The following is a 112182-nucleotide window of genomic DNA, read 5'->3' as shown; positions in this document are numbered from 1 at the left end:
TCGCCGACGCGGGCGAGATCCGGCCCGGTGCGCTTGGAACCCCACTGGAACGGATGGTCGTACATGGATTCCGCCGCCAGCGAGTAATGGCCGTAGCGCTCCACTTCGTCGCGGAACGGGCGGATCATCTGGCTGTGACAGACATAGCAGCCCTCACGGACATAGATGTCGCGCCCGGCGAGTTCCAGCGGCGAATAGGGCCGCATGCCTTCCACCTTCTCGATGGTGTTTTCGAGGTAGAAAAGCGGCGCGATTTCCACGATGCCGCCGATGGAGACGACGAGCAGCGAGCCGACGAGCAGCAGGGTTGCGTTGCGTTCAAGGGTCGCGTGTTTGTCGAGAATGGACATGGTCTGGGCCCTCCTATTCCGCAGCTTTCAGTGCGGGCTGAGCAGCACCGAAGATCGGGGCTTCGTCGCGCACGCGGCCGAGGATGGTCATTGTTACGTTGAAGGCCATGAGCAGAGCCCCGGCGAGGAACAGTGCGCCGCCAAGAGCACGCAGCACGTAGTAGGGCAGCATGGCCGCGACCGATTCGGCGAAGGAATAGACGAGGAAGCCCTGGTCGTCGTACTCGCGCCACATCAGGCCCTGCTGGATGCCGGCAACCCACATGACCGCCGCGTAGACGACGATGCCGAGGGTGGCGAGCCAGAAGTGCCAGTTGACCATGCGCACGCTGTAGAGACGCTCACGGTTCCACAGCTTCGGAACGAGATAGTAGATCGCGCCGAAGGTGATGAGACCGTTCCAGCCGAGCGCACCGGAATGCACGTGGCCGATGGTCCAGTCGGTGTAGTGGCTGAGCGAATTGACCGTCTTGATCGACATCATCGGACCTTCGAAGGTCGCCATGCCGTAGAAGGCAACGGCCATGACCATCATGCGGATGATCGGGTCGGTGCGGATCTTGTCCCAAGCGCCCGAAAGCGTCATCAGACCGTTGATCATGCCGCCCCAGGAGGGCATCCACAGCATAACCGAGAAGACCATGCCGAGCGTCTGCGCCCAGTCTGGCAGCGCCGTATAGTGCAGGTGGTGCGGACCCGCCCAGATGTACATGAAGATCAGCGACCAGAAGTGGATGATCGACAGGCGGTAGGAGTAGACCGGGCGGTTGGCCTGCTTCGGGATGAAGTAATACATCATGCCGAGGAAGCCGGCCGTCAGGAAGAAGCCGACGGCGTTATGCCCGTACCACCATTGTGTCAGCGCGTCCTGCACCCCGGCAAAGGCCGAGTAGCTCTTCGAGCCGAGGAAGGAGACGGGAACCGCCAGGTTGTTGACGATGTGCAGCATCGCGATGGTGACGATGAAGGCGAGGTAGAACCAGTTGGCCACATAGATATGCGGCTCCTTGCGCGTCAGAAGCGTGCCGAGGAAGGCGATGAGATAGGCGACCCAGACGATCGTCAGCCACAGGTCGACATACCATTCCGGCTCCGCATACTCCTTCGACTGGGTGATGCCGAGCAGGTAGCCGGTGGCCGCCATGATGATGAAGAGCTGGTATCCCCAGAACACGAACCAGCCGAGATTGCCGCCGAAAAGACGCGCGCGGCTGGTGCGCTGGACGATGTAGAAGGACGTCGCGATCAGCGCGTTGCCGCCGAAGGCGAAGATCACCGCCGAGGTGTGCAACGGCCGCATGCGGCCGAAGTTGAACCAGGGCTCGATATTGAGGTCCGGAAAGGCGAGCTGGAGCGCAACCACGACGCCCACGAGAAAGCCGACGACGCCCCAGAAGACCGTGGCGATCACGCCATACTTGACCACGTCGTCGAAATATTCCGACTGCGGCGGTTGTGGTGGCGTCCTGCCCGCGGAAACCGGGCTGAACTCGATGCGTCGCATCAGCAGGATGGTGCCGGCGAGGAGCACGAAGAACAGCACCCACATATGGGCTTCAAAGTGCCGGTCCTGCGCAAACCCGGCGCCGACAAGCGCCAGGAAAGCACCGACCCCGAGCAGGATCATCTCGAATGTGTATTTCATGGTTGGGTCCCCAACTTGGTCCGAACGCACGCGGCGACGCGCCCTGAACAAGGCACGCCACTGCAGCTTGCCGGAAAGTGTCAGAATCGGGGCAGCCTGGCCTTGATTCAGATCAAGGCTGGAGCACCTCGAATGCATCATCCTCGGCAAACAATAGGGAGCGCCATGGGAGCTGGCGTCTGAAGCCGATGAAAAAGACATTTGAGGATGGACGAATCCGGAGCCGGCCAGAGCCGCCTCCCCGCCCCATCCCGATGGCCGAGCCCTTCGCATGGCTCGCCCGCGCACATGAAGAACAGCTCGCGCTCTGCAACAGTCTCGAGGAAATCGCCGACAGTCTGCCCGCCGAGATCGACCGGCAGAAATGCGTCTACGCCGCCAAGGTGCTCGGACCGATGATCCGCGAGATGCATTCCGGCGAGGAAAGCCTGGTGTTTCCGTGGATCGAGCGCACCTTCCGCAGCGACCCGACAATCGGCTCGACGCTGGAGCGGCTGAAATACGAGCATTGCGAAGACGAATGCTTCGCCGAAGAACTGACGGAAATGCTGGAGCGCCTCGGCGCCGCCGACCAGTCCGTCAATGCCGAGACCGCCGGCTACATGCTGCGCGGCTTCTTTACCAGCCTGCGCCGCCATGTCGGCTTCGAGCAGGAATGTCTGCGCAGCATCACCGCACCGGCCGGGTGAAGGCGCTATAGGCTGGGCCGGATGGCAAAGGCAGAATGACGCGCGATCGTATTCCGGTCGCGCGTTGTCGTTCAGGGAATCGTTTGGCTTGGTGCCGCAGGGTTGAGCCTCAGGCCGCGATCGCGCGGCGACGGTCGGCATGTTCCTGGATCACCAGGATCGCACCGATGAGCTTGCCATTGCTCGACGTGCACGGCGTCAGCCGGCAGCGCACCACGACCGTGCGCGCATCGACGGTCTTGGCGAAGGTATAGTCGACCACCTCGCCGGCAAAACAGCGATCGAGATAGGATTTCACCCGCTGTTCGAAACGCTGGATGCCGATGAACTCGACGATGTGCCGGCCGATCAGATCCATCGGGCGGCTCGCCAGATGGTTGGCGTTGAGCGGGTTGGTATAGAGGTAGCGGTAGTCGGGCGTGATCACCGCGATCCGATCGGGGAAACTGTCGAGGATGGCCTCGTTGAGGAGCCCCTCGTCCGCCCTGCCCTTGCTCGGCTGCGCCGGCAGGCGTTCAAGCTGCAGGTCGGCGAACTTTTCCGCGCCGGTCGCGGCGAAATAGCGGTTGATCAGCGATTGCAGCAACTGCGAGTGCCTGAGCACGCAGGAGATGTCGTCGGCCTCGACGCGCAGGATGTCGATCAGAAACTGGAACTGAAGTCGGGCGTCTTCGACGCTCACCGCCTTCTCGTCGTAGACGGAACGAAGGATCGGATCCAATTCGCGATCCAGAATGCTGATCAAATGCTCGTCTGCCGTACGTACGGCATACTGCAGCTGCGAATACTTGAACCAGAACAGCTCAATCAGTGCGTTCAATTCGAAACCCCAATTCCCCCACGGCAGAGCCGCTTCGATGCACTTACAAAATAGGCGTCATGCTGCTGACACTGATCTAGTTTTTGGCGCGTCCCCACCCTTTCCGTGTAAAACCACACCGCTCCGGCCACCCAAAGCGCTTGCAGTCTTCCCCGTTGAAAGACAACGAGGAGTTTACACTCATTGCATTAGCGTTCAACAGCAGAAAGAAAAACTTAACCTTTTGAAGCATTTTCGGGACAAAACCGGCATGTGCTGCCGCAAACGGGCAGAAGCATGGAGACCGCCGAGGGCGGTATCCACGCGTCCGGAATTATCAAGCTCCGCGGAAGGAAGCTCGAGCGCGATCGCTCGCGGCGAAGGGAATCAATCCTTGAGATAGCGCTTGATGTGCCAGCGGTCGTGATACCAGAGCCACTGGCCGGGATATTCGCGCACCCAGCTTTCCACCTTGTCGTTCAGCACCTGGGCCGTGGCGGTGACGTCGACATTGCCATCCGGCTTGCGCGGAATGGTGATCGCCGGCTCGATCTCCAGCCGGAAACGCCCGCCCGGCAGACGGATGCAGCGGGCCGGATAGACCTCGCAGTTGAACTGACGCACGAGCTTGGCGAGCAGCGGATTGGTCTGCACGTCCTGGCCGAAGAACTTGGTCTTCAGTCCCTTGCGGAACTTCTGATCGACGAGAACCCCAACGCCTTGGCCGCGCTCGAGCTGGCGGGCGAGCGCGAAGGAGGAGCCCGCATGGGACGGCACGAGGTTGCCCATGCGCTCCTCGCGGAACTTGAACACCTTTTCCGCCACATACGGATTGTTCGGCGGCCGGAAGAGTACCGTCACGTCGAGACCGAAGGCGGAGCCTGCAACAGGCAGCATCTCGAAGTTGCCGCTATGCGCCGTGAAGACGATGAAGGGACGCGGATTGTCTCGGAGTTCCAGGAACAGGGGAATGCCCGACACTTCGATCCGACCGGGCGTCGTGCGCTCCGGATCGAAATCGAACAGACGGTCGAGAAACACGTATTCGGCCGCCATGCGGCCCATGTTGCCCCAGCTTTCGAGCGCGATCGCCTCGATCTCGGCCTCGCTCTTCTCCGGAAAAGCGTTGCGCAGATTGGTCAGCGTCAGCTTGTGGCGGCCGGTCCTCGGGCCGATGAAGCGCACCGCGCGATCCATGAAGTTGATCGCGCCATCGGCCGGGAACATCTTCAGGATCGTCAGTAGCAGGAACACGAACTGCGCGATCAGCCACTGGCGGAAACGATCCGCCGCCAGCACCAGCCGTGTGATCAGCATGCGCACGTCGATCAATCCATCTTCAGGATGATCTTGCCGAAGATCTGGCGCGATTCCATACGCTCCAGCGCCCGGTCGATCTGATCGAGGCTGATTTCAGTGTCGATAACCGGATGAACGAGGCCGCGGGCCATCTTCTGCATGGCGTTCGCCATGTTCTCCATGCGGCAGCCGAAGGAGCCGAGCAGCTTCAGCTGCTGCTGGAACAGCATCATCAGGTTCATGTCGGTGGAAACGCCCGAGGTGGAGCCGCAGGTGACGAGACGGCCGCCACGCTTCATGCAGAGCATCGAGCCCGCCCAGGTGTCCTTGCCGACGTGTTCGAACACGACGTCGACGCCCTTCTTCTTGGTGAGCTTCCGCACCACGCCCTCGAAGCGGTCGGTGCGGTAGTTGATGACGTGATCGGCGCCGAGCGCCTTCGCCTTCTCGATCTTGTCATCCGAGCCGACGGTCGTGATCACGGTGCAACCGATCTTCTTGGCAAGCTGGATCGCCGCCGAACCGATGCCGGACCCGCCGGCATGAACGAGAATGGTTTCGCCGGGCTCGAGCTTGGCATTGTCGAAGAGCATGTGCTCGACCGTGCCGAAGGTGACCGGAGCAAGGGCTGCTGCAACCGCATCGACACCCGGAGGGGCCGGTACCAGCAGGCGCGCCGGCAGGTTGATCTTCTCCTGCGCGAATCCGTCGAGGTGGAATCCGTGAACGCCGCCGACATGTTCGCAGAGATTGTCGCGGCCTTCCTTGCATGGGCGGCAGAGGCCGCAGGTGCGCGCGCCGTAGATCGAGACCAGCTGCCCCGGCAGCACGCTCGAAACGCCCGGGCCGATGCTGTCAACGACACCCGATGCCTCAGCACCGATGACGAGCGGCATCTTGCGCTTGGCAAAAGCCATGCCGCGCCAGCCCCAGACGTCGATATGGTTGAGTGCCACTGCCTTGACGCGCAGCGTCACCTCACCCGGGCCGGGCGCTTCCGGTTCCGGAATGTCGGTGATTTCAAGCTTGCGGTCATCGAGCAGTTGCAGGGCGCGCATGGTTCTTCCTTTAAATGTTCAGATCGACAGGCGGCATATACACGTCTTGTGGACATGTCGCCATTCTACAGAGGGTGGCGCTGTACCCCCTCTGCCCTGCCGGGCATCTCCCCCACGGGAGATTTGGATGTGGCACCCCCTTGCCCTTCAATAAAAGCTCCTGGTGCGAGCCTTGCTATTGAAGCGATCGGCCGACCGCGCGTCGATCTCCCCCTTGTGGGGGAGATGGCCGGCAGGCCCGAGGGGGTATTTCGCTCGACCGATCTCCGGCTCAGGCCGGCTCGGCCATCATCACCAGGCTGGCGTTCTGACCGCCGAAGCCGAAGGAGTTCGACAGCACCGCAGTCACCTGCTGGCTGCGCTTCACGTTCGGCACCACGTCGAGCACGATCGCCGGATCGGGATTCTGGTAGTTGATCGTCGGCGGCAGCGTGCCGGTCAGCATCGTCTGGATCGAGAACACCGCCTCGACCGCACCGGCAGCCGTCAGCGTGTGACCGATCATCGACTTGTTGGACGAGACCGGGATCGACGGCAGGCGGTCGCCGAAGACGGCCGACATCGACAGGTATTCCATCTTGTCGTTCTCGGGCGTCGAGGTGCCGTGAGCGTTGATGTAGCCGATGCCGGTTTCATCGATGCCGGCGTCGGCCAGCGCCGCCCGGATCGTCGCGATGGCCGGCCCACCGTCCGGCGAGGAGCGCGTGCGGTGGAAGAGGTCGGCCTTCTCGCCACAACCCTTCAGGATGCCATAGACGCGGGCGCCACGAGCAACGGCTGCTTCCAGCGATTCGAGCACCAGCGTCGCTGCACCTTCGGCAATCACGAAACCGTCGCGATCCTTGGTGAATGGCTTGGATGCCTTCTCCGGCGGGTCGTTCTGGGTGGAGAGCGCCGAAAGCAGCGCAAAGCGGATCAGGGCCTCGGCGCTGACCGAGCCGTCGGTCGCAACCGTCAGCGCGCGCTCGGTGCGGCCCTGGCGGATCGCCTCGACGCCGAGCTGGATCGCGGTCGCGCCCGATGCACAAGCAGTCGACAGCGTCACCGGCAGGCCGCGCGTGCCGAAGCGATCGGCAAGGCGTTCCGAGATCGAGCCGAAGAGCACGGCCTCATGAAACACGGGATCGGCCTTCTGACGCATCGCGGCGAGGAAGCGGTTATAGGCATCGCCCGGCTGTTCCGAGGGCGGCGAACGATCGGCGAGCTCGAAGCGAGCGCTCCATTCCGGCTCAACCGGCGGGGCAGCCAGGAACAAGGGGCCGTTGAAATCGCCGGAGATTCCGGCCTGCGCCAAGGCCTCCAGCGTTGTTTCGCGCGCCATGGCATAGGAACGCTCGACGGAGTTGGCGGCGGGGATGTCGATGAAATCGACCATGCCGGAAATGCGGGTGTTCAGACCCTCCGTCGGGAAACGGGTGATCTTGTGGATGCCCGAGACGCCGCCCGAAAGCGCTGCCCAGTTGTCTTCGACGCCCTGGCCGAGCGAGGTGATGACGCCCATGCCGGTGACGGCGATGATCGGACGGCCGAGGTGATCCTTGTAAGCGTTGCTCATGGTCCGCTCCTGTTATTCCGCCGAAAGCACGGCGACGCCTTCGCCGCGCGAATGGCCGACGGTGGTCACCACCGCAGCCTTGGCCGCTGCCGTCATCGGCTTTTCAGCACCGGCATCGAAAGCCGGCACCTTGGCGCCCTCACCCAGCGACAGAGCCGCAAGCGCCAGGCCCAGCGGGAACTGTGCCTCGATGCTGTGCCCGACAAGGCCGCCATAGGCGCGCACCGGCGCACCGGCCAGCTTCGCCTCGAGGAACGCCCTTTCGCGTGCCACGAGGTCATGGAAACCGGAGGTACCGGAGAACACGATGGTCGAGGTCGGGTCGAGCTTTTCCGCAGGTTTTGCGAGGTCTTCAAGGCGGGCTTCCAGCTTGCCGCCATCGCGCGCGCCGCGGTCGCCGCCGATCGCGTCGATCGAGGCATAGATGCGGGCGCCGCGGGCTTCGGCATATTCGCGCGATTCCAGCACCAGGAAGGCGCCGACCGAACCGAGGATCATGCCGCCGCCACTATCCTTGCTGCGCGACCAGATCGGGTGCCAGTCGCCGAGCGCATGGCCCTGGATGGCTTCGATCAGGAGGATGATGTCGAGACGCTCTGCCGAGAAGGCGCCGCCGACGAGCGTATGCGTCGACTGGCCGGCCTTGATCCGGGCAAAGGCGGTTTCGATCGCCGAGATGCCGGCCGCTTCCTCGCCCATGAAGGTGCGCGACGAACCGGTGACCTTGTGCACGATCGAGATGTTGCCGGCGAGCAGGTTGGAAAGCTGGGCGAGAAACAACGTCGGGCGCAATTCGGTCGTCAGCTTTTCATTCAGCAGCTGTTCGCGGTCGTTGCGCTTCAGCGCTTCGTCGACGATCAGCGAGTCGACATTGATGTCGCGCTCGCCGCCACCGGCGGCGACGATCATGTCCATGCTGCCGCAGGCTTCGAGATTGTCCTTGAGACCGGCATCGTCGAGCGCCAGGCCCGCGGAAAAAACGCCGAGACGCTGCCAGTTTTCCATCTGGCGCTGGTCGCCACGCTTGGCGATCTGCTGCGACCAGTCGATCTCCGGCAACGGATGCACCGGATAGGGGCTGAACTTCTCGGTCTCGACGCGCACGGCCGGCGACGTGCCGGCGGTAAGCAGCGCCAGATGCGGCTCGACGCCGACGCCCTGGCTGGTGACGATACCGACGCCGGTAATGACAACGTCGTTTGCGGATTTGCTCATCTTACTTCTCCGAACCGGCTGCCGCCGAAAGAGCCGCCATCAGGCCCAGTTCCTCGGCCCGCTTGCGCACGATATCGCCGAGCGGAACCTGATCGAACGGCATCGTTCTCAGTTTCAGCTGGGCATCGCAGACCTTCTTGCCGGCCGAGGTGATCTTCGCCTTGGTCACGGCAAAGCCCGAACCCTCATGTTCGAGGAAAGCCTCGATCTCGAGTTCGGCCGAGGGCTCGACGAAGGTTCGCATCTTGGCGCCGTCGACCGACATCAGGAAGGGCATGGCTGCAAAATTGGTGGCGGCCAGCACCAGGAAACCGGAAGCCTGCGCCATTGTTTCGATCAGAAGCACGCCCGGAACCAGCGGATAGCCTGGGAAATGGCCTTCGAATACCGGGCTCTTCTCGGGCACCACGGAGCGCGCCGTCAGTCGGCCAGCCGAAAGATCGACCGTTTCGACACGATCGATCATCTGGAAGTATTCAAGGAGCATTGAGGCTCACCCTGTTCGTTTTCGGGCCGTTCGTTTCGGGCTCAAGTAAAAACGCCAATGCCGCCTGTCAAGCGCGGGGCGCGACGGGCGGCATTGGAAATCGAGTAGCAAGGCTCGGGCGAAAGCCCGATCAGCCCTTGGCTGCCCGCAGTTCGTCGATCTTGGCGCAGAGGTTCTTCAGAACGAAGTATTCTTCGGTCGAAACCTTGCCTTCGTTGACTTCCTGCGTCCACTGCTCGAGCGGGATCTTGATGCCGAATTCCTTGTCGATCGCAAACACGATGTCGAGGAAGTCCAGGCTGTCGATGCCGAGATCGTCGATCGTGTGGCTTTCCGGCGTGATCGTCTCGCGATCGATCTCGCTCGTTTCCGCAATGATGTCGGCAACCTTGTCGAATGTAGCTGTCACGCGCATACCTCTTTATTCTTATGTCGAGTCTCGGCGATCCTATAGGTAAATGCGTTGCAAAAGCCAATGGCCTTGATTGCAACAGCTTGCGAATTGAAATCGGTGTTGCCAGAGCGCCGCGCGCCGCTGGTTCGCATAGAGGCCTCAGCCGCTCAAACAGCCACCGAATGCCGGCCGCGGCCATTGCCGAGATAGGCGTCGAAGGCGGCCGCCACCGAGCGGGCAAAGGGCCGTCCGCGCTCGGTCAGGCGGAAGGTGCCGTTTTCGATCGTCGTCAGACCATCGGCATCGCGCGCCCGATAGAGCCGCGCTTCCTCGATCACGACGGCGGCCAACCCCGGAAATGCCTGCTCGACCTCGTCGAAGGAGAAGGCGAAGCGACACATGATGTCGGCGATCACTTTTGCTCTCAGCCGGTCGTCCGGCGTGAAATGGTAGCCGCGAACAGCCGCCAACCCCGTGCTCTCCACATGGCGCAGGTATTCGCCGGTTGCCGGCATGTTCTGGACATAACCTTGACGAAACTGGCCGATCGCCGAGGCGCCAAGACCGATCAGCGTCTCGGCGGCGTCATCCGTATAGCCCTGGAAATTGCGGCGGAGCTTCCCTTCCCGGCTGGCCCGCGCCAGGCTGTCCTCAGGCTTTGCGAAGTGGTCAATGCCGATTGCCTCGTATCCGGCCGCCAGCAGCATTTCGGAAGCCCGGGTCATCTGGGCGAAGCGCTCGACGATGCCGGGCAGGCTTTCGTCAGGGATCATCTTCTGGTGCGTCTTCATCCACGGCACATGCGCATAGCCGAAGAGCGCGACTCGATCGGGGGCAAGCGTCAGCACCGCCTCCATGGTGCACTCCAGCGACTGCAGGCTCTGGTAGGGCAAGCCGTAGAGAACATCGCAGTTGACCGAGTGCACGCCCCTCGTCCGCGCCGCCTCGATCGCGCCGCGTGTCTGCTCATAGGTCTGGATGCGGTTGATTGCCTTTTGCACCACCGGGTCGAAATCCTGGATGCCGAAGCTCGCCCGCGTCATGCCGATCGCCGCAAGCGCATCGTGGCGTGCCTCGTCGAGGTCGTTCGGATCCATCTCCACGCTGATCTCGCAATCGGGCGCAAAAGTGAAACTCTCGGTGAAGGCGCGCTTGAGCGCGACCATGTCGTCCGGCCGGACGAGCGTGGGTGAACCGCCGCCGAAATGCAGCGCCGTCACCCTAGCCCCGCGGCTCACCCGCCCGCCGACCTCTGCAACCTCGCGATGCAGTCCCTTGAGATAGGTCGCGACTGGATCGTAGCGCAGCGTCTGCTTGGTGTGGCAAGCACAGAACCAACAGAGCCGGTCACAATAGGGAATATGGGCATAGAGCGAGATCGCCTCGTCGGGGCCGATCGTCCCGAGCCAGCTTTCATAGTCCGCAGAGCCCACCGTCTCGGAGAAATGCGGGGCGGTCGGGTAGCTGGTGTAGCGCGGCACTGGGCCTGCATGCTTGAGGATGAGCGCGTCTTCCATCGGTCTCTCCACTGTCATGAAGTTGGCATAGGACGGATGGCCAAGGGTGCCTTTGATTTTGATCAAGTTGCCGAATTAACACGTTAAAATTGACAATGCGCAATTCAACGTGAGACATTGTTTCGCGCTTTCGAAATTAGCACCTGTCAACTCTTGATTTAACGACCAGCATCCTCTTTGGTCATCCCAGAGAGCATCGACATGCAGGTAGAAAGAATTGCAGATCGTGAACGAACATCGCCGCAAGGATATCCATAACTCGGACATTCCGACCGTCTGCGCCGCCTGCGAGGCGCGTCATGGCGGCGTATGCGGGACGCTCACCCCGGATCAGCTTCTCGACCTCAGCCGCCACTCGACTCGCCGCAGCATCGAGCCCGGCCGCGAAGTCGTCGGCCAGGGTGAGACGACCGACAGCTACGCCAACATCATCTCGGGCGTCGTCAAGCTCAGCAAGGTGCTCCACGACGGCCGCCAGCAGATCGTCGGCCTGCAGTTTGCTCCCGATTTCATGGGCCGCCCCTTCACCCGCGAAAGCGCGCTGACGGCCGAAGCGGCTGTGGACACCGACATCTGCTGCTTCCCGCGCAACGTCATCGAGCGGCTCGTTTCCGAGGCGCCGAACCTCGAACACCGGCTGCACGAGCAGGCGCTGAAGGAGCTCGACGAGGCGCGCGACTGGATGCTGACGCTCGGCCGCAAGACGGCTCAGGAGAAGGTGGCGAGCTTCCTCTACATCATCGCCACCCATATCCACCCGGAAGAGGGCACCGCGAACGAATTCGACCTGCCGCTTTCCCGCGCCGACATCGCCGACTATCTCGGCCTGACGATCGAAACCGTCAGCCGGCAGATCACCAAGCTGCGCAAGGAAAACGTCATCCGCATCGAAAACAGCCGCCACGTCACCGTGCCGAGCCTCGAGCGGCTGATGCATGTGGCCGGGATCGACTGAGCCGAGTGCGCTGACAAGCGGGCCACGGTCTTAGCGGATCACGTAGATTTCCTCTCATCTGCTGGCAGGACTGTCCCTCACCCTTTCCCTCTCCCCTCATGCGGGGAAAGGGAACGAGGACGACCGCAACAATGTCGTCTGCGGCACGCTCTTGAGCGGCCAAACGGTGAGCACGAGCGCTGCCCCGACGTCCCTTCTCCCCGCCCGCGGGAAGAAGGTGCCGGCAGGCGGATGACGGGTCAGGCCCGTCAACGAGAGGAGAAACGGGGATTCGTCAGCAGTCCGGACGTCAGCGTGTGATGACGATGCGGGTATTCGCCAGCCCATATTCCTGCGCGAGCGCGAAGAACTCTGCGGCATTGTTCGGGTGCAACCGCACGCAGCCGTGCGACGCCGGGCGTCCAAGCCGCTTGATGTCATAGGTGGCGTGAATCGCATAGCCGCCATTGAAGAAGACGGCATAGGGCATCGGCGCGTCGTCGTATTTGCTCGAGCGATGGTAGCGCGACAGCCACTTTGCCTGCCAGTTGCCACGCGGCGTGACATAGCCCTTGCGCGCGGTCGAAACCTTCCAGCGATACATGACGATGCCGTTCTGCGTCACGGTCATGGTCTGCGAGGACAGGCTGATGTCGGCAATGAGATTGGCGGCGTTGGCCGGCTGAGCGGAAAATTGCATCAACGCGGCGACGAGCACAGTCAAAAACGCATTCCGCATACTTCTCTCTCCGGGATGACAGACACTTTCCGGTGGAACGAGACGTCCGAAGAGAATAACCGGCTGAGTATGAAGCAATCTTAATACATATGGAAAGCAAAGTCTTAACGCGAAACTCGGTTTCGCAAGACCAGCGCCGCCGAAACGATCAAATCATCGCGACGACAAGAACAAAAACGGTCATCACCGTGCAGGCGCCATAGAATACCGCGATGCCGGCATCGATGTCTTCGCTACCGGCAACAGTGCGACCCGGACCGTTGATCATCGGCTCGCTGACCTTAACACCGCCATAGACACGCGGGCCTGCAAGCTGCAGGTCGAGCGCGCCGGCCATGGCCGCTTCCGGCCAGCCGGAATTCGGCGAGCGATGAAGGCCACGATCTCGAAGCGCCGCAACCAGCGCATCCTTGGCAGCGCGCCTGCCACGGTGGATCAGCGCGCCCGCGGCGATCAGCAGGATCGAAAGCCGTGCGGCCGGCAGGTTGGCGAGGTCGTCGAGCCGCGCCGAGGCCCAGCCGAACTGCAGATATTTCGGCGACTTGTGGCCGATCATCGAATCTGCGGTGTTCAGCATCTTGTAGGCGAGAAGGCCCGGCAGGCCGGCAATCGCGTACCAGAAGGCCGGCGCCACGACGCCATCGGAGAAATTCTCGGCGAGGCTTTCGATCGCCGCACGGCAAACGGCCGGCTCGTTGAGCGTCTTCGGATCGCGACCAACGATCATCGAAACGGCGGCCCGCCCGCCTTCGAGCCCACCCTGTCGCAGGCCCTCCGCCACGCGACGCACGTGATCGGCAAGGCTCTTCTGCGCCAGGAAGACCGCCACCAGCACCGCCTCCAGCAGATAGCCGAGAGGACCGAAGACGGCGAACAGGCGATGCAGCAGATGGCCGATCCAGGCGCTGAGGCCAAGCAACAGCACGATCGTGACGACGCCACGAAATTTGCGGGCGCCTTCCTCCAGATCCTCGCGGTTCAGCCTGTCGTCAAAAAAACCGATGGCCTTGCCGAAGAACACGACCGGATGCGGCACGCGCGCCCAGAGCCAATCCGGATCACCGACGACGCGATCGATCACCAGCGCCAGTGCGAGAACGAGAAGGATGGTCTCCGACATTCAGAGCTCCATCCGGGCAAGCGTATCCGCCAGCCGCCGGTCGCCCGCAGCGTCCGGCGCCAGGCCGATCCGCAACCAGGTCGGCGCATAGTCGAACTTGCGCGTGAGGATATGGGCTTCGCAGAGGCGCTCCTGCAGCAGAGCCGCCCGCGGATGCTCGACCAGCACGAAGAGCCCCGTGCCGCCGATGCGCTTGAGCCCTGCCCGATCGAGAGCGGCATCGAGCCCGGCGCGCCGCTCGAGGATACCGGTCGCAATCGCCGTCGTATCGCCCTGCATCAACGCTTTCGAGATGGTCAGCGCCGGGCCGGAGACGGCCCAGGGACCGAGCCAATCGGCAAAGGACGCAAGCACCGGCTCCGTCGCGACGACGAAGCCGAGGCGCAGGCCCGCAAGCCCGAAGAACTTGCCGAAGGACCGGAAGACGATGAGATTGCCCTGCCCCGGCACATGGCCGGCAACGCTCAATTCCGGCTGCAGATCGCCGAAGGCCTCGTCGACCAGCAGCAGTCCGCCGTTCGCCTTCTGACTTGCGGCGATTGCCAGAAGCTCTGATGGCACAAAGGCGCGGCCGGTCGGGTTGTTGGGGTTCACCACGATGACGAGGCAATAGGCGGCAGTGAGCGCGGCGGCATGTTCGACGCGATCGACGACAAAGCCTCCGGCCGACAGCACGCGGGCATATTCGCCGTAGGTCGGCCCGAAGATCGCGACGCGTGTGTTTCCAGGCGTCTTGGCGTTTTCATGCAGGAGACGCGGCAGCAACTGGATCACTGACTGCGTACCGGGGACGGGCAAAGGCTGCACGCCCTCGGTGCGGTAATACTCCGCGGCCGCCAGCCGCGCATCGTCCACCGTCTGCCGGTCCGGCAGCCGGTGCCAGGCGCGCTCGGGCACCGCGGGCAAGGCGACGGGGCATGGGTTGATGCCGGTCGAAAGGTCGAGCCAGTCTTCAAGCCGGCCGCCAAAGCGCACTGCGGCTTCGGTGATGCCGCCGCCGTGAATGATCGGCGCGCTCATGCGGCGCCCGCGATGTCGATCAGATGCATGAAGGAGCCAGCGACGTTGCTGCGCCTCAGACCCGCCCGGCCGAGATCCTCGCCGGCCGCATCGCTCACCGCAAACAGCCGGTCGGCGGCACCTTCGGCGACGATGGTCGCATAATGAAATTCGTGCGCCGTCATGGGTCCATCGAAGAAGGCGTTGTCGACAGGCACCACGCGGCGGTAGCCGAGGTGCCGCCTGCGTTCGGCAAAACTGGTGATGAGTGGCAGCAGGCCGAGCATGTCGTAGCGTGCACCATCAGCGGCGACAAGCCCTTCGCCGAGCACCATGTAACCACCGCATTCGCCAAAGATCCGGGCGCCGCGCTCGGCCGCAAAATGCATGCCGGAGCGGAAGCGGGAGGCTGCGCTGAGTCTTCCCGCATGCAACTCCGGATAGCCACCAGGCAGATAGACGGCATCGGCTGCCGGATCCGGCGCCTCGTCGGCGAGCGGCGAGAAGAAGGAAATCTCGGCGCCGCGTTTCTGCCAGTCGAACATCAGGTGCTCGTAGCAAAAGGCAAAGGCGATATCGCGCGCGATCGCGATGCGCTGCCCCAGCGGACGGAAGCGCGCGATCTCCGTTTCCGGCCGGTGCGGAAAAATCTCGGCCGCCCGGCCGATCGCATCGAGGTCGCAGTTCGCCTCCACGCGCTCGGCGGCTGCCCCGATGAAACCTTCGAGCGCGCCATGTTCGCCCGCCTGCACGAGGCCGAGATGACGCTCCGGCAGTTGCAGCGCACTGTCCTGCCTGAGCACGCCGAAAATGGGCATGTCCACTCGCTGAAGCGCATCGCGCAGCATCATCTCGTGTCGGTCGCTGCCGACCTTGTTGAGGATGACGCCGACCACACTGATATCGTCGCGATGATCCGCGTAGCCGCGCACCAGCGCCGCAACCGAATGGGACATGCGGGCGCAATCGACAACGAGGATGACGGCAAGGTTCAGCGTCGCGGCAAGGTCCGCAGGCGAACCGGTGCCGTCGGCAGCACCATCATGGAGCCCCATCATCGCCTCGACGATCAGGGTGCACCCGCCGGCGGCCGCATGGGACGCGTTGGCAAGCAGCAGTTCCGGGCGCATCGCCCAGGGATCGTAGTTGAAGCAGGGTTCGCCGGTCGCCGCCGCATGGAAGGCTGGATCGATGTAGTCAGGTCCCGCCTTACCGGGCGCGATCGCAACGCCGCGCTTCTTCAAGGCGCGCATCAGCCCCAGCGTCACCGTCGTCTTGCCGGAGCCGGACGACGGTGCGGCGATCAGCAGTCCGCTCATGCCGGGTTCCTGAGAATGCGATTGGCGAAGGGGTCGGCCGCAAGCTTGCGCCCGTCGAGCGCGCCGATCCAGTCGAGCGCTGCACGCAGCCGGACGACCTCCCCGACGACGACGATCGCCGGTGGCTCCAGGCCTGCTGCCTCGACATCGGCCTCGGCGCGCGCAAGCGTCGTTTCCAGCACTGCCTGCTCCGGCGTCGCGGCGTTGCAGACGAAGGCGACCGGCTCGTCCGGCGAGCGGCCGCCGGCAATCAGGTTGGCGGTGATCGCACCGATATGCTTCATCGCCATGTACATGACGATGACCGGCGAACCGCTGGCGATGCCTTGCCAGTTGATGCGGTCCGGCACCAGGCCGGAGGAATCGTGACCGGTCAGGAATGTGACGGCGTGGTTGACCTCGCGGTGGGTGACCGGAATGCCGGCATAGGCCAGGCCCCCGATGCCGGCGGTGATGCCGGGCACGATGCGGAACGGAATCTGGTGCTCGACCAGTGTCAGCGCCTCCTCGCCGCCACGGCCGAAGACGAAGGGATCGCCGCCCTTCAGCCGCAGCACGCGGTTGCCGGCGCGTGCAAGCTCGACCAGACGCAGCGAAATATCGCGCTGCTTCGGCGATGGCTTGCCGCCGCGCTTGCCCGCAAACTCCAGCACGGCGCCTGGCCCCGCGAGCTTCAGGCAGTCCTCGTTGACCAGCGCGTCATGCACGATCACATCCGCCTGCCGCAGCGCGTTGGCCGCATGCAGCGTCAACAGGCCCGGGTCACCCGGACCGGCGCCGACCAGCCAGACCGAACCTTTCTCGAGCGCCGGCAATCCGGCAAAGAGGTCGTCGATCATCCGTGCTGCCCTACCTGTATCCCGGCACCGCCTGACGGTGCACCTGACGCGATCTCTAAAGAACCGGATTCCATTTCACAGCAAACCCGGACAAAAGATTGATTCAATTCAACAACATAAGAGCACATCAGACAGCCTCCGCCACCTGATCGCCCAGTTCCGCACGCAAGCTCACCGGCCCGGCAAGCGCCGCCGTCGCATGCGCGGAGACGATCTTCGGCACGATCAGCACCGCTTCGCTGCCGGCGCCGACGAGTGCGGCACCCTCGGCAACGCCATGGCAGCCCGTGTGGGCAAAGACAATCTCGGAAGGGTTGGCGAGCCGGGAGGCTTCGGCTTCGAGCGTGGCCGCATCGTAGAACGCGGTCGGTACCGAGAAATGGTCGGCCGCCGCCAGGATCGCCGGTTCTTCCGCGCGGGCATTAAGCGAGGCGACCAGCCGCAGATCGTCGGCGGTGGCGCCGGCATCCGCCAGGGCGCGCTCGGCGAGGGCGATCACCTCTTCGGCCGGCGTGCGACGCTCGCAGCCGAGCCCGAGCACCAGCCCGGTGCCTGCTCTCATCGTCTGTGCGACAGCGTTATTGTCACGCAGTTCGGCACCCAAATCCGCTGCGCGTTTTTGCTGAAACTGCTTCGATCCCCTAACCGATGCCATCGGCGGCCGGCCCCCTTCGTCGGTTCTCCTTAACGAAGCGCCGGCTGGAACAATCCGTCCCGGGCCGATCTGGACAGCACCGGCTGATGGCCCCCTGGCTGGGTCGGCCGCACCGGACGCTCTTTCAGTCCGCCGAAGCGGACGCCGTCGCATATCCGTCATTTTTACCGGAGTGCGGGAGACCGGTCAAACCGGATTGCGCCATCGCCATGTCGCGATTGGCGAAGGCGAACGGTTGCCCGGTGGATCGCGACGGTGGCCTCCTTCGGCTGCCGCTCGATCGCCAGCGTTTCCATCCGAAAACACAGCGACTCAGCACAAGATTTTGATTCTGTGAAAGATTCGAAGTGCGGCCACCGTGAGGGCAAGCAGGGCCACTACAGAAGGCTTTGCAAATCGTGTCCGGCTCTGACACAAGGCGGCAAAGCTCAAGTCTCCCTCCCAGAGTCCCTCCCGTGCAAGACCTCGTCCCTCCCGTGCAAGACCTCGCCTTCCACCTGCTCGCCTTCCTGTTCGTTGCCGCCTTCATCGCCGGCTTCATCGATTCGATCGCCGGCGGCGGTGGCATGATCACCATTCCCGCCATGCTGATCGCCGGCATCCCGCCGCTGCAGACGCTCGGCACCAACAAGCTGCAGGGGCTGTTCGGCTCAGGCTCGGCAAGCCTTTCCTATGCGCGGCGCGGCCACGTGAACCTGAAAGAACAGTTGCCGATGGCGCTGATGTCGGGATTGGGCTCGGTGTTCGGGGCGCTGCTCGCAACTGTCGTTCCTGGCGACGTGCTGAAGGCCGTGCTTCCCTTCCTGCTGATCGCCATCGCGCTCTATTTTGGCCTGAAGCCGAACATGGGCGACGTCGACCAGCACCGCCGCATCACGCCCTTCGTCTTCACGTTGACGCTGGTGCCGCTGATCGGCTTTTACGACGGTGTCTTCGGGCCTGGCACCGGCTCCTTCTTCATGCTCGGCTTCGTCACGCTCGCCGGCTTCGGCGTGCTGAAGGCGACCGCGCACACGAAGTTCCTGAACTTCGGCTCCAATATCGGCGCGTTTGGCGTTTTTCTCTTCTTCGGCGCCATCCTCTGGAAGGTTGGCCTGATGATGGGCGTCGGCCAGTTCCTCGGCGCCCAGGTCGGCTCGCGCTATGCCATGGCCAAGGGCGCCAAGATCATCAAGCCGCTGCTCGTCATCGTCTCGATCGCGCTCGCCATCCGGCTGCTCGCCGATCCGTCGCATCCCTTGAGGATCTGGCTGGGGCTTTAAGGCCAGCGCACGGTCCTGGCTCGCAGAAAACGCAGCAATGTACGCGACTTAGGCGAACGTCACTTGACCGTTACACCAACGTCCGGCGCGCCTGTGGTCGACCAGCACGAGCATTCTTCGCCTGCAGGCCCCGCGCCGTAGCCACAAATCTGCTTGGGGGTCTTGCATTGCCGGGGGCTGCGCGCTTCGGCACGCGCCTTTGCCTCGGCTTCGGCCGCGGCTCTTTGCTTTCGGCTCATTTTTGGCGTCGGAGCCGCCTTTGCTTTCTCCACCTTCTGGACTGCGGATGCGCTGGTCCTGGTCGTTTGGGATGAACCGGTTTCGCTGCACGAAACAATTAGCAAAAGCGATGCGACAGCAAACGCAACTCTAGCAAAGGTCTTCAAGCTTCACCCGCGATCTAAACCATGTCGAGCGTCTATATGCGTGCTTCCGGCAGCCTCATCAAGAGGCGATCGCACAGCCAGATAACGGGCGTATTCGCCTGGCGTCGAATAGAGCTACCAGCCTCATCCCAATCAAACGGCTGCGCGCGTGCCGTTTCAGGGTCGGGTTGCGCAGAAAGAGGTGTACGCCGCGTGTGGTCCTGTCATCCTCGCAGTGAAAATCCGCTAACCAAGACGAAAGTCGAGCAAGGCGGCCTCTTGAACCTCTAGCCGCTAGAGATTGCAGAAGGTGGTGAAAATGTTTCGTGGACAGGTGGCCAGATACGGCCACCGACCCCGCCAAATGTCTTTTCGCCATTCCACTCGCTCCAGAGGTCCCGATGTCCACCACCCTTCCCGCCATCCTGATGCTTGTCGTCGGCCTCTTCACTCTGGCGCTGGCGAGCCTGCGCCGCGTGCAATCCGGCCGCTCGCCGGTGGTGCTGACCTATGGCGACGATGCCGAGGGGTTTGCGGCCAAGCTTTTCCGCGTCATCGTTGCGGCACTGGTGATCCACCTGCTGGCGGTCGCGATGCTTCCAGCATCCGTCGATGCCACCCTTGGGCGGATCCCGGTACTCGACACCCCCATCCTCCGCGCCGCCGGCCTTTTGCTGATGGTGCTTGGCGGCGGGCTGACGATGCTGTCGCAATGGGCGATGCGCCATTCCTGGAAGATCGGGATCCCCGAACAACAGGATGCCCCGCTCGTCACCTCGGGCCTCTATGCCTTCTCGCGCAACCCCATCTATGTCGGCATGGTCACCGCGCTGATCGGCACCGTATTGGCGGTGCCCAACGTCGTGTCGGTGGCACTCACCCTTTCCGCCTGGATCTCGATCTCCTACCAGATCCGCGGGGAGGAAACCCACCTCGCCCGCTCCTTCGGCAACGCCTACAACGCCTATCGCCAACGTGTCCGCAGGTGGCTCTGACAAGGGCTCAGGCTGCGACGCTCTCGGCGTCGGCCGAACTGCGCGACGAAACCCGACGGATCAGGAACACCGCCGAAAGACCGGCCACCACGCTGGGCAAACCAAGCGCGAGGAAGGCCTCGACCGAAATCGGCACGCTCTTCCTGAGCACGTCTTCACTCAGGCTATGGGCCATCCCGCCTCCGACGAGAAAGGCTGACAGCGAGAGGATGACGAAGGCGACAATCGGCTGGACGGCTCTGAGAAAGTGGTGGAGCAGCATCGTCAGCAATGCCACGACCGCCCAGACCCGATAGTTCAAGAGCCATGACTTGATTGAGGCGAACATTCAGTGAACAAATACGCGGATGGCTGGTGCGCTCAACCTCTCTCAAAACACCGCCAGAAGCAGCGCCCCGGCAGCAATGAAGGCGACGCCGAGCCAGTTCATCAGGTTGAGCTTTTCGCCGAGGAAGAGCACGCCGAAGATAGCGACCATGACGATCGAGAGCTTGTCGATGGGGGCGACACGGGCCGCGTCGCCGAGCTTCAGCGCGCGGAAATAGGCAAGCCAGGAGGCGCCGGTGGCAAGGCCGGACAGCGCCAGGAACAGCCAGGTGCGCCCGGAGATTTCCGATGGTTTCTGCCATTGCCCGGTCGCCGCCACGATGGCGGCGATCACGCAGAGGATGACGACGGTGCGGATCAGCGTCGCGAAGTCGGAGTTGATCTGCGCAACCCCGACCTTCGCAAACACCGCCGTCAATGCAGCAAAGGCCGCCGAAAGCAGTGCCCAGAACTGCCAGCTCTGGCTCATCAGAATTCCACGCCCTGCTGCGCCTTGATGCCGGAGCGGAACGGATGCTTGATCAGCTCCATCTCGGTCACCAGATCGGCGATCTCGATCAGGTCCTCCTTGGCGTTGCGGCCGGTGAGCACCACATGTGTCATGTGCGGCTTTTCCTCTTTCAGGAAGCGCACGACCTCGGCGACGTCGATATAGTCGTAGCGCAGCGCAATATTGATCTCGTCGAGCAGCACCATCGAGTTGCGCTCGTCGCGGATCAGCTCCTTCGCTTTCTCCCAGGCCTTTTCCGCCATGGCCACGTCGCGGGCGCGGTCCTGCGTTTCCCAGGTAAAGCCTTCGCCCAGCGTATAGAACTGGCAGACATCGCCGAAATGCTTCTCGATCAGCTCGCGCTCGCCGGTCGCCATCGCGCCCTTGATGAATTGCACGACGGCGCAGGGCATGCCATGGGCGATATGGCGGAAGATCATGCCGAAGCCAGCGGTCGACTTGCCCTTGCCCTTTCCGGTGTTGACGATGATCAGACCCTTCTCGTCGGTCTTGGTCGCCATGATCTTTTCGCGGGCCGCCTTCTTTTTCGCCATCTTCATGGCGTGGCGGGCATCGTCCTTTTCGGCCGGGGCTTCGCCGCCTACTGTCGTCTCGTCGCTCATGATCACTCCCTCAGTTCTCAAGTTCGGGATGGGCAGCCGCCCTCGTCCCGCTTCGGTTCCTTTTCGCGCTTCACTGAACAGCGAAACGGAACCAGGTCTTTGCTTCCAAGCAATTCCGGACGGAAAACCGCCCTACGGAACCGCTCTATTCGTTGCCGGCGCGAAGCCGTGTTGCGGCATTGCTGATGCCCGCGAGTTCAAAGCGCGCCGAGTTCGAACGCGGCGTCCAGAGATTGCGGTCGATCGCTTCGAGAAAGCGTTCGGCAAGCTCGACAAAAGCGGCCGGGTTCTTGTCGCGCAGGAAATCGGCCACGCGCCCGTCGACGATGAAGGCCTGATAGGCCGCCTCGAAATGATGGTCGCGCACCGCCCCCGTGGTTGCCGCAAAGGCAAACATGTAATCGACCGTGGCGGCGATCTCGAAGGCGCCCTTGTAGCCGTGGCGCATGACGCCATCGATCCATTTGGGATTGACGACGCGCGCCCGGACCACGCGGCCGATCTCTTCTTCCAGCGAACGGATCACAGGTTTTTCCGGCCGGGAATGGTCGTTGTGGTAGATCGCCGGCCGGTGTCCGCCGAGCTGTTCGGCAGCAGCACTCATGCCGCCTTCGAACTGGTAGTAGTCGTCGCTGTCGAGCAAGTCGTGCTCGCGGTTGTCCTGGTTCTGCACCACTGCCTCGATCGTACGCAGACGTTCCTCGAAGAGGTCGCGCTCGGCCTTGCCTTCTTCGCCGGCGCCATAGGCATAGGCGCCCCAGGTCAGATAGGCCTCGGCGAGATCGGCCTTGGTTTCCCAGCCCTTCTCGTCGATCAGCGCCTGCAGGCCGGCGCCATATGCCCCGGGTTTGGCGCCGAAGACGCGGTAGGAAGCGCGGCGTGCAGCCTCGGGGGCTTCGACACCTTCCGCCTCCAGCCGTCGGGCCTCGGCGCGCATGCGCGCCGCGATCATGTTGTCGGCGTCGTCCTCTTCCAGCGCGCCGACGGCGCGGATCGCCTTGTCGAAGAGCGCGATCTGATCCGGGAAGGCATCGCGGAAGAATCCGGAAATGCGCAAGGTCACGTCGACGCGCGGGCGGCCGAGCACGGCAAGCGGCACGATCTCGTAGCCCATCACCCGGCGCGAGACCATGTCCCAAGTGGGCTTGGCACCGATCAGCGCCAGAGCCTGGGCGATGTCGTCGCCGCCGGTGCGCATGTTCGCCGTGCCCCAGGCCGTGAGCCCGAAGGAGGATGGCCACTCGCCGTGATCCTGCAGATAGCGGCGGATCAAGAGTTCGGCGGATTTCTTGCCAAGCTCGTAGGCCGCCGGCGTCGGCACCGCACGGCTGTCGACCGAATAGAAATTGCGCCCCGTCGGCAACACATCCGGCCGCCCGCGCGTCGGCGCGCCGGAGGGACCGGGCGCGACAAAGCGGCCGCTGAGGCCGGTGAGGAAACCGGCCATCTCCGCAGCGCCCGAGCCTGAAATCGAGGGCTTGAGGCGGGCGTCGATTTCGTCGAGCACGGCACGGGTGTTCGACCAGCTTTCCGGACAGGCCTCTTCGCCCGCAACGAGATGTGCGGCCAGCAACTCGATGCGCTCCACCGTATCGCCGGCGGTGCGCCAGGGGGCGTCCGAGAGGTCGGCGAGGAGTGCCGGTTTCGGCTCCGTCCAGGTGTCTGACATGACGCAGTCGAGCGGGTCGAAGGCGAGCCCCGAATCCGCTGCGATCGCCCGCTGCAGGCTCTGGTCGCCGCCCTCGCCGAGACCGCGCGGGACGCGCGCCAGTGCCACGGTCAGATCTGTCAAGAGCCGCCCCTCCGGCGCGACGCCGAAGATGTGCAGGCCGTCGCGGATCTGCATTTCCTTGAGGTCGCAGAGATAGGCGTCTAGCTTTTCGAGCGCCTTGTCGTCGCTGTCGCCCTTGTGAATGCCGGCGTCGCTGTCGAGGCCGATGTCCCGCACGAGGTCAAGGATCTGGCGGCTCAGGAGCCTGAGGCGTCGCGGGTCGCCGCCGGCGGCATCGTAGTATTCGTCGACCAGCGCTTCGAGATCCTTGAGCGGCCCGTAGGACTCGGCGCGCGTCAATGGCGGCGTCAGGTGATCGATGATGACCGCGCTGGTGCGGCGCTTGGCCTGCGTACCCTCGCCCGGATCGTTGACGATGAAGGGATAGATGTGCGGCAGCGGCCCGAAGATCGCCTCGGGATAACAGGTCTCCGACAGCGCCAGGGCCTTGCCCGGTAGCCATTCGAGATTGCCGTGTTTGCCCATGTGCACGATCGCCTGCGCACCGAACTGCTGGCGGAGGTAAGCGTAGAAGGCGAGATAGCCATGCGGCGGCACAAGGTCCGGCGAATGGTAGCTTTCCTTCGGATCGATGTTGTAGCCGCGCGCCGGCTGGATGCCGACGATCACTTCGCCGAAGCGGGCGAGCGGCAGCGCGAAGGCGTCATCGAGGAAGAACGGATCGGTCTCCGGCGCGCCCCAGCGACCGGCAACTTGATCCTTTATCTGTTTCGGAAGCGAATCGAAGAACGTTTTGTAATCTTTCAGCGAAATGCACTCACGGATTTCGCGGTCTTGGCTTGCCGAATTGGTCGGGCCGGCCATCAGGTAGCGCATCAGCGCGTCGCCGTCGGCGGGAACCTCGCCGACCGCATAGCCTTCCCGCGCCATGGCGCCGAGCACCTCGACGGTACCGGCCGGGGTATCGAGTCCGACACCGTTGCCGAGGCGACCGTCGCGGTTCGGATAGTTGGCCATTACGATGGCGATGCGGCGCTCGGCGGGCTCTGCGCGGCGCAGCTTCGCCCAATTGACGGCAAGGTTCGCGGCAAAGCGCACCCGGTCTTCGAGCGGCTCGTGCCCGACGATATTGGCCTCGACCTTGGCGTCGTAGATCGACGCCGCCTTGAACGAGACGGCGCGAGCAAGAATGCGGCCGTCGACTTCCGGCAGCGCGACGTTCATCGCCAGATCGCGCGCCATCAGCCCCTGCGGTGACGTCTCCCACTGCGCCCGCGACGAGCCGGAGAAGATCACCTGCAGGACAGGCGCGCCGGTCGATTCCAGCACGGTCGGCTGACGATCGGCACCGGGCGACGAGACCGCAAAACCGGTGGCATTCATCACCACATCGGGTGCTGCCTCTAAGAAGATCGCCTGCAGCGTGCCGACGGAAACCGCATCCTTGAGGCTCGAAACGAAGACGGGCAGCGCGCGGACGCCTTGTTTCGCCAAAGCATCAATCAGCGCCTCGACCGGCCGTGTCTCGCCACTCTGGACGAGCGCGCGATAGAAGCAGATGGCGATTGTGGGTTGGACTTCCACCCTGTCCGTCTTGTCGGCACCAACGCCGGCGACGACCTGCACCCATTCCGAAACCCCGATCACGCCCCGACCCGGCCACCAGATGCCGGCTTTCAGCAGCGGCTTGGCCGGCTGCGGCTTCTCGGCACCGGTGACCAGCGCCGCGGCATAGTCGAGAAACAGCCCGGCATTATCGGCGCCACCTTCGGTGAAATAGGCCCAGAGGCGCTGGCGGTCGTCGGCCGCAACGGTGGAGAAAGGCTCCAGCCCCGGATCCGGCTTGTCGTCGCCGGGCAGCACCGCGATCTCGAAACGGTGGGTGACGGCAGCGGCATGCAGGGCTTCCAGCAGATAGCGGAAATAGCTGGCGCCACCGAGCGGCCGGACGACGATCAGCTTCGCATGGCGCGCCGTGCGCTCGACGTAAGTGTCGACCGACATCGGGTGCATCAGGCTCATGAGGCTGGCGATGCGCAGGCTCAAGCCTCCGTCGCGGCGGCCATGGGCGGCGGCGATCGAGGAAAGCTCGGTGTCGGCGGCCGACAGGAACAGGATGTCGGCCGGCGTTTGCCCGAGGTCGATTGCCTCGTTGCCGTCGGCGATCGTTCCTTTCTGGGCGAGAAGCAGATGCATTCGTCTTGTCCGTTCGGGCAATTCCGAACGGAAACGCTTGAAGCGGTTTCCGTCCGGAATTGCATTATTTCAATGCGTTAGATCATTTCATTCAACGAGTGATCAGACGAGCGCAGCAATCGCGGCACGAACCGCCGCCTCGTCCATGTCGTGCAGGCCGATGACGACAAGGCGCGTGCCACGCTTTTCGCCGGCAGCCCAGGCACGATCATAATACTGGTCGATGCGGGCGCCGACCGCCTGGATCAGGAGACGCATCGGCTTGCCGGGCACGTCGGCAAAGCCCTTGAGGCGCAGAACGTCGTGCTCGGCAATCACGCCCTTCAGGCGATCGATGAAGGCCGAGGGATCGGCGATCGAACCGAGCTCGACGACAAAACTGTCGAACTCGTCGTGGTCGTGCTCCTCGCCCGCCTCATGCTCCATTTCATGATGCGACTTGCGGTTGGCGATATCGCTTTCCGTACCGACACCGAGGCCAAGCAGGATGGCAGCGGCGACTTCGCCGTTCTTCGCCTCGATCATGGCCGGCTTGCGGCTGGTGCGCGAAGACACCTCGTCGCGCACGGCCTTGAGGCCGGAGGCGTCGATCAGGTCGGTCTTGTTGAGAACGATGAGATCGGCAGCGGTCAACTGGTCCTCGAACAGTTCCTCGATCGGGCTTTCATGGTCGAGATTGTCGTCCTCGACGCGCAGCGCATCAACCTTGTCATGATCGTCGGCAAAGCGGCCGGCGGCAACGGCAGCGCTGTCGACCACGGTGACGACGCCGTCGACGGTCACTTCGCTGCGGATATCCGGCCAGTTGAAGGCGGCGATCAGCGGCTGCGGCAAGGCGAGGCCCGAGGTTTCGATGATGATATGGTCAGGACGGTTTTCGCGCTCGAGCAGCTTGGTCATGGTCGGGATGAAATCGTCGGCAACGGTGCAGCAGATGCAGCCATTGGTGAGCTCGATGATGTCGTCCTCGGTGCAGGCCTCGGCGCCGCAGCCCTTCAGCACGTCGCCATCGACGCCGAGATCGCCGAACTCGTTGATGATCAGCGCGATGCGCTTGCCGTCGGCGTTCTGCAGCAGATTGCGGATCATCGTCGTCTTGCCGGCGCCAAGGAAGCCGGTGATGACGGTCGCCGGGATCTTGCCCTGGTTGGCTCTCGCAGTGGTCATGGATCAACCCTTCATTTTCAGCGGCAAACCGGCCGCGACAAAGTAAACTTCAGCGGATTTCTCCGCAACGATCTGGTGAAGCCGGCCGGCATGGTCGCGAAACTCGCGGGCCATGCGGTTCTCGGGCACGATGCCGAGGCCGACCTCGTTGGAAACAAAGATGAGGCGCGCCCGCGCCTCAGGCAGGTACGTAGCAAGCGCGGCGAACTCCGCCGTCATGTCGCGCTCTTCCAGCATGAGATTGGTGACCCATAACGTCAGGCAGTCGATCAGGACCACATGGCCCGGGTTATCGATGCGCCTGAGGGTACCCAGGAGATCAAGCGGCTCCTCATGCGTCGTCCAGCCTTCGCCGCGGCGTGTCCTGTGATGATCGATCCGCTCGCGCATTTCATCGTCCCAGGCCCGTCCCGTGGCGACATAATGCATGGTGAGGCCGGACGCTTCGACAAGCCTCTCGGAAAAGCTGGATTTGCCGGAGCGGGCGCCGCCAAGGACCAGGACCGGTCCGGCACTGTAAGTGCTCATCGCCGCCGCCTCAGAACACCCGCCTCAGCGGCGGGTGGCAAAAGCCGTTCGACGCGCCGGCGGCGCGTTCGGGAAAGCATCTGAAAGCCAAAACAACCTCCGTGATGGCGTTGGGGACCAACAGTCCCCTCGGGCGGAATGCCCATGCCGGATGGCAGGTCTCCTGGCTCACGGCGTCACGGGCCCGCATCGCCTCGCCCATAAGTGCGAGGTTCCGATGTCAGGACCCGAGCGGCCCGCCTCACCTTCCCGGCGTCTTTCCGGTGCCACAGCGAACCTTTGCGCGTCGTTTCCGACCCGCGGCGCTGCGGGGAACATCGTGAAAGGCGGACGATTCGTAGAAGAAGAGGCGTCCAACCCGGCTGATCACGATGCCACGCCAGTGGCTTTTCCGGCTCGACCCCGACCTGCCTCGGTTGCCCCATGCAACCGGCTGACAGCCCGATATCGAACCCGATGGCGAACCCTGACCGTTCTACAGTCGCGGGGTCGGCTGCGATAAGGATGCCCGATTTGGGTCCATCCGTCACATTCCCAATTATTCCCCCCGATCGCCACGATGAGGGGGAACCATCCAACACCTGATGATTAGGAAGCGGCCGACCCAAAGTCAATCGACGCTTGCGACACCTCCCCGGCTTGGTTGCGCCGCGCGACGATTTGTCGAGCAACAGGCAGACGGCCGCAGCCAGCCAGACACGGCGAAATGGATTGCTCGTCCGCCTTCGCCCGAGGCCCTCGCCCTCTCACTCTCACCTTGCGCCAAAGCGCTATCAGAATGTGCCAATGTGGCATCAGGCTCTGGCGCACCTTTGTTCCCGAGCGCAGAAAAGAGGAGAACGATGAACTCGAATTTGCAGGCGACCATGTCAAACCGCCTTTATCCCGTGGCGAGATCCATCACCCAGGTGGCCAAGCTGCTGAAGATCTCCGCCGAACAGGCGGTGCGCCGGGCCGGGCTGCCGCGAGATATTCTTCGCAACGAAGGCAAGGGCCTGACACCAGCGCAGGTGTTCGCCCTCTGGCGCGCCATCGAGATCGAAGCTGACCGGCCCGACCTGCCGCTCTATCTGAGCAAGCTCTTTGCCCACGCACCGTTCACACCGGCCATGTTTTCCTTCTCCTGTTCGCCGGACGTGCGCATCGGGTTCAAGCGCCTGTCAGTGTTCAAGCCGCTGATGGGACCGATGAAGCTGGAAGTGTCCGAGGACGACCGATTTCTGCATATCGAGATCGGCACGGTGGACCCTAAAATTCCGGCCCCGCCGCAACTGGTCTGGTTCGAGGCGCTCTACCTTCTGGAATCGGCCCGCTGCTACACCGCCGAGTTCATCCGGCCTGCGCGGCTCCATCTGCCGGCATTGCCCAACCTCGGCAAGGACGTGCTCGAGTTCCTTGGCTGTGAACCGGAGCTTGACGGCGGAGCGCGCCTCTCCTTGCGCAGAGAAGATGCCGATCTGCCGCTGATCACCGAAAACGAGGAATCCTGGCCGGAGTTCGAGAAAAACCTGCGCCGCGAAATGGAGGCGCATGAAACCGATACGCCGATCGTGCAGCGGGCGAAGCGCGTTTTGCATGACATGCTGCCGTCGGGCGAAGCCAGTATCGAGGCTATGTGCAGGCGGCTCGCCATGTCGAAGCGCACCCTGCAACGGCAACTGAAGGAGGAAGGTGAAACCTTTCAGACGGTGCTGGCATCGACCCGCGCGGAGCTGGCGATGCATTATCTCGGCGAAGACGGGCTGAACGTCGAGGAAATCTCCTATCTGCTGGCCTACCGAGAGCCGAATTCCTTCTATCGCGCCTTCCAGGGCTGGACCGGCATGACGCCCGCCGAGGCGCGGGGAACGGTGACGCACTGAGAAAGACCGCCACGTCTGCACCGGGAGATAGCGGTTTGGCGTGTTCCGATAGTTGATTGGCACGAAGCGATTTTGAAGAAATCCAGGCGATACGCCAGATTGATCTCCGACGAACGACGGGCATGACGCCCGCAAGGATTGGAGAAGATCATGGCAATCGCACGGAAAACCGCTCTCGTCACCGGCGCCTCCTCGGGCATGGGCAAGGTCATCGCAAAGCAGCTGATCAAGGACGGTCTGACCGTCATCGTTGCCGCCCGCCGGGTGGAGCAGATGGACGATCTGAGAGCGCTCGGCGCACATCCCATCGCGCTGGATGTCGCGGACGAGGCCAGCCGAAAATCCGCGGTCGCCGAGATCACCCAGCAATTCGGTGGCGTTGACGTACTGGTCAACAATGCCGGTTTCGGACTTTACGGCTCGGTCGAAGACGTACCTCTCAGCGAGGCCCGCTATCAGTTCGACGTGAACCTCTTCGGCGCGGCCGCACTGATCCAGGATCTGGTGCCCTACATGCGCGAGAAGCGCGCGGGCAAGATCATCAACATCACCTCGATGGGCGGCAAGATCTACACGCCGCTCGGTGCCTGGTATCACGCGTCGAAACACGCGCTGGAAGGCCTGTCGGACTGCCTTCGCCTGGAACTGCAACAGTTCGGCATCGAAGTCGTGGTCGTTGAGCCCGGCGTCATCCAGACCGCATTCGCCAACGTGATGGAAGGCCCGATGATGAAGTTCTCGGGCAACACCGCCTACGGCACGATGGCGAAGAACGTCTCCAAGGCCACCACCGACAGCTACGAGCACGGCGGCGGCTCCTCCCCGCAGGTCATCGCGGACGTGGTTTCCAAGGCCGTGAAGGCCCGCAAACCGAAGACCCGCTATGCCGCCGGCAAATTCGCCAACATGATGATCAACATCCGCAAATGGTTCGGCGACCGTGCGTTCGACCGCATGATCCTGTGGACCGTGCGCTGATTGGCGGGAAACCGCGCCAGCCCCAGCAAGAATGGCGCGACCGCCCTATACCCGCTGCAACACGCTGAACTGAAAGGCCTGGGTCGAGTTCCACGGGGTCCGGTGCTGGTGTTCCATGTGCTCGACCAGCCGGAAGCACGGCCCGATCACATAGGCGAGTGCGGCGGGGTCATAGCGCACCACTGGCAGGCCGCTGCAGCGCTCCGGGCCATCGGGCGCGAAAGTGGCGATGATGGCGTGCCCGCCGGGCACGACGGCCGCCGTCAGCCGCTCGATATAGGCCGCCCGGTCGTCGGGATCGGTGAGGAAGTGAAAGGCGGCGCGATCATGCCAGATATCGTAGCTGCGATCCGGCTTCCACGCGGTCACATCGGCTGCAACCCAGTGCACGTCACCGGCGCGGGCACCGAGGCGCGCCTTGGCGGCGTCCAGTGCGGCCGGTGACAGATCGAGCACCGTGATCGCTTTCATACCCGCGTCGAGCAGCGCATCCACCAGCCGCGACGCGCCGCCGCCGATATCGATCAGTGACGACGAGGCGAACGCCGCATGCCCGCGGATGAGGTCGAGCGAAACGGCCGGCGTATCCTCGAACCAGCTGACGCCCGCCTCGCCCTTCGACTGATAGGCATTGTCCCAATGGGCTCGTCTGGTTTCGTCCTGCACGTGACACCCGCCTTGGAGCGTGCGACCGTGACCAGACGCTCCATCCTTCCCGCATGAATTCTACAACGGAACGACGGATGATGCTGGGTTTCCGTCGGTCCCTTGCTGTCGCCAACAAGGCCGCAACCCTGTCGATCGCGGCTGATGGCGCTTGCCTGGCTACCGGCCGAGCAGCCCATCCAGCCAGCGCCGGTCGAGCACCGTCTCCAGCTCGTTCGCGACATCATCCAGCGCCGCATCGACCGACTGGCGGTAGTTGCTGGCACCACCTTCGATGCCGAAACTTTTCAGCAGCGCGGAGCGGTAGGCGTCGCTGGTGAAGAGCCCGTGCAGATAGGTGCCCATCACCCGGCCATCGACCGAAAGCGCGCCATCGGCGCGATTGTCGATGCGCACTGACGGCCGCTCACAGTCCGCACCTTGCGTCTTGCCGAGGTGGATTTCGTAGCCCTCGAGCGCCACGTCATGCTCCAACGACCAGGCGCGGCTGTTGCGCACCGTCTTTTCCGGCGCCATCTCGGTCTCGACATCGAGCAGCCCGAGACCCTCGATTAAGCGCTCGCCGCCCTCGATACCGAGCGGATCGGTGACGCGCCGGCCGAGCATCTGGTAGCCGCCACAGATACCGATGACCCGACCGCCGCGACGCACGTGGCGGTCGAGGTCACGGTCCCAGCCTTGAGCGCGGAAATCGATGAGATCGCCGATGGTCGATTTCGAGCCGGGAATGACAACGAGCCCGGCATCCGAGGGAATGGGATTGCCCGGCCGCACGAAGACAAGATCGATTTCCGGCTCGGCGGCAAGCGGATCGAGATCGTCGAAATTGGCGATGCGCGAGAGCACCGGCACGGCAACCTTCAACGCCCGCCCCTCGCCGCGCGCCAGCTTTTCCAGCACGACGGAATCTTCCGCCGGCAACCGCGCCGCCGCCTTCAGCCAGGGCACGACGCCGAAACAGGGCCAGCCGGTGAAGCGGTTGACCGCGGCAATGCCGTCGTCGAAGAGCGTGACGTCGCCGCGGAACTTGTTGATGAGATAACCGGTCACCATGCGCCGGTCTTCCTCGGGCAGGATCGCATGCGTGCCGACGAGCGAGGCAATCACCCCGCCGCGGTCGATGTCGCCGACGAGCACGACCGGCACCTCGGCCCGGGTCGCAAAGCCCATATTGGCGATGTCACCGGCTCTAAGGTTGATTTCCGCCGGCGAGCCCGCGCCTTCGACCACCACCAGATCGGCACCGGCCGATATCTGTTCGAAGCTTTCCATCACGGCGCCAAGCAGCTTGGGTTTAAGCGCCTGATACTCCCGGCCCTTGGCTTGCCCGGCCACCTTGCCCTGGACGACGATCTGGCTGCCGACATCGGATTGCGGCTTCAACAGAACCGGGTTCATGTGCACGGACGAAGGCACGCGGGCCGCCAGCGCCTGCAGCCATTGCGCCCGGCCGATCTCGCCGCCATCGTCGGAAACGGCGGCGTTGTTCGACATGTTCTGCGGCTTGAACGGACGGACCTTCAGGCCCTGGTTGGCGGCAAGCCGGCAGAGCCCCGCCACCAATACCGATTTTCCGACATCAGAGCCGGTTCCCTGCAACATGATCCTGCGTGTCATGCGGCCATCGGTAACACTGAAACGGGCAGCGGCAAAGGTCTGTTTCAACACGATTTCGCCGCAATTGACAAAGCCCTTTCACGCATTGTTTCGCGCTTTCGCAAGGCTTGTCGAAAATGTCGCGCCCGGTAGCCAGAATGCGACATGGCGTGGCGAGTTTGGCATTCAATTTTTTGCAGCGCACACCTATATCAGCGGCATAGCAACACGCACCGGAGGAATAGGCCTCCGGCTTCTCAAGGTTCACGTCCATGCTGTACATCTTCAGCAAGCAGAATTTCGTTCAGATCGCCTGGAACTCCAAGGTTCCGACCAGCCAGTCGCGCGTGCGCAACCTCGTCGTTGACGCTCCCTTCGGTCCGCTCGGCGTCATCCGCACGTCGAATGTAGGCTAAGCCTGCGATCGGGGCTGAAGCCCCTTCGAGCTCTCCTCCCAGAGCCTCCTCCACCGCCCCCTCCGGGGCGGCTTTTTTATGTCCGGCGACGGCCCTGAAATGCGAAGGCCGCATCAACCTCGCCAAGAGGGATGCGGCCGCCAAAAAACGCATGGTCACTTCGGGGTAACGCACCGAAGGTTCGCTCCAAGTCCGGGACGCACTACCTGATCCGGACCTGCGGCAGTCCCCCGCCGCGAGAAGAACAATTAGCTGGACATCGTTACCGGATGGTTATTGAGGATTTAACCAAAGATGAATTCCGGCTTTTTTTTAATTTTTTTCGCGACATGCGCGCCGATCTCCGTGGCGCAATCACGACAGGAAACGTCAGGATCTCGACAGGGTTGCGAGCGATGTGGCGCATGGCGCCATTTTTTGCGGCAGGAATTGTCGTTATTGCTTAAATTCGGCCTTTCTCATGCTCGAAACGCGTCCTCCGACCATGTCGCAGACAGAACGCGCGAAGCACTCCCTCAACCCGACCTTCCGATTGAAGAGGTTGATTTCTCAACGAGAATACTTAGGCTTGGCTGGCGGTATAAGAGGAGATTGGCTGGCGACAGGGTTCCGCGGCCAGGGCTGAAAAAGAACTCCCGCACCGTCCGCAGCAAGGGTGAACCTTGGCTTGTTTGATGCCGAACCCAAGGCTGCATAGTTGCTCCGGGTGACGGAGGATGCTCGGCATCCCCCGTGGATTCCCGTTTGGATATTGGCTGCAAATAAAGACTGGGAGGTCTTGCAACATGAAGAAACTCCTCGCTTCCACCATTCTCGCCGCGGGCCTCTATGCTCTGGCGGGTTCCGCGCAGGCCGCGGAATGCGGTGAAGTCAGCATTGCCGAAATGAACTGGGCTTCCGCCGGCGTTGCCGCCCAGGTGGACAAGTTCATTCTCGAAAACGGCTACGGCTGCACCGTGACGCTGGTCACCGGCGACACCATGCCTACCTTCGCCTCGATGAACGAAAAGGCGCAGCCCGACATGGCGCCGGAACTCTGGGTCAATGCCGTGCGCACGCCGCTCGACGCAGCGATCAAGGAAGGCCGCCTGATCGAAGCCGCCAAGATCCTGAGCGAAGGCGGCGTCGAGGGATGGTGGATCCCGAAATTCCTCGCCGATGCACATCCTGACATCAAGACGGTGCAGGACGCGCTGAAACATCCGGAACTCTTCCCTGCACCCGAGGACTCGTCGAAGGCCGCCGTTCACAATTGCCCGTCCGGCTGGAACTGCCAGGTTTCGACCGCCAATCTCTACAAGGCGCTTGATGCGGAAAAGGCCGGCTTCCTGCTGGTCGACACCGGCTCGGCCGCCGGCCTTGACGGCTCGATCGCCAACGCCTTCGAAAAGAAGACCGGCTGGCTCGGCTACTATTGGGCGCCGACCGCCATCCTCGGCAAGTACGAGATGACCCGCCTCTCCTTCGGCGTCGATCACGACAAGGCCGATTGGGACGCGTGCACTGCCGTTCCTGACTGCCCGAACCCGAAGGTAAACTCCTACCCGGTCTCGGACGTCTACACGGTCGTCACCAAGTCATTCGCCGACAAGGCAAGCGTCGCCATGGACTACGTCAAGGCGCGCAAGTGGGACAACGGCACCGTCAACAAGGTTCTCGCCTGGATGGACCAGAACCAGGGCACAAACGAGGATGCTGCCAAGCACTTCCTCGCCGAGTTCCCGGACATGTGGACGCAGTGGGTGAGCCCGGAAGTGGCCGAAAAGGTCAAGGCAGCGCTCTGACACAAGACAAAGGCAGGCGCGCCGGCCGAGACGGCCGCCTGCCCGTTCCGGTGGAATCAATCGGAACAGGAACAATGCAGCGTTCTTGCGGGTTCCGTTTGAGCGCGCGTCGTTCCAGAGGCGGCGAAGCGTGGCCGTCCGCGTCGCAAACAGTAAAGCGGACGCCACATTTCGCTGACACAGTTTAAACGCCGGGCCCAAAGAGGCCACCCGAAGTGTTGCGCAGGCATCGATGGAGATCGACGCCGGGATGCGACCGGCGCAACAAAAGACTTCCGGCCAAGAAGGGGAAACATATGGCATCCATCTGCAGTGTCTTGCCAGCTTTGCTTTGCAAGTTCCCTGCCATTGACGAGAGCACGATCCGCCTGGCACGCAAGACCGTCGACGACGGTTTCAAGGGCTTCGTCCGATCCTACGGCAACGCCATCGACACGGTGGTGCAACCGCTTCAATGGTTTCTGAACTATCTCGAAAGCCTGTTCGTCGGTTCGCCCTGGATCGTGATCCTGGCACTCATGATCGCGGTCGTCTATTTCGGCAGCCGCAACATCGCGATCACCATTGGAACAGCAATGTCGATGATTTTCATCGGCCTTGTCGGGCTTTGGAACGACACGATGATCACGCTTGCGATGGTCACCGTCTGCACGCTGATATCGATCCTGATCGGCATTCCGATCGGCATCCTGATGGCGCGCTCGGACCGGGTGCAGGCCTTCGTCAACCCGGCCCTCGACGTCATGCAGACGATGCCGAGTTTCGTCTATCTGATCCCCGTCGTCATGGTCTTCGGCATCGGCAAGGTGCCGGGGCTCATCGCCGTGGTCATCTATGCGGTGCCGCCGATGATCCGGCTCACCAATCTCGGCATTCGCCTCGTCGACAAGGAGGTGCTGGAAGCGGCCGACGCCTTTGGCTCATCCGGATGGCAGAAACTGAAGAACGTGCAGATGCCGCTGGCCCTGCCGACCATCATGGCCGGCATCAACCAGACGATCATGATGTCGCTGGCGATGGTGGTCGTGGCTTCGATGATCGGTGTCGGCGGCCTCGGCAAGAACGTGCTGCAGGCGATCGCCAACCAGTTCTTCACCGTCGGCTTCCTCAACGGCTTTGCCCTTGTCGGTATCGCCATCATTTTCGACCGTACCAGCCAGGCCTTCGGCAAGCGGCTGCAAAAGCACTCGGAGGTTATCCATGGCTAGTCACGCGATCGAGGTGAAGAACCTCTACAAGATCTTCGGCCCCCGCGGCGGCGACTTCGTCGACGCGGTCAAGAAAGGCCTGGGCAAGGCCGATCTCAACGAGAAGCACGGTCACGTGCTAGGCCTGCAGGATATCAACATCTCCATGCCGCCCGGCGGCGTCATGGTGGTCATGGGTCTCTCGGGCTCCGGCAAGTCGACGCTGATCCGCCACATCAACCGGCTGATCGACCCCACCGCGGGCGAAGTTCTCTATGACGGCGTCGACGTCTGCAAGATGAACGACAACGACCTTAGGGAATTCCGCCGCCACAAGACGGCGATGGTGTTCCAGAAGTTCGCGCTGCTGCCGCACCGCACCGTGCTCGACAACACGGTCTACGGCCTCGAAATCCAGGGCGTCGAACGCAAGGAGAGCGAAAAGCGCGCCCGCGGCTGGATCGAGCGCGTCGGCCTCAAGGGCTTCGAGAACCACTATCCGAACCAGCTTTCGGGCGGCATGCAGCAGCGCGTCGGCCTTGCCCGCGCACTCACCAACGATGCCGACATTCTCCTGATGGACGAAGCCTATTCGGCGCTCGATCCGCTGATCCGCGTCGACATGCAGACGGTGCTTCTCGACCTGCAGAAGGAACTGAAGAAGACGGTGGTGTTCATCACCCATGATCTCGACGAGGCGCTGCGCCTCGGCGACAAGATTGCGATCCTGCGCGATGGCCGCGTGGTGCAGCAGGGCACGGGCCAGGAAATCGTGCTGTCGCCGGCCGACGACTACATCACCGCCTTCGTCAAGGAAGTGAACCGCGGCCGGGTCATCAATGTCGAGACGATCATGCGGCCGCTTTCCGGCAATGCCGAGGGCGTACCGCTGGCGGCCGGGACGGTGCTGGAAGCAGCAGCCCGCAGCATGACCGCCGCCCGCGTTTCAAGCGCCCACGTGGTCGATGGCAACGGCCGCCCGATCGGCGCGCTCGATCTCTCGACGGTCATCGCCGCCATGGTCACACCGGTCAGTCATGAGGACCGTGCGGCGGCGTAAACTTCGATGGCATCAGGCTGGCGACGGCCCCTCATCCGCGCGGTGAGGGAAGCGCCCCTCATCCGCCTGCAGGCACCTTCTCCCCGTTTTGACGGGGAGAAGGGACAAGTGGCGATGCCACGTTTCCCGACTAGCAGTGCTATTTTGATGCTTGGAAGCAGCGTCCGGAACGCCAGCCAAGGGTCAGCGGTTGCCGCCGCCTTCGTCCCCACGCCCCGCTTGCGGGGAGAAGATTAGGGTGAGGGGCAAGCCTCGCACCAATGTGTTGAGAGATCAGTTCGTAGTGGTCGTCGACGTTGCAGCGGCGACCGGTTCGGCGGCGCTGGCAGCACTTGCGTCTTCCTTCGGCGGCAGGAACTTGTCGAGGAGCGAGATCATGTCGTCGTCGCGCGATTGCGCCGTCTTGCCGCCCATGACGACGGCGACCAGCCGCGTGCCGCCACGCTTGGCGGAGGTCACGAGATTGTAGCCGGAAGCGTCCGTATAACCGGTCTTGATGCCGTCGACGCCTTCGTAGCGCTTCATCACGCCGTTATGGCCGCGCAGCTTCATGCCGCGGAACTCGATCGTCTTGTTCGCGAAGAGCTGGAATTCCTCGGGAAAGTCGCGCATCAGCGCGAGGCCGAGCGTCGCCATGTCGCGCGCGGTCGTCACCTGCGCCGGATCCGGCAGACCGTTGGCATTCTTGAACACCGTACGGCTCATGCCGAGCGCCTGCGCCTTGCTGGTCATCATCTGGCCGAAGGCCGCTTCCGTTCCGGCCAGCTGCTCGCCGATGACGACGGCCGCATCGTTGGCCGAAAGCACGACCATGCCCATGACCGCCTCACGCACGGTGATCTGACGTCCGGCGCCGACGGCGAGCTTGAACGGTTCAAGACCGTTGGCGTGCTCCGAAACGGTGAGCTTCTGGTCCCACTTGAGCGTGCCGTTCTTCAGCGCCTCGAAAGCGAGATAGATGGTCATCATCTTCGTCAGCGACGCCGGATAGTTCAGCTCGTCGGCGTTGTCGGCTTCCAGGATCGAACCGGTCTCGGCGTTGACGACAAAATGTGCCTGTCCGGCGGCAGCAAAGGAGGCGCTGCCAAGCAGCAAGCTCACGGAGACCGCGGCAGACGCGACCATACGGATAAGGGACTGCATATCGTGTTTTCTCGTTTCGACGCTATCGAACGACCTCGGGACGAAAATCGTGATCGAATTATGGAAGACATACCGCTCTAAACGGCAGCGGCCGCGTTTTCCACGGCCGAGACACCCCCGCCTTTTTACGGGCAGGAAGCCCTTGCGGCAAGCACCTGCGGCAATCCGTCTGTAAATATCACACTTAAGGCGGACTGAGACGGCGATGCTTTGCCTCGGGCCGCCGCCTCCTACGCTTCACCTCGGTTTAACCTGATTGCGCCAAGGTGGCGATCACCGCCCGGCCCGGCCAGCCTCGATGCTGACGCCGAGGCGGGTCCACCAACGAAGGCGCCGCCCGGGACCGCGGCAATCTTGCTCCACCCGTTTCGGCAGGCCATGCACTCGAACACAGCCACGGCAAACCTATCTTCCGAGCGTCAGCGGGTGCCCGCTGCCTTCGATGCGGGCCTGGCGGAGCTCGTCAACGGCCTTGCCGCACTGCTCTCGGGCATCGGCCTGTTCCTGATCGTCTTCACCCTGATCCCGTTCCAGGGCGCGGTGGTGACCGATCCGAACGCCGCCAACGAAGGCAACATCATCAACCAGGTCGGCTACCTGGTGCTGGGTGCGATCTATCTCTTCGCCATGCTGCTCACGGTCGACAGGCGTATCCTGGCGCGGCTCGTCTCGCCAAGCTGGATCGCGATCTTCGCCATCGCCTATCTCTCCTGCCTGCAGTCCTACGATCCCGCGGCCTCCGCCCGCGGCCTGACGCTGAGCCTGATCGCCATGATCATGGTGGCGGGTGTGCTGGTGCTGCCGCGCAGCGAGCGCGATTTCGTCAATGCCGGCGCCAACGCCATCCTGCTCCTGATCCTGATCGACTATGCGGCACTCTTCGTGGCGCCGGATCGTGCCATCCATTCGGCCTTCGGCGACGAGCCCTGGCATGCCGGCTTCTGGCGCGGCCACCTGCTGCACAAGAACGTCTCGGCGCCGGTCTTCTCCATCCTCTGCATGTTCGGCATCTACTGCCTGCGCGCAGGTGCGCCGCTTCGCGGCTGGGCGATCACGCTGCTTGCAGCCAATTTCGTGCTGCACACCGGCTCGAAGACGACGATCGGCTTCCTGCCGATCGCGATCGGCCTTGTCCTTGCCGGTCGCGCGGTGCGCAGCCCCGGGCTGATGATCCTCGCCCACCTCGCCATGTCCGTGCTGGTCTTCGGCCTGACGCTCGGCACCATCTATTCCGACACGCTGCTTTCGATCACCAAGGCGCTGATCGACGACGCGACCTTCACCGGCCGCGACGACATCTGGAAATTCGCAAGCGCCAGCATCGCCGAGCGCCCCTGGTTCGGCCAGGGCTATGCGAGTTTCTGGCTCTCGCCCGTCATCATGGGCATGGAAGCGAATTTCGAGGCGAGCTGGGACGTGCGCGGCATCGTCACCGGTCATAACAGCTATCTCGACGCGGTGCTGATGTTCGGCCTGCCCGGCGGCATCCTCATGACCGCTTTGCTCTTCGTCAAACCGCTCTTCGACTATGCGCGGGCCTATCGCCGCCCGCAGGCGCGCATCTTCGCCGACTTCTGCGTCATGGTGGTGATCTTCATGACCTATAACGCCATGCTCGAGAGCTTCTTCCTCAACCGTGCCGACCCGATGTGGCTGCTGACGGCGCTCGCAGTCTTCGGCCTCGGGCTCGCCGGCCGCATGAGCATGCGCGCCGAACCGTCAGCCTCCCATCGCTGAACGCTTGCCAAGACATAAAGATATCTTTATATCTTGTTGCAATCCATTCTAGCCGGGAAAAACCGATGACCGCAGCATCCAATGCCCTTTCCGCTCTGCTCGCCGAAAAAGGCGTGCTTCTCGCCGATGGCGCCACCGGAACCTCGCTCTTCGCCATGGGCCTGGAGGCCGGCGAAGCGCCTGAGCTCTGGAACGAGACGAAGCCGGAGAACATCACCAAGCTGCACCAGGATTTCGTCGACGCCGGCGCCGACATCATCCTCACCAACACCTTCGGCGGCACCCGCCACCGCCTGAAACTGCACTACGCCCAGGATCGCGTGCACGAACTCAACAAGCGCGCCGCCGAGATCGCCCGCGCCGTCGCCGACAAGGCACCGCGCAAGGTCATCACCGCCGGCTCCGTCGGCCCGACCGGCGAGCTGCTGATCCCGCTGGGCGCGCTCTCCTATGAAGATGCGGTTGCCGCCTTCGTGGAGCAGATCGAAGGCCTGAAGGCCGGCGGCGCCGAAGTCGCCTGGATCGAGACCATGTCTTCGCCGGACGAAATCCGCGCTGCCGCGGAAGCCGCCGCCAAGGTGGGCCTGCCTTACGTCTATACCGGCTCCTTCGATACTGCCGGCAAGACGATGATGGGCCTGCACCCCAAGGATATCCACGGCGTTGCCAGCGACCTAGGCGACGGCCCGGTGGCCGTTGGCGCCAATTGCGGCGTCGGCGCTTCGGACATTCTCTCCTCGCTGCTTGACATGACTGAGGCCGCACCCGACGCGACCGTCATCGTCAAGGGCAATTGCGGTATTCCGGAATTCCGCGGCTCCGAGATCCACTATTCCGGCACGCCGCCGCTGATGGCCGAGTATGTGCGCCTTGCAGCCGATGCCGGCGCCAGGATCATCGGCGGTTGCTGCGGCACCACCTGCGGCCATCTCGCCGCCATGCGCGTGGCACTCGACGAGCACGTGCGCCGCGAACGCCCGACGCTGGACCTGATCATCGAGAAGATCGGCCCCTTGCGCAACAAGACCGCAAACGAAACGGCCGCAGCACCTGCCCGCGAGCGCCGCAGCCGCCGCGCCTGATCCGCACGACAAGGCAAACCACAGACGAACGCCCCGGTACATTTGATCCGGGGCGTTTGCTTTTCTGGATGGGTCGACGGCCTACGCCGCTAGAGATCGGCACTGCCGAAGAGCGGCAGGCGGCCGGTCTCACGCCATGAGAGGATGTCGCGCTCCGCCGCCTCGGTGAAGGCCCGGTAGAAGTCGAAGGCGCGTCCCATCTGGCGGGACCCTTGCGCGGAGAAATGCCCGAAGTCCTCGAAGAGCGAGACGCCCTTGTCCTCGACCTTGCAGCTATCGGCATCGCAGAGATAGTTCATGAAGCTCACGACCGGGTATTCGTCGGCGATATCGGCGACCACCTTCAAGACGTCCTGATCATACTTGTGCACGTCCTTCAGCGCCGGCTCGCAGCGCTGGTCCGGCTCGCCGAGGAGCCGCGCCCTGGCAACGCAGAGCCCCGTATCGCGACCATCATGCGGCGTCGGCGCCACGAAGACGGCCTCGAAGCCGTTGGCCTCCAGCCAGGCGAGTGTCGTGCGCAGGCCATCGCTGAGACGGTTGATTTCCGACGGCATTTCCTTGCGGCCATCGACCAGCACCGTCTCCGGCCGCAGGTATTGGCTGAGCTGCGAGGAGAGAATGACGTAGCGGATCGACCGGTTGGCGAGCAGAAAGCGGCGAACGTCGTCATTGTAGCGCGCGCAATCCTGCGGCCAGTTGCGACCGAGCCGGGGAACGACGGGCGCCAGGTTCAGCAACGGGCCGCAATTGTTCTTGGCAAGCTGCACCAGCCGCACATCCGGCTTGGAGGCGATGACGCCATCGACGAGGTGGCGGGCAAAGGAATCGCCCCAGACCGCGACTTCTGGCTTCTGGCTCGTGGCGCAGGTGAGATCGGCGACGGCATCGCACTTCTTGCCGAGCCCGACGCTCGGCTGCGTCAGTTGCGCAAGCTCGCGGTTCCGGGAAACCAGTCCGTCCGAACCATCGAAGCCGAAGCCGAGCGCGATCGCCGCCGATCCGGCGGCAAGCGTTGCGCCGAAGACCGCGCCGCGGCCGATGCGATTGGGTTTGCGGAAGGGCTTCTCGACAAAGTGCCAACTGAGATAGGCAAGCGCGAAGCATAGCGCGATCAGCAGCGCGTAGCCCTCGGCTGGGATATCGTCGATCGCCCTCAGCCGCGCGAAGGCGAAGACCGGCTGGTGCCAGAGGTAGAGGCTGTAGCTGATGAGGCCGATTGCGACGAGCGGCTTCAGCGACAGCAGCCGGCCGACTGTGGTGTCGCCGCGGGCAAAGGCAAGGATGAGCGCCGTACCGAGCACCACGGGCACCGTCGACCAGCCGGGATAGAAGGCTGATTCCGGCACGACAAGATAGCTACCGATGATTGCCGCAAGGCCGAGCCACGAGAACAGTTCGCGGCGGCCTCTTGGCAGATCGAGCCGATCGGCGCCCGCAAGCGTAAGGGCCGCACCGATGCCAAGTTCCCAGAAGCGGCTCGGCAGAAGGTAGAAATTCGCCGCCGGGTCGACGCGGGCCAGAAGCTGCGTCATGGCGAAACTCAAGGCGACGAGCGCCAGAACCACCTTCAGGGCGGTGGCCGCAGATGTACGGCGCAGCCCCAGGAGGAGCAGTGGAAAGATCAGATAGAACTGCTCTTCGACCGCCAGCGACCAGGTGTGCAGCAGCGGCATCAGGTCTGTGCTCGGCTCGAAATATCCCGTCTGATCCCAGAACAGGAAGTTCGAGGCGAAGAAGTTCACCGCATAGAGGCTCTTGCCGAAATTGTTGAGCTCCTCCGGCAGCATCCACATGACGGCAAAGGGGATCGACACCGCGCAAACGAGCAGAAGCGCAGGCGCAAGCCGCCGGGCTCGACGCTCGTAAAAGCGCACGATGCTGAAATTTCCGTCGCGGATTTCGCGATGAATGATCGAGGTGATCAGAAAACCGCTGATGACGAAGAAGACGTCGACACCGGCAAACCCGCCGGTCATGACGCCGAAACCGGCATGGAACAGGAGAACTGGGACCACGGCTAGCGCGCGCAGTCCATCAATTTCGGGTCTGTAATGCATCAGTGGGGAAATACTCGAAAGGCGGGGCGGTTCCGTTAACACGGCCTTACCGTTCGGGCCACGTACCGCCTGTCTATATCCACACCTGTGCAATTTCCGGGCAGCAAACGGGCCATACCGAGGCATCGGGGCCCGTCCTGCCGTGACGACCGTGATCCGACGGCTTCAAGCGAAGCGAGACCAAATGTGACCACGCCCAACATCGGTCGGCGTTGAAAGTGTCTCAGGTGGGGGTAGCGGCCCCGGTCAGATGCCTGCGCCAGGCATCGAGCCCGATCTCGATATCCTTGCGACCGAAACCGACGCGGAAGCGATCGGTCGCGACCGGCAGCAGATCGGACACGAAGAGGCTCGATGGCAAAAGCAGAACGCCAGCCTCTTCTACCAGCCGCCGGCAATGGGTCTCGACACCGTCGGCACCCAGGTAGCGGGCAAAGCCGACGCAGCCGCCATCCGGCGCCCGCCATTCATAGAGGTCGGGGAAATCCTGGAAGAAGGCGCCGAGCTTCTCGAGATTGGCGGAAACCAGTGCCCGGTTGCGATCAAGGATAACGGCACGCCCCTTGAGCGCGATCGTCGCCAGCACTTCCGACGGCCGCGAATTGCAGATCGACAGATAGTGCTTCATCTTCTCCATGCGCTCCAGCAGTGCGTGATCGCGGCAGGCGATCCAGCCGATCCGGAGGCCAGGAAGACCGTAGGCCTTGGACATGACATTGAGCGAGATGCCGCGTTCGAAGAGTTCTGCCGCCTGCGGCAGGCGCAGTGCCACGTCCCGCTCGAGGCCCCGATAGACCTCGTCGCTGAAGAGATGGATGCCGCGCTCCTCGCAGAGCTTGGCGAGCGCCGCGAAGGTTTCCTGGTCGGCGATGGCACCGGTCGGGTTGTTGGGGAAGTTGACGCAGATCAGCTTCGTGTTGGGCTTCAGCGCGGCGCGCACGTCGGCGATATCGAGCCGCCAGTTGTTCTCGGGGCGAAGCGGCACGCCGGTCACCGCGCCGGCGATCGTGACGGGCAAGGTTTCCATCGACTGGTAGTTCGGCACCGTCACGATCGCGTGGTCGTCCGGCCCGAGCAGCGCCAGCATGGCGCAATAGAGCCCCTCTTCCGCGCCGGCAAAGCAAAGGATGTCGGCAGCCGAAAGCCCCTCATAGGTGGCGGCGATCGCCGCCCGCAGCGCCGGTGCACCATAGGTCTCGGTATAACCGAGCGCGATGTTGTCCCAGGCGGTGCGATCCTCATCGTCGGCAAGCGCCAGAAGGTCGCGCATGCTTGTCGTCTGGCTGTCGCTCGCGGTCATATGGTGGCGGGCGCTGAACTCCCAGCGGGAGAAATGGGTTTCGAGCCGGAAATCGGGCAAGGTCGTCATGAAAGTCCTCCTCTCGCGGCTGAGGCGCACGCGAACGGTTATGGGGCTGGCAAGTCCGGAGACGCGCAAAGCGGTATCCGTCCGGCTTATGCGTGTTTCAGTCAGGGCGCCTCGCCGCGGGCCGCAGCGAGGTAATTGTAGATCGAGGCGCGCGAGGCGCCGATGAGGCCTGCGAGGTGATCGACGGCGTTGCGCGTCTGGAACAGCCCGCGTTCGTCGAGGGCTGCGACCAATGCCACGCGATCGCCGCGCTTCAGGGCCGCAAGCGCCAGCCCCCGCTCCTTCAGCCAGCCATGCAGCGTCGCGTTGATCTCCTCGCGCCAGTCGCGCGAAAACAGCGCCTGCGGCTTTGGCTGCTCGGCGCCTGCGAAGGCAGAAAGCAGCTTCACCGCCTGGTCGATCATCGACATGTCCAGATTGATGCAGAGGAGGCCGACCGCTTCGCCCGCCCCGTCGCGTAACACCGCCGATATGGACTTGAAGCGCCGACCGTCCGCGCCGGTCTTCTCGTAGGGGCCGAGCACCGCCTCGGCGCTGCCGAGGGCCGCGAACTCCTCCTCGATCAGCGAATCTTCGCCAACCGCGCGGCCGGAAAAACAGTTCCAGATTCCCGCGATCGTGCCGGCCTTGAGATCGTGCAGCACCACTTCACCATGCGGGTAAAGCAAAGCGCTGATCGCAGCCGCCGTGGGCGCATGCGTGGCGAGGATGGAGGCGAAGGCGGGTGCAATGGTCATGCGCCGCTTATCGTCAAAATTATACTTATTGTCAATATTGGACAAAATGTTTAGAAACAGCATATGCGCCGCCGCTTGCGCACCGATGGTCGCTGGCCTATCCCCGATGACAGGAAGATTCGTTGCGCACCTGTTCGCACCCGGTCACGGGACGAAAACATGCAGCAATTCAAGGTGCTACCGCGACCCATGTGCGTCTCGTTGAACGCGCGGCGCGGTCGCAAACGCAGACGGGAGACTTACATGAACGCCGGCCCAGCCTCCTTTCCCGACCGCGACACCGTCGCCGAAAAGTTCGGCGCCTTCGGCGAGGCCGACCAGTCCTTCCTGCGTCTGCTGATGGAAAATCCGGAGCAGGACGAGCGGCTGATGGATGGCCTCTACCGCCACCTCGACCTTGCCTCCGAGGCCAAGTTCCTCAACTCGCTGCGGCTGGAAAAGCTCGGCCAGTGGCTCGGCAGCGGAGCTCCGGCCCGCCTGCAGATGCGCCTGATGGAAGCCGGCCGCTCCAGCCAGCATGCCGCCTACCAGGCGTTCAAGGCAGGTCTTTCGAAATCCGGCGGCCTGGACCGCGCTTTTCCGAAGGCTTGAGCGTTCGAGTCGAAAGGCGGCGCGACAACGACCATCCCCTCTTCACCACGCGCCGGCACGAGCGTGGCGCAACGTTCGCGCCCGACGCCCCTCACTGTCCTGCCGGACATCTCTCCCCGCAGGTGGGGAGAGAGCCGCTGGGCGCACCCTCGGTTCAAACCTCAGCGTTCCTCCGGCGCAAACCTCAATGTTTCTATTGAACAATCACAGCCTGGACGAAGGTGTCGCCGCTTGCTTCCTTCTCCCCGCCTGCGGGGAGAAGGTGCCGGCAGACGGATGAGGGGCAAACGCCCTCACCGCGCCGATGAGCGCGTTACTCACTTCCCAGAACCACCAAGTCCCTTCGCCAGCCGCACCAGGTTGACGAACTCGGCGCGATAACCGAACGGGTCGGTGCCCTTGGCAGCGGATGCGAGATCGATCACCGAGTCATAGGAATAGTCGGCGAGTGCCGAGACAGCCGAAAGCTTCTGTCCGAAGGCGGCAACCGCGACGGAGAAGCGGACGTCCTCGGAGGCGTCGGCGAGCGCCGGTACGGCATTCGCCTCGGTCACCGGCGTGGTGATCAGCTCACTCTTGTCTCCATCCGGCTTCTTGTAGCGGATCTTCAGGAAGGCGAGTTCGCCGCTGTTTCCTGTTGCTTCAGCCGCCGGCTTCTCTGCCGTCGCATAGCGCAGGTCATCGTTCAGCACCGCCGGGCTGCCCTTCGGCGTCACCTCGTATATTGCCGTCACGCTGTGGCCGGAGCCGATGTCGCCGGCGTCCACCTTGTCGTTGTTGAAGTCCTCACGCTTCAGGGCGCGGGTCTCGTAGCCGATCAGCCGGTATTCGGCGATCGCGGCCGGGTTGAACTCCACCTGCAGCTTGACGTCCTTGGCAATCGGAAACAGCGAGGAACCCGCCTCCTCCACCAGCGTCTTCTGCGCCTCGGCCAGCGTATCGATATAGGCGGCCGTGCCGTTGCCGTTCTGGGCGATCGTCTGCATCAGCGCATCGTTGTAATTGCCGCGGCCAAAGCCGAGCACCGACAGGAAGATGCCGCTCTTGCGTTTGTCCTCGATCAGCCGCTTCAGGTCCTCGTCGCTCGACGGCCCGACATTGAAGTCACCATCCGTCGCCAGCATGATGCGGTTGACGCCGCCCTTGACGAAAGCCTTCTCGGCAAGCGCGTAAGCCGCATCGATGCCTTCGGCACCGGCAGTCGAGCCACCCGGCTGAAGCGTGTCGATCGCGCCAAGGATCGTTGCCTTGTCCTTGACCGCGGTCGGCTCCAGCACGGTACCGGCATCGCCGGCATAGGTGACGATCGAGACCGTATCCTCCGGCTTCAACTTCTCAACCAGTAGCCGGAAGGCACCCTTCAGGAGCGGCAGTTTGTCGGGCTCGTCCATTGAGCCGGAAACGTCGATCAGGAAGACGAGGTTCGCCTTTGGCGCTTCCGTCGGCACGACGTCGTAGCCCTTGATCGCCACATGCATCAGCCGCGTGCCGCCGTTCCAGGGCGTCGGCGTCAGCGTCACCGTCGCCTTGAACGGCGCGGCTGCGGTTTCAGGCCGCGGCCAGTCATAGGGGAAGTAGTTGACCATCTCCTCGACCCGCACGGCGTCGCGCTCCGGCATCTGCCCTTCCATCAGCGAGCGGCGAACGAAGGCGTAGGATGCCGTGTCGACATCGACCGAGAAGGTCGAGACCGGGTCGGTCGCAACGCTCTTCACCGGATTGCTCTCGGCCTTGCCGAAGCGCTCGCGGTTTTCCTGGGGTGCGGCGACCAGGTCCTCCTGAACCGTGGGTGCCGGCAGGTAGGTCATCTGCGGCTGCACGGCACCGACGGCAGAAAGCGGTGCGGCGCTGTCGCTCGCCATGCGGTTGGCAACCGCATCAGCTTCCGCGGACGCCGCAGCTTCGCGCTCGGCCTGTATGGCAGCCGGCGCCGCCGCGGTTTTTTCCTCCCGCTGGCGCGCAAACGCGTCTGCAGCCGCTTTCTTCGCGGCCGCCTGCGGTTCCGCCTCCCGCTTCGGCTGATCCTTCAGCGCGATCTCCTGCGCATGCTCGCCGAAGGGCGCACCGTCGCGCGTGAGTTCGAACGTCAGGAAGGCGGCGGCGGGCACGACCAGGAGTGTGGCAAGTGCCGATCCTGCAAGCAGTTTCCGGTTCATGATAGGGCTCCATATCCGGTTGAAGATGGAGCTTTGACGAACAGGCTGGGTCGATCCTTGGGTGGCATTCGAATTTTCTTCGGCCTCGTCGAAGGCCTGCATGGCCAAGGCAAGCGCCCGGGCGCGCGCTTCCGGCGAAGCCTTCGGCGGATTGATCCGGCCAAGCTTTTCGAAATCGTCGCTCATGGTCACACTGCCTCCTTGCCGAGCAATGTCTTCAGGCGCTTGCGCGCTTCATGCACATGCCAGGAAATCGTTGCCTCCGAACAGCCGAGCACGTCGGCCGCGGCCGCATGGCTCAAGCCTTCCGCATAAACGAGCAGCACCGCATCGCACTGCTTTTCCGGCAGCTCCCGGACTGCGGCCCAGAGCGCCTCGCGCTGTTCCTCGTCGGGATCCTCAAGGCGTGCTGCCGTCGACTGCTCGCTGGCATAGGCCTGCATGCGACTGTTATCGCGTACCTGCCGCCGCCTATGGTCGCGCGCGGCGTTCAGCGTCAGCGTATAAAGCCAGGTGCGAAACCGGCTGGTACCGCGAAAGCCGCGAATGGCTGCCCCCAGCCGCAGGCAGACATCCTGGGCGATGTCCTCCGCATCCGAAACATTGCCCGACCACCGCCAGGCGACGCCAAGGACAAAATCATAGTGTCGCTCGACCAGCTGGCCAAAAGCCTGCCGGTCTCCCCCTACCGCCTTTTCGACGAGTTCAGCGTCCAAATCCGTGCCCGCCCTCACCTCATTTGAACCTTAGACGTTGCAGGTCGACCATTCCTTGGGTGGAAGGGAAGATTTTTTTGGCGGGATGACAAAGAATGCGGCCGCATCCCGAGCCCAAGGAAGTCAGCGTGCAAATTTTCCGACGACAGCGATGATCGGTCCCATCGGAAACAGCCGGTCGTGGCGGTTGATCTCAGGCGCGTAGACGCTGGAAATCGTGCCGTCGAGGAAGAGCGCATTGGGGCAATCCAATGCGTCACGGAAGAGCGTCGCGAAATCGTGGAAGCGCACAGGACGCTTCGAGACGACGAAAACCACCTCGCCCTCGGCTGTCACGCCAACGCCGTTGCGGGTCTTGAAGCTCGTGCTGTCGGGCAGGAAGCGCGGATGCAGCTTGCCGTCGATGACCAGCATCGGCCCGGACTGTGTGGCAAAGCGTGGCGTCAGCCTGGCGTCGCGATAGGCGTCCGCCGCCATCACCCCGGCCTTGCCATCATCGACATAAAACACCCCGTTCGGCAGCAGGTGGAAGTTGCCCCAGCCGGTATTGGTGTTGAGCGGCGCCTGCTCGCGCCCCTCCTCGACATGTAAGCCGACCGGCGACAGATCGTCGTGATACATGCCGCCGTTCATGGCGAAGCTCATATACTCGTCGCGATGGCGCAGTTCGAGCGACAGCGCCCGGAAAGAGCGGAAGGGCACGCCCGCCTGGTCCTTGTTGTAGAGGCGGATATCGCTCGTCGCGGGATCAAAGCTGCAGGCGACATAGTCCTGGCCGAGATGGCTGACATCGCGGCAAGCGCCGAGCGCGGGCCCGGCAAGACCGGCCGAAAGAACGGCACCGACGAGAAAGGGTTTTGGAAATAGCGGCATGGCGAAAGGTCCAATCGAATCAGACGTCAAGCATGCCCGAGATTGCGGCGGTTCTGGCGCAGGGCCGCTGCGGCATCTCGCGCTTGCCGCTAACCGCCCGCAATCATCCCAAGAGCGATAACCAACCCATAACATCCGGCCGCGGCCGCCAGCCCGAAGATCACGCAAAGGCAGGCAAAGCCGCCGACGCCTGCGAGCACATAGGATTTGGGATCGCGATTGAGCACGTCCTGCGACAGTGACAGCAGCAGGCGCTTTTCTCTCAGCGTTGTCGCGAGTTTCACCGCGTGGCGCTTGGCTTCCTTCTGCACCTCGCTGAAATTGTTGCCGATCGCCAGGAAAGTGAGAAACAGGCCGAGAGCGCTGACGGTCAGCGCGAACTTCCTCAAGATGTCGATCGCATCGGGAAGGAAACCACCGGAAAGCACCGAACGGTCCACCAGCGCATCAAAGCCGGTGATACAGGCGGCAATGACGGCGGCATGGCCGGCGCCAATCGCCAGCAAGCGCTTGAAGGCTTCCTCGAGGATCTGGCTGTTTGCGGCGTGAATGCTGTCGAGACGAGAGATCTGCGCTTCCACCTCCTCGCGCGACAGGTGCGGAGGATAGTTACTCACGGATACGACTGGGCTGCCTCTCATACGATGGACTCCAACGCCACGCCGTCCAGATCGGTGTAAATTCGATAATATTATCTTTCCAAGACATCTCCAATTTTAGTCATTTTGGAGATTTCCACCATCTTTGCGAGCGGCGCAACGAACCGGAATGCTGAAACCACCATGATCTTGGGGCTGGCAATCGCAAATCATAAAGGTGATCGATTCTCGTGGGTTAGTGCGACGAGGGCGGAAGACCGAGGGCACGTCGTCCCGCTCCAGCACTTTGAGCATAGAGCATCTCACTTGAGACCATCGCACTAGAGGCTGAGTGCCGCCATGTGGAAGCGGAGCTGTCCTTCGGGGTAGCGATAGCCGGCACCGACGGGACAGGCATTGCGCGAAAGACAGCCGGACGAGAGGCAACCCGCCCTGCCCGCTTCGCCGCGGAGATGGCCACGACAGAGGCCGACATCGAAACGCTCGTCAGTGAGTGCGCTGCCCGGACAGGCGGCGATGCAGGGCTTGGCCGTGCAGCGGTCGCAAGGGTGCCCCGCCGCGCGCTCGCCGGTCTCCGGAAGTGGCCTGTCGAAAGCCAACGCACCGCGATAGCCATGCCAGAGCCCGTAGCGCGGATGGATGAGGATGCCCAGTGGCGACGCCCCCAGGCCCTCCGCCCGCATCGCCCATTGCTGAAAGGGCTGCCAGGGCGGATCGGATGGGAAATAGGCGGTGGCATCGCAGGCAGCGGCGATCGGCTGGATCACCGCCTTTGACCAGGTGTCGAGCGGATCGGCACCGCCACGATCCGGCAATCCAGCCCGCCAGCGGCTGAAGGGTCGCCAGAGCGAGCCGCCGATATTGCCGATCAGCACCACGCTTGCGGCACGCCGGCCGTCGGCCAAAAGCGGAGCGGCCACAGTCGAAGAGAAGTTCACCGTTCCGCGCAAAAAAAGTCCGTGCGGCTGAAGTGCCGCACGGACCGTCTCGATAATCTTGTCCGCTGTCGCGGAGGGTACCGTCATTTCGGTTTCGGCCCCTGATGTTCGTAATGCGGGCGCCAGACCTCTTTCTGGATCATATCGGCCACCTGCGCCGCGCCGCCTTGCTCCCTGGCTCGCTCGGGACCCTTTCAGGTGAAAGCGTCCGGCATCGAGTCCTTGCGGCTGGCGATGAACGCCTTCAGCTTTTCGTCGATTTCGGGATCGAGGTAAGGCGCCTCATAGTGTTCCAGCCAGCTGCGGCAGAGCGCATTGGCGCGCTGCTCGATGCGCTTTTCGCCTTCCACTTCCCACTGCTCGAAGGAATTGTTGTCGGCGAGCGGCGAACGGTAGAACGCGGTCTGGAAGTTCGCCTGGGTATGGGCGCAACCAAGATAGTGGCTGCCCGGACCGACTTCGCGGATCGCGTCGAGCGCCTGGGCGTTTTCCGAGAGGTCGACGCCTTCGGCCATCTTCTGCATCATGCCGAGCTGGTCCTGGTCGATCATGAACTTCTCGTAGGACGAGATCAGACCGCCTTCGAGCCAGCCGGCCGCATGCAGCACGAAGTTGGTGCCGGCCAGGAGCGTCATGTTCAGCGTGTTGGCCGATTCGTGGGCGGCCTGCGCGTCCGGAACCTTGGAGCCGCAGAGCGAACCACCGGTACGGAAGGGCAGCTTGAGGCGACGTGCGAGCTGGGCAGCACCGTAGGAGACCAGCGACGGCTCCGGCGTGCCGAAGGTCGGCGCGCCCGACTGCATCGAGATCGAGGCGGCAAAGGTGCCGAACAGCACCGGCGCGCCCTTGCGGATAAGCTGGGTGAACGAGGCACCGGCGAGAACTTCGGCGAGAATCTGCGTGAGCGTGCCGGCCACCGTCACCGGGCTCATGGCGCCGGACAGGATGAATGGCGAAAGTACGCAGGCCTGGTTATGGCGGGCATAGACCTTGAGCGCACCCACCATGGTCTCGTCGAAGACCATCGGCGAGTTGGCGTTGATGAGGTTGAGCGTGACGCAGTTGTTTTCGACGAAGTCGTCGCCGAAGACGATCTTCGCCATGGCGATCGTGTCTTCCGCCCGTTCCGGCGCCGTGACCGAGCCCATGAAGGGTTTGTCGGAATACTTGATATGGCTGTAGACCATATCAAGGTGACGCTTGTTGACGGGGATATCGACCGGCTCACAGACCGTGCCGCCGGACGAATGCATCGACGGCGCCATATAGGCGAGCTTCACGAAATTGCGGAAATCCTCGATCGTCGCGTAGCGACGAACGCCTTCGAGGTCGCGCACGAAGGGCGGGCCGTAAACCGGGGCGAAGATTGTCGCCTTGCCACCGACCTGGGCGCTGCGTTCCGGGTTGCGCGCATGCCAGGTGAATTCGGATGGAGCGGTCTTCAGGAGTTCGCGGCAGAGACCCTTGGGGAAATGCACGCGCTGGCCGCGCACGTCGGCGCCGGCCTGCTTCCAGAGTTCGAGCGCCTCGGCATCATCACGGAACTCGATGCCGATTTCCTCCAGGATCGTATCGGCATTGCGCTCGATGAGCTGCAAGCCTTCCTCGTCCAGAACCTCGTATTCGCGAATCTTGCGCTGGATGTAGGGCAGAGACGGTCCCGGACCGCCGCCGGTGCGCGACGCACGCCGCGCCGCCGCTCCCCGCCCCTCACCACGCGCGCGGCGGCCGCCGCCTTCACCCTGATCTGTCACGTCGCTCATTCGCTTTTCCTCTCCCGCGCATCACTTTTTGCGCCTTCAAGCATCAATTGGTCCTAATGCTACCAAGCATCGGGGGCCTTGCGGGTCTCAATGCGCCAAGGAGTGGCGCAACTCGAACACTACCGAGAAGCGACCACAGGACGCGAAAAACCGCGTGGCGCGAATATATTGTTTTTGTTAAGAATATGCAGGCACCGAAAGAAGCTGCCGTCTCGTCGCTTTTTGTCATATGCGACGTCGCTTTCAAAAACAGATTTTTAGAGATCGAACGCTATGGATTGATCGACGCGTCTGAAAATTTCGCGCGACTGTGCCAGGAACCGAGGAACCCCAATATGGCAGACGATGAAATCATTCTCGAGGACCTTTCCGACGAAGAACTCGTGCAGCAGATGCACGACGACCTCTATGACGGCCTGAAGGAGGAAATCGAGGACGGGACCCACATCCTGCTCAAGCGCGGCTGGACCCCCTACGACGTCCTGACCCAGGCGCTGGTCGAAGGCATGCGCATCGTCGGCATCGACTTCCGCGACGGCATCCTGTTCGTGCCGGAAGTGCTTTTGTCGGCAAACGCCATGAAGGCCGGCATGACCATCCTGCGCCCGCTGCTCGCCGAAACCGGCGCACCGAAGCTCGGCAAGATGGTAATCGGCACCGTCAAGGGCGACATTCACGACATCGGCAAGAACCTCGTCGGCATGATGATGGAAGGTGCGGGCTTCGACGTCGTCGACCTCGGCATCAACAACCCGGTCGAGAACTATCTCGAAGCGATCGAGCGCGAGCAGCCGGATATTCTCGGCATGTCGGCGCTTTTGACGACCACCATGCCTTACATGAAGGTCGTCATCGACACGCTGAAGGAAAAGGGCCTGCGCGACGATTACGTCGTTCTCGTCGGCGGTGCGCCGCTCAACGAGGAATTCGGCAAGGCCGTTGGCGCCGACGCCTATTGCCGCGACGCGGCGATCGCCGTCGAAACCGCCAAGGACTTCATGAAGCGCAAGCACAACCGCCTGGCGGCTGGCTAAGGCTTCGGATCATCCGAAATGAAAAAGCCGGCCGCAGAAGTGAAATCCGCGGCCGGCTTTCCTATGTCTGTCGGGCTCGCTGCTCGGTCAGAGGCAGTGCACCGGATCCGCTCATCGTTTCAACGAAACACTGAACGGATCATGCTCCGTGGAGCGGCGCTCTTCGAGACAGCGTTAGTTGACGGAGTGTGCGACCTTCTTGCCAGCCGCCTGTGTCGCGTTGACCGTGTTTGCGGTATCTTGCCCGATGCCGCGGATGGTGTTGCCGCAGGCAGTGAGCGTTGAGAGGGCGACCAGGACGGCGCCGACGATCGCAAGACTCTTAACTTTCATGGTCAGGGTTCCTTCCCGCTATGTGCCAAATGGAATCAAGATGGAAAAAATATCGTCGCCAATAGAACGTGCACAACCGAAAAAAGTTCACGTGATCGGTTGTGGCGCCATCGCCCGCGAAATCCTGGCGATCTGCGATGCAAACGGGCTCGACCATATCGATCTCAACTGTCTGCCCGCCATCTGGCACAACACGCCGGAAAAGATCACGCCGGGCATTCGTGACGCCATCGCCAAGGCCCGCACCGAAGGCTTCGAGCGGATCTTCGTCGCCTATGCCGATTGCGGCACCGGCGGGCATCTCGACAGGTTGTGCGAGGAGGAAAAGGTCGAGCGCATCCCAGGCCCGCACTGTTATTCGTTCTTTGCCGGCAACGCCGATTTCGCAAAGCGCTGGGACGATCACATCACCGCCTTCTTCCTGACCGACTTCCTCGCCCGCCAGTTCGAAGCCTTCGTCATCGAACCGCTCGGTCTCGATCGGCATCCGGAACTGAGGGACATGTATTTCGGCCACTACCGAAAGCTGGTCTATCTCTCGCAGCAGGAGGAAAAAACCCTGCAGGAAAAGGCGAAGAAGGCAGCCGAGTATCTGGGCCTCGAATACGAATACCGCTTCACCGGCTATGGTGATCTGGCGACCTCGCTGCTAAGCGCGTGAGGCGGAGGCGCGCGGTGTCGCAGGTTGAGCCATCACACGCCGACCTTGCTAGCGCGCATTTACTCTGCCGGCCGAATGGCCGTTGCTACCGGCCCGCACGCCTTGTTCGGCCTCCCGCGCATAAAAGAACGCTGCACAACCTGCTGGCTACAAGTCCCCCCTTGGCCACAGGATTGCCTCATGAGCGCACCGCTTCCCGCCGAACTCGCCTGGTATGTCACTGGCCGCTTCTACGAGGCGAACGACGGCACCTTGGCGGACTACGGCTATTTCCTGCATCTGCCCTTGCCGGATGCCCGGATGTTTGACGGCGAACCGGGCGAAGCGACCGCGCATTTCACCTTCGCGGCGAAACCGTTCAAGGCGCAGGCGGCAACAAACGGTGTCCTGTCGCTCGGGCTTGATCCGGTCGGCGAATATTCGCTCTATCTTCAGCGCAAGCCTGCCGGAACCTTCGGCGATCCCGCCTCCTTCGCCGAGGGAGAATGCATCGCCACGTTCCGCCGGACGAGCCTCGTCGTGGGCGCCACGGTCTCCGACACCATCGGCGGGGCGACAGGAGCGCTGTTCGGCACCAATGTGTTTTCCGCCCGCCTGATCGCGAGCACTTCGTTCGACTTTTCTGGACGCCGCCATGATCTGGCGCACCATATCGGCGCGGGCATCACCCAGTTCGGCACGTCCGCCGCCACTGAGATCGAGCCGGCGCCGGCGGGCTACAAGCGCGTTCTGCCGTTTACGGGCTCAGCCATCGCCCTCGGCCGAGCCGGCTAGAACCGATCGCGACGCCGGAAGCAGCCGGCCCCCTTCCCGCCGACAGCGGGCAGCCACCGAACGCCAGTGGAAACGAGTACTTTACGCCAATCTCAATATAGGGTACCCCCCTATATAATATTGGAGTCACAGGCATGAACAATCATCACCACGACCATCATCACCACGACCATCATCACCACCACGATCACCACGGGCATTCGCATGATGAAGGCCGCGTGCTCGCGGCGCGCCATGATCACGTTTTCCTCGGAGGCAATCACGAGCGCAACGAGCGACGGACCTGGATCGTCATCGCGGTCACCGCAACGATGATGGTGGTCGAGATCGCCGCCGGTCAGGTCTTCGGGTCGATGGCGCTCGTCGCCGATGGCTGGCACATGTCCACCCATGCGGCCGCGATGCTGATCGCAGCGCTTGCCTATCTCTATGCGCGCAAGCACTCGAACAATCGCCGCTTCACCTTCGGCACCGGAAAGCTTGGCGATCTCGCGGGCTTCTCAAGCGCCATCGTGCTGGCGCTCATCGCGCTGTTGATCGGCTGGGAAAGCCTGCGCCGCCTCAACGCTCCGGTCACGATCGATTTCAGCGAGGCGATCCTCGTTGCCGTCGCCGGCCTCATCGTCAACCTCGTCTGCGCCTGGCTGTTGAAGGACGATCACAGCCACCATCACCACGACCACCATGGGCATCATCATGGACACCACCAGGCGCACCATGGCGGACAGGATCGAAACCTGCGCGCCGCCTATCTGCACGTCCTTGCCGACGCGCTGACCTCGGTTCTCGCCATCGTCGCCCTCGCTCTGGGCGCCATCTATGGCTGGCTGTGGCTCGATCCCGCCATGGGCATCGTCGGCGCGCTCGTCATCGCACGCTGGTCCTTCGGTCTCATCCGCGACACCGGCGCAACTCTGCTCGACTACCTCCCCGATGGCGAAGACCTGCCGGATGAGATCGGCGAGATCGTTGCCAAGGAAGATGCCGAGATCGTCGATCTGCACGTCTGGCAGCTCGGGCCGGGCCACCACGGCGCGATCGTCTCGATCGTTGCCGACAACCCGCGGGCGCCGTCCTATTATCGCGAGAAGCTTGCCGCCATCCACGATTTGTCGCATGTGACGGTGGAGGTGGAACCACGGGCCGCATAGCGGCGACGCCCGAAACCGGAGTATCCGATGACCCATACCATCCGCGAGAAACAGAAACTCATCAACCGGGTCCGGCGCCTCAGGGGCCAGATGGAGGCGGTTGAGCGGATGCTGGAAGAGGAAAAGGGCTGCGCCGAAGTCATGCAGGTGATCGCCGGCATCCGCGGCGCGGTCAACGGGCTGATGGCGGAAGTGGTCGAAGACCATATCCACATGCATCTGGCGGCCGCCGAGCTGTCGCAGAAGGACCGGGACGAAGCGGCAGCCGAACTGGTGGACGTGGTGCGCGCCTATATGAAATAGGGGCAAAAACCACGCGAATGCCCGTTTCGCGCTTCCGGCAGAGGGCCAAGTCCCATGCGGCGGAATCAGCGAACAGGTGCCGTGCGAGCTGATTTCGAACGGGTTTAGGGGTCAGGCCCGCATTCATCGGCGCATCGGCGCGGCTGCCCTAAGCCGCCCTAAGATCTCAGAATCGAAGCTCGATCACGTTGGGAGGGGTCCTGGTGTAATCGGAGTAGCGAATCCACCGCGGCTCGACCCGGAACACGACGGCGCCCTTCTCGACAAACTCCCTCTCGGCCGGAACGCTTTTGATATGCGCTTCCTGGTATCGCTCGAGATCATCGGCAGAAACCTTCGCTGCCTCGCCCTCATATTGAATTGTGATGCCGTTATCCCAGCCTATGACGAGCGCCACATGGCTCTGGTCGGAGAGATTGGCGAATTTGCGCGTGTGTTCGAACGTGTCGAACACGATTGCCAGGTCGTCGCGCACCGAAAAGTCGATGGCGGCGGCTTCGGGCCCGCCATCCCGGCTGCTGGTCGCGATCACGGCCAGGGTGTGCTGCCTCAGGAATTCGAGGATCATGTGTCTGGCTTGAATGTCGCCCATTGCTTCATCCTCCGGGATGACCGGGTGCGTTGCCGGTGGAAGCTAATTCGGTCCATGCTGCCAAGCTCAGCTTGACAAGGCGGTGGAGCGAGTCAAGGTGATTGCATGGCTATCGGCAACCATGCGGCGAACCGGCGGCAGCGCGGCGCCCTTGCCGTGAGGCCAGGCTGAAGAAGTTCACCACGCCTGTCGGAGGAGACAGCAGTGAAAGTCCTCGACTATGTGCCCTACGCCCTGGGATGCGCGGCCGGGCTGCTTCTGGCTCTGCTGATCGGTGCGATCTGCAACCTGACAGAAGACGTCGCACTGGTTGAATCCGTGGCTCTCGTCGTTCTCGGCGGCGGTGTGGCCGAATGGTACTGGAACCAGTTAAGCCGGCGGTAACGGGCAAGCCCGCATATCTGTGGCCCTGTTCATCCGCGGGGCCGCCATGACCGAAATCGCCAGTCCGAATCAAGCCGCAGGCAAGCGCCCGGGCCGCGTCGTCGTCGTCACGGCGGGCGGGGAAAACCCGTGGATCATGATCAATGCGCTCGCGGCGCGCTTTGCCGATGTGACCGTTTTCGAGGAACAGCCGGAATCAAAGGGCCTGTTCCTGCGCCGCCGAGCCCGCAAGCTCGGCTGGGTAACCGCACTCGGCCAGCTTGCCACCATGATCGCCTCGCGCTTCGGCAAGCGTTTCACCCGCAGGCGTGCCGAAGAGATCCTCGCCATCTACAAGGTCTCGGGGAAATCCGCCCCCTCGATCCCGATCAGATCCGTCGCCTCGATCAACGACGCCGATGCAATCGCTCAAGCGCGCGCGCTGAAACCCGATGTCGTCTTCCTGATCAGCTGCCGCATGCTGAAGGCAGAGACGCTGGCGGCGATGCCCTGCCCCGTCATCAATTTCCACGCCGGCATCAACCCGGCCTATCGCGGTCTGATGGGCGGCTACTGGGCGCGGGTCAACAACGACGTGGAAAACTTCGGCGCCACCGTGCATCTGGTCGATGCCGGCGTCGACACCGGGGGCGTGCTCTATCAGTCGCGCCAGAAGCCGGCCAGAAGCGATACGATGCACACCTATCCACTGCTCCAGACGGCGGCATCCACCGAGATCGCGATCGCCGCAATCACGGATGCGCTCGACGGAAATCTGCGGACCATCGATGTCGCAGGTCCGTCACGGCAATGGTTTCACCCACCGATCTGGACCTGGGTATGGAACGGCCTGACGCGTCGCATCTGGTAGGCTAAAACGCACCGCTTCCGTCGGCTGGCTGCGGCCTAAAAGCCTGATACTGCGGGCAATCCGTCCCGATCTCCGGCGCCTACTTGCCAAGTGTCAACCGGCACTTGCGCATCACCGCCAAGACGTCTGATATGGCATCCGCGCCAGCGTCGTTTTTGGACATATCCGACGTCGTGGCGAGATGAGCCCGGACGCCGGTACATGCGCATTGTCGCAGGACGAGGAGAACAACACCCCATGGCAGATCGCATTATCGTCTACTGGCGCGACATTCCGGCCCAGGTCATCATCAAGAAGGGCCGCACGACGGCAAAGCGCGAGCTGTCGCTGCGTTTCACCGAGGCGATCGACATGTGCGCCATGCGCACCGGAGCGGCTGAAACCGACGACTATCTGGCCGAATGGCGCAAGGCCGATCCGGTGCCGGTCTCCGACGATCTGGAAACGGAAGCCGACAGCGCCGCCGCCGAGCTCGAAGCCGCCTATGACCGCGAACGTCTGGTCGCACTCGTCAAGGCCGGAGGCCGCGACAATGGCTGATGCCAAATCGCCGAGCGAGCAGAAGATCCTGAAGGGCAACGCAGCACCTGGCGCCAAGGCCGCAACCGGCGCCTTCACGCCCTCAGGCGTGTCGCCGAGCCGCCGCTCGCGCCACAAATATACCGTCCGCCTCTGGGCGGTCCGCAACTCCCGCTTCCTCGAATGGTTCTACAACCGATTCGCCGACATCTTCCTTCTCCTTCACCCGCTGTGGAACGCACTTGGCTACGGCCGGGTCGAGCGCCCGGTGACTTTCGTCGAGCGCCACGTGAAGGGCTTCCTGTTCGACTGTCGCATGTGCGGCCAGTGCGCGCTGTCGTCGACGGGCATGTCCTGCCCGATGAACTGTCCGAAACAGCTGCGCAACGGCCCCTGCGGCGGCGTGCGCGCCAACGGCAATTGCGAGGTGGAGCCGGACATGCCCTGCGTCTGGGTGCAGGCCTGGAAGGGATCGCAGAACATGACGAAGGGCGACGCGATCATGAATGTGCAGAAGCCGGTCAACCAGTCGCTGCGCGAAACCTCGTCCTGGCTGCGCGTGACGGCGGAAGCCGCAGCGCGCCGTGAAGCGGCATCCAAGGAAGGCCAGGCATGAGCCCCGATATCAATCCCTTCGACCCCGGCGCACCGCTCGAGCCCCTGCCCGGCCATTCCTCCCGCGGCCGCCTGGAGCGCGTGCTGCGCCGGGGCGAGTTCGCCGTCACCGCCGAACTCAACCCGCCCGACAGCGCCAACCCGCAGGACGTCTACGAGCGCGCCGCGATCTTCGACGGCTGGGTCGACGGCATCAACGCAGTCGACGCGTCAGGCGCCAACTGCCACATGTCATCGGTCGGCATCTGCGCGCTGCTGACGCGTATGGGCTATGCCCCGATCATGCAGATCGCGTGCCGCGACAAGAACCGCATCGCCATCCAGGGCGACGTGCTCGGGGCGTCTGCCATGGGCGTGCAGAACATCATGTGCCTCACCGGCGACGGTGTGCAGGCCGGCGACCAGCCGGGCGCCAAGCCCGTCTTCGACCTCGATTGCATGTCGCTGCTCGAAACCGTGCGCATCATGCGCGACAACTCCAAGTTCCTCTCGGGCCGCAAGCTGACGACACCGCCGCAGGTGTTCCTCGGCGCTGCGATCAACCCCTTTGCACCGCCCTACGACTTCCGCCCCTATCGCCTCGCCAAGAAGATCGAGGCCGGGGCGCAGTTCGTGCAGAGCCAGTACTGCTTCGACGTGCCGATGTTCCGCGAATACATGAAGAAGGTGCGCGATCTCGGCCTGCACGAAAAATGCTACATTCTCGTCGGCGTCGGGCCGATGGCATCCGCCAAGACCGCCCGCTGGATCCGCTCGAACGTGCCGGGCATCCATATTCCCGATAGCGTGGTGGCACGCCTGGAAGGCGCGCAGGACCAGAAGAAGGAAGGCAAGCAGCTCTGCATCGACATCATCAACGAGGTAAAGGAGATCGAAGGCGTCTCCGGCATCCACGTGATGGCCTACCGCCAGGAAGAATATGTCGCAGAGATCGTGCATGAGTCGGGCGTCTTGAAGGGCCGCAAGCCCTGGAAGCGCGAGACGCTGCCCGCCGATCAGCTGGTCGCCGAGCGCCTGGAGCAGATCCGCGAAGGCAAGGAAGAGAACCAGCAGCAGATGGCCGAAGCCGCGGCCCATCATACGCATTGACCAGGAAAAGCCGGCACCGGTGACCCCGGCGCTATCATCGACTTCAAGGGCGTGGTTACATAGCGCCCGCCGCCACAGGACAAAGGACCCTGCATGACCCGGACCATCGTCGCTTCCGCCACCCGCGAGATCATCATCGGCTTCGACCAGCCGTTCTGCGTCATCGGCGAACGCATCAACCCGACAGGCCGCAAGAAGCTCGCCGCCGAGATGATCGAGGGTAACTTCGACACGGTCATCAAGGACGCGCTGGAGCAGGTTGCAGCAGGCGCGACCATGCTCGACGTCAACGCCGGCGTCACCGCCGTCAACCCGAACGAGACCGAACCGCCGCTGCTGGTCAAGACGCTGGAAATCGTCCAGGGCCTCGTCGACGTGCCGCTGTCGATCGACAGCTCCGTCACCGCCGCGATCGAGGCCGCGCTGCGCGTCGCCAAGGGCCGTCCGCTCGTCAACTCGGTCACCGGCGAGGAAGAGAAGCTCGAAGCGATCCTGCCGCTCTGCAAGAAATATGACGTGCCGGTCGTTGCCATCTCCAACGACGAGACCGGCATTTCCGAGGACCCGGACGTGCGCTTTGCCGTTGCCAAGAAGATCGTCGAGCGCGCCGCCGACTACGGCATCAAGCCGCACGACATCGTCGTCGACCCGCTGGTCATGCCGATCGGCGCCATGGGCACGGCCGGCCAGCAGGTCTTCGCACTGCTGCGACGCCTGCGTGAGGAACTGAAGGTCAACACCACCTGCGGCCTCTCCAACATCTCCTTCGGCCTGCCGCACCGCCACGGCATCAATGCCGGCTTCATCCCGATGGTCATCGGCGCCGGCATGACGTCGGCGATCATGAACCCCTGCCGTCCGCAGGAGATGGAAGCCGTGCGCGCCGCCAACGTCTTGAACGGCACCGACCCGAACTGCACCCACTGGATCAAGACCTACCGCGACCACAAGCCGGCCGAAGGCGGCCACGTCGTTGCCGCAGCAGCCCCTGCCGGCGCTGGCGGCGGTCGCCGCGGCGGTCGCGCGGCCCGCACAGGTGGCGCCGCTGCAAGCGAATAGGTCTGTCTCTGCGAACATACCTGGAAGGGAGAAGGACGATGAGAAGCCAACTGCGCCTCCTTGCCGTCATTCTCCCTTTGGCCGTTATCACCAGATACGCGTTGTTTGAGGATGCGGCCGAATTTCAGCGCTTCTAGGTGGCACTGCGGACCTATGTTGTACCGGTGATCATCGTCACTGCGGTCGTGCTTGGAGCAATCATCCTCGCCAGCGTCGCAAAGAAGGTCGATCTCGGGCCACAGGAGCGCGTGATCAAAACTTGCATCTGGGGCAGCTCAGCGATCCTGGCAGCGGCCTTTGCCTACGCATTCGCAGTCGTGAAGCTTGCCGGGACACAATAGCGGCGCACTTCATCGCTTCCATCTGCCAATGCAAACGTGGAGATCACCATGACACGCCGCCTTCGCCTCGATGCCGCAGCCCTCTGGTTCGAAGCCCCCTTCGTCATCGCCGTCCGGCTGCAGGAGATGCAGATGGCGGCACTGACCGGCAAGACGCAGGATGTGACCGAGCTTCACCGCATGATCTCCGAGAAGATAGCGGCCACGGCCGAAAGCGTCGTTGCCGTCAATGTCGCCCTCTGGAAAGCCGCCTTCGACAATACCGTCCGCCTGATGACCGGCGGCACCGCTTCGGGCCACGGCGCGGCGATTGCTTCCGCAGCGCTGAGGCCCTATGGCAAGAGGGTGCGCAGCAACGCCCGGCGTCTGTCGCGCAAGTAACCCTGACCGGCCACCGAGCCTATGCCTTAACTGTTTGAAACAGATGCTTCCATGTCGGGATTGGACAACTATCGGGCGGCGTTCCGGTGCAGTCTGAAACCGTTTAGCCGTGCTTCGCTCACGAGATGAAGCACCTTATCGGTGCTTCACTCCGGAGTTGAAGCGGACCTGACGAAAGACCCGAGTATGCGCATCGAAGGCACTTCCGAGATCGAGACCAACATGACCGAAGCCACCCAAAAGGAACCTCTGGTGCTGTTCATGCCTTCGGGCAAGCGCGGCCGCTTCCCGGTGGGCACCCCGGTTCTCGATGCGGCCCGCAAGCTCGGCGTCTATGTCGAAAGCGTGTGCGGTGGCCGCGCCACCTGCGGGCGCTGTCAGATCGAGGTGCAGGAAGGCAATTTCGCCAAGCACAAGATCGTCTCCTCGCTGGAGCACATCACGGAAAAGGGCGCCAAGGAAGAGCGCTACGAGAAGATCCGCGGCCTGCCGGATGGCCGCCGTCTCTCCTGCTCCGCCCAGATCCTCGGCGATCTCGTCATCGACGTGCCGCAGGACACCGTCATCAACGCCCAGGTCGTGCGCAAGGCCGCGACCGACCGGGTGATCGAGCGCAACGCCGCCATCCAGCTCTGCTATGTCGAGGTCGACGAACCCGACATGCACAAGCCGCTCGGCGATCTCGACCGCCTGAAGGTGATGCTGGAGAAGGACTGGGGCTGGAAGGATCTGCTGATTGCGCCGCACCTGATCCCGCAGGTGCAAGGCATCCTGCGCAAGGGCAACTGGGCCGTCACCGCAGCCATCCACCGCGACATGGATTCCTCGCGCCCCTTCATCGTCGGCCTGTGGCCGGGCCTGAAGAACGAGGCCTATGGCGTTGCCTGCGACATCGGCTCGACGACCATTGCCATGCATCTGGTGTCTCTGCTTTCGGGCCGCATCGTCGCGTCTTCGGGCACGTCCAACCCGCAGATCCGCTTCGGCGAAGATCTGATGAGCCGCGTCTCCTACGTGATGATGAACCCGGATGGGCGCGAGGCGATGACCAAGGCCGTGCGCGAGGCGGTCAACGGCCTGATCGGCAAGGTCTGCGCCGAGGGCGAGGTCGACCGCCACGACATCCTCGACATGGTCTACGTCGCCAACCCGATCATGCATCACCTGTTCCTCGGCATCGACCCGACGGAACTCGGACAGGCGCCGTTCGCGCTCGCCGTGTCCGGCGCGCTGCAATACTGGGCGCATGAGATCGACATCGACGTCAACCGCGGCGCCCGGCTCTACATGCTGCCCTGCATCGCCGGACATGTCGGCGCCGATGCGGCAGGCGCCACGCTCTCGGAAGGGCCCTATCGCCAGGACAAGATGATGCTGCTCGTCGATGTCGGCACCAATGCCGAAATCGTGCTCGGCAACAGGGACCGCGTCGTCGCCGCCTCGTCACCGACGGGGCCTGCCTTCGAAGGCGCGGAAATCTCGTCGGGCCAGCGCGCCGCCCCCGGCGCGATCGAGCGCGTGCGCATCGACCCCGCAACGCTGGAGCCGCGCTTCCGCGTGATCGGCGTCGAAAAATGGTCCGACGAAGAAGGCTTTGCCGAAGCCGCGGCTAGCGTCGGCGTCACCGGCATCTGCGGCTCGGCGATCATCGAGATCGTCGCCGAGATGTATCTCTCCGGCATCATCTCCGAGGATGGCGTCGTCGATGGCGCAATGGCGGCAAAGAGCCCGCGCATCATCCCGAACGGCCGCACCTTCTCCTATCTGCTGCATGACGGCGAGCCGCGCATCACGGTGACGCAGAACGACATCCGCGCCATCCAGCTCGCCAAGGCCGCCCTTTATGCCGGCATCAAGCTCTTGATGGAAAAGCAGGGCGTCGATCATGTCGACACCATCCGCTTCGCCGGCGCCTTCGGCTCCTTCATTGACCCGAAATACGCGATGGTGCTCGGCCTCATCCCGGACTGCGACCTCGAAGACGTGAAGGCCGTCGGCAACGCGGCCGGCACCGGCGCGCTGATGGCGCTCCTGAACCGCGGCCACCGCCGCGAGATCGAGCAAACCGTCAGCAAAATCGAGAAGATAGAGACGGCGCTTGAATCAAAGTTTCAGGAGCATTTCGTCAACGCCATGGCCATGCCCAACAAGGTCGACGCGTTCCCGAAGCTCTCGGCCGTGGTCACCTTGCCCGAGCGCAAGGTGACGGCGGATGATGGCGAGGGTGGCGGCAGGCGGCGGAGAAGAAGCCGGGAGTAGTCCGGTAACCATTCCACGCAGTCGCTAATCTCTGCCGTGTCGAAATACGACAACCGCCGTATGTCCTCGTTCTCACCACAGGTCTACGCCGAGGTCGGCGCGCCTTTGCGCGTGCCTTGAACCAAGGAGAGACCAATGAAGATCATCATCGCGATTGCGGCATCGCTTGCATTTGCCGGGTCCGCCTTCGCTGCGGGTTCGCTGGCGCCCGCCGATAATCAGCCAGCTGCGAAGGCCATGAAAGCAATCGAGCTGGCCGCCGGCAGCGGAAAAACCAACACGACGCCGGGCCTTGGCAGTTCCAGCCGCCCGCGCGGCAAATCCCCGTCTTTTGGCTGATGCAAACGAAGGGCGGCATCGGCCGCCCTTCGTTCCCTGAAAGTGAACCCTGACGCACCGGCGAAAGTCGTCGTTCGGTCACGCATCGGGCCACCTTGCTCGTTGGTGAATGTGGACACTGGAGATTTCAGCTTGCCTTAAATCCGGCGGCAGGCGACGGTCTGATCAAACCTATTCTTTGAACTGGCATCCAAAACCGATGAACGACAAAATTCTCGATACCCTGACCGGCATGTATTTCACCGTCGACGATCCGGATGGAACCTACGGCACCGGCCAAGTGATCCGGCTTGCCGCCGAAGGCATCTATTTCATCCGCTACGACGGGAACGAGGTGGAACTGCCGATGGAACTCGTCTCGATCGGCGAAATGCTGCAGACCACAGAAGAGGACTACAAGCTCTGGCGGTTCTTCGACACGATCGAGGAACGGGACAAGTGGATCGAGTGGCTGGACGCACCGTCGAAGCCAAGGGTCATCTCGCTGGTGCGACCGACACCGACGCCAACCAAGTAACCGACCCGACCCGGCGACAATTGCTCCGAGCGCGTGCGATCGGAATCTTGCAGCCCGGTCGCCGCATGAAGGCGGCCACCGGGGTTCGAGCCGATGGCCGTCGTCAATCAGGAGCGCCGCTCAATAATAGGGCGACACGCATTCCTGGCGCGGCCCGTAATAGGGCTGGAACGTATTGTCGTAGGCGTTGTACGAACGATAGCGGTCATAGCACCATTGCACGTGAGCAGACGGCGCGTTGGAATAGACCCTGCGGGGTGGCTGCGCGATCGCGCCACCGATGACCACGCCAGCCCCGAAGGCGGCCAGCGGATACCACCAACCGTCACTGTGGCGGCGGTATCCATCGCGACGGTAACGGTAACCCTCGTAGCCATTGTAATAGCCGTAACGTGGGCCTGCATTGTAGCGGTTGCCGCCGTAGCGGTAGCCGTCGTAGCCGCGCTTGTGCGGCGGGCCGCCGTAGTGACCTGGCTTGTGGTGGACCAGCTCGACCGGTTGGGTGGCGGCCTGCCCCACCTTAACGGGCGACATGGGCACGGCCTGCGCCGAGACCGCCGACAGTGCCGTAGCCGCGGCTACGAGGACTGCACCTATTCTCTTCATGACTTCATCCAACAGTTATTCGTCGTGGCATTTTCCGGAACTCGCCATGAACGTGGGATGAACGTGCGCGGCGTGGCGCTACATCAGGTCTTAACGCACGGCTAACCTTGGCTAGATCTCGGGTCCGCCATCATCGTCGAAATACGGCAGCTGCCGTATGTCACCAAGGTGCTGCCGGCGCTAAGCCAAGGCGCTCGCGCCTGATGCGCGTGGCTTGAACCGAGGACACAACTCATGAAGATCATCATCGCCGTGTCGGCATCGCTCGCTCTTGCGGGCTCCGCCTTCGCTGCCATTTCGCCAGCATCCGCCGAAAAGCATCCCGCAGCCAAAACCGTTGGAACAGTGGAACTGGCCGGCGGGGTCAACAAGCCCGGAAGCCTCGGCAAGAATGGCAAGATCAATGAGAACCGCCAGAGAGGCAAGGTATCGAAATACGACGATTGACGGCATTGAGGGCGGCTGGGGCCGCCCTCAATGTCTCACGCTGGCTATGGATCCATTGCGTCTGATTTCCTGCCCTGCACAGTGCCGGCCGATCGGCTGCCCCGCCTCGCCCGGCCCCGCCTCACCCGATCCTCACCGCAAACGCCCCGAGCAGCCCCGCCCAGCCGCCTTCGGAATCGAGCGAGTTGCGGGCCTCCTCCGCTTTGGCGCCATAGTTCTGGAGGTCGCGATGCTCGAGCCGCACTGTCGTGCCGCCGGCGTCCGCCGGGTCGAACGTCACCTCCACCTCGGTGCGGAACTCCTCATCGAAGGTCCATTCGGCATTGAGCTGCCAGGCAAAGAGGATGCGCCTCGGCGGCTCGTAGGCGAGCACCCGCCCCCAGTCCTTCTCCTCGCCCGACATGCCGATTTCATACCAGCGCCCGCCGACCCGAGGCTCGACGACGACGGTCTTCTGCCCGCTCGTGGTCAGGCTATGGGTCTTCAGCCACCAGTCGCCCATTCGGGCCGTGAAATTCTCGAAGACGCGCTCTGCTGGGGCGCTGACGGTGACGGATTTCCGCACCGGGGCTGGCACGATCACTTGCATGCGCTGCCTCCCATTGATCGTCATAGGCGATCGTCATAGGTCGCAAGTCCGCGGGTCACACGGTTGTGGCTGACCGCCATCCTCTGAACCAAACATTGGATGTTCATCGATCATCGAGCAGGCGGCAAGCTTTTACCAGCAGAACCGATCAAGCCCTTTCCCGCAATTATCAGGCCGATTGGATCGGCGGCACGTGAAGTCGGCCAATCGACGTCAGGCAGAAGCGCTATGCAGACAACAAAAAAGGCCGGGGCGAAACCGCACCGACCTTCCTCATCATCGCTCTTACACCAGTGCCAGTACATCCGTGGTCAAAAGTCTAAAGCGACGCGGCAATTGCGAGCGGCGAGAATTTTCAGCGCTCATAAGCAATACCGATGTCCGGGTATATAGGGGGCGATTGTGTTCGAAACAAGGTCGGAAATGACGAAACCGCCGCGCATTGGATGGAACGCGCGGCGCTTGCGTTGATGGCGGTGGTGACCGGCTTTACTGCGGCGTCAGGTCGAAGCCGAACCACTTTTCGGACAGGCGCTTGATGGTGCCATCGGCCTTGGCAGCGGAAATCGCGTCGTCGAACAGCGCCTTCAGCTCTGGGTCGCTCTTGCGTAGGCCGACGGAGCTGCCGGCGCCGAGGAAGCCGCCCTGGAAGCGGGGGCCGGTGATGACCATATCGCTGTTGGCGGGCTTTTCGACTGATGTCTTCAGGTAGCCCATGGAGGCCATGACGAAATCGACGCGGCCGGCGACGAGATCGAGATCGTGCTGCTCGGTCGTCTTGTACTCGCGCACCTCGACGACGCCCTTCAGATATTCGTCGATGAAGCGCGCCGCGATCGAAGCGGTCTGGACGCCGATGGTCTTGCCCTCGATCAGCGGCTTCAGCTCGTCGATCGCCTTGCGCGCGCCTGCCTCGTTGGAGGTGAGCGAGAACAGCTCACCCTTCATCGGCAGCGTTTCGAGATCGCCGCCCTTCAGCGTGGCGAAGGCCTGGCCGGTGCTGCCATAGGATATCGAGAAGTCGATGACTTCCTTGCGCTTCTCGGTGGCCGACATGCCGGCCATGATCGCATCGAACTTGCCGGCGTTGAGCGCCGGGATCATGCCATCGAAGGACTGGGCGATGACGGTGCACTCGACCTTCATATGGTCGCAGAGGATCTTGCTGAGCTCGATCTCGTAGCCGTCGAGCGTGCCGTCCGCCTTGGTGAGGTTATAGGGCGGAAAGGCGCCTTCGGTGGCGATCGTCACCTTCGTCCACTTCTTGTCCTCGGCCTGCGCCGGCATGGACATCAGCCCCGCGGCGACGGCAAGTGCCGACGCCATGATTGCGGTCGTCTTCTTCATTACAGCATTCCCCTTTTGTGGATGTTGATTGGTCGTTCTCTTGCGATTGCCCGGCCGCAGCCGGCGCAATCAACTCTTGATGAACTGGCGGAAGCGTTCGGACTTCGACCGGGTGAAGACCTCGTGCGGCGGCCCCTCCTCCTCGATCGTGCCCTTGTGCACGAACACGACGCGGCTCGAGACATCGCGGGCAAAGCCCATCTCATGGGTCACCACCAGCATGGTGCGCCCCTCCTCCGCCAGACCGCGCATGACGCGCAGCACTTCGCCCACCAGTTCCGGGTCGAGCGCCGAGGTCGGCTCGTCGAAGAGCATCGCCTTCGGGCGCATCGCCAGCGCACGGGCGATTGCGGCGCGCTGCTGCTGGCCGCCGGAGAGATGCGAGGGATAGTGGTTGCGCTTGTCGGCAATGCCGACCTTCGCAAGCAGCGCCTCCGCCTCCTCGATCGCTTCCGCCCGCGGGCGCTTCAGCACATGCACCGGCGCCTCGATGACGTTTTCGAGAACGGTCTTGTGGGACCAGAGATTGAAGCTCTGGAACACCATGCCGAGTTCGGAGCGGATGCGGTCCACCTGCTTCTGATCGGCCGGGCGGCTGCGCCCATCGCTGGACGTCTTGAGCCGGATCGCCTCGCCGGCAACCTCGATCGTGCCCGAATTCGGCACCTCCAGCATGTTGATGCAGCGAAGCAGCGTCGACTTGCCGGAGCCGGAGGATCCGAGGATGGAAATCACCTCACCCTCGCGCGCATCGAGCGACACGCCCTTCAGCACCTCGATATGGCCGAAGCTCTTGTGAAGGTCGTGCACGCGGATCGCGACCGGCGTGGTAACGGCGGCAGACATGTTCAATGGGTTTCTCCCTTGAGTTCGGCCGAGATCGGCAGCGGCGCGCGCAGTCGCGGGTTGAACCTGTGTTCGGCAAACGCAACGAGCCGGGTCAGCGCGAAGTTGATGGCGAGATAGATGACGCCGGCGACGACGAAGACCTCGATCACCCGGTAGCTCTCCGAGATGAGCTTGGCGGCGACGCCGGTGATTTCCATCAGCGTGATGATCGAGGCGAGCGAGGTCGCCTTGACCATGGAGATCATCTCGTTGCCGTAACCGGGCAGCGCCTGGCGCAGCGCCTGCGGCATGACGATGCGGCGGAAGATCATGAAGCGCCCCATGCCGCAGGCCCTTGCGGCCTCCAGCTGGCCGTGCGGCACAGAAAGCAGGCCGCCGCGGATGATCTCGCTGGCATAGGCAGCCGTGTTCAGCATCAGCGCCAGCACCGCGCACCAGTAGGGCTCGCGCAGAAGCGGCCAGAAGATGCTGTGACGCACCGCCGGAAACTGGCTGAGGCCGTAATAGATCAGGAAGATCTGCACGAGCAGCGGTGTGCCGCGGAAGAGGAACACGTAAGTGCGAGCAAAGAGATCGAGCGCGAGGATTCCCGAAAGACGGGCGAGCGCCAACCCGAGAGCCAGCACCGAACCGAGCGCGATCGATGTCGCGGCAAGCTCCAGCGTCAGCGGCAGGGCCGCCGCCAGGCTCCAGAAGGTTTCGAGGGCAAACCGGATATCCATCAACCCCTCCTGACGCCACGCGAGAACCGGCGCTCGGTGACCTGAAGAACGAGGCCCGAGACTGTGGAAATGGCGAGATAGATCATCGCTGCGATGAAGAAGAAGTCGAAGGGACGGCTGGTCGATCCGGCACCGATCTGCGCCTGGCGCAAGAGTTCAACGACACCGGTGACCGAGACCAGTGCGGATTCCTTCAACACCACCTGCCAGACGTTGCCAAGGCCCGGCAGCGCATAACGCAGCGTCAAGGGCGCGGTGATACGGCGGAACTTGAGAAGCCGCCCCATGCCGCAAGCGGTTGCCGCCTCCAGCTCGCCCGGATGCACGGCGCGAAACGCGCCGCGATAGACCTCGGTCTGCTGGGCGCCGGAGGTGATGCCGACGGCAAGCGCACCGGCGATGAAGCCAGGGAAGCTGACGAAGCCCTCCGCACCGAACAATTGGCCGACGGCCGTCACCACGGCGCTGCCGCCGAAATAGAAGAGATAGATGACCAGGAGGTCGGGAATGCCGCGAAGCACGGTGGTATAGGCCTCGGCGCAGCCGCGAACGACCGGGCCGCCGGAGATCTTCGCCCAGGCGCCGAAGGTGCCGATGAGACCGCCGATCGCAAAGCCGGCGACGGCGATCAGGATAGTCATCCAGGCGCCGGCGGCAAGCGCCGGCCCCCAGCCGTCCGGCCCAACGCTGATGATGTCAAGGAAACCGGGCTCAGTCATCGCAGCGCCTCCCTTCGCGTGTCGATCGATGACTTAACCATGGTTCACCCCGGGGATCGGCAGTTTCACGTCGCCGACCCCGGGGATCGGCGGATCGACATCGTCAGGAATGGGATTGACGAAGGGCGTGCCCTCCAGCCGTGCCGCGTGGTCCGCCTTGGCAGCAGTGATGAGCGCGGGATCGAGGATCAGCTCCACCGCCGTGCTCGCCATCACCTTGGCCGCATGTTCCATGCCCTTGTGCGCGGCCGGCAGCTTGCCTTGCGCGACCAGCTGCCAGGAATGGCCGGGCGTACCGATCGCGTAGGTCGCGCCGCGCATCTGCACGGTCGGCACCACCCAGCTCACCGTTCCGACATCGGTGGAGCCAACGAGCGTGCCGGCGCCGTTTTCCGGCGGAAAGATCGTGTCGCAGAGCGAAACGCCCCGCCGCAGCTTCAGGCCGAAACGCTCGAAGGCCGAGGCGATATCCTCGCCGGTAAAGGTCTCCTGGAACTTTGCCGCCATCCGCCGGTCGTCCTCGTCGAACTCAGGCGGGCCCAGATGCTCGAGCTGGCGATGCATCAGCGCTTCGAGCGGCGTGTTGCCGATCAGGTTGGCGTCGCCGCTGACGATCTCGTCCGTGACCGTGGTTCCGGTCATCATCGCTGCGCCCTTGGCGACGCTGCGCACCCGTTCGACGAGGTCGAGCAGTTCCGGCAGGCTGCGGGCGCGCACGAGATATCGGGCCTTGGCCCGGGCCTGCACCACATTCGGCGCGTTGCCGCCCGTATCGGTCACCGCATAGTGGATGCGCGCCGACGACGGCACGTGCTCGCGCAGGTAGTTGACGCCGACATTCATCAGCTCGAGCGCGTCGAGCGCGCTGCGGCCGAGATGGGGCGCCGCCGATGCATGCGACGCCCGGCCGCTGAAGCGGAAGTCGAGCTCATTGCAGGCAAGCGAGATCGGGTTGTTGACACCGGCAAAGGGTGCGGGATGCCAGGAGATGGCGACATCGACATCGTCGAAGACGCCGGCGCGCACCATGAAACCCTTGGACGAGCCGCCCTCTTCCGCCGGGCAGCCGTAATACCGCACCCGCCCCTTGATGCCCTTGGCAGCGAGGTAATCCTTGACGGCGGTCGCCGCCATCATCGCGCCGGCGCCAAGCAGATTGTGGCCGCAGCCATGACCGTTACCGCCTTCGACAAGCGGCCGCTCCTCAGCGACGCCTGCTTCCTGACTCAATCCCGGCAGCGCGTCGAACTCGCCGAGAATGGCGATGACCGGTCCGCCCTCGCCCGCCTCGCCCATCACCGCCGTCGGCATGCCAGCAATGCCGCGCGACACACGGAACCCTTCGGCTTCCAGCAGCGCCGCGTGTTCAGCCGACGAGGAAAACTCCTCGTAGTTGGTTTCCGGCGTATCCCAGACCCGGTCGCTGAGCACGAAAAACCGCTCGCGCTTGGCTTCGAGAAGGTCCCAGACGGCATCCGCATTTTTCATCGTTTCTTGACTTCCGCAACAATAGTAACCAGAATTGGCGCCAATTTATGATAACATTTTTGGATACACAAGAGGGTCCTGAAACATTTCGACCGATGTGCACAACGGCGAAGGCCAACATGGAACGCCGCTCTCCCGCATTGAATTGTTCAGGGCAGCATCATAGTTTCTCCAAAAATGGAGCCAATTCCGCCGCGACAGGGAACGTGGGCACGCGCCGCCGAAGGGGGCACGCGCCGGCAACAGCGGCCAAGACAGTGTAAGGCAGGGAATGAGCGACGATCTGACGGAAATGCTGGCGCCCGAGGAGAAGCCCGAGGAGAAGAAGGACGTCACCGACCTCTTGCTGCACGACATCCTGACCGGGACCTTGCCGGCGGGCGCCTGGCTCAAGCAGATCGACCTGGAGCGCCGCTACGACTGCACGCGGCCGGAGGTGCGCCGGGCGCTCGACCGGCTGTCGCAGCGCCGGCTGGTGCAGCACAATCCCAACCGCGGCTATCAGGTCTACGAGCTCGATGACCAGCGCACACGGGAGATCAGCGATATCCGCGTCATTCTCGAAACCGGCGTCGCCGACCGAATGATCGCCAACGTCACGCCGGCGGCGATCGGCGAGTTGCGCGGGCTTGCGAGGGAGTTTGACGAGATGTCGTTCCGCGGCTCCATCATGGAGCATTACGACGCCAACCTCGCCTTTCACCGCGCGCTTCTGCAGCTCGCCGGCAATTCCGAACTCGTCGACGTCGTTGCCGAGATCCGCCAGCGCACCGTGTCGGCACCGGTCTCGCAATGGCGCACGCGGGCGCGCATCGAGCAGTCCGCGCGCGAACACCATCTGATGGTCGATGCGCTTGAGGCGAGAGACCTGGCCGAACTGAAACGCCTGATCGAAATCCACATCCGCCAGGCGCCGATCAAGGCGTGAGCCTTGCCGGCACCCTGGCGTTGACTATCCGCCAAAGAGGATGGTCACCGCCACCAGAACCGCCCCGATCGCGGCCATCGCAAAGGCCATTGGCCAGGGGCTACGGCCCATGTAGCGGCCGAGCCGTGCGCCGATGACAAAGAGCATGACGAGCGCGATGGCGTTCGAAACGCGCATTGCCAGCGCGACATCATCGACCAGCAGGAACGGAATGCTGGGCGGCAGCGTCGAGATGACGACGAGCAGGAAGATGGCGAAGGCCGCCTTCAGGTCATGCCCCGTGACCGCCCTGTGCCTGGGATCATAGGAAAGCGCCCTCACCCGCAAAAGCAGCGCCTCGGTCTCCTTTGGCGAAGACACGCGACGCACGTCATCCGGCAGGTTTTCCAGAAACATCTCGCGGGCACGCTCGATCGGCTCACGCCGGAGCGAATCGAGGAAGCCGCGGCGACGCACCCTCTCGACCGCCGTCGTCAGCACATACATGACGCCGTCGACGATGCCCCAGGCGATGTTGCAGCCCAAGGCAGCGACCAGCACGGCGTTTACCCCACCCTCTTCGCCGGTGACCGTGCTCATTGTTCCGGTGAAGGAGAGCGCCATCAGCAGCCCGAAGATGATCTCCGAGAGACGGTCGATCGGATCGAGAACGGGGCGTGGATGGTCGCTCAAGGCCGTTCGCCCCGCGATACGAACCGAGGGGTGGCAGGCAAGGGTCGGAAGGCAGTAAACCGCATGCGGCCTCCCTATTGCATCTGCAGGTCGGCGAAGGCGTCACGCACGTGATCGGCAACCGCCAGCACCGGCGCCGGCGCATCGTTGATCACCTGCAGGCCGATATTGTAGTGGCCGAGATCCGGCAAGCCGTCGCGCTCGCCGAGCTGCACCATTTCGCCCTGGACGAGATAACGCGGCAGAGGCGCGATCGCGAGGCCGGCGAGAACGGCTGCCCGCTGGCCGGTCGTATAGGCGCTGAGGAAGGCGATGCGGAACTTGCGCCCCGCCCGCGACAGCTTCTCCACCGCATCCGCCCGCCAGACGCAGCCATCCTCCCACATCGACACCGGCAGCGGATCCTTCAGATGCGCATTGCCGCACTTGGCGCCGGCCCAGACCAGCTTCTCCTGCATCAGGATTTCGCCATTCTTCGGCGTCCCCTCGGTGAGGCTGTTGAAGATGGCGATGTCGAGCCGGTGCTCGTCGACCTTCTTGCGCATGGCATTGCTCATGCCGATCGAGACATCGATCGTCACGTTGGGATAGGAATCGGCGAAGCGCTTCAGCACCTCCGGCAGGATGCGCTCGCCGACATCTTCCGGCGCACCGACCCGCACGACACCGTTCATGTCCGGCAGCAGGAAGCGCGACACCGTTTCATTGTTGAGCGACAGCAGCCGGCGGGCATAGCCGAGCAGCATCTCCCCCTTCGGCGTCAGCGTCACCGAGCGCGCGTCGCGCAGGAAGAGCGTGCATCCCAGCATCTCCTCCAGCTTCTTGATCTGCATCGAGACGGCAGACGGCGTGCGGTAGACGGTTTCGGCAGCGGTGGTGAAATTGCCGGTCTCGGCAATGGCGACAAAGGTCTTCAGCACATCCATTTCAAGAAGCGGAAGCGCGTGGCGCATCATCATGTTCATGGCGGCATCCTCAATCAGAAAAACTGAAAGATAAGTTCACTTCATTTCGTTTGATTGAACATCAGGGATGACCGATAGTCAAGCTCAAGGACGACGAAGGAAGGAGAAAGCCATGTCCGCCGCCGTACTTGTTATCGCCGCTTCGAAGAGTTCCCTTTGTAACAGCCCGCCGTCGCCGGCAGTGGTAAAAAATGAGCATAGCAGGAGCAACGACATGGTCCTCAACGCCCTCACCCAAGTGATTACCGTCCTCGACGGCGTTGTCCAGCATCGACGCGAACGGCAAATCGCCCGAAATCGGGTGGAAGCCCGGCGCGAACTGGCCAAACTGCCGAAGAGAGTTCGCGACGACGTGATGTTTGCGGACCCGCTAATCAATCACCATGTTTGATGGAAGATATCAAACATATTCGTTGGAATGATAGATCAGGTTGCGCCATACATAACCTCATGGTCGCGACCTGCTGAGAAACTCAGAAGGAGCCATGAAATGTCCAACACTCAGTTTTCATCGGCCTCGGAACGGGCATCCTCCCACTCGTCCCTTCCGGGTCTCTTCAATCTGCAGGTTCGTGCCTGGGCAGCGTGGAAGCGCCATCGTCAGGAACGCGCACTGGAAAACCTGTCCTATGACACGCTGAAGGACATCGGCTTCCCGTCGGTGGACGATGCAGTGCACAAGAACGGACAATGACGTCACGGCTTGATCTGCTTCACGCGGATCGAAACGGCCGGATACAGTAAAGGGCATCGCCGAAAAGGCGGTGCCCTTTCTCTTTGCGCGGCTCGTTGCTGGCAACCGCACATCAGCGCCCCGCCAAGCCCGCGAAAAATCGCGTCGCTCGAATGCCGCTCAGGCAAGCTGCAAGAGAAGCGATGGTGAACTGAGAAAACCGCCGGCCACGAGGCCAACGAATGCGAGCGCCAACGCGCCCGCTGCTCCGTGGTTCTCCCAACCGATCTAAGCGCCCAAGGCGGTGGCCGTCGCGATAACCAAAACCGCCCACAGGATCTTGACCCGCGAGACCAAACGGCGACCGGCTGTTGCCCCATCCTGCTTCACGCTAAATCGCCTTTTCGAAGTGCCTGCAGCTTTGCATGCAATGTGGAAATCGCGCGCCGCCAGAGGCGGGTGATCATCGGTCAATGCGCTTCGCACTTCTCCTTGAGCGGCCTTGAGGTCGAGATTGCTTGGCGCCTTCCCTGGCCTTGAGGGCAGACTTGTCTCATACCGACACCCCACCCCCACATCGAAAACGTCGCAATCGGCAAACACAACCCTGAAGCGTGCTTTGTAATTGTTGCGTATCTCCGGCGGTTCTTGTCAGATAACGTCAAGCCGACTGAAAAAACTGTCGCTTTCCTTACAAAAGCCTGAAAGACGGGCCGAGCCGCCTTTTGCCGCGCGATGTCGCAATGCGAAATCACTTTGCGGTCGCTGCTATCCATGCGAATGTCGCAAACAGACAAGCCGAAGAGTATCTTCCAAGCGACGAATATACCCGCATCGCCAAGCATGGGAAGCCTCATGAACAAGCCACTGACCAAAAAGCGTTCTCTCGTCTTCTTCCTGGTGCCGAACTTTTCCATGCTGCCCTTTTCGGCGGCGATCGAAACGCTCCGCATCGCCAACCGCATGCTCGGCTACGAGGCCTATTCCTGGCGCCTCGCTTCGTCGGACGGCGAAAAGGTCCTCTCTTCGAGCGGCATCGCGCTCGAGGTGAACTCGTCGCTGGCCGACGAGCGCAAGTTCCTCGGTGGCGAAAACCGCCCATCGATGGTGCTGGTCTGTTCCGGCATCTATGTCGAAGACTTCAACAACAAGTCGGTCAATGCCTGGCTGCGCGAAGTCTACAACCGCGGCGTTGCCGTCGGCAGCCTCTGTACGGGCGCCCATGTGCTGGCCTCGGCCGGCCTTTTGACCGGCAAGCGCTGTGCCATCCACTGGGAAAACCTGCCGGGTTTCTCCGAAAGTTTCCCGCAGGTCGACGTCTATGCCGACCTCTACGAGATCGACAGCAACATCTATACCTGCGCCGGCGGTACCGCCTCGCTCGACATGATGCTGAACCTGATCGACCAGGATTTCGGCGAAAACCTCGTCAACCGCGTCTGCGAACAGGCGTTGACCGACCGCGTTCGCGGCCCGCATGACCGCCAGCGCCTGCCGCTGCGCGCCCGCCTCGGCGTGCAGAACGCCAAGGTTCTGTCGATCATCGAACTGATGGAGGCAAACCTCGCCGAGCCGCTGTCGCTTCTGGAAATCGCCGAAGGCGCCGATCTCTCGCGCCGCCAGATCGAGCGGCTGTTCCGCCAAGAAATGGGCCGTTCACCCGCCCGCTACTACCTGGAAATCCGCCTCGACCGCGCAAGGCACCTGCTCATCCAGTCGTCGATGCCGGTCGTCGAGGTGGCGGTGGCCTGCGGCTTCGTCTCCGCCTCGCACTTCTCCAAATGCTACCGCGAACTCTACAACCGCTCGCCGCAGCAGGAGCGCGCCGACCGCAAGCTGACGCTGCAGATGGCGCGATAAGAGTTCGGCAAGAGATCGAGAACAGGAAGGGCGGAGCGATCCGCCCTTTTTCGTACCAAGTTCTCGCTGAAGCCGCACCACAAGCAAGCATGCAAGGGGAGCGCAATTATTGAAGGTTAATTTACATATATACAACCAGTATTGAATATATCTGCAACTCCTTTTGGTGCGGAGCTTCTTTTGTGAAAGACTTTTCTCAAGCTCGCCAGTTCTTGATCGCGGGCACGATCTTTTCCTATGCAGCGCTTTTGTTCACGGCATCCGTTGCCGGCTTTCCACTGAGCTTTGAAGGTTGGCTGTATGAAGCTGCAACCTTCGCAGCCACCGTCCTCGCGGCCAGCTTCCTTTCGCTGCGGTTCGAGCTTCACAAACTTCGGCCAATGATCGAATGTTGCGGATGCGGCCTGCTCCTTGTCGTCCCGATCACGCTTTCAACCTATTTGTCGGCCTGGATGGGCTTCCCATTGACGGACGGGCAACTCTCCAGATGGGACACATGGCTTGGGGTCGACTGGACAGCGATGATCGGCTGGATCGATCTGCACCCTCTGATATCCGGGGTGTTGAACGCAGCCTATCGTTCATTCCCCTACCAGCTACTGCTCTGCCCGGCCTTGCTGGTGCTGGCCGGCCACGACCGGCGAGCCTATCAGATGGTTTGCGCCTATGCGCTTCTGTGCTTCCTGTCGAGCGCCATCGCGGTCTTCTTCCCCGCCCTTGGCACATACGCCTACTACCAGTTCGATACCGACAGTTTGCAACACATCAACGCGACTTATGGATACCTCTTCCTCGAAGAGTTTCATGCGGTCAGGAACGATCCCAACTTCGTTTGGCGACTTCCGGAGAGCCAGGGCATTGTGACATTTCCGTCGGTGCATGCGGCCGTAGCGGTACTGTGCGCGTGGGCACTGTGGCCTGTGCGTTTGCTCCGGCATCTTGCGCTCGCCCTGAACCTCGCAATGGGCTTCTCCGCGATACCCGCAGGAAGTCACTACGTCGTCGATATCATCGCCGGCGCCGCGGTCGCTCTGGCTTCCATTGGAATCGTCACATTTGCCACGAGCCCTTCGCGCCTGAAGACCCGCTTGCCCGGACCGGTCGCGCCCTCGCCCGCCGAATGGTGACACCGGTGGTCGGAGATGCGGATCAATGATCGCCGCTTGCGCCGATGCTCATTTTCAGTTGAATGGCTCAACTTCAACGGCCGAGGAGCAAGTCGCCGATGGCACCGGTTGAGATCAATCCCGCCAAGGTCCACGAATTCAAGGACCTCGACAGCTTCTACACTTGGCTCGCCGCCCACCACCAGAGTGAAACCGAAGTCTGGATCAAGACCCACAAGATGAATTCCGGGCTCGCCTCGATCACCCCCAAGGAGGCGATCGACGTCGTGCTCTGCTGGGGCTGGATCGACGGCGTGCGCAAGGGGCTCGACGACAAGAGCTTTCTGCAGCGCTATACCCCGCGCGGCAAGAAGAGCATCTGGAGCAAGATCAATGTCGACAATGTCGCGCGGCTGATTGCCGAGGGCCGCATGACCGAGCATGGCCTAAAACAGGTGGATGCCGCCAAGGCGGACGGCCGCTGGGACCGGGCCTATGCGAGCGGCAAGGACCTGAAGATCCCCGACGACCTGCAGGCGGCGATCGATGCCGAACCCGAAGCCCGCGAAATGCTTGGCAAGCTCAGCGCCCAGAACCGCTTCGCGCTCGCCTTCCGCACCCACAACATGAAGACCGAAGCCGGGCGCAAGAAGAAGATCGAGACCTTCGTCGCGATGCTGAAGCGCGGCGAAACGATCTATCCGCAGAAAAGCAAATGAAGGGCTATTGCTAAACGCGACCGAAGCGCTGCCCCGCACCTCCGACAATGCGTTCGCCCGATGGGCCGAAGCGGTTGTCACCCTCGTCACCCGGAAGGAAGCCCAGCATGACGAGGCCCAGCAGCGGCCCGACGACTGGCACGAAGAGCGCCAGATTCCACCAACCGGACCTGCCATGATCATGCCAACGCTTGATGTTGACGACCAGGGAGAAATAGGTGCTGGCAACGAGGACGATGAAAACCATCAATGCATCAGGCTGAAGCCCGCGGCATAGTTATCAACGCCTGAAAGCGCCAAAAGCGCCCCTCCGGCAAACACCGCGGCCGTCGTCGCAATCCAGACGACGACCTGCGCCAACCACCAGGTCTGGCGTCCGATACGGCCATCAATACTCGTAAAAGTCTGCGAATTCACGTCGTCTCTCCCCTTGACCTCCCAAGCGCCCCCGCGCTGGCCAGCCTTTTCGTCATATAGAAAGTTCGCAAATAAAACCTGTAGATGTTTTTATGAAGCAACGTGCCCCATGATTGCGCAGGCAAGTTGCCTCGGGCGTGACACCCCGACCGCCATTGGAGGCGGCACAAGATCCGCTTGCCGCCCCGCCCCTTACGGGTCCCGCACCCACGAGACAGCCATCCCCTAGCCGTGAAAGGCGCGCTCCAGTTCGGCGATGTCGAGCTTGATCATGCCGAGCATCGCCTCCGTTACGCGCTTGGCGCGCGCACGGTCGGAATGGGCGACCATGTCGCCGAGCGCCCTCGGCACGATCTGCCAGCACAGCCCCCAGCGGTCGCGGATCCAGCCGCATTGCTCGATCTGTCCGCCGTTTTCGCTGATGGCATTCCAGATCCTGTCGATCTCCTCCTGGGTATCGCACTGGATCATGATCGAGAAGGAATGATTGAACGGATCGAGCGGCCCGGCTTCGAGCGCCAGGAATTCCTGGTTGCCGAGCGTGAACTCGATGGTCGTCACGCTGCCGGGCGGTCCGCTCGGGCTTTCTGCCGGCAAGCTGGTGATGCGGATGATCGCGGAATTGGGAACAAGCGAAATATAGAAGTCGACGGCCTCGCGGGCCTCCTTGGCGAACCAGAGATTTGAAACAACATTGGTCATGCGTCGTGTCCTCCTCGAAGCGCTGGATCACATGCGGCTAACCGAAGGACGTTCGACTTCGTTCCAAGCCGACAGGTCGTGAATGTATATTTCTGGAGGCCGGGCTGTGGCCCGGCCGGAGGCGCCTATGACGCCAGCGCGTCGAGAAGCGCCAGCTCCGAGATCACCCGGTTCCGGCCGGCATGTTTGGCCATATAGAGAAACTGGTCGGCGGCATGCAGGTAGTTTTCGAAGGCTTCCGACGTTTCGATGGTGGCAAGGCCGATCGAGACGGTGATCGTCAGTTCCTCGTCGTCGGCCACGATCCGCGATTTCGCGAGTTCCAGGCGCAGCGCATCACAGAAGGCAAAGGCGCGGCGTACGTCGCAGCCGTTGAAGAGAACGCCGAATTCCTCGCCGCCGAGGCGGGCAAGCAGGTGATCCTCGCCCACCAGCACCGAGAGCCGCTTGGCCACGTGCTTCAGCACGATATCGCCGATCTCGTGACCGTAGGTGTCGTTGAGCCGCTTGAAATGATCGATGTCGAGAACGGCGATCGCCGTCGGCTCGCCGCGTCTGAGGCACTGCTCCACCAGGCGCGGACCGGCAAGGAAGAAGTGCCGGCGGTTATAGAGATCGGTGAGATAGTCGCTTGCCGCCTGGCGCTGCAGCGTCTGCAGTCGCTTCTGGACGCCGGCTGTCTGGGCGATGCGGCCGTTGAACTCGGCTTCGAGGAAAGGCTTCTGGATGAAATCGGTGCCGCCCGCCTCCAGGAAACGGGCGCCGGCCCTTCGGTCGCCGCTGTCGGAAAGCCCGATCACCGGCAGCGCACCATCACCCTGCCGCCGCTCCACTTCGGCCAGGAGTGCTGCACCGGACATATCGGCGAGGTCGAGGTCGGTGACGACGAGATCGACCGCCTCGCCGCTGTCGAGCACCTGCAGCGCGTCGGCAGCAGACGCGACCTCGCAGACGGAGATCCGCTGCCGCCTTAGGATGTCGGCAAGCTCGCTGCGCGAGGCGGCATCGGAATCGGCGAGCAGCACCGTCGTCTTGCCATTGGTGAGCGCCCGGTCGACGGCGCCGATCAGGAGGTTGATCGATTCCGGCTGATGCTTGATGACGCAATCAAGCACGCCGCGCCCAAGGATCTCTTCGCGCGTATGGTCATTGAAGGCTGCAGTGAAGACGACGGCCGGCACCTGATTGTCGAGCACGAATTCGAGCGCCTCACAATTGGGCGCGTCCGGCAGGTTGAGATCGAGCACCGCCAGCGAGAAACTTTCCGGCGCCTGCTCCAGCGCTTCCTTGAGTGCCGCGAGCGAGCTGCAATGGGTGACGCGGATGCCATGCACGGACTCGAGCCCGTATTTCAGCGCCGTCGCGAACATCCGGGAGTCTTCGACAAGGAGCATGCGCTTGTCGCTGTGCTTTTGCACAGAGTTCACCCGGCCTGGCGTGCGGCGCAATCTCACGTCCCTGCAACCCCTCTCGAGCCGCAGGCGTGCTTCCCTCAAGGGGTGACGCTGGCTCCAAATGTATCAACAAACCCCGCCACGAACCGCACCGGCCATTTGGCCGGCGTGGTCTGGTGTGACCGGGCTCCCCGCTCCTGCTGGGGCGGATTGAAGACCGATCGGATTGCAATTTCGTTAATACGGCAACCTGTGAGCGGCATTTTTGATGCACGTGCCCAATAAATTTTAGGGGTTTTTATCGAGCCTTGGCGAATTGCCTACGCGGGAACCCTAACTTTTTCACTGAGTGTGCGGATCTTCGTCAGCGTGTCCAGGTTCTGGTTCACGCGGCAGTAAAATTCCTCGTTGACGAAGGGACGAACGACGAAGTCGTTGCCGCCGGCCTTGAGGAAGCGCGCCGACAAAAGCCGGTTGGTGGAGGACGAAACGCCGATGATGCGCAGCTGATGCGGTCCGTAGGAACCACGGATACGCCGTGTCAGTTCGAAGCCGTCGATATCGGGCATGTTGTAGTCGGTGATGACCAGGCCGATATCGGGATTGGTCTTGAGGAGTTCGAGCGCCATCGCACCGTTTTCCGCCGAGCTGGTGCGGAAATTGTAGCGCTTGAGCTGCGTCGTCAGAAGAGCGCGCGCAGTCGGGCTATCATCGACGATCAGCACGTGGTGCTTGTGGTTGGTGAGGAAGCGGCAGACGGATTCCGCCAGCATGTCGACCGCAAAGACGCTGTCCTTGATGACGTAGTCGACGATCTCCTTGGCGAGGATCTTCTCGCGCGTCGACTCCTGGAAGGAGCCGGTGAAGACGACGGTCGGCACGCTCATCTCGATCAGATAGTTGAGCGCCTCGCCGTTCTCCGCCCCCGGGAGGTTGATGTTGGAGATGGCGAGCGACGCCGGAAAAGTCGCGTTCTCGACGGCGAACTGCAGGTCGTCATAGTCGCGGCAGACGATGACATCGATGTCGAACAGCTCTTTCAGCCGCTTCGAAACCATCGCTGAGAAGAGGTTGGAGTCCTCGGCAAGCACGATACGGTGCTCGGCAAGGGATTCGCCGGAATAATACATTCCGGAAACGCCAAAAAACGACATTGAACGCCTATGTAAAAGAGTGTCCCCCTACAGCGCCCAAGCGTTCGTCATGCCCGCAAAGTCACTGTAACTTGCAGCCGCCATGCTAGAGGAGAAAGGCTTTCTCTGGTGTTAATGAGCGCCCGGCGAAATGACGAGGTCGCGTGCCGGCATGGCACGTTCCGGCCGCTTTCGACCACCGCAAGCCGTCAATGCCTCGGCGCCACGCCACGCCGCTCGTCGGCCGTCTTGCGAATGACGTCGGCGATCTCCGGATTGCTGCTCGACAGCATCTGGAAATCCTCCGAATAGAGCGAAAGCAGCGAGACCTCGGTGGCGGCGCTGACGGTTGCCGAGCGCGGCTCGCCCGTTATCAGCGCCATCTCGCCGAAGAAGCTCCCGGGGCCGAGTTCGATCGGCGTCGGTGAAGGCGTGGCGATGCTGACGCGCCCCTCGACGATGAAGAACATCTGGTCGCCCGCCTCGCCCTTGCGGCAGATGATGGCGCCGGCCGGCACCACCCGCGGGCGCAACGCCCGCACGATCTCGACGAAGGCGGCCGAACCGAGCTTCTCGAACAGCGGCACCGCCGCAACCAGCTGCCAGTTGCGCACAAAGTCCTGGCGGCGCACCTCTTCGAAAAAGCCGGTGGCGAGAATGCCGGCCCAGAGAGCGAAGATGCCGATGCCGCTCATCATCACCAGGCCGGCGAGCACCCGCCCGGCAAGCGTCTGCGGGATCTCGTCGCCATAGCCGGTGGTGGAAAGCGTCACCACCGCCCACCACATGGCCTGGGGAATGCTGCCGAACTTCTCCGGCTGGATATCGCGCTCGATGAGATAGGCGACGAGCGATGCACCGAAGAGGACGATGCCGAAGAGCGAGGTGACGCCAATGAGATTGGGTGCGGCCCGTGACACCACCCGACCGAGCAGCCGGAAGAAAGTGGAGTGGCGGAGCGGCTTCAGCAGCCAGACACCGCAATAGAGGCTCTGATCCCGGGTGCTGGCAAAAAGGAAGCCGACAAGCGGAACGATGACAGCGATCAGATCGATCGTCGCTTCGGGCACCGAGGCGCGGCCGTCCCTTGCCCCGAGCGCCATCAGCGTATCGGTGAGTTGCAGGACATAGAAGCCCCAGATCCCGACGAGGAAGCCCTCGAGGGCGAGACGCGCGGCAGCGCCAAAGCTTGTTGCGGTCAGCGCCGCAACAACCACGAGCCCAGCCGCCGCCAAAAGACCATTGGCAGCGTCCGACATCCTCAACAAAGGCCGTGCCGACATACACTCCCCCAGCGGCCCGCCACCCGCGCGGCCGTCTCGACCGCCGGTGAGATCAAAGCAGTAACGCTTTGATCTAAAGCACGATTCCATTCATGAATCGATGCTCATGTAAAGAAGCGCGGAAATCAGGAGGCGAACCGCTCTAGAAGCGCCTGCCGGCGGCTCTCGGTTGCCGATCCTCTTCAAATTGCTCGGCCCCATCCACCGGCCTCAGCCAGGCCTCGCGGCGCTTGATCCAGAGTTCGTAACTCGGCTTCAGCGGCGTCGGCGCTTCGGTGAGGATGCCGAGCTTGACCTCGGCCTCCTGCTCGTCGACCGAAAAGACCCGCGAACCGCAATGCGGACAGAAGCAGCGCCCCTGAAACGCGGCAGTTTCACCGCTGGATTCGAACTGGGCCGTCGGCCAGATGCCATAGTAGGTGAAGGCGGAGCCGCTTTCCTGCCGGCAGTCGGTGCAGTGGCAAATGCCAACCCGCGTTGGCTCGCCGCGCACGGAAACCTTGACCTGGCCGCAAAGGCATCTTCCCGAAAGCATCGCCGTGACTTTGTCCCGCCTCGTAACTGCCGATATCTGAACCGGAAAACGCCGCGTGCGGCTCTTGAGTTCCGTCGGAGCCACCGGCCGGCGCACCGCAATCGCGGAACCTTTCGCCTTTTGACGTCTTCTGCGGATATCGAAAACGGAGGGTAACCCGCGATGGCGCATGCCGACGAACAGGAGTTCATCAACCTCGAGCAGGAGTTCTGGCAAACCATTCTGGAGAAGGACACCGAAGCGTCCGTGGCCATGCTGCCCGAACGCTCGATCGTCGTGGGCGCGCAGGGCGCGGCGGTACTCACCCGGGACGACTATCGCAGGATGGCCGCGCAGGCCGAGAATTCCTGGAAGCTCAAATCCTTCCGCCTTGACGACGTCAGCGTGATCTTTCCGCGCGAAGACGTGGCCGTCATCGCCTACACGATGACTGAAGAGATGAACGTCGATGGCGAGCCTTTGACGTTGAAGGCCGCCGACGCCACCACCTGGATCCGTGAGAACGGTGGGTGGCGGGCCTCGTTGCACACGGAATCCGTCCTCGGCGATCCCTTCGGCCGCGACCGCAAGGCCGCATAGGGTCTTCATGCCGAAGCGGCCAAGATCACTGCCGAGCGAAATGGGGCGCGCGACAGGCAGCGCGCCGAATCCCTGGCCGCCTCATCCAATCCGATAAACCGTCTGCACCGCCGCTCGTTTTCGGTGTAGGATGCCGGCATGAGTGAAGCTCAGCCTCTCTTCGACATGCTGCGCCAAACCGTGCAGCCCGAGATCGCCGCAACTCTGGAGCGCTTTGTCCGGGAGGCGCCGGATCGCAAGCTCTGCCGCGTCAATGCGCTGGCCTTTGCCGCCGAACAGGGGCTCAACGAGGAAAAGACGATCGCGGCTTTCCTGCATGCCTCGCGCCTCGGTATCTTCGAACTCTCCTGGAATGTGCTGTGCCCCGGCTGCGGCGGCGTGCTCGACGCCAACACCTCGCTGAAGACCGTGCAAAGCGACACCTATACCTGCTCGCTCTGTGCTGCCGGCTACGAGCCGACGCTGGATGAGATGGTGGAGGTCACCTTCACCGTGAACCCGCGCATACGCCACATCGAGGCCCACAACCCGCACGAACTGCCGCCGCTCGAATATTTCCGCCAGGTCTATTGGGGCTCCGGCATCGAGCTGCCGGACGAGGGCTACGAGGCCCAGGTCGACGATTTCATGCTGGAGGCGCTGGAGCTGCCGCCCGGCGAAAAGGCGGTGATCTCGCTGCAGCTGCCGGCGGAGTTCATCATCGTCTTCGAGCCGGTGACCCACGCCGCGCAGTTCATCGACGTCAAGGGCGAGCCGACCAGGGAGCGGCGCACGCTGTCGCTCGTCTTCGATCGCGGCCATCGCCACGACGAGGCGCTGGTCATGCAGCCGGGCCCGCTGCGCATCCAGGTGGAGAACCACACGGATGTCCGCACCCTGCCCTCGGTCTGCATCGCCAACGATGCGCTGCACGATATTCTCGGCCGCCGCCGGCCATTCCTGACCGCCAAGCGGCTCCTCTCCAACCAGACGTTCCGCGACATCTACCGCACGGACACGATCGACGTGGACCAGCGGCTGAAGATCACCAGCCTCACCTTCCTGTTTTCGGATCTGCGCGGCTCGACCGAGCTTTACGAGCGGGTCGGCGATCTCGCCGCCTTCGATCTGGTGAAGACCCACTTCAGCGTGGTCAACGAAATCGTCGCGGCCGAAGCGGGTGCGGTGGTGAAGACGATCGGCGACGCGGTCATGGCAACCTTCCCGACACCGGACCGGGCGGTCGCCGCCGCCATGCGCATGCGCGAAGCGATGCGCAAGCTCAACGATGACCGGGGCTCGGAGGATCTGCTGCTGAAGATCGGCATCCACGAAGGCCCCTGCATCGCCGTCAGCCTCAACGAGCGGCAGGACTATTTCGGCCAGACGGTCAACATCGCCTCACGCGTCCAGCACCTTGCAGGCTCGCGCGAGATCTTCGCCACCGGTTCCGTGCTCGACGACCCGCGCGCCGCGGGCCTGCTCAGCGACCGCGGCCTCAATCCGCAATCGCACAACGTTGCTCTGCGCGGCATTACCCACGAGATCAGCATTTTCTCAATCCCGTGAGCCTGGTCGGGAACGGAACGCGCATTTCCCGCGAGCGGCGATCAGCGTTCGGGCAATCCGGATTGCCGTAGCCCCTCGGCCATCTGATGCTGCCACTGCGGTATCCTCTGAAACCAGGGCAGCGCCCGATACCGCTCGATCGTGAACCCTGGCTCTGCTGCCAGCAGCTTCTGCGCCGCCCATCGGGCGGTCTCCATGTCCCCGGTCATAGCCGACCAAGCCGCGAGGTGGCGGTAGGACCAGGTCACATCAGGATAGTTGTTGACGACGTCCTGGGCTATCGCGATGGCTTGAGGGAGAGCCCCTTGCATGGCCATGGAAAAGGCCATCCCCAGTCTCATGTTGAATGCGAGCGGGTCTCTCGGGCTCAGCGTCATCCCACGCCGGAACCGCTCGGTTGCACGCGCGGGATCGTCCGTGAAGATCGCGATCCAGCCGAGGCGAGCCCATGCCCAGGCATTGTTCGGATCAAGCGCCAGCGCCTTTTCGATAAAGGTGGCGGCGCGCTCCTGATCGCCGCAGATGCTCGTTGCCGCGCCAGCCGCAGTCAAAGCAGTCGGATCGTCGCTGATCGAGCCTGCAGCTTCGATCGCTGCACGTGCCTGATCCAATTCACGCTCCGGCTGGTCGGTCCACAGATAGGAAGCGTTCGAGGCGTGGCACCAGGCCAAAAGCGCATGCGCGCGGCCGTAGCTGGGATCGACGGAGATCGCCTGCCGAAGCAGCTCGATCGCCTGGTTGTTGCTATCCTTGCGACGCCCCCAGAGATTGGGGAAGGCGCGCATGACGAAGTCATAGGCGCGCAGACTGGCCGGCGGCTTGCGCTTGGCAAGCTCGATCTCGGCATCGCGGATGGCCGGGTGAATGGCCCCTACCACCTGCGCGGCGATCCGATCCTGGAACTCGAAAATATCCTCGATTGCGCCCTCGTAGCGCTCCGACCAGGATTGGGTCCGCGTCTCGGCGTCGACCAGTTGCACGGAAATGCGCAGCCGGTCGCCGCCGCGGCGGACGGTGCCTTCGACCACGTAGGTGACGCCGAGCTCCCTGCCGACGTCACGCACGTCGACGAAACGCCCCTTGTAGGTGAAAGCGGACTGTCGCGCGATGACGAAGAAATCCCGCACGCGCGAGAGCGCCGCAGTGATCTCCTCCACGACACCGTCGACGAAGTATTCGTCGCCTTGACCGCTGAGATTGTCGAAGGGCATGACGACGATCGACGGCTGGTCCTTGCTGCGACCGGCCAGCGGCGCCCCGTCGAGGATGCCGCCTCCGACAGCGATCTCATCTTGCCAGTCGACCCGGAAAACCAGAATGGGCCGGGGGATGTTCTTCAAGTTCCGCTCGCCGAGGCTGGTCAGCCCGAAGGACACCTTGCCGTCTAGATGTTCGCGCACCGCCCCGGAATGCAGATGCCCGACGGAGCGGCGATCTCCTGCAGGCGCGCGGCGATATTGACCCCGTCGCCGAGCAGGTCGTCTCCCGACACGACGATGTCGCCGAGATTGACACCGATGCGAAACTGCAGGCGGCATTCGGCAGGCATATCTTGCGCATCGAGAAGACCGCGCTGGATTTCCACCGCGCAGCGGACGGCCTGAACAGCGCTTGGAAATTCGGCGACGAGACCATCGCCGGCACTGCCGAAGATGCGGCCGCCATGGGCACCCACCAATTCGGCAATCCGACCCCGGCACAGCTCAAGCGCGCGAAGCGTGTTCTCTTCGTCGAGCGCTGCGAGGCGACTGAAGCCGGCGACATCGGCCGCAAGGATGGCTGCGAGCTTTCGATCCACAACGGTGACCGCTCCTGTGTCGGAGGATTTCGTTGCGTTTAATATGCGTGAATTTTCGAATATTCACAGATACATATGGCAAGCCGGAGCCGATGAAGACCACTGCCGGGCAAGGAGCACCCCCGGCAGCCGTGCCGCGTGACAGCTTGCCCTTCTGCGGTCTGTCGGCGCCCTAGACCACAGGCGGCATCAAGGTCAACACGTCGCCATCATCCGGAATGAGCAGCCTGGTCAAGGCGATGCCGTGGGCGCTGGCAGCGGCGCGCAGGTCGCCTCGGCTGACCGTCGCATGGTCGAGCGCCTCCATGTGAGTGGCAACCACGACGCTCTTTTTGGAGGCCTCGCAGACCGCGATCGTCTGCGCCGCATCCATCACGATCAGGGCGCCGTCCCAGCGCGCGCCGCAGGAGTGGGTGACGATCACATCCGGCTTCGTGTCGTGGATGGTCTTTTCGACGGCCGGATAGAGTACCGTGTCGCCGGCCCAGTAGACCGTCGGCTCGCCCTTGGCCTCAAGGCTGAAGCCCATGACCGGCCCCATGTCCTGAACGACAGGACCAAGGCCGTGGCTGCCGTCGCGTCGGGTGAGCTTCAGGCCCTGCCACTGCGCCTTGCCGAGGAGTGGCGTCACGTCGCGAAAGCCGGCGCCGCGGATCGCCTCCTCGTCGCCCGGCTGACAGAAGATCGGCAGCCCCTTCGGCACGCGATGCTTGGCGGTGTCATCGAAGTGGTCTTCGTGCAGATGCGAGATGATGACGAGCTCGACGCCGGCGAGAATCGTATCGGTATCGAACGGCAGCTCGACCAGCGGATTGGGCGCACGCCCGGCAAAGGACGGCAGGCTGTCCTTCGGCCCGAGAAAAGGATCGATCAGCACCGTGTGACCGGCATAGTCGAGCTTGAGCGTGGCGTTGCGGATAAGCTGGAGTTTCATGGGGAGTCCTCCTCTGCCGGAAACCGGACATTGACTGTCGCGGCGATCCTTGCGCATGCGGCAGCGAAATCAAGCCCCGAAATGACGCGCGGGGGTTGAGAAACGCCATCGCCCCGTCACGCCCGCCCCTGTTTGAACGCGGCAGCATGCGCCGCCCCTCACCGCCAGCCACAATCCCACGGCTGGCCCCTTGCCACCCGATGGCAGGCAAAGGCGCGGCCGCAGGAATGGGTGGCGGTGATCGTCGTCCGGCCGCGGCCGGAGCCGCGGGCAAACATCTGCCGGAAGGCGACGTCAGCATTTTCAGGGCAACTGGCAAAGCTCTTCTTCTGTAGTTCGGGCGGCGGGCTGATCGCGCGGGTGCCGGCGTTTTTCTGCGGTGCCTTGATCGTGCCTTGCGTCTCGCCCGGTTGCGGCAGCTTCGCCTCGCGCCGGATCGTGACGCAGCGACCGTCTTTTGCCTCTTCGTTCCGGCCGCAGGCAAGCGGGCAAATCCGCGCCTTCTCCGACTTCAGGCGATCGAGCACGTCGAAGGAAGGCTCGAGCGTCGCAAGGTCGACCTTGCCGAATTTGCCGAAAGCTTCGAGCGCCCTGCGACTGCCGGCACCCCAGACGCCATCCTCGCTGCCGGCGCGACAGCCGAGCCGGTTGAGCTCAATCTGTACTGAACGGGCCAATGTCCTGTCATCGGCATTGGGCGCAGCCAGCACCGGATCGATGGCCGCCACGGCCTGGCCACCCGATCCGTCGTTCACGCCTTCGGATGAAGGCACTGAAGCCCGCTCGATGATCTTGATCTTGGCCTTGGCGAGCGAAGCGAAGGCACCATCGGGATACTGCTGCAGATAGGCGTCGAAGAGGTCGCGATCCGTCGCATCCTTGATCGTTTCCCAATAGGCAAGCTCGGCGGCCTGCCTCGTCACGGGCGCCTCCGCCGGTGCCGGCTTGCCGTCATTGGCGGGTTTCAGCACCACCTCGCCGGTCAGCGAGGAGTTGTCCCAGGGAACCTGCTTGCCGCCGGTTGCCGCCAGCACGTCGCGGCGCACATCGATCAGCTCGCGCGTGATGTCGCGCCCCGGCTGGCCAAGATGTTTCAGGAGTGCCGATGTGAACGGCGAGTTTCGCCCTGAGCCGTCGAGCGCGACATTGCCGGGCTGGGTGGAAAAGGCAATCAGCGTGCCGATGCCGGTGCCGACCTTGGCAAGACCGCGCCCGACCGAGGCCGAGCGCGTGCCCATCGAGCGGGCGAGATTGACCGCCAGAGGATTGTCGCGGCAGGCGTCAAGCAGCACGACATTGACCCGCGTGCTTCTCTCCATCGCCGACAGGATCAGGTTCATCGGCACCGCCTCGAATTCGAGGTCGACAGAGGAAGCGAGCGTGGCATCGACGGGCGCGAGATAATTCTCGCCGTTCACCTGCAGACCGTGCCCGGCATAGAAGAACAGCGCCAGATCGGCGCCGTCGAGCCGGTCGACAAAATCGCGCAGCACCCGCCGCACGCCGGCAAGGTCGAGATCCGCGCCGGTCACCACCTCGAAGCCGAGCCCTTCCAGCTTGGCTGCCATGTCGTGGGCATCGTTGCCGGGATTGGGCAAGGCGGCCACATGCTGATAGGCGGAATTGCCGATGACCAGCGCAACGCGCTTCTCGGCCAGCGCCTGCGAGGCGCAAAGGACCAGCAGAATGGACACGGCGATGCGAAGGAATGGCATGGCTCCCCCGGCAATTCGCTGATGTTCGCGACGATGCGCGTCAGCCCCAACGACCAAGCGTGCTACCTGCAATGGGTCCTGTCAATGCAAGGACGGCGCCCACCAGACCCCACGCCTGGTTCATTGTCATAACGAGCGAGACCAGAGTTTCATTCGCTGATCATTTGGGATTAGGCATCAATCTCGCAGCCCGGCCATGTGGAAGATCCGCGCGCCGACACGCTTATCAGCAAGGGGCGTGACCTGCCGTCAGCAGCGCTTACCTGCGCATTGAACGCATGGATCTGGGAAAGAATGTCGGGATTGTCGCCCGGCAACGGCGCGAGACGGTCGCACCGTTGCGGCGAAATGGGAAGGTTACTTCACGACGACATTGCCGTTGACGATGTCGACATTCTCGTCGCCCTGCAGGCCGATGCGGTCACCGCTTGGCGCCGTCACGAAACACCCGCTCGGGCAAATCATTTCCGTTGCTCCGGATGCGATGGCCACTTCCATGCGGCTTTCGCCCTCGACGACGACCAGGACGGCGGTCTCGCTGTCCTTGTTCGTGACGGTCGCGGCACTGGCAGCACCCGCCGTCGGCACGTAGGCCATCAGCACGCCGGAAAGCAAAGCAATCACAGATTTCTTCATCGCCCATCGGCGCCCGACGCGCCGCCCTCTTGCCGAGCCGGCCGCCCCGTCGGTTTCGCGACGCTGCGCCGGCCACCTCTTCAGCCGGTGACAAGCGTAGTCGGTCACCGAAAGAATTGCATGCTTTTTATCTTGGGCTGGCTGAATAGGCCGTGAATGCTCCGTTTATCAGCGGTTTGGGTTGGAACGCCGGCTGGCGGCGCGCCGGGCGCTGCCTTCCTCCACGCGCTCCTCGTCCAGCGGCGCTGCCGAAGCCGTCGCTTTGCCTGGCGCGGTCGTCTTGGCCGAAACCCTGTCCTCGGCAGGGGTCGCGCCCTTGGGCTCGCCAACCTTCTCCGGCTCGTGGCTCTCGATGCCCGTCTGGTCCTCTACCGGCACGTCCTCGATCTTCACCGGGAACGGCTCGCCGATGCCTTCATCGCGGAAGCGCTCGTAGATCGACACGCGCAGGTCGTTGCGCACGCCACCACCGGTCAGCACGTCGGCCACGTAGATGCGGAGTTCGAAGGTCATGCGATCGTCGCCAAACGCAGTGAAGCCGACGCTCGGCGACGGGTTCTTCAGCACCATCGGATGGGCGGCGGCGATCTCGGACAAAAGCTCCATGATCCGACGCGGCTCGCTGGCATAGGTCACGGTGACAGCGATTTCGGAGCGGCCGAGCTTGTTGCGGTGCGTCCAGTTGCCGACCGAGGCGTTGATCAGCAGCGAGTTCGGCATCATGATCGACTGGTGCTGGAAGGTCTCGATCTCGGTCGCGCGCACCGAGATGCGCTTGACGAAGCCTTCGGTCGTGCCGCTGACGATCCAGTCGCCCACCTTGAACGGCCGCTCGACGAGCAGGATCAGCCCCGAGACGAAGTTCGAGACGATGTTCTGAAGGCCGAAACCGACGCCGAGCGAGAGGGCACCGGCGACGAGCGCGAGGTTCGAGAGATCGATGCCCGCCGCCGAGAGGCCGATGAGGCCCGCAAGGCCGACGCCGGTATAGCCGATGCCGGTGCGGATGGAGTTGCGCACGCCGGCATCGACCCGGCTGCGCGCCATGATGTTGCCGTCGATCCAGCGCTGCACGAAGCGGGTGACGACATAGCCGAGCGCAAAGAACAGGACGCCTGCGAGAATGCCGACCAGTGAAATGGTGATCGAGCCGATCTTGATCTCGGTCACCATCCGGTAGGCCCAGGACTCGATGTCGGCGACCTGGAAGCCCCACTGCAAGAGGATCAGCGGAATGAAGACCATCACGACCAGCGCGTAGATGCTGAGACCCGCGGCAAGACCGATCTGGTCGAGCCCCACCTGTTCCAGATTGAAGCGCCGCTCGAGATAGCGCCCGGCCGCCGTTTCGGCAAAGGCGCCCTGCTTTGCCACCGCCCGGCCGGTCAGAATGCCGATATACATCGTCACCACGATCGCGCCGGTGATGATGATCTGCGTGGCGATGAAGCGCGCGAGACCGACATAGCCGGACACGGCGGCAATGATCAGCAAGGCGCCGGTCGCAAGCAGCGCGAAGGACACGACCCGCGGCCAGGCGTGGCCATGCCCATCGAAGGACTCGTCTTTCCGAAGTGTCGGCTTGATCCAGGCCGACGCCATGATGATGAGGCCGATGACGATGGAGGCGATGTAGCTCTTGACGACGGTGAGGACCACCGGCGAGCCGAGCGCCTCGCTCACGCCGCCGAACAGGTAATCGAGACCGTTGACCAGCGCCATGGCGAAGATCGCGATCATCAGCATCCTGGCGCCGCGATCGGAAACCCTGACGAGCCGCCAGCGCGCATCGCGCGGCGATAACACCGCCTGGGCGAGCCTGGTGACGAAGAACACCACCACCGCCACACCGAGCGTAATGGCAATGATCGGTGCGATGTCGGAGCGCAGCACGTTGAAGCCACGCAGGAACAGGAAGCTCGAGATTGCGAAGGCGGCCGAGGCGATCGTCGGGATCAGCGTGGACCAGAAGGCGACCGACAGGCGGCGGAAGTAGCTCGGCTCCTCATCGGTAATGTCATGCTCGATCCAGGGTCGGAACAGCCTGCGGCTGCCCGAAAGGAACACGAGCGCCGCCAGGAGCGACAGGAACAGCGCCGTCAGGAGCGGCACGCGCTTGTAGTTCCAGGCAAAGCTCAGCCAGCTCCCGACACTACGCGAGAGCACGCGGGTTTCGTCCGCCGTCGCCGTCAGCGCGTCGTCGAACATGCCGGTCGAGACTTCAGTGTTCTTCAGGAGCGTGTTGGAAAACAGCGCGCGCCTTGTCGCGGTAATGGCGTTGGAGAGCTTGGTCGCCTGTACCGACAGGCCCTCGGCCTCACCGGTCAGCGCGTTGATGGCACCGCGCTCCGCCACGAGGCGCTTGCGCTCGGCGGACACGATATCGGCCTCCGCGGGCTGCCCTTCGGCCGGCGGGTCGCCAAGTTCGGTAAGCCGCGCCTTGATCTCGTCGAGGCGCGGACGGGTCGAGACCGACACGCCGATGATCTGCTTGAAGAGTGCATCGACCTGCACCTTCAGTTCGGCAAGCGCGGTGTCATCGTCCTTCGCCTTTGATACGAGGTCCGTCAGCCGCTTCAGCTCGTCGCCAGCCTTGGCAAGCTGTTCGGTCGCCTGGCTCTGGCCGGGAGCTGCGCCATCGTCCTGCGCTGCGCTCTGCGCGGGAGCAGGCGCGGTCTGGGCCGGTTCCGCGGTCGTCGCGGCCGGCGCGGCCACATCCGGCGTCGCGTCGTTTGCACCTGGCTGGGCGTTATCCTCGGTCGGTGTCGTCGCCTTGCCAGCAGCCGGCTCCGATGCGGTCTGCGCCGACTGGGCCGGTTGCGTCGACTTCTGGCCGGACTGCGTTGTGCCCTGGGCGGTACCTTGTGCCGGCTGCGCCGCCTTCTGCGCTGCAACCGGACCGGCAGCGACCAGCCCCAGCAGGCAGATGAGAATGGCAGGCAGTTTTCCGACAGAACGCAATTTCATAGTCCTTGCAGGTTGAGACCGTGGAGCGGAATCGCGTCAGTGGCCATCCCAATGCGATGTGAATACGAAAGACGGCGGAAAGATGCAAAACCCGCCGTCAATTGCGCTCCAGCGTCGGATTTTTCGTCAGAATCCGGCACCCGGCCTTGCCAGATAGGCAAGCTCGGCGTCTGTCGAGACGCGAGCCAGCAAGGCATTTCGATGCGGGAAGCGGCCGAATTCCTCGATCACCTCGCGGTGGCGGATGGCGTAGTCGAGATATTCGGCATCGCCAAGCTCGGTGAAAAGCTTCACCGACATGGTCTGGTCGGTCAGATTTTCCGAATGCTCGAAGGGCAGATAGACAAAGGCGCGCGCTTCCGGCTTGATCGCCATGTCGGCGCCGTTGCCGACGGCGAGCTTGGCCTCGTGCAGCGCCAGACAATCGGTCGCGAAGGCCAGCGGCGTACCGCGATACATGTTGCGCGGCAGCTGGTCGAGCAGGATGATCGCCGCCAGCCGGTTCTCCGGCGTCGCGCGCCAGATCTCGCCGACCCCGCGGGCCAGCCCCAGGTGCGACGCCTGGAAGCGGCGAATGCAGGCGTCGTCCAGTTCGTGGCTGACGGTGAACCAGTCGTCATAGGTGAGCTCGCCGAACCAGAAGTTCAAAACGTCTTCCGGCGTGCAGATTTCAACTTCTCTCGTCATTTTTTCCCTCATGCCGCTCTGCTGCCGGCCCTGCCCTTGTCGAACCGGAACGGCAGCCATGCATGCGCTAAGACATAGGCGCGCAACGGCCCATGTCCATGCATGACCAGTGTCCATGCATGACCAACGCCGATGCACGCCTTACGCGCGCCGCGTGAGGATGGCAACAAAGGCGATGCCGCCGACAATGCCGGTGACGACGCCGATCGGCATATCCTCGGGCGCCATGATCACCCGAGCGACGAGGTCGGCGAGGATCAACGTCAAGGCGCCGAAGAAGGCCGAGAGCGGAATGACCCGGACATTGTCGCTGCCGGCAAAGAGCCGCACGAAATGCGGCACCATCAGCCCGACGAAGCCGATTGCGCCTGAAAAGGCCACCATCACCCCGGTCAGGAGCGCGGTGACGACGAAGAGCGTCAGCCGGAAACGGCGTACGGGAATACCGAGCGTCGTTGCCGTCTCGTCGCCCATGGCAAGCGCGTTGATCTCACGCGAGCGCACGACCAGCCAGCCGAGCGAAACGAAGAGCACCAGCGCCGGGTAGACGAGATGCGGCCATTGCGCGAGGCCCAGGCCGCCGAGCATCCAGAAGATCACCGTGTGCGTCGCCCGTGGATCGCCGAGGAAGATCATGAGATTGCCGACCGAGGTCAGCACGAAGGCAACGGCGACGCCGGCAAGGACCAGGCGATCGGCACTGGTGCCGAGCGCGCGGGAAACGAAGGCGACCAGCACGGTGGCAAGCAACGCGCCGCCAAAGGCAAAGAGCGGCACCGTGAGAAGGCCGAGGATCATTCCGGTATGCAACAGCGCGACAATCGCCCCGAGCGCCCCGCCGGAGGAGACGCCGAGCAGATGCGGATCGGCAAGCGGATTGCGCGTCACCGATTGCAACACGGCGCCGGTCAGCGCCAGGCCGGCGCCGACAAGCCCCGCCAGCATCACCCGCGGCAGGCGCACGTCCCAGACGATGCTTTCGCGCCCGGCCGACCAGAAGGCCTCGACACTGCCGGGCACAAGCTTTCCGGCAACGATCGACCAGACGGTGGTCACGGGGATCGGCGCCGAGCCGAGCGACACGCCGGCGGTCACGGTGAGAAGCAGCAGCAGCACAGCCGCGAACAACCCGACCCCGCCGCGGAGCGCCCGCGCCGGGGAAACCCGCGAAACGGCAACGGGAGCAGCCGACGTATCCTCAGCCAGCATCGGTTACAGGCCCTGCCCGTGAAATGCCTTCGAAAGCCGGGCGATGGCGTCGATGTTGCGCGGTCCGGGCGTCGCCTCGACATAATCGAGCACGACGAAACGGTCGTTCTTCACCGCGTCGACATTGGTGAAGGCCGGGTTGCTCTTCATGAAAGCGATCTTGTCCTCGGCTTTCACCTCGCCGTAGTTGACGATCATCACCACCTCCGGGTTCCGCTCGATCACCGGCTCCCAGGAGACTTCCACCCAGCTCTTGTCGACATCGTCCATGATGTTGGCGCCGCCGGCAGCCTCGATCATCGCGGTCGGAATGCCGAAGCGACCCGACGTGAAGGGCTTCTCCTCGCCGGAATCATAGACGAAGACGCGGGTCGGCTTGGCGTTGCCGGCATTGGCCTTGGTGATCTCGGCGAGCTGGCTGCGATAACCCGCGACCAGCGCTTCGGCCCGATCCTCGACGCCGAAGATGCGGCCGAGATTGAGGAGATCGACGAACATGTCGTCCATCGAGGGCTTCTCCCTGGCCATGACGTGGATGCAGGATTCGGTGAGTTCGTAGACGCCGATCTTGAAGGGCGCCAATGTCTCGGGCGTCACTTCGCCACCGACCTTCATGCCGTAGTTCCAGCCGGCGAAGAAGAAATCGGCGTCGGCATTCAAGAGCACTTCCTTGGTCGGATATTTCTCCGCAAGCTCCGGCAGTTCCTTCACACCTTCGCGCAGTTTTTCATCGAGCGTCTTCCAGCCGGAAACGCCGGTATAGCCGACCATGTGGGCCTGCAGTTTCAGCGCCAGCATCATCTCCACCAGGTTGACGTCGTTGGCGATCGCCCGTTTCGGCGCTGCGTCGAAGGTCACCTCGCGGTTGCAGCTCTTGACGGTCACCGGATAGGCGAGCGCCGGCGTGGCGGCGGCAATGAGAAACAGCAAGGTAGAGGAGGCAATATTGATCTTCATGAAATGGATCCCTGTCGAGGAAGCGAAAAGGAGAAACGGGCGCTGCCGGCAACGGCGGTGCCGTGGGCGGTGGCAGTGACGCCGAAGGCGGTGGAAAGCGCGCGCGGGTTCAGCACCGCATCGGGAGTTCCGAAGGCCGTCAGCCGCCCCGCGGTCACGATTGCGACATCGGTCGCGAATTCGGCGGCGAGATTGATGTCGTGCAGCGTCGAAACGATCGTCAGCTTCAGCGTCTGCAAGAGCTCGAGGATTTCGAGCTGGTGACGGATGTCGAGATGGTTGGTCGGCTCGTCGAGGATGATGATGCGCGGCTCCTGGGCGAGTGCCCGGGCAATCAGCACCCGCTGCTTTTCGCCGCCCGAAAGTGTTGCGAACTGGCGGCCGGCGAGGTGGGAAAGATCGAGATGAGAGAGCGCATGCTGCACGCGCTCGCGGTCCGTCTCCGTCCAGCCGTTGAGCCCCTCTCGCCGCGGGATGCGTCCCATCATCACCACGTCACGCACGCTGAAGGGAAAGTCGCCGGGCATTTCCTGCAGCACGACGGCAATCGTCTTCGCCGCCTCGCGCGCCGAGATCGACCAGAGGTCGACGCCGTCGATCTCGATTCGGCCGGCATTCGGCTGCACCGCCCGGTAGAGGCAGCGCAGAAGCGAGGTCTTGCCAGCGCCGTTCGGCCCGAGGATCGCAAGGCGGCTGCCCGCTTCGATCGAGAAATCCATGTCTTCGACCAGGGTCAGGCCCGCACGGGGCCCCCAGCAAAGGCCTTCCACCTTGAGGGCAGCTCCCGTCGCTGAACAGGTCATGACCGCGTCCCTCCCCGCGCCGCGGCGCATTTCTGCCCGCGCACCAGAGGTCGTCGCCACCCTTTGCGTGTCGCGCTCATTGGAACCGTCCTCCGATGTCTTCGGAGACGAGCACTGCCGCCGGAATGCGAGCGAGCGTCTTTGTCTTGAGGCCGCGCGGACGCTCGGCGGCACGCGTCATGCCGTCGCCGCGTTCGGCATAGGTGGCGGCGAAGCGGACGAGGTCGTCGATATCCTCTTCCGGCGAGATATCACCGAAGAGATAGGTCGCCTTGCCCGTCGCCTGGAAGGCAATGGTGCAGGGTCGCGTGCAAGCCGCCATGCAGACGGTGCCGGCGATCGAGAAATCACGATCGAGCGGCTCGCCGAGCGCGGCGATGCTGCGGTTGAGACGCTTTATCAGCTCGGCGCCCGGCAGGCAGGGACCGCGGGTAAAACGGCAATCGGTGCAAACCGTTATCTTGTGCTGTCGGGAATTCGGCTCAGCCATTTTCTCTCTCCGCCGGAGTGACGGCAGGAGATGGCGAAGCGGCAGGATGACGGATGACCGTCGCGCGAAAGCCAGTTCTTTTCCATCGGAACACCCCGTCCGTTGTGGTTGATCGGTTCGATGGCAGGTCTCCTGGCTCGCGGGTCGCGGCGCATCCACGTCTTCCCGGTCTTAGACCAGTGACATGGTGTGAATGCGCTTTCCGCTCACAGTTGCGGGGGCAGCCACGGTTTCGGCCCCATTTGGGTCGTCCGTTCCGTGTTCCCTTTTCAGCCGCTTCCGCATTTCCGCGGACGCAGCACCATCACGCTCTTCCTCGCATGAATCGGCCGATGAAACAACTGCTAGGGGCATGCGCTACGGACCTATCAACATGCGGCGTTTCGTCATGCAGGATTTGTTATACAATAACATAACGTATTGCAATGCCAAAGTTGAGTAGCCGGCGAAATTTGCCGCGGCGGCGCTGCCCGGCGCCCCCCCCGATCCGCCCTGCGCACGCCGATCGGCCGACCACCCGGCCCGATGCTTTCCGACTGGTGCCGGCGCGCCCACAAAAAGCGCCAGCGCCATGCGCAAATGCCGGCAATCTTAACGTACGTTACGCTCACGTAACCCCATGTCTGTTGAGAAAATCATCGGCCGAAGCGACAATCGGCAAAGCTAAGATTGGGCATCGGTAACGCACCAATAAACTCAACTTCGCCGCGCAGTACAGAAATGGCGCAATCCCGAAATGAAGTGATGGCAACTCAACTTTCTGAAGGGAAAAGTAGTGAATCCCATCGATTTCTTCGTCGACACACTTCGGACATACCCGCCCGTGGCCGTCTTCCTGGCACTCGGCATCGGCTTCCTGATCGGGCCGATCAAGGTCGCGGGATTCAATCTCGGAAACGTCACCGCAACGCTTCTTGCCGGTGTTCTCATCGGGCAGCTGGGCATCCAGGTTTCCGGTGACCTGAAATCCACCCTGTTCCTGATCTTCCTCTTCGCCGTCGGCTACGGCGTCGGACCCCAGTTCGTGCGCGGCCTCAGCACCGACGGACCAAAGCAGATCGCCTTCGCGCTGTCTGTCCTGGTGCTGTGCCTCATCGTTCCCTATCTCTGCGCGCTGATCGCCGGGCTTCCGCTCGGCTATGGCGCCGGCATGTATGCGGGATCGCAGACGATCTCGGCTGCAATCGGCGTCGCGACGGATCAGATCAACTCCCTCGGGCTGCCGGCCGAGCAGGCCAAGGCCTTTGCCGACCAGATCCCGATCGCCTATGCGGTGACCTATATCTGGGGCACGATCGGCTCGGCCATCATCCTCGCCCAGCTTGGGCCAAAGCTTCTCGGTATCGACCTTCCGGCGGCGTGCCGGGAATATGAGGCCAAGCTTGGCGGCGGCACCGAGAGCAGCGAACCCGGCATCACCCGCGCCTATCACGATTTCGGCCTTCGCGCCTACCGCGTCGATCAGGCAAGCGGGCTGACCGGCAAGCCGGTCAAGGACATTCTTCCCGGCATCCGTGTCTTTGTCGAACGTCTGCGTCGCGGCGACCAGATCATCGAAGCCGACGGCAACACCGTGCTGCAGCCAGGTGACGTCGTTGCCTTTTCGGGCCGGCGTGCCGTGCTCGTCGAAAACCTCGACAGCAAGCTCATCGAGGTCGAGGACAAGGAGCTCTTGAACGCGGAAGCCGAAGTGGTCGACGTCTACGTCACCAGCAAGGCGCTTGCCGGCAAGACGCTCGCCGATGTCAGCACGATGGATTGGGCGCGCGGCGTCTATGCCCGCAAGATCATCCGCTCGCTGGTCGAGATCCCGGTGCTGCCCGGCACCACCGTCGAGCGCGGCGACATCGTCACCATCGGCGGCGCCAAGAGACACGTCGAAGCGGCGATCAAGGCGCTAGGCTTTGCCGACAGGCCCGTCGAGACGACCGACATTGCCTTCCTTGGCTGGGGTCTCTTCGTCGGCGCAATGATCGGGGCGCTCACGATTACGATCGGCGGCATCCCGATCGGCCTTTCCACCTCCGGCGGCGCGCTTCTCGCAGGCCTCGTGCTCGGCTGGCTGCGCACCACCTACCCCGCCTTCGGCCGCATCCCGTCACCGGCGCTGTGGCTGATGAACACGCTCGGCCTCAACATCTTCATCGCCGTCGTCGGGATCGGCGCCGGCCCGGGCTTTGTCGCGGGCCTGCAGGAGGTCGGCATTTCGCTGTTCATCTGGGGCGTGGTCGCCACGTCGATCCCGATGATCGCCTCGGTGCTCCTCGGCCACTATGTCTTCAAGTTCCACCCGGCGATCCTGTTTGGCGCCTGCGCCGGTGTGCGAACGACGACGGCAGCGCTCGGCATGATCCAGGAGGCGGCCAAGAGCAAGGTGCCGGCGCTCGGCTACGGCATGCCCTACGCCATCGGAAACACGCTGCTGACCATCTTCGGCCTCGTCATCGTCATCATGCTCGCCTGAGGCGAGCGGGCGAAGCCGACCATCGTTCAAAATGCATAGATCACAGGGAGTGTGGACCATGTTGGACAGAAATTTCTACGATAGCCTTTCCGATCTCAGCCCGTTCGAAATCAAGGACGAACTGATCAAGCTCGCCAAGTCGAGCTCACAGAAATCCGCCAAGGCTTTCCTCAATGCCGGCCGCGGCAACCCGAACTGGACGGCGACACGCGCTCGCGAAGCCTTCTTCCTGCTCGGCCAGTTTGCGCTGACGGAAGCCAAGCGCGCCTATTACGACCCGAAGGCCGGTGTGGCCGGCATGCCGCCGAAGGACGGCGCCCACGCGCGGTTTGAGAAGTGGACGAAGAAGCAACTGCAGAGCACGGCCGACTGGGATGAAGAGGATGAGGGTATTCCGCCGGCAAAGACGCTTTCCGAGGCCGTCAACTACGCCATCACCACCTTCCGCTTCGATGCGGACGCCTTCGTGCACGAGCTCACGGACTCGATCATCGGCGACAACTATCCGGTTCCCGATCGGGCGCTGCACCACAACGAGATCATCACCCACGAATACCTGATGTGGGCAATGTGCGCCGGCCACCGACCGAAGGCAAAGTTCGACCTTTACCCGGTCGAAGGCGGCACCGCCGCCATGTGCTACATCTTCAAGGCACTGAAGAACGCCCGCCTGCTTAACGCCGGCGACACGATCGCGCTCGGAACGCCGATCTTCACGCCCTATCTCGAAATGCCGGAACTGGAGGACTACGATCTCAAGACTATCAACGTCAGCGCCGAGCAGGAGGACCGCTTCCAGTTCACCGACGAAGACATCAAGGCGCTGGAGAACCCCAAGGTGAAGGCGTTGTTCCTGGTCAACCCCGGCAACCCGTCCGCCGTGGCGATGGATCCGGATTCGATCAAGCGCCTTGTCGACCTCGTCAACAAGAAGCGCCCCGACCTGATCGTGCTGACGGACGACGTCTACGGCACCTTCGTTCCGGGCTTCCAGTCGTTGCTTGGGCATCTGCCGCGCAACACGATCGGCGTCTACTCCTATTCGAAGTACTTCGGTTGCACCGGCTGGCGCCTCGGCGTCATTGCCGTCGCCGAGGACAACATCTTCGACGAGAAGATCAAGGCCCACGCCGAACCGATCCAGAAGCTCCTTGAAAAACGCTACAAGGCGATGACGCCGAAGCCGCGCGAGGTGAAGTTCATCGACCGCATCGTCGCCGACAGCCGCGACGTAGCGCTGAACCACACCGCCGGCCTGTCGCTGCCCCAGCAGGTGATGATGACACTCTTCGGCCTGGTCGAGCTGATGGACGTCGAGAAGGCTTACCAGAAGGCCTGCATCGCCATCTGCACCAAGCGCTTCTGGAACCTGATCGAGGGCATGGGGGTCGAGTCCAATCCGGGCATCTATTTCGACCACTATTACGGCATCATCGACTTCGAGTTCTGGCTGCGCAAATATGTCGGCGAGGATGTCGTCACCTGGGTGAAGGACAACATCCACCCGCTCGACATTCCCTTCCGGCTTGCCGAGGACCACGGCATCGTGCTCCTCAACGGCTCGGGTTTCGATGCGCCGAGCTGGTCGGCACGCGTCTCCTTCGCCAACCTCAATGACGACGCCTATTCGCAGATCGGCCGCGCCGTGCGCTCGGTGGCGCGCGGTTACGTCCAGACCTACCAGGCAGCCAAGGGCCTGAAGATCAGCTAGCTGATCGAAGCGGCCGGCAAACATGCCGGCCGCTTCCCCCTACCGCACCGCGCGTCTTCCTGGACGCGCGGAGGTCGCTGTAGCACTTTGAATTGCTGCATGTTTTCGCCTATCAATCGGCCACGATCACGGGGAACATGCAGAAGGGCGTGAGCAGACGTCCTGTTGTCCAGCCACCCCAGATTTTCCGGCGGTTTCCCGCCGGCGAGCAAGCAGCGCATTGTCAGGCTGAAGGCGCCCCTTCGGCTGGAGTTGGGAGTAAAGCGGCGTGATCGATCATCTGTTCGGCATACTCAGAGCGCATCCTGAGCTTGCCCTGTTTCTCGCGCTCGGCATCGGCTACGCCGTCGGCAAGATCACCATCTTCGGCGTGACCGTCGGCGCCGTCACCGGCTGCCTGCTGGCGGGCGTGCTGATCGGCCAGACGGGCGCGGTGTTGTCGAACGATGTAAAGCAGGCGTTCTTTCTGCTTTTCCTCTTTGCCATCGGCTACCGCACCGGCCCGCAATTCTTCCAGAGTCTCAACGCCGATGCCCTGCCCCAGATCGCCGTTACGGTGACGCTCTGCGTCGTCGCCCTCGGCGTCGCGATCATTCTCTCGATGCTCTTTGCATTCGATCTCGGAACGGCAGCCGGCGTGCTGGCAGGCGGAGCGACGGAATCGGCGACCGTCGGCGTCGCCATCGACACCTTCCGCAAGACGGCACCGACGCCCGAAGCGGCCAACCAGTTCGAATCCGCCGTGGCGACCGGTTTTGCCGTCGCCTACCTCGTCGGTGTCGTCAGCGCCATTCTCGTGCAGTCGCAGTTGGCTCCGCGGATGTTCGGCCGCAGTCTGAAGGAGGCCTGCGCCGAACTCGAAGCCGAACTCAACATCACCCCGCAGAACAACGGCGACACCGCCCGCCGCGAGATCGAAGCGCGTGCCTTCCAGGTCGCAGACAACCTGGTCGGCCTTACGGTTGCAGAAGCGGAAGCGAGGGTTCCTGAAAACCAGAAGGCCTATATCGAGCAGATCCGCAGGGGCCGCGAGATCATCACACCCACGAGCAAGGAGCGCCTGCAGGCAGGTGACGTCATAGCCGTTGCAGGTCTTCGCGGGTTCCTGGTCGAATATTCCAGCCGGATCGGCACAGAGATCGACGACCGCGAGCTCCTCGATATCCCTGTCGAGACCCTCGATGTGGTCGTCACCAACAAGGAAGTGGCCGGCAAACGCCTGTGGCAACTCAGGCAGCAGCCCGAGGCACGCTCGGTCTTCCTGCGCGGTATCCTGCGCGCCGGCCAGCCGATCCCGATCTTTCCCGGGCTGACGGTGCGCCGCGGCGACGTCATGTCGATCGCCGGCGCGCGCCGCCATGTCGAGGATGCCGCCGCGCGGCTCGGCTATGCCGACCGCGAGACGACGGCAACCGACATGGTCTTTGTCGGCGTCTTCATCTTTCTCGGTGGCCTGATCGGCATTCCCGCGCTGAAACTCGGTGCGCTGGAGATCGGGCTTGGCGTTGCCGTCGGCGTGCTGATTGCGGGTCTCGTCGCCGGCTGGCTGCGCTCGGTCCGGCGCACCTTCGGCTTCGTGCCGGAAGCAACCCTCTGGTTCTTCGACAGCGTCGGGCTCTGCGCCTTCATCGCCTGTGTCGGCATTTCGGCCGGCCCGAGTTTCGTCGCCGGTCTCGTCCAGTCCGGCCCGGCACTGGTCATCGCCAGCGCGCTGATCTGCGTGATTTCGCACTTGGCCGCGCTCGCGCTCGGCCGCTGGGTCTTCCGGATGAACGAAGGCGTGCTCGCCGGCACCTGCTGCGGCGCCGGCACTTCGGCACCGGCGCTCGCCGCCGTGCAGGAGGCGGCGGGAAGCAAGGTCCCGACGCTTGGCTACGGTCTCGGCTACGCCATCGGCAACGTGCTGCTCGCACTCTGGGGCGCCGTGCTTGTGACGGTTTTGGGGTAGCGCGAGCGCGTGGCGCAAGGCGCTGACTTTCTAGCGGTATCGATTACCGGTCATGGAGATAGCGGCGGCATAGGAAAGGTCTCCGCGGCAAAGGCCGCACTATCGTGCCATCGCAACAATGCGCGTCCTGCATCGGTCCAGCGCCCAAATCGCGCGCCGAACTCCGACACCTCCATCTAACCAAAGGCCGTGAGTGCCTCGATTGCGTATTCCCCGGCCGACACCGCATAGTTATCGACCAGGCCGTCAGGACGCTCTTCGAGATATTGTCTCACCACTAGTGCCAGCGCTTTCAGGGCCAGCTTTTGGCGATCGTCCATGATGTAGCTTCCGGGCTGCAGATTCGGTTCGTTCATTTCGACAGGCCGTCACCGCAGCGGCCACACCAGCATCAGCGTGGGTATGCTTACGATGACGATTACCAGCGATAGCGGCAGGCCGAGGCGCGGATAGTCGCTGAAGCGATAACCGCCCGGCCCCATGACCAGCGTGTTGCACTGGTGGCCGATCGGGGTCAGGAAATCGCAGCCAGCGCCAATGGCGACCGCCATCAGGAAGGCTTCCGGCTTGTAGCCGAGCGCTCCGGCAAAGCTTGCGGCGATCGGTGCCATGACCAGCACGGTGGCGGCATTGTTGAGAAACGGCGTTACGGCCATGGCGGCCAGAAGGATTATCGTCAGCGCGCCGGCGGGCGGCAGGCCGGCGGCAATCGTGCCGAGCCATTGCGCGATGACCTCCGTGCCCCCGGTCGTGCGCAAGGAATCGCTGACCGGGATCAGCGCCGCCAGCATCACCAGGATTGGCCCGTCGACCGAGCGGTAGAAGTCGCGCAGCGGAATGATGCGCAGCACCACCATGGCAAGGGCCGCAGCAAAGAAGGCGATCGGCACGGGAACGAGGCCGACGGCGGTCGAGCCCATGGCAGCTGCGAGAACGAGAAGCGGCAGCGGTGCCTTGCGCGTGGTGCCGAGCAGGATTTCGCGCTGGGCCAGCGGAAGGCAGCCGAAGTCCTGCAGGAAGGACGTCAACTCGTGCCGCGCGCCTTGCAAGACGATGATGTCGCCAGCGCGCAAACGAATGCTGCCGAGGCGCTGCTTCAATCGTTCGCCCTGCCGGCTGACGGCAAGCAGGTTGATGTTGTGAGTGTTGAACAGCGCCAGGCGCTGTGCCGACATGCCGTCCAGCGGCGAACCGCTGCCGACGACCGCTTCCACCGCTTCGATCTCGGATCCCGCCTTGTCGCGGGCGTGGGGAGCACGGTCGCCGGCAATCTTCAACTTGGCCTGGGAGACGATGCGATCGAGCGGAGCCGGCCCGCCTTCGAGCAGCAGCACATCCTCGGCTTCAAGCGTGACGTCGGGGAGCGGCGCCAGGTGAAGACCGCGGCGAAAGATGGCGATGACGACGGCACCGCCGTCGCCGAGCTTGACCAGATTGCTGAGCGGCCTGCCGATCGCCGGGGAGCCGGCAGCAACCACGGCCTCGGAGGTATAGTCGGTGATCTCGATCGCCGATTGCAGCGACACCTGCTGGCTGGTCCGCTGCGGCACGAGCTTGTAGGCAAAGAGCAGGAAGATGCAGCCGACCAGCGCCAGGGTCGCTCCGACGGGCGTAAAGTCGAACATCGTGAAGCTCTCGCCGGTCAACTCCTGGCGGACGCGCGAAACGACGATGTTCGGCGAGGTGCCGACCTGGGTCATCAGCCCGCCGATCAGCGATCCGAAGGCCATCGGCATCAGGAAGACGGAGGGCTGGACATGCGACCGGCGGGCAAACTGGAAGGCGACCGGCAGCATGATCGCCAGCGCCCCGATGTTCTTGATGAACGCGGAGAGCACGGTGACGGTAATGACCAGCAGCGCAAGCTGCGCCCGGACCGACGAGATATTGGGCAGGAACCGCTGGATCGCCGCATCCACCACACCTGAGCGCGCAACGCCTGCGCTGACGATCAACGCGCTGCCGACGATGATGACGATATCGTCGCTGAAGCCATCAAAGGCATGGTCGTAGGGCACGATGCCGACGGCTACCGCCAGCATCAGCGCAGAACAGGCAATCACGTCGTATCGAAACCGCCCCCAGATGAAGAAGGCCATCATGGCGCCGATGACGATAAACGCGAGAGACTGGTCGGCGGTCATGCAATACCCGGGTTCGGCAAAAGGACTGGCGGCGGGACAGAGCGAGCGCTTGCCGCAAGGGCGAAACGCGCAATCCGTGCAGAAGTTCACAAGAGACGTAACCTATGTTTCGGCAAATCGGAATTCGCCTCAGCGACAAATCTGGGTATGAGTGCGAAGCGCATTAATCGCGCCGCCGCGCCGGCGGTGAGGCGGCCGCCCCTGCCGCCCTGTGACTTGACGGTTCCGAATATGGCCGCCGAATGTTCGGGACGCACCCGAACGTTGGGTTGCTCACAGGCCGACTGCAATTCTCGCAACCAAGCTTTTCACGACTGGGAAGACGTGAACATCTGCAAGCACTGCTTGCGAAAAGCCGCGCGGCGGAACTTGGAAACTTCCGTTTAAGCGCTACACTTTAGAAGAATGTGCTGGACCTCGCCGGCAATGACCGTTCAAGGCAATTTCGCCTGACGCTCGATGCCGCGCAGGCAGGCTCAGCCACATCTGAGGATCGCCGACATGAAACATGCCCTTGCCGCTCTCTCGGTCGTTCTGCTTCTCAGCGGCTGTACCGCCACGACCGGCCCCAACCTCACCTACGGCTATTCGCCGAACCTCCAGCCCATCCCCGGCAGCATCACCTATGGCGGCCAGCCGCGCACCAAGCTGAAGAAGGCGCCCGTCGGCAGCATCGTGCCGCACCAGTTCATCGACCAGTATGGCCGAAAGGTCTACGAGACCTACATCATCGAGCCCGATCGGTCCTTGCGCCTGACCAGTCGGCGCTGGCAGCCGGATTTCCTCTTCGACTTCGACTGAGCAAATCCGGCCCGCTAGGAAGGGGAGCGGCCATCGCCGCTGCCAAACTGCGCGTGCACCCAATCGCGAAGCACGCGGGTCGCTGGCCGGTCGGCCATGCGCGGGCTGTAGACGAGGTCGTAGCGGTCGCTCTCGAGCGTCAGGTCGAAAGGCTGGACGAGGATGCCCGATGCGAGTTCGTCCGCCACCAGCGTCAGGCTCAGGAGAGCGATGCCCTGCCCCGCAACGGCCGCCTGGACGGCGTGGATCTCATCGGTAAAGGAAAGCTGCGCGCTGGCATCGACATCGAGCGCGCCGGCGCGCTCCAGCCATTGCCGCCAGACGGGCGCGCGGTGATCATTGCGGCGTGACGGCCCCCAGTCGAAGTGAATGAGCGTTTCCCGTTTGAGATCGGCCACACTTGCCGGCGCCAGTCTCGGCGCGCAGACCGGGGCAAAACGATCGGCAAACAACGGCTCGGTGACGAGACCCGGGTAGTGCCCGCCGCCGAAACGGATCGCGGCGTCCGCATCCGCCTCCAGGTCGATCGTCCTGTTGGAGGCGTCAAGCCGCAAGGTCCAGTCCGGATAGGCCTCACGAAACGACCCTGCGAGCGGCGCCAGCCGCTTGGCAACGAAGGCGACGGTGGAGGTGAGCCGCGCCACCTTGCCCGTCTGCTGGCGGCGCACATCGGCAATCGCCTGCTCGAAACGATCGAGCCCATCGCGCAGCACCGGAAACAGCGCCTTGCCGGCCGCCGTCAGATGCACCTGCCGCGTTTCGCGCTCGAAGAGCTTGACCTCCAGCATTTCCTCCAACTGTCGGATCTGGTGGCTGACGGCAGTCGCCGAGACGTTCAGTTCCTCGGCCGCATTCTTGAAGCTCAGCCGGCGGGCGGCCGCTTCGAAAACCCTGAGTGCACCAAGCGGCGGCAACTTTCTCATTCCATCCTCATAGATGAATTCAACTCATCCATCGGCTGAGAAATCACTCTTTGTCAGCCCATGCTCGCCCCAGCATATTGGGATCAACAGCCAAGGCAACAGCGCCGAGCTGAGAAAATCTCAAGCATGAAAGGACACCCCATGTCTCTCGAACAGGTCGTCACCAAGCCGGATCCGTATGCGCCCTTCCTGCTCTCCCAGGCGATCAAGGCCAATGGCTTCGTCTTCGTCTCCGGCCAGGCGGCGATCGGCGACGACGGCGAACTCGTCGGTGTCGGCGACTTCGACCGTCAGGCCGAGCAGGCCTTCCGCAACCTCGACCGGGCGCTGACGGCGGCAGACTCTGGTCTCGACAAGATCGTCAAGGTCACGATCTTCCTGCGCTCCATGGAGAATTTCGCAAAGATCATCGAACTCCGCCGCAAGTGGTTCTCCGCGCCCTATCCGGCCGACAGCATCATCGAGGTTTCCTCGCTCTATTCGCCGGACGCGCTGATCGAGATCGAAGCGATCGCGCTCGACGCGGGGCGCTGACATGAACGCGCCCCTCAGCATTCCATCACCGGTCTTCACCGGTGCCCGTCTCAAAGGGCTCGATTTCGCCAACCGCCTGTCGGTCGCGCCGATGACCCGCATCAGCGCCTCGGCGGCGGGTGTACCCGGCGAACGCATGCGGCGCTACTACCAGCGCTTTGCACGCGGCGCCTTCAGCCTGATCACCACGGAAGGCATCTACACGGACAAGGCCTATTCCCAGACCTATCGGGACCAGCCGGGCCTGACGGACCGGGAACAGGCGGAAGCCTGGCGGCAGATCGTCGATGCCGTGCACGCGGAAGGCGGGCGCATCTTCGCGCAGCTGATGCATGGCGGCGCGTTGGCGCAGGGCAATCCGCACAGGCCCGAGACGGTAGGCCCTTCCGCTGTGCGCCCGAAGGGCAGCCAGATGACCGGCTATCACGGGGACGGACCCTATCCGCTACCGCGCGAGATCAGCGACGCCGAAATCGCCGCGGCGATCGAAGGCTTTGCCGATGCCGCTCGCCTTGCGATCGACGTCGCCGGCTTCGACGGCATCGAAATCCACGGCGCCAACGGTTACCTGCTCGACCAGTTCTTCACCGATTTCTCAAACGGTCGGACTGATCGCTGGGGTGGAGATATCGTTGAGCGTCTCGGCCTGTCGCTCGAGGTCCTGAGGGTGGTGCGCGCGGCGATCGGCCCCGACGTCCCGCTGGGCCTGCGCCTCTCCCAAGGCAAGGTCAACGACTTCCGGCACAAATGGGCGGAGCGGGAACAGGGTGCTGCGCGCGTGTTCCAGGCGCTCGCCGACAGCCCAGCCGACTTCGTCCACGTGACCGAGTTCGAAGCCTGGCAGCCGGCCTTCGAGGATGGCGACGCCTCGCTCGTCGCGCTGGCCCACCGCCACGCACCACACCTCTTCCTCATCGCCAACGGCAGCCTGCACGACCTCGCCCGCGCCGAGGAGGTGATGGAAGCCGGGGCCGACATGATCGCGCTCGGCCGCGGAGCGCTCGTCAACCCCGACTGGCCGCGGCTGACTGCCGAACGCAGCGGCTTGCGCCCCTTCGAACTACCGTTCCTTGCACCGATCAGCGACATCAAGGACAGCGAACTCGCGCTCTGAAAAATAGAGTGACGGACGCACCTCCCGAGGGGTGCGTCCGTCACTTGCCCCAAAGGCCAGGCGACCTGAGTTATTACAAAGCCGGCACGAAGCGATAGGCCGCCCCGTTGCGCTCTGCCCGCCCGATCCCCGGATAGGCCCAATGGTAACCGAGCAGCGCCAGCCGCTCCGATGCGGCTCGGTCGATCAAGGCCTTGCGGTTCGTTAGAGCCAGCTCCGCATCCGTGTCGAAGCCGAAATGCCAGTCGGGATGCTCGAAGAAGACGATGTTGCTGGTGACCGCATCGCCCGTGATCACCAGGCCCTCATGTCCCGCGCCGTCGCCGCCGGCAAGCTGGAGCGAGATATGGCCGGGCGTATGGCCCCGCGTGTCGAGGACCTGCATGCCACTGACGATTTCGTCGCCGGGCTTCACCAGGGTCAGCCGGTCCTTGACCGCGAACAGGTCGCGCTGCGCGCCCTTGGCAAAACCGTGCAGCACCTGCGGCATCACCTTTTCGAAGTTCGGATCGGTCCAGAATTGCCATTCGGCCTCCGAGACGAAGTATTGCGCGTTCGGAAAGTTCAGCTTGCCATCGGCTCCGACGGTGCCGCCCGCATGGTCGGGATGAGCATGCGTCAGCACCACCTTCGTCACCGCACTCGGGTCGATGCCGGCCGCAAGCAGATTGGCGTTAAGCTTGCCGGCGCTGTCCTGGAAATGATTGCCCGAGCCGTCGTCGACCACGATCAGATCGCCGCCGCTGCGGATGACCGGAATATTGGTGTGAAACGGCGCCTTTTCGGGCGTGCCGCCAAGCCGGCGCATGATTTCCGGCCGCTCTTCCGCCGTTGCATCCGGCAACACAATGTTCACCGGCAGCATGATGAAGCCGTCGCTGACGACGGAAATGTCGAAACTGCCGTGCCGAAAGCGATGGATGTCAGCGGCATAGGCGCTTTTCGGCAGGAGAGCGGAGGCGGCAACCGCGCCGGAGCCGGCAATGAGTTGACGGCGGTCGATGGGCAGAACGTCATTGGAAGAACGGGAGACGGTCATGACACTGATCCTTGGCTTAAGCGTTTGAGGAAGGCCGGTACCGCCTTCGGCGGCACCGGGAACAAGCGTCAGGCCTTGGCGAAGGCGAGCAGGTCGGCGTTGAGCTGGTCCTTGTGCGTGTCGGTGATGCCATGCGGCGCGCCGGCATAGACCTTGAGTTCGGCATGCGGGACGAGTTTCTTCGAAGCCCGAGCGGCCGCATCGATCGGCACGAT

General features: G+C 63.2%; 111 protein-coding genes, 1 pseudogene and 2 riboswitches (1 of these 114 only partly in view). Of the genes and pseudogenes, 45 read left to right on the top strand and 67 right to left on the bottom strand.

Annotation, left to right across the window (positions count from 1 at the left end; genetic code table 11):
- Positions 1 to 350 carry the start of a cytochrome-c oxidase, cbb3-type subunit II gene (gene ccoO, locus AB4Z53_RS17980; RefSeq protein ID WP_441596870.1) on the bottom strand. 382 nt of this gene lie to the left of the window's left edge, so only the first 350 of its 732 coding nucleotides appear in the window; the start codon lies at positions 348 to 350; the stop codon falls past the left edge of the window.
- A gap of 13 nt (positions 351 to 363) precedes the next feature.
- Positions 364 to 1995 (bottom strand): cytochrome-c oxidase, cbb3-type subunit I, encoded by a 1632-nt coding sequence (gene ccoN, locus AB4Z53_RS17975; protein ID WP_441596869.1) that lies wholly within the window; start codon positions 1993 to 1995, stop codon positions 364 to 366.
- Between the two features lie 188 nt (positions 1996 to 2183).
- Here ccoN and AB4Z53_RS17970 point away from each other — a divergent pair, with 188 nt between their 5' ends.
- Positions 2184 to 2684, top strand: coding sequence for a hemerythrin domain-containing protein (locus AB4Z53_RS17970; RefSeq protein WP_441596867.1), 501 nt, complete (start codon positions 2184 to 2186; stop codon positions 2682 to 2684).
- A gap of 109 nt (positions 2685 to 2793) precedes the next feature.
- Here the strand turns inward: AB4Z53_RS17970 and AB4Z53_RS17965 are convergent, their stop codons facing one another.
- The 8 genes from AB4Z53_RS17965 to hemN form a co-directional block, all read right to left on the bottom strand.
- On the bottom strand, positions 2794 to 3504 hold the full coding sequence (locus AB4Z53_RS17965; RefSeq protein ID WP_113539343.1) for a PAS domain-containing protein: 711 nt from the start codon (positions 3502 to 3504) through the stop codon (positions 2794 to 2796).
- Positions 3505 to 3870: 366 nt separating this feature from the next.
- Positions 3871 to 4800, bottom strand: a complete 930-nt coding sequence (locus AB4Z53_RS17960) for a lipid A biosynthesis lauroyl acyltransferase (RefSeq protein ID WP_441597016.1) — start codon at positions 4798 to 4800, stop codon at positions 3871 to 3873.
- 11 nt (positions 4801 to 4811) lie between these two features.
- On the bottom strand, positions 4812 to 5840 hold the full coding sequence (locus tag AB4Z53_RS17955; RefSeq protein ID WP_065376515.1) for a zinc-binding dehydrogenase: 1029 nt from the start codon (positions 5838 to 5840) through the stop codon (positions 4812 to 4814).
- Positions 5841 to 6111: 271 nt separating this feature from the next.
- Positions 6112 to 7395, bottom strand: a complete 1284-nt coding sequence (locus AB4Z53_RS17950; protein WP_113539342.1) for a beta-ketoacyl-ACP synthase — start codon at positions 7393 to 7395, stop codon at positions 6112 to 6114.
- Between the two features lie 12 nt (positions 7396 to 7407).
- The gene (locus tag AB4Z53_RS17945; protein ID WP_113539341.1) at positions 7408 to 8610 is read right to left on the bottom strand and encodes a beta-ketoacyl-ACP synthase; all 1203 of its coding nucleotides are present in this window, start codon (positions 8608 to 8610) and stop codon (positions 7408 to 7410) included.
- 1 nt (position 8611) lies between these two features.
- Positions 8612 to 9097 carry a 3-hydroxyacyl-ACP dehydratase FabZ family protein gene (locus tag AB4Z53_RS17940; RefSeq protein WP_291160627.1) on the bottom strand — a complete coding sequence of 162 codons (486 nt, stop codon included), beginning with the start codon at positions 9095 to 9097 and terminating at the stop codon, positions 8612 to 8614.
- Between the two features lie 130 nt (positions 9098 to 9227).
- The gene (locus tag AB4Z53_RS17935; protein ID WP_089044188.1) at positions 9228 to 9512 is read right to left on the bottom strand and encodes an acyl carrier protein; all 285 of its coding nucleotides are present in this window, start codon (positions 9510 to 9512) and stop codon (positions 9228 to 9230) included.
- 146 nt (positions 9513 to 9658) lie between these two features.
- Entirely contained in the window at positions 9659 to 11008 is a 1350-nt protein-coding gene (gene hemN / locus AB4Z53_RS17930) for an oxygen-independent coproporphyrinogen III oxidase (RefSeq protein WP_441596864.1), read from the bottom strand.
- A gap of 217 nt (positions 11009 to 11225) precedes the next feature.
- Here hemN and AB4Z53_RS17925 point away from each other — a divergent pair, with 217 nt between their 5' ends.
- Positions 11226 to 11963 (top strand): Crp/Fnr family transcriptional regulator, encoded by a 738-nt coding sequence (locus AB4Z53_RS17925; RefSeq protein WP_113539338.1) that lies wholly within the window; start codon positions 11226 to 11228, stop codon positions 11961 to 11963.
- A 289-nt stretch (positions 11964 to 12252) separates the two neighbouring features.
- Here AB4Z53_RS17925 and AB4Z53_RS17920 read toward each other — a convergent pair whose 3' ends face one another.
- From AB4Z53_RS17920 to AB4Z53_RS17895, 6 genes are all read right to left on the bottom strand, one after another.
- Positions 12253 to 12681, bottom strand: coding sequence for a L,D-transpeptidase (locus AB4Z53_RS17920; protein WP_291160615.1), 429 nt, complete (start codon positions 12679 to 12681; stop codon positions 12253 to 12255).
- A 148-nt stretch (positions 12682 to 12829) separates the two neighbouring features.
- Positions 12830 to 13801 carry an adenosylcobinamide-phosphate synthase CbiB gene (gene cbiB / locus AB4Z53_RS17915; RefSeq protein WP_441596861.1) on the bottom strand — a complete coding sequence of 324 codons (972 nt, stop codon included), beginning with the start codon at positions 13799 to 13801 and terminating at the stop codon, positions 12830 to 12832.
- Positions 13802 to 14821, bottom strand: a complete 1020-nt coding sequence (gene cobD / locus AB4Z53_RS17910) for a threonine-phosphate decarboxylase CobD (RefSeq protein ID WP_441596859.1) — start codon at positions 14819 to 14821, stop codon at positions 13802 to 13804.
- Positions 14818 to 16119 (bottom strand): cobyrinate a,c-diamide synthase, encoded by a 1302-nt coding sequence (locus AB4Z53_RS17905; protein ID WP_441596857.1) that lies wholly within the window; start codon positions 16117 to 16119, stop codon positions 14818 to 14820. Before AB4Z53_RS17905 ends, cobD begins: the two co-directional genes overlap by 4 nt.
- A complete protein-coding gene (cobA, locus tag AB4Z53_RS17900) occupies positions 16116 to 16955 on the bottom strand; it encodes a uroporphyrinogen-III C-methyltransferase (protein ID WP_441597014.1) in 840 nt (279 codons plus the stop codon). Before cobA ends, AB4Z53_RS17905 begins: the two co-directional genes overlap by 4 nt.
- Before the next feature lie 130 nt (positions 16956 to 17085).
- Complete coding sequence (locus AB4Z53_RS17895) at positions 17086 to 17520, bottom strand: cobalamin biosynthesis protein (protein ID WP_441596855.1); 435 nt, start codon at positions 17518 to 17520, stop codon at positions 17086 to 17088.
- 569 nt (positions 17521 to 18089) lie between these two features.
- Here AB4Z53_RS17895 and AB4Z53_RS17890 point away from each other — a divergent pair.
- Both AB4Z53_RS17890 and AB4Z53_RS17885 read left to right on the top strand, forming a co-directional pair.
- Positions 18090 to 18875 carry a TSUP family transporter gene (locus tag AB4Z53_RS17890; RefSeq protein WP_113539331.1) on the top strand — a complete coding sequence of 262 codons (786 nt, stop codon included), beginning with the start codon at positions 18090 to 18092 and terminating at the stop codon, positions 18873 to 18875.
- Between the two features lie 766 nt (positions 18876 to 19641).
- Positions 19642 to 20235 carry a methyltransferase family protein gene (locus tag AB4Z53_RS17885; protein WP_291160598.1) on the top strand — a complete coding sequence of 198 codons (594 nt, stop codon included), beginning with the start codon at positions 19642 to 19644 and terminating at the stop codon, positions 20233 to 20235.
- 7 nt (positions 20236 to 20242) lie between these two features.
- Here AB4Z53_RS17885 and AB4Z53_RS17880 read toward each other — a convergent pair whose 3' ends face one another.
- The 6 genes from AB4Z53_RS17880 to cobU all read right to left on the bottom strand — a co-directional run bounded on the left by AB4Z53_RS17880 (position 20243) and on the right by cobU (position 27298).
- On the bottom strand, positions 20243 to 20563 hold the full coding sequence (locus AB4Z53_RS17880; protein ID WP_441596853.1) for a hypothetical protein: 321 nt from the start codon (positions 20561 to 20563) through the stop codon (positions 20243 to 20245).
- A 42-nt stretch (positions 20564 to 20605) separates the two neighbouring features.
- Entirely contained in the window at positions 20606 to 21031 is a 426-nt protein-coding gene (locus AB4Z53_RS17875) for an EamA family transporter (protein WP_060520612.1), read from the bottom strand.
- Entirely contained in the window at positions 21031 to 21675 is a 645-nt protein-coding gene (gene cobO, locus AB4Z53_RS17870) for a cob(I)yrinic acid a,c-diamide adenosyltransferase (protein ID WP_043617391.1), read from the bottom strand. Before cobO ends, AB4Z53_RS17875 begins: the two co-directional genes overlap by 1 nt.
- Positions 21676 to 21820: 145 nt before the next feature.
- The gene (gene cobN, locus AB4Z53_RS17865; protein ID WP_441596851.1) at positions 21821 to 25603 is read right to left on the bottom strand and encodes a cobaltochelatase subunit CobN; all 3783 of its coding nucleotides are present in this window, start codon (positions 25601 to 25603) and stop codon (positions 21821 to 21823) included.
- Between the two features lie 102 nt (positions 25604 to 25705).
- A complete protein-coding gene (gene cobW / locus AB4Z53_RS17860) occupies positions 25706 to 26770 on the bottom strand; it encodes a cobalamin biosynthesis protein CobW (protein WP_441596850.1) in 1065 nt (354 codons plus the stop codon).
- Positions 26771 to 26773: 3 nt separating this feature from the next.
- On the bottom strand, positions 26774 to 27298 hold the full coding sequence (gene cobU, locus AB4Z53_RS17855; protein WP_441596848.1) for a bifunctional adenosylcobinamide kinase/adenosylcobinamide-phosphate guanylyltransferase: 525 nt from the start codon (positions 27296 to 27298) through the stop codon (positions 26774 to 26776).
- Between the two features lie 441 nt (positions 27299 to 27739).
- Positions 27740 to 27888: riboswitch (cobalamin riboswitch) on the bottom strand.
- Between the two features lie 318 nt (positions 27889 to 28206).
- Between cobU and AB4Z53_RS17850 the strand changes: the two genes are divergently transcribed.
- On the top strand, positions 28207 to 29160 hold the full coding sequence (locus AB4Z53_RS17850; protein WP_162768850.1) for an AraC family transcriptional regulator: 954 nt from the start codon (positions 28207 to 28209) through the stop codon (positions 29158 to 29160).
- A 150-nt stretch (positions 29161 to 29310) separates the two neighbouring features.
- Positions 29311 to 30138, top strand: coding sequence for an oxidoreductase (locus tag AB4Z53_RS17845; protein WP_441596846.1), 828 nt, complete (start codon positions 29311 to 29313; stop codon positions 30136 to 30138).
- A gap of 45 nt (positions 30139 to 30183) precedes the next feature.
- On the opposite strand, the gene AB4Z53_RS17840 is transcribed toward AB4Z53_RS17845, so the two are convergent.
- Both AB4Z53_RS17840 and AB4Z53_RS17835 read right to left on the bottom strand, forming a co-directional pair.
- Positions 30184 to 30804 (bottom strand): class I SAM-dependent methyltransferase, encoded by a 621-nt coding sequence (locus tag AB4Z53_RS17840; protein ID WP_441596844.1) that lies wholly within the window; start codon positions 30802 to 30804, stop codon positions 30184 to 30186.
- Between the two features lie 159 nt (positions 30805 to 30963).
- Positions 30964 to 32421, bottom strand: coding sequence for a cobyric acid synthase (locus AB4Z53_RS17835; RefSeq protein WP_441597012.1), 1458 nt, complete (start codon positions 32419 to 32421; stop codon positions 30964 to 30966).
- A gap of 251 nt (positions 32422 to 32672) precedes the next feature.
- Between AB4Z53_RS17835 and AB4Z53_RS17830 the strand changes: the two genes are divergently transcribed.
- The 5 genes from AB4Z53_RS17830 (at position 32673) to AB4Z53_RS17810 (ending at position 36847) form a co-directional block, all read left to right on the top strand.
- Positions 32673 to 32816, top strand: coding sequence for a hypothetical protein (locus AB4Z53_RS17830; protein ID WP_223727640.1), 144 nt, complete (start codon positions 32673 to 32675; stop codon positions 32814 to 32816).
- 269 nt (positions 32817 to 33085) lie between these two features.
- Positions 33086 to 33262: a hypothetical protein gene (locus tag AB4Z53_RS17825; RefSeq protein WP_441596842.1), complete on the top strand. Its 177-nt coding sequence runs from the start codon at positions 33086 to 33088 to the stop codon at positions 33260 to 33262.
- 339 nt (positions 33263 to 33601) lie between these two features.
- Positions 33602 to 34600 (top strand): ABC transporter substrate-binding protein, encoded by a 999-nt coding sequence (locus AB4Z53_RS17820; protein ID WP_113539324.1) that lies wholly within the window; start codon positions 33602 to 33604, stop codon positions 34598 to 34600.
- 296 nt (positions 34601 to 34896) lie between these two features.
- Positions 34897 to 35808, top strand: coding sequence for an ABC transporter permease (locus AB4Z53_RS17815; RefSeq protein WP_113539323.1), 912 nt, complete (start codon positions 34897 to 34899; stop codon positions 35806 to 35808).
- On the top strand, positions 35801 to 36847 hold the full coding sequence (locus AB4Z53_RS17810) for a quaternary amine ABC transporter ATP-binding protein (protein WP_441596841.1): 1047 nt from the start codon (positions 35801 to 35803) through the stop codon (positions 36845 to 36847). Before AB4Z53_RS17815 ends, AB4Z53_RS17810 begins: the two co-directional genes overlap by 8 nt.
- Positions 36848 to 37120: 273 nt before the next feature.
- On the opposite strand, the gene AB4Z53_RS17805 is transcribed toward AB4Z53_RS17810, so the two are convergent.
- Positions 37121 to 37990: a D-alanyl-D-alanine carboxypeptidase family protein gene (locus tag AB4Z53_RS17805; RefSeq protein WP_223727644.1), complete on the bottom strand. Its 870-nt coding sequence runs from the start codon at positions 37988 to 37990 to the stop codon at positions 37121 to 37123.
- Positions 37991 to 38368: 378 nt separating this feature from the next.
- Between AB4Z53_RS17805 and AB4Z53_RS17800 the strand changes: the two genes are divergently transcribed.
- Positions 38369 to 39727 (top strand): O-antigen ligase family protein, encoded by a 1359-nt coding sequence (locus tag AB4Z53_RS17800; RefSeq protein WP_441596838.1) that lies wholly within the window; start codon positions 38369 to 38371, stop codon positions 39725 to 39727.
- A 65-nt stretch (positions 39728 to 39792) separates the two neighbouring features.
- Complete coding sequence (gene bmt, locus AB4Z53_RS17795; protein ID WP_113539319.1) at positions 39793 to 40809, top strand: betaine--homocysteine S-methyltransferase; 1017 nt, start codon at positions 39793 to 39795, stop codon at positions 40807 to 40809.
- 89 nt (positions 40810 to 40898) lie between these two features.
- On the opposite strand, the gene AB4Z53_RS17790 is transcribed toward bmt, so the two are convergent.
- From AB4Z53_RS17790 to AB4Z53_RS17780, 3 genes are all read right to left on the bottom strand, one after another.
- Positions 40899 to 42869, bottom strand: coding sequence for an acyltransferase family protein (locus AB4Z53_RS17790; RefSeq protein ID WP_441596836.1), 1971 nt, complete (start codon positions 42867 to 42869; stop codon positions 40899 to 40901).
- Positions 42870 to 43092: 223 nt separating this feature from the next.
- Positions 43093 to 44238, bottom strand: coding sequence for an aminotransferase class I/II-fold pyridoxal phosphate-dependent enzyme (locus AB4Z53_RS17785; RefSeq protein WP_441596834.1), 1146 nt, complete (start codon positions 44236 to 44238; stop codon positions 43093 to 43095).
- A gap of 101 nt (positions 44239 to 44339) precedes the next feature.
- Positions 44340 to 44975 carry a PAS domain-containing protein gene (locus AB4Z53_RS17780; RefSeq protein WP_113539316.1) on the bottom strand — a complete coding sequence of 212 codons (636 nt, stop codon included), beginning with the start codon at positions 44973 to 44975 and terminating at the stop codon, positions 44340 to 44342.
- 243 nt (positions 44976 to 45218) lie between these two features.
- Between AB4Z53_RS17780 and AB4Z53_RS17775 the strand changes: the two genes are divergently transcribed.
- On the top strand, positions 45219 to 45566 hold the full coding sequence (locus AB4Z53_RS17775; protein WP_441596831.1) for a hypothetical protein: 348 nt from the start codon (positions 45219 to 45221) through the stop codon (positions 45564 to 45566).
- 317 nt (positions 45567 to 45883) lie between these two features.
- On the opposite strand, the gene AB4Z53_RS17770 is transcribed toward AB4Z53_RS17775, so the two are convergent.
- The 6 genes from AB4Z53_RS17770 to AB4Z53_RS17745 all read right to left on the bottom strand — a co-directional run bounded on the left by AB4Z53_RS17770 (position 45884) and on the right by AB4Z53_RS17745 (position 52611).
- The gene (locus AB4Z53_RS17770) at positions 45884 to 47908 is read right to left on the bottom strand and encodes a vWA domain-containing protein (protein ID WP_441596829.1); all 2025 of its coding nucleotides are present in this window, start codon (positions 47906 to 47908) and stop codon (positions 45884 to 45886) included.
- A 2-nt stretch (positions 47909 to 47910) separates the two neighbouring features.
- On the bottom strand, positions 47911 to 48438 hold the full coding sequence (locus AB4Z53_RS17765; protein ID WP_113539314.1) for an RNA polymerase sigma factor: 528 nt from the start codon (positions 48436 to 48438) through the stop codon (positions 47911 to 47913).
- Positions 48439 to 48561: 123 nt separating this feature from the next.
- The gene (locus AB4Z53_RS17760; RefSeq protein WP_441596827.1) at positions 48562 to 49311 is read right to left on the bottom strand and encodes a phosphodiester glycosidase family protein; all 750 of its coding nucleotides are present in this window, start codon (positions 49309 to 49311) and stop codon (positions 48562 to 48564) included.
- A gap of 89 nt (positions 49312 to 49400) precedes the next feature.
- On the bottom strand, positions 49401 to 49952 hold the full coding sequence (locus tag AB4Z53_RS17755; RefSeq protein WP_441596825.1) for a hypothetical protein: 552 nt from the start codon (positions 49950 to 49952) through the stop codon (positions 49401 to 49403).
- A 278-nt stretch (positions 49953 to 50230) separates the two neighbouring features.
- On the bottom strand, positions 50231 to 50935 hold the full coding sequence (locus AB4Z53_RS17750) for a ferredoxin (protein ID WP_441596823.1): 705 nt from the start codon (positions 50933 to 50935) through the stop codon (positions 50231 to 50233).
- A 107-nt stretch (positions 50936 to 51042) separates the two neighbouring features.
- On the bottom strand, positions 51043 to 52611 hold the full coding sequence (locus AB4Z53_RS17745) for a trimethylamine methyltransferase family protein (RefSeq protein ID WP_113539310.1): 1569 nt from the start codon (positions 52609 to 52611) through the stop codon (positions 51043 to 51045).
- Positions 52612 to 52946: 335 nt separating this feature from the next.
- Here AB4Z53_RS17745 and AB4Z53_RS17740 point away from each other — a divergent pair, with 335 nt between their 5' ends.
- Positions 52947 to 53645: a corrinoid protein gene (locus tag AB4Z53_RS17740; RefSeq protein ID WP_057254147.1), complete on the top strand. Its 699-nt coding sequence runs from the start codon at positions 52947 to 52949 to the stop codon at positions 53643 to 53645.
- Between the two features lie 174 nt (positions 53646 to 53819).
- On the opposite strand, the gene AB4Z53_RS17735 is transcribed toward AB4Z53_RS17740, so the two are convergent.
- On the bottom strand, positions 53820 to 53978 hold the full coding sequence (locus tag AB4Z53_RS17735) for an entericidin (RefSeq protein ID WP_223727657.1): 159 nt from the start codon (positions 53976 to 53978) through the stop codon (positions 53820 to 53822).
- Positions 53979 to 54018: 40 nt separating this feature from the next.
- Here AB4Z53_RS17735 and AB4Z53_RS17730 point away from each other — a divergent pair, with 40 nt between their 5' ends.
- The 4 genes from AB4Z53_RS17730 (at position 54019) to AB4Z53_RS17715 (ending at position 56867) form a co-directional block, all read left to right on the top strand.
- Complete coding sequence (locus AB4Z53_RS17730) at positions 54019 to 54639, top strand: DUF1638 domain-containing protein (protein ID WP_441596820.1); 621 nt, start codon at positions 54019 to 54021, stop codon at positions 54637 to 54639.
- A gap of 180 nt (positions 54640 to 54819) precedes the next feature.
- Positions 54820 to 55413 (top strand): hypothetical protein, encoded by a 594-nt coding sequence (locus tag AB4Z53_RS17725; protein WP_441596818.1) that lies wholly within the window; start codon positions 54820 to 54822, stop codon positions 55411 to 55413.
- Between the two features lie 134 nt (positions 55414 to 55547).
- A complete protein-coding gene (gene dmeF / locus AB4Z53_RS17720; RefSeq protein WP_441596816.1) occupies positions 55548 to 56564 on the top strand; it encodes a CDF family Co(II)/Ni(II) efflux transporter DmeF in 1017 nt (338 codons plus the stop codon).
- 27 nt (positions 56565 to 56591) lie between these two features.
- Positions 56592 to 56867: a metal/formaldehyde-sensitive transcriptional repressor gene (locus AB4Z53_RS17715; protein WP_113539306.1), complete on the top strand. Its 276-nt coding sequence runs from the start codon at positions 56592 to 56594 to the stop codon at positions 56865 to 56867.
- A 166-nt stretch (positions 56868 to 57033) separates the two neighbouring features.
- On the opposite strand, the gene AB4Z53_RS17710 is transcribed toward AB4Z53_RS17715, so the two are convergent.
- Complete coding sequence (locus tag AB4Z53_RS17710) at positions 57034 to 57459, bottom strand: pyridoxamine 5'-phosphate oxidase family protein (RefSeq protein ID WP_441596815.1); 426 nt, start codon at positions 57457 to 57459, stop codon at positions 57034 to 57036.
- A gap of 204 nt (positions 57460 to 57663) precedes the next feature.
- Between AB4Z53_RS17710 and AB4Z53_RS17705 the strand changes: the two genes are divergently transcribed.
- The 11 genes from AB4Z53_RS17705 to AB4Z53_RS17655 all read left to right on the top strand — a co-directional run bounded on the left by AB4Z53_RS17705 (position 57664) and on the right by AB4Z53_RS17655 (position 65812).
- Positions 57664 to 57843 carry a hypothetical protein gene (locus AB4Z53_RS17705; RefSeq protein ID WP_113539305.1) on the top strand — a complete coding sequence of 60 codons (180 nt, stop codon included), beginning with the start codon at positions 57664 to 57666 and terminating at the stop codon, positions 57841 to 57843.
- 46 nt (positions 57844 to 57889) lie between these two features.
- Positions 57890 to 58693, top strand: a complete 804-nt coding sequence (locus tag AB4Z53_RS17700) for a formyl transferase (RefSeq protein ID WP_223727662.1) — start codon at positions 57890 to 57892, stop codon at positions 58691 to 58693.
- Positions 58694 to 58930: 237 nt separating this feature from the next.
- Entirely contained in the window at positions 58931 to 59233 is a 303-nt protein-coding gene (locus AB4Z53_RS17695) for a virulence factor (RefSeq protein WP_113539304.1), read from the top strand.
- Positions 59226 to 59828 (top strand): methylenetetrahydrofolate reductase C-terminal domain-containing protein, encoded by a 603-nt coding sequence (locus AB4Z53_RS17690; protein ID WP_441596812.1) that lies wholly within the window; start codon positions 59226 to 59228, stop codon positions 59826 to 59828. Before AB4Z53_RS17695 ends, AB4Z53_RS17690 begins: the two co-directional genes overlap by 8 nt.
- The gene (locus AB4Z53_RS17685) at positions 59825 to 60916 is read left to right on the top strand and encodes a methylenetetrahydrofolate reductase (protein WP_441596810.1); all 1092 of its coding nucleotides are present in this window, start codon (positions 59825 to 59827) and stop codon (positions 60914 to 60916) included. The genes AB4Z53_RS17690 and AB4Z53_RS17685 overlap by 4 nt, the downstream gene beginning before the upstream one ends.
- 93 nt (positions 60917 to 61009) lie before the next feature.
- Positions 61010 to 61975, top strand: a complete 966-nt coding sequence (locus AB4Z53_RS17680) for a methyltetrahydrofolate cobalamin methyltransferase (protein WP_113539301.1) — start codon at positions 61010 to 61012, stop codon at positions 61973 to 61975.
- Between the two features lie 137 nt (positions 61976 to 62112).
- Positions 62113 to 62316, top strand: coding sequence for a hypothetical protein (locus AB4Z53_RS17675; RefSeq protein WP_162768846.1), 204 nt, complete (start codon positions 62113 to 62115; stop codon positions 62314 to 62316).
- Positions 62317 to 62364: 48 nt separating this feature from the next.
- On the top strand, positions 62365 to 62697 hold the full coding sequence (locus AB4Z53_RS17670) for a hypothetical protein (protein ID WP_113539300.1): 333 nt from the start codon (positions 62365 to 62367) through the stop codon (positions 62695 to 62697).
- A 186-nt stretch (positions 62698 to 62883) separates the two neighbouring features.
- Positions 62884 to 64956: an ASKHA domain-containing protein gene (locus AB4Z53_RS17665; protein WP_441596808.1), complete on the top strand. Its 2073-nt coding sequence runs from the start codon at positions 62884 to 62886 to the stop codon at positions 64954 to 64956.
- Positions 64957 to 65091: 135 nt separating this feature from the next.
- A complete protein-coding gene (locus tag AB4Z53_RS17660; RefSeq protein ID WP_113539298.1) occupies positions 65092 to 65295 on the top strand; it encodes a hypothetical protein in 204 nt (67 codons plus the stop codon).
- Between the two features lie 199 nt (positions 65296 to 65494).
- Positions 65495 to 65812: a hypothetical protein gene (locus tag AB4Z53_RS17655; RefSeq protein WP_113539297.1), complete on the top strand. Its 318-nt coding sequence runs from the start codon at positions 65495 to 65497 to the stop codon at positions 65810 to 65812.
- A gap of 120 nt (positions 65813 to 65932) precedes the next feature.
- Here the strand turns inward: AB4Z53_RS17655 and AB4Z53_RS17650 are convergent, their stop codons facing one another.
- Positions 65933 to 66418, bottom strand: a complete 486-nt coding sequence (locus AB4Z53_RS17650) for a BA14K family protein (RefSeq protein ID WP_223727666.1) — start codon at positions 66416 to 66418, stop codon at positions 65933 to 65935.
- Positions 66419 to 66652: 234 nt separating this feature from the next.
- On the opposite strand from AB4Z53_RS17650, the gene AB4Z53_RS17645 reads away from it, so the two are divergent.
- Complete coding sequence (locus tag AB4Z53_RS17645; protein ID WP_441596806.1) at positions 66653 to 66865, top strand: hypothetical protein; 213 nt, start codon at positions 66653 to 66655, stop codon at positions 66863 to 66865.
- A 121-nt stretch (positions 66866 to 66986) separates the two neighbouring features.
- Here AB4Z53_RS17645 and AB4Z53_RS17640 read toward each other — a convergent pair whose 3' ends face one another.
- The 6 genes from AB4Z53_RS17640 to AB4Z53_RS17615 form a co-directional block, all read right to left on the bottom strand.
- A complete protein-coding gene (locus tag AB4Z53_RS17640) occupies positions 66987 to 67454 on the bottom strand; it encodes an SRPBCC family protein (RefSeq protein WP_441596804.1) in 468 nt (155 codons plus the stop codon).
- A gap of 489 nt (positions 67455 to 67943) precedes the next feature.
- A complete protein-coding gene (locus AB4Z53_RS17635; protein WP_441596803.1) occupies positions 67944 to 68801 on the bottom strand; it encodes a transporter substrate-binding domain-containing protein in 858 nt (285 codons plus the stop codon).
- A gap of 69 nt (positions 68802 to 68870) precedes the next feature.
- The gene (locus AB4Z53_RS17630) at positions 68871 to 69647 is read right to left on the bottom strand and encodes an ABC transporter ATP-binding protein (RefSeq protein WP_441597010.1); all 777 of its coding nucleotides are present in this window, start codon (positions 69645 to 69647) and stop codon (positions 68871 to 68873) included.
- Between the two features lie 2 nt (positions 69648 to 69649).
- A complete protein-coding gene (locus AB4Z53_RS17625; RefSeq protein WP_441596801.1) occupies positions 69650 to 70372 on the bottom strand; it encodes an ABC transporter permease in 723 nt (240 codons plus the stop codon).
- A complete protein-coding gene (locus AB4Z53_RS17620; RefSeq protein WP_441596799.1) occupies positions 70372 to 71091 on the bottom strand; it encodes an ABC transporter permease in 720 nt (239 codons plus the stop codon). Before AB4Z53_RS17620 ends, AB4Z53_RS17625 begins: the two co-directional genes overlap by 1 nt.
- Positions 71092 to 71124: 33 nt before the next feature.
- Positions 71125 to 72579: a M20 family metallopeptidase gene (locus AB4Z53_RS17615; protein WP_441596797.1), complete on the bottom strand. Its 1455-nt coding sequence runs from the start codon at positions 72577 to 72579 to the stop codon at positions 71125 to 71127.
- Between the two features lie 271 nt (positions 72580 to 72850).
- On the opposite strand from AB4Z53_RS17615, the gene AB4Z53_RS17610 reads away from it, so the two are divergent.
- The gene (locus AB4Z53_RS17610) at positions 72851 to 73507 is read left to right on the top strand and encodes a GntR family transcriptional regulator (RefSeq protein ID WP_441596795.1); all 657 of its coding nucleotides are present in this window, start codon (positions 72851 to 72853) and stop codon (positions 73505 to 73507) included.
- Positions 73508 to 73531: 24 nt separating this feature from the next.
- Here AB4Z53_RS17610 and AB4Z53_RS17605 read toward each other — a convergent pair whose 3' ends face one another.
- Entirely contained in the window at positions 73532 to 74179 is a 648-nt protein-coding gene (locus AB4Z53_RS17605) for a VIT1/CCC1 transporter family protein (RefSeq protein ID WP_113539287.1), read from the bottom strand.
- A 74-nt stretch (positions 74180 to 74253) separates the two neighbouring features.
- On the bottom strand, positions 74254 to 75144 hold the full coding sequence (locus AB4Z53_RS17600) for a LysR substrate-binding domain-containing protein (RefSeq protein ID WP_113539286.1): 891 nt from the start codon (positions 75142 to 75144) through the stop codon (positions 74254 to 74256).
- 112 nt (positions 75145 to 75256) lie between these two features.
- Between AB4Z53_RS17600 and AB4Z53_RS17595 the strand changes: the two genes are divergently transcribed.
- The 5 genes from AB4Z53_RS17595 (at position 75257) to AB4Z53_RS17575 (ending at position 79502) form a co-directional block, all read left to right on the top strand.
- The gene (locus tag AB4Z53_RS17595) at positions 75257 to 75535 is read left to right on the top strand and encodes a hypothetical protein (protein ID WP_441596792.1); all 279 of its coding nucleotides are present in this window, start codon (positions 75257 to 75259) and stop codon (positions 75533 to 75535) included.
- Between the two features lie 99 nt (positions 75536 to 75634).
- The gene (locus tag AB4Z53_RS17590) at positions 75635 to 75838 is read left to right on the top strand and encodes a hypothetical protein (protein WP_441596791.1); all 204 of its coding nucleotides are present in this window, start codon (positions 75635 to 75637) and stop codon (positions 75836 to 75838) included.
- 834 nt (positions 75839 to 76672) lie between these two features.
- Positions 76673 to 77677, top strand: coding sequence for a GlxA family transcriptional regulator (locus AB4Z53_RS17585; protein WP_113539282.1), 1005 nt, complete (start codon positions 76673 to 76675; stop codon positions 77675 to 77677).
- 182 nt (positions 77678 to 77859) lie between these two features.
- Entirely contained in the window at positions 77860 to 78804 is a 945-nt protein-coding gene (locus AB4Z53_RS17580) for a phosphatase PAP2 family protein (RefSeq protein ID WP_441596788.1), read from the top strand.
- A gap of 98 nt (positions 78805 to 78902) precedes the next feature.
- Entirely contained in the window at positions 78903 to 79502 is a 600-nt protein-coding gene (locus AB4Z53_RS17575; protein ID WP_441596786.1) for a YdeI/OmpD-associated family protein, read from the top strand.
- A gap of 10 nt (positions 79503 to 79512) precedes the next feature.
- Here AB4Z53_RS17575 and AB4Z53_RS17570 read toward each other — a convergent pair whose 3' ends face one another.
- The 7 genes from AB4Z53_RS17570 to AB4Z53_RS17540 all read right to left on the bottom strand — a co-directional run bounded on the left by AB4Z53_RS17570 (position 79513) and on the right by AB4Z53_RS17540 (position 84966).
- Positions 79513 to 79749, bottom strand: coding sequence for a DUF805 domain-containing protein (locus AB4Z53_RS17570; RefSeq protein WP_441596785.1), 237 nt, complete (start codon positions 79747 to 79749; stop codon positions 79513 to 79515).
- Positions 79749 to 79919 carry a hypothetical protein gene (locus AB4Z53_RS17565; RefSeq protein ID WP_441596783.1) on the bottom strand — a complete coding sequence of 57 codons (171 nt, stop codon included), beginning with the start codon at positions 79917 to 79919 and terminating at the stop codon, positions 79749 to 79751. The genes AB4Z53_RS17570 and AB4Z53_RS17565 overlap by 1 nt, the downstream gene beginning before the upstream one ends.
- A 225-nt stretch (positions 79920 to 80144) precedes the next feature.
- The gene (locus AB4Z53_RS17560; RefSeq protein WP_441596781.1) at positions 80145 to 80621 is read right to left on the bottom strand and encodes a VOC family protein; all 477 of its coding nucleotides are present in this window, start codon (positions 80619 to 80621) and stop codon (positions 80145 to 80147) included.
- Between the two features lie 125 nt (positions 80622 to 80746).
- Positions 80747 to 82039 carry a GGDEF domain-containing response regulator gene (locus AB4Z53_RS17555; protein ID WP_291163052.1) on the bottom strand — a complete coding sequence of 431 codons (1293 nt, stop codon included), beginning with the start codon at positions 82037 to 82039 and terminating at the stop codon, positions 80747 to 80749.
- Positions 82040 to 82335: 296 nt separating this feature from the next.
- On the bottom strand, positions 82336 to 83169 hold the full coding sequence (locus AB4Z53_RS17550) for a response regulator (protein ID WP_113539276.1): 834 nt from the start codon (positions 83167 to 83169) through the stop codon (positions 82336 to 82338).
- A 188-nt stretch (positions 83170 to 83357) separates the two neighbouring features.
- Positions 83358 to 84431, bottom strand: a complete 1074-nt coding sequence (locus AB4Z53_RS17545) for a cyclic nucleotide-gated ion channel (protein ID WP_441596778.1) — start codon at positions 84429 to 84431, stop codon at positions 83358 to 83360.
- Between the two features lie 142 nt (positions 84432 to 84573).
- Entirely contained in the window at positions 84574 to 84966 is a 393-nt protein-coding gene (locus AB4Z53_RS17540; RefSeq protein WP_441596776.1) for a GFA family protein, read from the bottom strand.
- Between the two features lie 162 nt (positions 84967 to 85128).
- Between AB4Z53_RS17540 and AB4Z53_RS17535 the strand changes: the two genes are divergently transcribed.
- Both AB4Z53_RS17535 and AB4Z53_RS17530 read left to right on the top strand, forming a co-directional pair.
- Positions 85129 to 85545, top strand: a complete 417-nt coding sequence (locus AB4Z53_RS17535; RefSeq protein WP_441596774.1) for a nuclear transport factor 2 family protein — start codon at positions 85129 to 85131, stop codon at positions 85543 to 85545.
- A gap of 138 nt (positions 85546 to 85683) precedes the next feature.
- On the top strand, positions 85684 to 87093 hold the full coding sequence (locus tag AB4Z53_RS17530) for an adenylate/guanylate cyclase domain-containing protein (RefSeq protein WP_441596772.1): 1410 nt from the start codon (positions 85684 to 85686) through the stop codon (positions 87091 to 87093).
- A 41-nt stretch (positions 87094 to 87134) separates the two neighbouring features.
- On the opposite strand, the pseudogene AB4Z53_RS17525 reads toward AB4Z53_RS17530, so the two are convergent.
- The 10 genes and pseudogenes from AB4Z53_RS17525 to AB4Z53_RS17480 form a co-directional block, all read right to left on the bottom strand.
- A pseudogene (locus AB4Z53_RS17525) lies at positions 87135 to 88891 on the bottom strand (tetratricopeptide repeat protein).
- A gap of 172 nt (positions 88892 to 89063) precedes the next feature.
- A complete protein-coding gene (locus tag AB4Z53_RS17520) occupies positions 89064 to 89825 on the bottom strand; it encodes an MBL fold metallo-hydrolase (protein WP_441596771.1) in 762 nt (253 codons plus the stop codon).
- Positions 89826 to 89983: 158 nt separating this feature from the next.
- Positions 89984 to 91540, bottom strand: coding sequence for a caspase family protein (locus tag AB4Z53_RS17515; protein ID WP_441596769.1), 1557 nt, complete (start codon positions 91538 to 91540; stop codon positions 89984 to 89986).
- A gap of 357 nt (positions 91541 to 91897) precedes the next feature.
- Positions 91898 to 92176 (bottom strand): hypothetical protein, encoded by a 279-nt coding sequence (locus AB4Z53_RS17510; protein WP_162768842.1) that lies wholly within the window; start codon positions 92174 to 92176, stop codon positions 91898 to 91900.
- 168 nt (positions 92177 to 92344) lie between these two features.
- Complete coding sequence (locus AB4Z53_RS17505) at positions 92345 to 95143, bottom strand: mechanosensitive ion channel domain-containing protein (RefSeq protein WP_441596767.1); 2799 nt, start codon at positions 95141 to 95143, stop codon at positions 92345 to 92347.
- 126 nt (positions 95144 to 95269) lie between these two features.
- The gene (locus AB4Z53_RS17500) at positions 95270 to 95830 is read right to left on the bottom strand and encodes a DUF924 family protein (RefSeq protein ID WP_113539268.1); all 561 of its coding nucleotides are present in this window, start codon (positions 95828 to 95830) and stop codon (positions 95270 to 95272) included.
- Between the two features lie 141 nt (positions 95831 to 95971).
- Entirely contained in the window at positions 95972 to 97039 is a 1068-nt protein-coding gene (locus tag AB4Z53_RS17495) for an iron ABC transporter permease (protein WP_113539267.1), read from the bottom strand.
- Between the two features lie 3 nt (positions 97040 to 97042).
- Complete coding sequence (locus tag AB4Z53_RS17490; RefSeq protein WP_441596764.1) at positions 97043 to 97996, bottom strand: ABC transporter substrate-binding protein; 954 nt, start codon at positions 97994 to 97996, stop codon at positions 97043 to 97045.
- Complete coding sequence (locus tag AB4Z53_RS17485) at positions 97993 to 98799, bottom strand: ABC transporter ATP-binding protein (protein ID WP_113539265.1); 807 nt, start codon at positions 98797 to 98799, stop codon at positions 97993 to 97995. The genes AB4Z53_RS17490 and AB4Z53_RS17485 overlap by 4 nt, the downstream gene beginning before the upstream one ends.
- Before the next feature lie 76 nt (positions 98800 to 98875).
- A complete protein-coding gene (locus AB4Z53_RS17480) occupies positions 98876 to 99289 on the bottom strand; it encodes a DUF1636 family protein (protein WP_441596762.1) in 414 nt (137 codons plus the stop codon).
- Positions 99290 to 99394: 105 nt separating this feature from the next.
- Positions 99395 to 99610, bottom strand: a riboswitch (cobalamin riboswitch).
- Positions 99611 to 100064: 454 nt separating this feature from the next.
- Here AB4Z53_RS17480 and aspT (AB4Z53_RS17475) point away from each other — a divergent pair.
- The 3 genes from aspT (AB4Z53_RS17475) (at position 100065) to aspT (AB4Z53_RS17465) (ending at position 105412) form a co-directional block, all read left to right on the top strand.
- Complete coding sequence (gene aspT / locus AB4Z53_RS17475; RefSeq protein ID WP_223727692.1) at positions 100065 to 101753, top strand: aspartate-alanine antiporter; 1689 nt, start codon at positions 100065 to 100067, stop codon at positions 101751 to 101753.
- Positions 101754 to 101811: 58 nt separating this feature from the next.
- Complete coding sequence (locus AB4Z53_RS17470) at positions 101812 to 103464, top strand: bifunctional aspartate transaminase/aspartate 4-decarboxylase (RefSeq protein ID WP_441596760.1); 1653 nt, start codon at positions 101812 to 101814, stop codon at positions 103462 to 103464.
- A 268-nt stretch (positions 103465 to 103732) separates the two neighbouring features.
- Complete coding sequence (aspT, locus tag AB4Z53_RS17465; RefSeq protein WP_223727693.1) at positions 103733 to 105412, top strand: aspartate-alanine antiporter; 1680 nt, start codon at positions 103733 to 103735, stop codon at positions 105410 to 105412.
- A gap of 176 nt (positions 105413 to 105588) precedes the next feature.
- Here aspT (AB4Z53_RS17465) and AB4Z53_RS17460 read toward each other — a convergent pair whose 3' ends face one another.
- On the bottom strand, positions 105589 to 105768 hold the full coding sequence (locus tag AB4Z53_RS17460) for a hypothetical protein (protein ID WP_223727694.1): 180 nt from the start codon (positions 105766 to 105768) through the stop codon (positions 105589 to 105591).
- 12 nt (positions 105769 to 105780) lie between these two features.
- Positions 105781 to 107556, bottom strand: a complete 1776-nt coding sequence (locus AB4Z53_RS17455) for an SLC13 family permease (protein ID WP_441596758.1) — start codon at positions 107554 to 107556, stop codon at positions 105781 to 105783.
- A 501-nt stretch (positions 107557 to 108057) separates the two neighbouring features.
- Between AB4Z53_RS17455 and AB4Z53_RS17450 the strand changes: the two genes are divergently transcribed.
- Positions 108058 to 108357, top strand: a complete 300-nt coding sequence (locus tag AB4Z53_RS17450; protein ID WP_291162576.1) for a hypothetical protein — start codon at positions 108058 to 108060, stop codon at positions 108355 to 108357.
- Positions 108358 to 108371: 14 nt separating this feature from the next.
- Here AB4Z53_RS17450 and AB4Z53_RS17445 read toward each other — a convergent pair whose 3' ends face one another.
- Positions 108372 to 109280 (bottom strand): LysR substrate-binding domain-containing protein, encoded by a 909-nt coding sequence (locus AB4Z53_RS17445; protein WP_441596757.1) that lies wholly within the window; start codon positions 109278 to 109280, stop codon positions 108372 to 108374.
- 141 nt (positions 109281 to 109421) lie between these two features.
- Between AB4Z53_RS17445 and AB4Z53_RS17440 the strand changes: the two genes are divergently transcribed.
- Both AB4Z53_RS17440 and AB4Z53_RS17435 read left to right on the top strand, forming a co-directional pair.
- Positions 109422 to 109814 (top strand): RidA family protein, encoded by a 393-nt coding sequence (locus tag AB4Z53_RS17440; protein ID WP_113539257.1) that lies wholly within the window; start codon positions 109422 to 109424, stop codon positions 109812 to 109814.
- A 1-nt stretch (position 109815) separates the two neighbouring features.
- Positions 109816 to 110928 carry an NADH:flavin oxidoreductase gene (locus tag AB4Z53_RS17435; RefSeq protein ID WP_441596754.1) on the top strand — a complete coding sequence of 371 codons (1113 nt, stop codon included), beginning with the start codon at positions 109816 to 109818 and terminating at the stop codon, positions 110926 to 110928.
- A gap of 73 nt (positions 110929 to 111001) precedes the next feature.
- On the opposite strand, the gene AB4Z53_RS17430 is transcribed toward AB4Z53_RS17435, so the two are convergent.
- Positions 111002 to 111967, bottom strand: coding sequence for an MBL fold metallo-hydrolase (locus AB4Z53_RS17430; RefSeq protein ID WP_291162584.1), 966 nt, complete (start codon positions 111965 to 111967; stop codon positions 111002 to 111004).
- Between the two features lie 68 nt (positions 111968 to 112035).
- The coding region (locus AB4Z53_RS17425) for an alpha/beta fold hydrolase (protein WP_441597008.1) at positions 112036 to 112182 on the bottom strand (147 nt) is incomplete at its 5' end.

The organism is Ensifer sp. 2TAB8 (assembly GCF_052115125.1).
Lineage (GTDB): Bacteria > Pseudomonadota > Alphaproteobacteria > Rhizobiales > Rhizobiaceae > Ensifer.
This window is presented reverse-complemented; position numbering and strand designations above follow the sequence as displayed.

Bases quoted from the DNA above. Each gene is read 5' to 3' on its own strand.
- AB4Z53_RS17700 (WP_223727662.1), top strand. From the start codon at position 57,890: ATGACCGAAATCGCCAGTCCGAATCAAGCCGCAGGCAAGCGCCCGGGC.
- AB4Z53_RS17780 (WP_113539316.1), bottom strand. From the start codon at position 44,975: ATGACCATTGCACCCGCCTTCGCCTCCATCCTCGCCACGCATGCGCCC.
- AB4Z53_RS17545 (WP_441596778.1), bottom strand. From the start codon at position 84,431: ATGTCGGCACGGCCTTTGTTGAGGATGTCGGACGCTGCCAATGGTCTT.
- AB4Z53_RS17615 (WP_441596797.1), bottom strand. From the start codon at position 72,579: ATGAAAAATGCGGATGCCGTCTGGGACCTTCTCGAAGCCAAGCGCGAG.
- AB4Z53_RS17660 (WP_113539298.1), top strand. From the start codon at position 65,092: ATGAAGATCATCATCGCGATTGCGGCATCGCTTGCATTTGCCGGGTCC.
- AB4Z53_RS17485 (WP_113539265.1), bottom strand. From the start codon at position 98,799: ATGACCTGTTCAGCGACGGGAGCTGCCCTCAAGGTGGAAGGCCTTTGC.
- AB4Z53_RS17625 (WP_441596801.1), bottom strand. From the start codon at position 70,372: ATGGATATCCGGTTTGCCCTCGAAACCTTCTGGAGCCTGGCGGCGGCC.
- dmeF (WP_441596816.1), top strand. From the start codon at position 55,548: ATGAACAATCATCACCACGACCATCATCACCACGACCATCATCACCAC.
- AB4Z53_RS17440 (WP_113539257.1), top strand. From the start codon at position 109,422: ATGTCTCTCGAACAGGTCGTCACCAAGCCGGATCCGTATGCGCCCTTC.
- AB4Z53_RS17875 (WP_060520612.1), bottom strand. From the start codon at position 21,031: ATGAGCCAGAGCTGGCAGTTCTGGGCACTGCTTTCGGCGGCCTTTGCT.
- AB4Z53_RS17835 (WP_441597012.1), bottom strand. From the start codon at position 32,421: ATGACACGCAGGATCATGTTGCAGGGAACCGGCTCTGATGTCGGAAAA.
- AB4Z53_RS17830 (WP_223727640.1), top strand. From the start codon at position 32,673: ATGCTGTACATCTTCAGCAAGCAGAATTTCGTTCAGATCGCCTGGAAC.
- AB4Z53_RS17480 (WP_441596762.1), bottom strand. From the start codon at position 99,289: ATGGCTGAGCCGAATTCCCGACAGCACAAGATAACGGTTTGCACCGAT.
- cbiB (WP_441596861.1), bottom strand. From the start codon at position 13,801: ATGTCGGAGACCATCCTTCTCGTTCTCGCACTGGCGCTGGTGATCGAT.
- AB4Z53_RS17725 (WP_441596818.1), top strand. From the start codon at position 54,820: ATGAGCGCACCGCTTCCCGCCGAACTCGCCTGGTATGTCACTGGCCGC.
- AB4Z53_RS17685 (WP_441596810.1), top strand. From the start codon at position 59,825: ATGAGCCCCGATATCAATCCCTTCGACCCCGGCGCACCGCTCGAGCCC.
- AB4Z53_RS17535 (WP_441596774.1), top strand. From the start codon at position 85,129: ATGGCGCATGCCGACGAACAGGAGTTCATCAACCTCGAGCAGGAGTTC.
- AB4Z53_RS17755 (WP_441596825.1), bottom strand. From the start codon at position 49,952: ATGAGAGGCAGCCCAGTCGTATCCGTGAGTAACTATCCTCCGCACCTG.
- AB4Z53_RS17820 (WP_113539324.1), top strand. From the start codon at position 33,602: ATGAAGAAACTCCTCGCTTCCACCATTCTCGCCGCGGGCCTCTATGCT.
- AB4Z53_RS17785 (WP_441596834.1), bottom strand. From the start codon at position 44,238: ATGACGACCTTGCCCGATTTCCGGCTCGAAACCCATTTCTCCCGCTGG.
- AB4Z53_RS17960 (WP_441597016.1), bottom strand. From the start codon at position 4,800: ATGCTGATCACACGGCTGGTGCTGGCGGCGGATCGTTTCCGCCAGTGG.
- AB4Z53_RS17940 (WP_291160627.1), bottom strand. From the start codon at position 9,097: ATGCTCCTTGAATACTTCCAGATGATCGATCGTGTCGAAACGGTCGAT.
- AB4Z53_RS17630 (WP_441597010.1), bottom strand. From the start codon at position 69,647: ATGTCTGCCGCCGTTACCACGCCGGTCGCGATCCGCGTGCACGACCTT.
- cobN (WP_441596851.1), bottom strand. From the start codon at position 25,603: ATGCATCTGCTTCTCGCCCAGAAAGGAACGATCGCCGACGGCAACGAG.
- AB4Z53_RS17515 (WP_441596769.1), bottom strand. From the start codon at position 91,540: ATGCCATTCCTTCGCATCGCCGTGTCCATTCTGCTGGTCCTTTGCGCC.
- AB4Z53_RS17730 (WP_441596820.1), top strand. From the start codon at position 54,019: ATGGAAAAAATATCGTCGCCAATAGAACGTGCACAACCGAAAAAAGTT.
- cobO (WP_043617391.1), bottom strand. From the start codon at position 21,675: ATGAGCGACGAGACGACAGTAGGCGGCGAAGCCCCGGCCGAAAAGGAC.
- AB4Z53_RS17510 (WP_162768842.1), bottom strand. From the start codon at position 92,176: ATGAAGAAATCTGTGATTGCTTTGCTTTCCGGCGTGCTGATGGCCTAC.
- AB4Z53_RS17710 (WP_441596815.1), bottom strand. From the start codon at position 57,459: ATGGGCGACATTCAAGCCAGACACATGATCCTCGAATTCCTGAGGCAG.
- AB4Z53_RS17845 (WP_441596846.1), top strand. From the start codon at position 29,311: ATGGCAATCGCACGGAAAACCGCTCTCGTCACCGGCGCCTCCTCGGGC.
- hemN (WP_441596864.1), bottom strand. From the start codon at position 11,008: ATGGAAGACGCGCTCATCCTCAAGCATGCAGGCCCAGTGCCGCGCTAC.
- AB4Z53_RS17970 (WP_441596867.1), top strand. From the start codon at position 2,184: ATGAAAAAGACATTTGAGGATGGACGAATCCGGAGCCGGCCAGAGCCG.
- AB4Z53_RS17620 (WP_441596799.1), bottom strand. From the start codon at position 71,091: ATGACTGAGCCCGGTTTCCTTGACATCATCAGCGTTGGGCCGGACGGC.
- AB4Z53_RS17895 (WP_441596855.1), bottom strand. From the start codon at position 17,520: ATGAGAGCAGGCACCGGGCTGGTGCTCGGGCTCGGCTGCGAGCGTCGC.
- AB4Z53_RS17430 (WP_291162584.1), bottom strand. From the start codon at position 111,967: ATGACCGTCTCCCGTTCTTCCAATGACGTTCTGCCCATCGACCGCCGT.
- AB4Z53_RS17470 (WP_441596760.1), top strand. From the start codon at position 101,812: ATGTTGGACAGAAATTTCTACGATAGCCTTTCCGATCTCAGCCCGTTC.
- AB4Z53_RS17560 (WP_441596781.1), bottom strand. From the start codon at position 80,621: ATGACCAATGTTGTTTCAAATCTCTGGTTCGCCAAGGAGGCCCGCGAG.
- AB4Z53_RS17760 (WP_441596827.1), bottom strand. From the start codon at position 49,311: ATGCCGCTATTTCCAAAACCCTTTCTCGTCGGTGCCGTTCTTTCGGCC.
- AB4Z53_RS17665 (WP_441596808.1), top strand. From the start codon at position 62,884: ATGCGCATCGAAGGCACTTCCGAGATCGAGACCAACATGACCGAAGCC.
- AB4Z53_RS17880 (WP_441596853.1), bottom strand. From the start codon at position 20,563: ATGTTCGCCTCAATCAAGTCATGGCTCTTGAACTATCGGGTCTGGGCG.
- AB4Z53_RS17825 (WP_441596842.1), top strand. From the start codon at position 33,086: ATGGTTATTGAGGATTTAACCAAAGATGAATTCCGGCTTTTTTTTAAT.
- AB4Z53_RS17950 (WP_113539342.1), bottom strand. From the start codon at position 7,395: ATGAGCAACGCTTACAAGGATCACCTCGGCCGTCCGATCATCGCCGTC.
- AB4Z53_RS17680 (WP_113539301.1), top strand. From the start codon at position 61,010: ATGACCCGGACCATCGTCGCTTCCGCCACCCGCGAGATCATCATCGGC.
- AB4Z53_RS17750 (WP_441596823.1), bottom strand. From the start codon at position 50,935: ATGACGGTACCCTCCGCGACAGCGGACAAGATTATCGAGACGGTCCGT.
- AB4Z53_RS17550 (WP_113539276.1), bottom strand. From the start codon at position 83,169: ATGTCGTTTTTTGGCGTTTCCGGAATGTATTATTCCGGCGAATCCCTT.
- AB4Z53_RS17590 (WP_441596791.1), top strand. From the start codon at position 75,635: ATGTCCAACACTCAGTTTTCATCGGCCTCGGAACGGGCATCCTCCCAC.
- AB4Z53_RS17500 (WP_113539268.1), bottom strand. From the start codon at position 95,830: ATGACGAGAGAAGTTGAAATCTGCACGCCGGAAGACGTTTTGAACTTC.
- AB4Z53_RS17945 (WP_113539341.1), bottom strand. From the start codon at position 8,610: ATGAGCAAATCCGCAAACGACGTTGTCATTACCGGCGTCGGTATCGTC.
- AB4Z53_RS17530 (WP_441596772.1), top strand. From the start codon at position 85,684: ATGAGTGAAGCTCAGCCTCTCTTCGACATGCTGCGCCAAACCGTGCAG.
- AB4Z53_RS17540 (WP_441596776.1), bottom strand. From the start codon at position 84,966: ATGCTTTCGGGAAGATGCCTTTGCGGCCAGGTCAAGGTTTCCGTGCGC.
- AB4Z53_RS17690 (WP_441596812.1), top strand. From the start codon at position 59,226: ATGGCTGATGCCAAATCGCCGAGCGAGCAGAAGATCCTGAAGGGCAAC.
- AB4Z53_RS17450 (WP_291162576.1), top strand. From the start codon at position 108,058: ATGAAACATGCCCTTGCCGCTCTCTCGGTCGTTCTGCTTCTCAGCGGC.
- AB4Z53_RS17745 (WP_113539310.1), bottom strand. From the start codon at position 52,611: ATGAGCGACGTGACAGATCAGGGTGAAGGCGGCGGCCGCCGCGCGCGT.
- AB4Z53_RS17505 (WP_441596767.1), bottom strand. From the start codon at position 95,143: ATGAAATTGCGTTCTGTCGGAAAACTGCCTGCCATTCTCATCTGCCTG.
- AB4Z53_RS17935 (WP_089044188.1), bottom strand. From the start codon at position 9,512: ATGCGCGTGACAGCTACATTCGACAAGGTTGCCGACATCATTGCGGAA.
- ccoN (WP_441596869.1), bottom strand. From the start codon at position 1,995: ATGAAATACACATTCGAGATGATCCTGCTCGGGGTCGGTGCTTTCCTG.
- AB4Z53_RS17640 (WP_441596804.1), bottom strand. From the start codon at position 67,454: ATGCAAGTGATCGTGCCAGCCCCGGTGCGGAAATCCGTCACCGTCAGC.
- AB4Z53_RS17955 (WP_065376515.1), bottom strand. From the start codon at position 5,840: ATGCGCGCCCTGCAACTGCTCGATGACCGCAAGCTTGAAATCACCGAC.
- AB4Z53_RS17645 (WP_441596806.1), top strand. From the start codon at position 66,653: ATGAAGATCATCATCGCCGTGTCGGCATCGCTCGCTCTTGCGGGCTCC.
- AB4Z53_RS17520 (WP_441596771.1), bottom strand. From the start codon at position 89,825: ATGAAACTCCAGCTTATCCGCAACGCCACGCTCAAGCTCGACTATGCC.
- cobW (WP_441596850.1), bottom strand. From the start codon at position 26,770: ATGACCACTGCGAGAGCCAACCAGGGCAAGATCCCGGCGACCGTCATC.
- AB4Z53_RS17805 (WP_223727644.1), bottom strand. From the start codon at position 37,990: ATGCAGTCCCTTATCCGTATGGTCGCGTCTGCCGCGGTCTCCGTGAGC.
- AB4Z53_RS17495 (WP_113539267.1), bottom strand. From the start codon at position 97,039: ATGCTGGCTGAGGATACGTCGGCTGCTCCCGTTGCCGTTTCGCGGGTT.
- AB4Z53_RS17715 (WP_113539306.1), top strand. From the start codon at position 56,592: ATGACCCATACCATCCGCGAGAAACAGAAACTCATCAACCGGGTCCGG.
- AB4Z53_RS17490 (WP_441596764.1), bottom strand. From the start codon at position 97,996: ATGAAGATCAATATTGCCTCCTCTACCTTGCTGTTTCTCATTGCCGCC.
- AB4Z53_RS17695 (WP_113539304.1), top strand. From the start codon at position 58,931: ATGGCAGATCGCATTATCGTCTACTGGCGCGACATTCCGGCCCAGGTC.
- cobU (WP_441596848.1), bottom strand. From the start codon at position 27,298: ATGAGCACTTACAGTGCCGGACCGGTCCTGGTCCTTGGCGGCGCCCGC.
- AB4Z53_RS17635 (WP_441596803.1), bottom strand. From the start codon at position 68,801: ATGAAGAAGACGACCGCAATCATGGCGTCGGCACTTGCCGTCGCCGCG.
- AB4Z53_RS17455 (WP_441596758.1), bottom strand. From the start codon at position 107,556: ATGACCGCCGACCAGTCTCTCGCGTTTATCGTCATCGGCGCCATGATG.
- AB4Z53_RS17460 (WP_223727694.1), bottom strand. From the start codon at position 105,768: ATGAACGAACCGAATCTGCAGCCCGGAAGCTACATCATGGACGATCGC.
- AB4Z53_RS17885 (WP_291160598.1), top strand. From the start codon at position 19,642: ATGTCCACCACCCTTCCCGCCATCCTGATGCTTGTCGTCGGCCTCTTC.
- AB4Z53_RS17570 (WP_441596785.1), bottom strand. From the start codon at position 79,749: ATGGTTTTCATCGTCCTCGTTGCCAGCACCTATTTCTCCCTGGTCGTC.
- AB4Z53_RS17790 (WP_441596836.1), bottom strand. From the start codon at position 42,869: ATGCATTACAGACCCGAAATTGATGGACTGCGCGCGCTAGCCGTGGTC.
- AB4Z53_RS17445 (WP_441596757.1), bottom strand. From the start codon at position 109,280: ATGAGAAAGTTGCCGCCGCTTGGTGCACTCAGGGTTTTCGAAGCGGCC.
- AB4Z53_RS17585 (WP_113539282.1), top strand. From the start codon at position 76,673: ATGAACAAGCCACTGACCAAAAAGCGTTCTCTCGTCTTCTTCCTGGTG.
- AB4Z53_RS17920 (WP_291160615.1), bottom strand. From the start codon at position 12,681: ATGCGGAATGCGTTTTTGACTGTGCTCGTCGCCGCGTTGATGCAATTT.
- AB4Z53_RS17905 (WP_441596857.1), bottom strand. From the start codon at position 16,119: ATGAGCGGACTGCTGATCGCCGCACCGTCGTCCGGCTCCGGCAAGACG.
- AB4Z53_RS17815 (WP_113539323.1), top strand. From the start codon at position 34,897: ATGGCATCCATCTGCAGTGTCTTGCCAGCTTTGCTTTGCAAGTTCCCT.
- AB4Z53_RS17435 (WP_441596754.1), top strand. From the start codon at position 109,816: ATGAACGCGCCCCTCAGCATTCCATCACCGGTCTTCACCGGTGCCCGT.
- AB4Z53_RS17650 (WP_223727666.1), bottom strand. From the start codon at position 66,418: ATGAAGAGAATAGGTGCAGTCCTCGTAGCCGCGGCTACGGCACTGTCG.
- AB4Z53_RS17775 (WP_441596831.1), top strand. From the start codon at position 45,219: ATGAACGCCGGCCCAGCCTCCTTTCCCGACCGCGACACCGTCGCCGAA.
- AB4Z53_RS17575 (WP_441596786.1), top strand. From the start codon at position 78,903: ATGGCACCGGTTGAGATCAATCCCGCCAAGGTCCACGAATTCAAGGAC.
- AB4Z53_RS17810 (WP_441596841.1), top strand. From the start codon at position 35,801: ATGGCTAGTCACGCGATCGAGGTGAAGAACCTCTACAAGATCTTCGGC.
- AB4Z53_RS17770 (WP_441596829.1), bottom strand. From the start codon at position 47,908: ATGAGCGACGATTTCGAAAAGCTTGGCCGGATCAATCCGCCGAAGGCT.
- AB4Z53_RS17800 (WP_441596838.1), top strand. From the start codon at position 38,369: ATGCACTCGAACACAGCCACGGCAAACCTATCTTCCGAGCGTCAGCGG.
- AB4Z53_RS17610 (WP_441596795.1), top strand. From the start codon at position 72,851: ATGAGCGACGATCTGACGGAAATGCTGGCGCCCGAGGAGAAGCCCGAG.
- AB4Z53_RS17670 (WP_113539300.1), top strand. From the start codon at position 62,365: ATGACACGCCGCCTTCGCCTCGATGCCGCAGCCCTCTGGTTCGAAGCC.
- AB4Z53_RS17740 (WP_057254147.1), top strand. From the start codon at position 52,947: ATGGCAGACGATGAAATCATTCTCGAGGACCTTTCCGACGAAGAACTC.
- bmt (WP_113539319.1), top strand. From the start codon at position 39,793: ATGACCGCAGCATCCAATGCCCTTTCCGCTCTGCTCGCCGAAAAAGGC.
- cobD (WP_441596859.1), bottom strand. From the start codon at position 14,821: ATGAGCGCGCCGATCATTCACGGCGGCGGCATCACCGAAGCCGCAGTG.
- AB4Z53_RS17600 (WP_113539286.1), bottom strand. From the start codon at position 75,144: ATGAACATGATGATGCGCCACGCGCTTCCGCTTCTTGAAATGGATGTG.
- AB4Z53_RS17735 (WP_223727657.1), bottom strand. From the start codon at position 53,978: ATGAAAGTTAAGAGTCTTGCGATCGTCGGCGCCGTCCTGGTCGCCCTC.
- AB4Z53_RS17655 (WP_113539297.1), top strand. From the start codon at position 65,495: ATGAACGACAAAATTCTCGATACCCTGACCGGCATGTATTTCACCGTC.
- AB4Z53_RS17595 (WP_441596792.1), top strand. From the start codon at position 75,257: ATGTCCGCCGCCGTACTTGTTATCGCCGCTTCGAAGAGTTCCCTTTGT.